This is a genomic window from Bacteroides sp. AF32-8BH (genome assembly GCF_003435205.1).
Lineage (GTDB): Bacteria > Bacteroidota > Bacteroidia > Bacteroidales > Bacteroidaceae > Bacteroides > Bacteroides ovatus.
Genome location: NZ_QVLZ01000001.1, coordinates 1 through 115343, shown reverse-complemented (window position 1 = coordinate 115343; position 115343 = coordinate 1). Strand labels below are relative to the sequence as shown.

Sequence of the window (115343 nt, the reverse complement as noted above, 5' to 3'; positions counted from 1 at the left end):
CCATACCTGGAATGTCTTCCGGAAATTGGGTAGGTTCGTTGATTAGCTCGACAAACAATATGTTCGGCTCATCCTTCAAGCAGCGACCAGTGTAAGGATTACGATGATTGAGCAGTTGCTTCATGTAATTTTCCTGTGCACGAATAGCTTCCTCGTCGTGTATAAGTGTATTTTTAGGATAACATTTGGCCAGACCGGTATTTGTTGTATCACTCATTTCCGGCCATTGTGAATTATAGGTCACGATAGGGCTAAGCAACATATAAATATCCCGTTTATCCGCTTCGGCAATCAGATAGTCCAACAGATGCAAATGTTCATTCTCCAGCAAATTTCCCTCACGATCCGTATTCTGATAGTCTCCCCAAAAGCAGAGACGTAATCCGTCCCAATTCATTCGCTTAAAATGTTCCAGGTCTTCCACAATCATTTGCTTTCGATCGCCGCCCACATAATCTGCTGCACGAAAATCGCAAGCAGAAGGCAGGCAATAATTGGCACCGAACAAAGCTACTTCCTTACGGTTTTCCGTCCAACGTATCACGCCTTGTTTGTCCATATAGACCTTCTCGGCACAATATCCCATTGTGCCGAGAAGAGTTATTAATAATGTAAATAAGCTTTTCCTCATGATATTTATGATTATGATACTAATTTCAGGGCTACAAACCCATTACAAATTGTTCTCCCCAATGCATTAACAGATTATGACCAGCGTTATTAAGATGAGCATTGTCATCTTTCCCTTGAAAATAGCGTGACCGGAAAACCAGGTCATTGGGATTGATACCACTAGTATATGCGGCATTTAAAACTTTGACGTCATTTTTACGGCACATTTCCTCTATGATGTTTATTGTCGCCGGAAATCCTTCATACGCTACATTCCAGGGAGTGACCCAACCAATTTTGGCACCGGAATACTTCCTTTTCAACCCTTTCAGCAGTTCATCCAAACGTTGGCGCAACACTTTTTGCCGGTCAATATCTCCGTTTACCAAATATGCATCATTATGACCGGCAATGATGAGTATATAGTCAGCGTTTTCCGGAATAATACTATATCGCTTATATAATGGTGCGCCATATATACTGTCACGCTCGAATGCGATACTGTTGCCGTTTTGTCCGAGATTCTGATACTTCATGCCATGCTTCGTTGCCAGTTTATAATGCCAAGTCTCTGAAACCGGACAACCATGGTTATACACATAACTATCTCCAATAACACACATCGTTTTTCCTTCAAGCGTTTTTTCCTTCATATAACTCACTGCAACCGGTGATCCATAAGGATTGATGTCAATAGTAAGATAATCCCCCCGATATGATACTTGAAGGTTTTTGCCGTCCTGAACAGCTTTCATGCATCGATTCTTTTCCATTCCGGCAATCTTCAAGGTAAGTGGCATACGGAATATTTTGCTGTCAAGACTCAAGGCGGGAGTAATTATAAGGGTATTATTACACCAACGGGTTGTCAGAGTGACGGCATTCCGTTCTTTCACATAAGCTTGTATGTTCGAGAAAGTATCAACCCATACCGAGTCTTTCTTGAAAGCAAGTTCACGGAAGAAATTCCATAGAACCCACGGTTCATCCCACTGGTCCCATGCTGTATAAATCCCGTGAGTCATGGTCACACCCCACCGCCTGTCATTAATAAGTTGACGTAACCAAGTATCTATTGATGCCGCAGTACAGCCTGAATTCCGTTGTCCGAGTCCGAACTGTTCAAGGCGTGCCCCTACTTTTCCTTCCTCGCATACAGCTCTCACCTGAGGTGTCGTTGCATTGAAAGGGTAAAGAATGCTTGTGGGTTTTACTCCCGTCTCGGCCTTAATAATGGAATCATTCTTTCTAATTTCCACTAAAAGAGTACGCCTGTCTATAGCTGTCAAGTTTGGATGACTCCAAGAATGGTTACATATCTCGTGACCGTCAGCCACCATGCGCCTACATTCTTCCCAAGTGAGTCGAGGGGCAAAATGGTCATCAATATCCCCCATAAATTTGCCATTTATCCCGAACGTGCCCCGAAGTGCATACCGATTCAAATGGGGAGCTACTAAAGTATAATGCTCTTGGATACCATCGTCAAAAGTAAGGCTCACTGCGGCTTGACGATCACCCAAAAAATCAGCAACACTTACTGTTTGTGATTTGACAGAAAGAGACAAAAAAAGAAAAAAGATTGTCATGCAGAAAAACTGCTTATTTCTTGTTACCAAGTACTCCGTTCTACAATCTGGCATATCGCTGCACATTTTTTTGATTTTCATGATTAGATACGAATCAGTAGTTGAAAGTTCGGTTTCGATTTACATTCAACTACTGATTCACGTGAACTATTTATTTATCTCCACTTGATATTGAGGAATAATCTCCACGTTCTTAATTTCAAGCACCTGGTTATTTCCCTTAAAATCAGGAATAGCAGACTGGGGCAAATCTTGCAGACAGGTAGCATCCGAACGTAAAGGACGGAAGTAGAACGACATAGCTTCTTTGTTCATCATCTCTTTATGGCGGTTAAGACCAATCATCCATGGTTGGGCATGCCAGAATTCATCCTGTACCATTTTTCCACCGAGGAAGGCCATTGCCACATCACCCGTGTAATCTATCTTCATGAAGTATTCATTCACTTGCGGGGTATGAACGGTATCACTGAAAGCTACGGTAATACGACGAGTGGTTATCTTCTCTACACGACATTCGTGGCTGACAGGCTGAACCTGCACTGTTTGTGATTGCCATCCTTTTGCCGAAGGGTACAAGATATAATCAAAGGCGTTATTTCCAAGTTGTTGCAGGGTGATACCTTCTGCCGTCGGTAATACGGTAGCTGTCGTTATCAATAGTTGCCCATCCACCTTGATGGCATTGAGTGCCTGTTCATGATTCAGTGTCGTAATTTTTATTTTCTTACCGTTGCGGGGTGTGACAGTAATAGTACTTTTCAGACCGCTTGTGACGGCGTATTTAGCCTTACCTTTGACGGTGCGGGCATCAAAACAATACTCCGGTTTCATACCTTCCGGGGCGAAGAAAATATAATGGTCGATACCGTTATCATTGATTTTCATCAGAGGTTGTGCTGTAGCATAACGGAGTCTGGCACTTCCGAGCATCAAGTTGAATGGCAGAATCATGCTTTCATCTTTCGGCAATGTAAAAGTTCCCTGTTCAGGTATGCACAGTGTTTCATTCCGAAGATTCAATTGCAGTTGCAGACCGTCCATATCATGCCGCAATGTATCATGGTCCTGAAAGTTTATCATGAAAATGAATCCGCTGTCATCTTTCATCCGGGCAGCATAACGCAGATCATCACGATTTTCGGGTGTCATCTTTTCCCAACCTTCCGGTAATACGGTTTCCATGGGAGCAAGATTACTGCCGAAATCGGCAAGAAACGAATGGATGGTGCGCAGGTAACGATAAGACGGATGTTCCAGTCCGAATTCGCCAAGAGGAGCCTGGAAATCATAGGAGATTTTGGGCATCCCCATCGGTTCGTCCTGATAACTTCCTATATTATCCTGACGTAGTGGAGTGCTTCCTCCGTGATACATATAATATCCGATGCCGTTGCTTCCGCTACCGAGCGTACGAATCATCAACGCCTGTGCTGCACGTGCCGTAACGATAGGTCTGCGTCGATAAATCATCTGTATTCCTGCACCCATTTCCGCACAGAACGAGGGGAATCGTTCCGCATCATAACGCACCGGAGCATAATCAGGCACACGGTGTATATCTTTGAACATACAGAAAGGCGACATTCTCGGTTCTTCCCAAAAAGGATAGGTGTAGGCGGATGTCACAGGAATTGCTTCATTGTCAATAACAGCTGCGTTTCCCCAGCCGGTGGCTGTATAGAACGGAGTGATAATACCTTCTTCCTGTGCCATTCTTTTAAGGGTACGCATGTGTTCCTCCCCAAGTTCGGCCGTAGTGACTTTCTTATCCATTACACTTACGCCAATCATAGCATAGTCAATGTCATAACTTGCCACAGTAAAATCCAACGGTTCACCGGGATAATTCACTCCCCAAGGAGATGCAGAATGCTGCATCTCATTTTCCAACTGGCAACCGATGATCGGACCGCCATCCTTATAATACAATCCTTGCAGTTGCCGGCCTATCTCTCCATAAAGTCTTTTTACATAAGAGAGGTATAGAGGCTGATTGCTGCGTACATCCACCGGACGGGCGAAAAGCCAGTCGGGTATGGAGCCGTTACGTATTTCACCGTGACAGAAAGGGCCGATACGTACGATGACCGGCATGTCATGTTTCTTGCAAAGTTCTATAAAATGGCGTAAGTCTTTATTGCCGCTCCAGCAGAACTTGCCTTCCTCTTCCTCATGTAATCCCCAGAAAATATAGGTTGGCAATACATTCACCCCACCGGCTTTCATCTTTACAATCTCCTGTTCCCACTGTGCACGGGGATAACGGGTAAAGTGGAACTCTCCCATAACAGGTATCACAGGCTTTCCGTCGATAGACATATAATAGCTGTTTACGGAAATATTTCCACCCGACGGGTTACTGCCCCCCATCTTGAGGTGTCCCGTATATATAGTCTTCTCTTTCGCCGGAGCGGAAAGCTCATAAATCTGCTGTGCATGAAAAGTGGTTGCATATAGAGCAAACGCTAAAGCTGCATAAATTTTCTTCTTCATAATATGTGTTTTTAATGATGTAACTCTTATTTAATCAGAGTCAATACTTGATTCGCAATTGTTTCCATTCCTTTTACAGTAGGATGCCCGCTTTCTTTCTCGATTCCTTGCAGTTGTACGTATTTTATTCCGTAATGTTCGCAAACAACCTTGGTCGATTCCACAATCTCCGTTTTCAAGTCATCACTGATGATAAAGTAAAGCGTCACATTGGGATAATGCTCTTGAGCCAACTCTATCAATTTAGCCAATGCAGGACGATAGGTATACAGATCGGCACGCTTGAAATCTCCATATTTGTACTCACCGATAGGAGTGTTTGCCCAATTGTCATTGATTCCACCGAAGATGAGGATGATATCAGGATTCCCCAAACGGGGAACCCTTGTAATAAATGAACGGTCGGCATAGTCCTCGTCATTATATCCCGAATAGGATACAGTAGCCCCGCTATAGGAGTCGTTTGCTCCCAACTTGAAACCGGCTTTCTTGATGACCTGCCACCACGTCTGTTTCACATTCACTACCCCTGTCTTAGACCAATCGGTAGTTGTGTAATATGTTTTATTGGTGTCCGGAATATACTTTTCAAAGGTAGAATATGAATCGCCCAAGACCGCAACAGTCGGTTTGATACTTTGCGCTACCGCATTTACCGTAAACAGGCAGGCAAGGATATATAAGAATATATATTTCATGGTTTATCTACTTACTACTATTTACTATCTATCATAATCATTTTGCTTGATAGCCCCTTTGGACTCATCAATGAAACTCTGCGGAATCCAGAAACGGTTGTGTCCTTCGTGTACATTGAAGTAGCCGCGTCCTTCGGATTTATTAATGGCATCAATGCGGTTATTGGCATATTCCACATACTTTCCAAAGCGAATCAAATCTTGACGGCGAAGCCCTTCGAGATAGAACTCATGACCGCGTTCCAGAAGGATGGTTTCATTGAAGGCTTCACCGGAAGCTGTTTGAGCGTCATCCAGTTCCGACAATCCGGCACGCTTGCGTACACGGTTTACCAAACCAATGGCTTCCGTTGTAGGACTGCCCTCATTACGGTTGATACACTCGGCAAGTGTCAACAGCACATCAGCGTAGCGATAGATAACCACGTCAATGCCGCTTTGCCCGTCTTTCATATCCGGATCCATACCGTATTTCAAGGGTAGCGCACCCTTTGCCAACTGACTGCTATTTGAGCGGTCTATCTTTTCTCCATTTTTATTCGTATAAGCAGTAACTACGTTCTTCAGACGCAAGTCTCCTTCTTCAAATGTGCCATAAAAATCCCAAGGCATTACATAGCCACCCCAACCGGTAGCCTTTTCAGCCCAAGGATAATCGGCGGGAAGCACTTCGGCAGTCATGTAGTTGGAGTACCAACTGGCAGTATTATTGCAAGCCAGTTGCAGAATCACCTCATTGTTGCCTATTCCCTCTTTGGAGAAGATATAGTTATAATCAGGTTGCAGGCTGTACACACGTCCTTCCATCTCCAACAATTCACGGGCTAAAATTTCCGCTTTATCGAAGTAGCCTTTTATCATGTAATATTTCAACAGAATCATACGTGCCGCCCCTTTCGTCATACGTCCGCGTGCCTCCGCCACTTCGGGTAAATCACGAATTGCATCCCGCAAGTCCGCTTCCATCATTGCGTCATATTCTTCTTCCGTCAGACGGGGAAGATAGACAAAAGTCTGCGGGTCGTCCAACACCTCATCCGAAGCCACCGGCACAGGACCGAACATATCATAAAGGTAAAGCCCCATCCATCCGCGCAAAGCCTTCGCTTCACCCGAATAAAGCGCTTTTGCGTCTTCACTCACCGGAGAGTTTTCAATACGACGAATGGTATTACGTGCTTTCGAAAGAAAATTATAACGCTCGAAATTTGAGTAAGCATGATTCTGAATACTGCCTCCCACAGTAGCATACCACTGTTGGAAATAAAGTTCATCTGACTCCCACGCCCAGCAACACCAAAGCACATCAGTCGTCATATCACCTATTACTTGATATCCCATATAATCCGCTGAATAAACAGCTTTGAAATCACCGGGGTTAAAATCATAGTAGAGCGAATTTACCGCCAGTTTCAAGTCAGTCTCCGTCTTAAAGAAGTTTTCCGGAGAGATTTCGGTATAGTCCAAACGTTCCAGTTCACAGGAAGTCATCGATAACAGCATCAAGGCTGTTGCTATATATTTCATTGTTTTCATACCCAGTATATATTAGAATTTCACATCCAGACCAATAGCAAATGAAGACTGATTCGGATAAGCTCCGATACCGTTTCCGGTTTCAGGATCCATTCCCTTATATGGAGTAAATACGGCCAGATTGCGCCCTGCGGCATACAGTCTGACTGAACGAATCTTATTCTTGAACCATTGGGCAGGGAAAGTATAACCGATTGACACATTATCCAAACGCAGATACCAAGCCTTTTCGAGGAAAAAGTCACTCTTCTTGGGGTCAACGCCCGAAGAAGCCTCCGCCACACCCGGTAATGTACCCATAGGATTGGCAGGCGACCAGCGGTTCTTTACCTCATCCAAGACATTGACGCCATACGTAATGTCTTCAATTCCATAAATGGACTGCAACTTGATGTCGTTCACCTTCCATCCGTTCAGAGAACCGTACAGGTAAATGTTGGCATCCCAGTTTTTCCAGCGGAAAGTATTGTTAATACTGAAAGGAATCGGAGTACTATTTGCCAATACCACCATGTCGGCTTCATCAAGCACGCCATCCCCTCCCGTTGTCCGGATATAACGTCCTTCACTATCCCGCATCTTTTCGCCCTTCTCATCCAGTTGGTAACCGTTCAAATCCTGATACAGAATAGCTCCGGCACCAGATTTCTGGAGATGGTTGTAAATCCGATCCATCTGAATCAGGCCATTCGTCCTGTATCCGTAGATGTTGTCCCATCTTTCCACATAGTCCTGATAGACAGCAGGAATGAAGTCCGGATCACGTTTCGTTGTGTGATTGCGGTAATAGGAGAAATTGATGTCAGTAGTCCAGCCAAAGTTCTTATTGTCGAAATTTACACTGTGGATACCGATATCTATACCACGGGCACGGTAAACTGTCGCCGAATTGTAATCTATCGTCTTCACTTCCTGATAGGACATCAAATTTTTCTCCAGAATGACATCCTTACGCAGACGTTGGTAGAGGTCGACAGACCCGGACAAACGGTTGTTGAAGAAACCGAAATCAATACCGAAGTTATAGTCGGTCAGTGTCTCCCATTTCAATTTATCATTGCCCAGTTTGGAGATAGCCATACCGTTTACCAAGCTTCCGTTAGGTGCAAATGCGCCTTGTGAAACTTTATAATAGGTATTGATACCGGTGAGGTTGCCCGCATTACCGGTTTGCCCCACACCTGCGCGGAGTTTCAGGTTGCTCAACCAACCGATATTCTTCAGCCAGTTTTCTTCATTCATACGCCAGGCTGCCGATACTCCCGGGAAAGCGCCCCATTGATGCTCCTTTGAGAAGTTGGACGAACCGTCTACGCGGAGATTCACAGTCAAGATATATTTGGATGCCAGCGAATAATTCAAACGTGCAAGGAATGAAGCCATTTCACTAGCTCCCTTATATGAGCTGATAGTCGGTTTTTCCTGCTCACTTGTCCCGATATTGTTCATCAAAGAGCCGTCGTATGGGAATTGTGAAGCGACGATACCCATCCCTTCCCAAGACGACTTCTTATATTCAAAACCAGCCATCAGGTTCACGTCATGTATTTCATTGAACACTTTCGTGTAATTGGCAATCACATTGAACAGGTTCATTTGCGATTTCGCATTTTGCTTGGAAGCCTGACCGTCCACACTATATCCCTTTTTGGTCGTGGTGGGAATGTATTGGTCGGCCTGCACATCTTTCATATCGAAACCGACAGTAGCTTTTATCAGCAAATCTTTGATTGGTCGGAATTCCAGATAACCACTGACAAAAAGGTCGCGGCTCACTGTCTGGTCGGTAATATCCAATAACGAAACCGGATTCGGGTAGACATCACGAATCGGATTTACGGAATATTTACCCTCTTCATCACGCACCGGTACGGTAGGAATAAATGTCATAGCCGAGTATATCAACGCTGAATTATCATTTCGGGCATCACCCAACGGTACATCGTGATACTTTATCTGTGAGAAAGTGGAATTAATACCGGCTTTCAACATACGGTTGATAGTCTGGTCAACATTCAAACGTCCGGTAATACGGTTCATCGAATTATTTTTGGCAATTCCCTGGTGGTCATAATAACTCAATGAGAACAAGTATTTAGTGGCGTCCGTACCGGCAGAAACCGAAAGATTATGTTCATTAACGACGCCTACACGGGTTACTTCATCCATCCAGTCTGTTCCGTCGCCTACGAAATTAGCAATCTGCCCATCAGTATATTTCTTTTCATCCCCACGTCCCAGTTCATCAAACACTTTATTCTGTTCAATCATAAAATCACGCGCATTCAGGAAATCCGGCGCATCCTTAATATACTGGAAAGCAACCGAACCGGAATAAGAGATGTCGGGCTTACCTGTTTTTCCTCGTTTGGTAGTAATCAGAATCACACCGCCCGAAGCATCCGAACCGTAAATAGCCGCCGCGGAAGCATCTTTCAGAATATCAATTGTCTCGATATCATTAGGATTGAGATTAATCAGAGCATTGTCTTTCTCGCCACCACTATATGCTGTTCCTGCTGTCACTGTTTTTGTTGACAACTGCGGCACACCGTCAATTACAATCAACGGACTTTGTCCCGAAAGCCCACCACGAATAGAGATATTCATCGAACCGCCCGGATTGGCACTGTTTTGTGTGATATTCATTCCTGACGAACGTCCACGCAACATGGAACCTACTGAAGCTGATGCAGCCGTTGGCAATTCATCGGCTTTTACGGAAGCCACCGCACCGGAGATACTGCTCTTTTTAGTCGTACCATAGCCGACTACTACAATCTCATCCAATGTTTTAGTGTCTTCTTTCAGTATAAACTCCATCGGTGTAGCGGACGCTTTCTTCTCTTGAGAAATGTAACCGATATACGAAACGGTAATCGTTGCTCCCGAGGGTACGTCAGACAGGCTGAACTTACCGTCCAAATCGGTAATGGAGCCATTGGTAGTACCTTTCACGACTACACTCGCACCAATAATAGCTTCACCAGCCGGGTCTTTCACCAGTCCCTTCACTTGGATATTTTGTGCCATCAGTGAAGTAGCCAACAACAGGAAGGTAAAAAAGAATCCTGTCCTCGCACATATTGAATATATTGTTTTCATAGTTGTTCTCTTTTTATTCTGTTACTTTCTTGATTGTAGCCCAAAGAATAGCTGTATCGAAGGTGATTTGCACTGCACCGTCATAGTCGCTTGCATAGCTTGCCACACTGCCACCTGCGCTTGTAGTATCTTCCCACCAGCCGCATCCGGTCGCATCGCCCCAATAGCGGAGAACATATCCCCAGTCGGACACACGGGCTGCATAGTATTGGCGCGTACTTGAATAACTGCCGATTTGGTGCAAGGTAGAGGTATAACGATATCCATTGCGCGCCATCTCTGTAGCAGGCGTACCCCAATCGGCAAAATCACTGAAGCCACAGCCGGACACGGTGAGCGATCCTGTATAGGTTGTCGCTGAAGGTTCCAGTTTCCACATGCTATAAGTATGTGCCTGCAAATCAATCCAAACACCATAATAGCCTGACTCAGCCACCGTAACAGGTACCACATAACCATTATTATTCATCAGTTTTGAATTAACGTAAGGACTTACACCGAAAAGGTCACCGTCCATCGTTTTCTCAGCCGTAAAATAGATTTGGAAGTTCGCCTTGTCAGCATAAATTTTTCCTTCATATTGGTATTCTCCCTTGCGGGTCATCGGTGCATAGTAGCCGTCAAGGTAGTCGTCAGCTTTCTCCGAAGCATTAACCACCCACATTACAGGGTAATCTTCAAATGGTTCTTCCTTCTCTGCCAACATAACAACAACCGTAGTAATGACAACAGTTTCATTGCCTCCGGCATCCGTTATAGTCAAAGTGACAGGAAATTCTCCCGTAGTAAAATCAATAGTACGTTTCAATTCTCCATTACGCCCGGTTACTTTTACCGTCTCATCTATTTGCATACTGGGGATTTGAAGACGAATATCTTTCAACTCGCGATCATCGGTGAACTTCACATTCAGACTCCAACTTCCTTTATTTGCGGCTGCATCGAAATCTACTGCTATCCGCGACGGAAGTTGGGTTTGCATAATCGGACTCTCCATATCAGCGACATAAGTCAGCAGCACATTTTTCTTGCTTTCCCGACCGTCTACGTCACGGATAGTAATCAATAAATATTCTTCAAAACTAGCGTCTTTCGGTACAATGAGTTGATAATCATAATTAAAGACTTTAGGCTTCTGCCCGCCCAGTTCATATACTTTATGAATCCCCCATTGTTCACAACTTAATGTGACGCTTTCCAATCCTACATAATTAGATGCGGTTCCTGATACCAAAACGGTGTCACCGGGAAACGTCTCTATCTCATCACTCATTACATAAAGACCGGGAGCCACATCTTCCTTATCATCATCGCAACCGACAACAAAATACATAAGTGCCAGCAACAAACTGATTTTTCCGAATCTACTTAAAATATTCTTCATGGTATCTTCCTTTTAGTTGTTATATTTGAATGCATCCAATACTTCCAATCTATTTCCTTCATAACCAAACAAGGTGGTATTGCTCACATAATTCTTGGCACCCAGTTCCCATCCCATGCCTTCCACTTCGATAAAGATAGGATCCCAATAAAGAAAACCAAGTATGCGACCGTCTTTCGCTTGTTTTATTTCTTTGATTTGCTCAAGTATGAAGTTTTTCTGTCCAAGCGGGGAAAAATCCAAATACGGCCCGTTGTCCGACAGTTGCCCCTGAGTTCCGTCAGGCAAAGTCTTGTCCCAACTATATCCAGTTTCCATAATTAAAATATCCTTATCAAATTTAGTTGTGATATAATCCGCCCATTCACGCATTTGTGCTGCCGTATTTTTCGTCCAGAAAGGATAATAAGAAGTACCGATTATATCATATTTCGTATTTCTTTTTTTCAGTTCACCATAATACCAGTTATACAAGTCTTTATCTCCGGCACCTGCCGAGTGAATAATGACCTTTGAATCCGGTGATACAGCTTTCACCGCATCATAACCTGTATTGAATAGTTCGGAAAGCTGCGCAAAATTGTCACAACTTCCATCCGGATATAACATGCCGGCTTGTACTTCATTACCCAACGAGACAAATTCAGGAGTCGTCCCCTGTGCTTTCATCTTATTCATGAAATCAAAGGTAAAATCGTAGAGTGCTTTTTTCAGTCCATCAAAGTCGAGCGCTTCCCATTCGTGCGGTTTGTTCTGCTCTTCTCCATTTGTCCAGTAATCACTATAATGGAAAGTCAACTGTATCTGCATACCGGCTTGTTTAGCTCTTTTTGCCAGCCGCAAAACATCTTCCGGTCCTGAAATACCTGCGGGCAAACGGTTGGAAGGAGAATAGTCCGGATTTCCCGGGTCATTGTACAGACGGAGACGGACAATGTTGAAACCATTATTCTTCAATATTTCGATGCAGTCTTTTTCTTCACCGTTTTCATAGAATTTGCCACCCATCTGCTCCACGTAAGTCAGTTGTGAGATATCACCGCCTTTCAACAGATTATACTCCTTCTCGGTTTTCTTCAAACGCAGCCCGTCAAAGCGGCTCCAGTTTGCTTCAGCCGATTCGCTATGGATTTCAATATCACATTTACCGCCTTCCACTTTTATCCCGCGCACATAGGAGCGAATCCAGGTAGAAGGAGATGCTTGTAATGAAGTCATTTTCTTAGTATCGGTGCCGGCTGCCACATAACAAGAGGCTTGTCCTCCGGTACTCTTATAATAAAATTCAAGGTCATAAATACCATCTTCCAAACCGTTGACAGTTTGACAGGTGGATACCGTATATGACGAAGTTGCTCCATAATGTAAAGCATAGTTGCCTTCACATCCCCCTTGCACCACTTTTGCGGCAGAATAGTCCCCGCTTACTGTCCAGCCTTTAGGAGAAGCTGTTTCGGCAGCGTCTTCTTCAAAACTTCCGTTAGGTACTTTCACCACTGTAACAGCAGGGTCGGGGTTAGCGACTGCTGCCGGATCATCCGAACATGCAGCCGTACTGCACATAACGGAAAAGCCAATTGCAATAAAGCCTGTAATTTTCATGATTAAACTGTTTTTAATATTTCTCATGTCATTGTTATTTAAGGTTTATGTAAAAAGGAGCTTGTGACGATGCTTAAAATTAAACATCGCCACTAAGTTGTCCTACCCTATCAGGCTTCTAAAAGCCTGAATCCCCTGATGATTAATATCCAATCTTTCTACCTCACTTAATAACCGGACGGATTTCTCCTTCTGGTTCAGTCCCCAATATCCTAATGCCATCATATATTTGCAGTGAATTACGTTCCTTATCGTCAAGTCATCCTCCCAAATCAACAAGTCGGGTAGCGACACTGCAAAATAATCCATTTTAATCTTGTCAAACAAGTGTTTTTCTCCATAAGAAGTCAATTTATGAAAGCGGCCGTTAGCCTCATCCATACGCCCGAGCTTCAATAATGCCAGACCTTGATAGAATATCTTATCGGGTTTCGCATCGTTGTAGTACATGGCGGCAGCCGGCTCGGTAGGTCCGATGATTGCCTGTTCCCAACATTCCGTAGCCTTGTCATGTTGTCCCAATCCTTCGTAAGCACAACCCAGGAAGTAATAAAAATCATTCTCCTGTGCACCATACAATTTGCCTTCACCAAGATGATGCGGATATTCCAGACATTCTTCCAATAATGATATTGCTTCTTTATTCTCACCGGCAGTTAATGCTTTCTTTGCCAATTCCACACGAGCCAGTTGATATTGGGCAGGCACTTTTCCTTCGCCACCCTCCCAGGGATGGAAGTTATGTGCATCCAATACCGTTTTCGCCTTTTCGTACTCTCCTGTCTGATTCAACAAGGTGATTTCTTCCAGTATCAGGTCATCACGCTGCTTAATAAGTTCAGGATATTGTTGCAGGAAAGCTAGGCGCTCTTTGTGCGAACGACGGACACGCTTGTAAAGTTGATCGAGTTCCATCAAGATACGTGCATCGGTTGTGTCAAGGCGGAAAGCACGTTCCATACATTCGATGGCTTTCGCTTCCTCATTTTTCTTGTTGAAGAATGCCAAAGCCAGGTTACGCCATACGGTCGGAAAGCTACCGTCCAGTCTTGCGGAAGTTTCCCATGCTTCCATAGCCAGGTCGTACTGGCGCTTGTCGTAATACAGATTACCCAAATAGTAAGGAGCTCTTGCATCGTCCGGATTCTGTACCATGGCACATTGCAAAGCAAGAATTGCTTCCAAACGGTTGGGAAAACAGTAATCGGGGCAAGCTTTGACTGCATCGGCAAATGCCTGTTTCACTCCGGAAAGTCCCCCCTGGTGCAGACACCAGCCCAGATAATAGTAAGTCATTGGTGTAACAATACCTTCGGCAATGGCTATATTCCATAAGGAAGCAGCTTCCTGCCAACAACCTGCGGCACAATAGTCAAGAGCTATTTCATCATAGTTGTGAGGTTCTCCACGCATCATCTCTTTCATGACAGACAATTCGTCGACTACGTTCGTTATCAGATACTTCTCATAACGACAGCCAAAGTTGAATTTATCAATAGCCAATGAGTCTTCAATCAGTTGCAGGGCTTCTTCGGTTCTGCCCATCCGGCGGAGAATAGCAGTTTTCAGAGCGCGGGCTTTATGATTATGCCAGTTGCGGATAAGCGAACGGTCTATTTCGTCTAAGGCATCTTCCAAACGACTTTGCATGGTAGAAATCTGCGCGCAGGCAAAGTATCCCGCATCCTGCCAGGCGGCATTCCAACAAGATTTATAGAAACGGTCGTAAGCCTCATTGTATCGTCTCTGGTATTTCAAGGCAAGACCGAGATTATAGATCGGTTCTCCGTCGTATGGATTCGGATTACGTTTCTGTAAGGTCTTTACGGCTGTAAGCAAGTATTGCTCCGCTTTATGGAAACGGCCTTTACGGATATACCATAGACCAAGCGCATTGTTATTACGCACATCAATCGGATCACGGCGCAATGCTTCTTCGTAGTATTCTACGGGATTGTATGTGGCGTGTCTGTACTGTTCCAAGTGTAAGCCGGTCAGATAAAGCTGTTCAGTAGTCTTTATTTCTTCCGGGAGCAGGGCTGCTTCAGCAGCGTCGGGAATAGGTTTCACTTCTTCCGGTTCTGCATGCCAATAAAGTAATTCCCTTCCGTTTGCCGTGATTTCAAGAATCAGTTTGTCGAGCTTCTCACCATTCACATTTACCGTTTCATCCAGCAATTCTTCCGGAGTGATAGTCACTTCCTTGCTATAATATATTTTCCCGTCTTCACCTTTCAAGACAACATTTACCGTTTGGCGCGAAGTAGCAAATATCTTGAAGCGAACGCTGTCCTCCCCTTCCGGTTCAATATTCATCAGCAAATCCCTGCTGGCATTCTTCACCACTCCCAATTCCCGGTAAGGCAGGAAATATTGAACGAAGCTCTTTTCTTCGTAAGGTTGGAGCCAGGTAAAGTCCGGTTGATTTTCGGTATAGACACCTGCCATCAGTTCAATGTACGGCCCGTCTTCGTCCGTCAGGTTGCGGTCCCATGCGCGGCCAAAGTCGCCGTTTCCCCACGTCCACTGTTTCTTGCCCGGAGAAATGTGGTGGTTCGCTACATGAAGCATGCCGGCACGAGTATCATTCTCATATCCACCCTCAAAGTTAAAGCGGGAGTTGACAGCCATATAGGAAGTAGGAACCTTGATATTCTTATAGTTCGAGATATCTACTCCGGCAGAATAATCCATCTTGTAGTAAGTACCCGTTGCGATGGGGAAACTGGATACGGCACGCTTTCCATGGTCGAAAACGGCATTGATATCGGGCGGGAATACGCTCTGATAGTAGTCGTTCACCGCTACGGCAGGGTTTGCCCACCACAGGAAGGTCTGCGGTACTTCAGTACGATTGTAAAGTACTCCCTTGATTTCAAGAAAAGCATGTCCCGAACGAAGCGTAAAACCTGCCATTCCTTTCTGATGAAACATACGTTCCATTTCATTCACCCATACCGTGACACTTCCGTCAGCATTTTCCTCAATAGTCGTATCTACAGGCATGTAGGTGCTGGGGCGGTGATGTTGAGGCCAGTTAAACTCAATGCCGCCTGAAATCCACGGTCCGGCAAGCCCTACCAAAGCAGGCTTTATCACATGATTATAATAAATGAAATGACGTTCTCTAATTTTATCGTATGCCATTTGTACACGTCCGCCCAGTTCGGGCAGAATCATGACCTTAATGTATTCGTTTTCGATAAAAATAGCATTGTATTCCTTATCCACTTTCTCATCGGACATCGATTCAATCACAGGATAAGGATAAACTACCCCGCTGCTGCCTTGATATACGCGTTTCTCCAAGAATATTGGATTCTTCTCCGGTTTGCCTACTTCATAAGTAGGTATAACCACCTTTTCTTTCCATGCTTTTACCATCGTATTATTGATTATAAATTTGTTTTTGTATTCGTTGACAAAGAGATCAAGAGACAAAGAGGGTCAGGGACAGGGAGATTTTACATTCTCCCTGCCTGATTGATGATGTTATCCAATACCTATTTACTTACTTGTTAATTTGCCAACCTGTTGTTTTTTTTATTTGATTAAATCCTTTTCCAATGCTTCCAGTGATTTGCCTTTCGTTTCGGGCAACGCACGGAAGAAGAACAAATAGCCGACAGCACAAATGACTGCATAAATCCAGAATGTACCACTGCTTCCCAAGAAATTATTCAGTAACGGGAAAGTGTATGTCAGCGTGAAACTACCTACCCACAAAGCAAATGTACAGGTTGCCATTGCAACGGCACGCACCCGGTTCGGGAAGATTTCGGCAAGCAGCACCCAAGTGATAGGCCCCAGGGACATTGCATAGCAAGCGATAGCCAGCACAACAAGTACCACCATAAAGAATCCGCTTACCTCGAAGAAATAGCAAGTGCCGAGAATGAGATAAATGCCAGCCAGCCCTCCGGCACCGAAAAGCATCAGAGCGCGACGTCCCAAGCGTTCGACTGTATAGATAGCCACAAAAGTAAAAACTACATTCGCCACACCTGTCACCACAATATTAAAGAGAACATCTCCCAACGAATACCCTGCAGACTGGAATATCTCCTGCGCATAATTGAAGATTACATTCGTACCGCACCATTGCTGGAATACAGCCACAATAATGCCTAAAACAAGTACCTTGCGGAACGGACGGCTAAACAATAACCGCAATCCTCCTTCCGACTTCGAAGAACCGGTTTCTTCCACCAAGCGAAGTTCCTGATCGGCATAATCATCACCACCTATTTTACTAAGCACATTCCATGCTTTCTCTTCTTTTCCTTTCATCGCCAGCCAGCGGGGACTTTCGGGGATGAAACATGCCAACAACAAGAATATCGCAGCAGGGAAGGCAGCCGCCCAAAACATCCATCGCCATCCCATCTGCCCGTTCCATGAAGCACAAATATCCACAGAAGAAAAGTCTGCAGGAATAGGTTCTGCAATCAGCCAGTTAGTGATTTGAGCGCCCAGGATACCGAGTACAATCGTCAATTGATTCAGCGAAACGAGTTTTCCCCTAATTGACGTAGGAGCTACTTCGGCAATATACATGGGAGAAAGTCCCGAAGCAATTCCGATTCCGATGCCACCTAAAAAACGGGCTGCCAAAAACCAACTAAATGCGGAAAACGCTCCGGTAGCATAAGCTGAAGACAAGAATATGAAAGCAGAAATTATCAGGAGAGGCTTACGTCCATAACGGTCTGCCATCATGCCTGCCACCATAGCGCCAATCAAACAACCGAGCAAAGCCACGCTCATGGCAAGTCCCTGCATGGCGGGTACATCGGCAATATCGAAATAGAGTTCATAGAAAGGCTTCGCTCCCCCTATCACCACCCAGTCGTAGCCAAAGAGAAGTCCGCCCATCGCAGAGACTAAACATATAAAATAGACAAACTTTTTATTATAACTTTTCATACCATTAGAAGATTGATTAATTGATACTGCAAAGATAGAGCATGTCAAGAGCATAAAAAATAGAATTTCATTCGATAAAGATGGACAATCTTATTTTTTGCAGTTTATTTGATAGATAAGATACATTGTTATATATTTGCGCAGAACAGTCGAATCATATACTATGAGATTATGGTAAAGTTGAAAGATGGATTTACCGGAGAAAGAGCTTTAGTGCTTCCCCGCATTATCGTTGACAAAATGGAAGAAGACCCTCTTACCTCCATGCTACACATTACTGACATCGGATATTATCCGAAAGCCAAGCATCACTTCCGGGAACGGAAAGAGCCTATCAACCAGTATGTATTCATCTATTGCATAGACGGGGCCGGATGGTATCGCATCGGCAATCAGGAATATACCGTATCCGCCAACCAGTATTTTATCCTCCCTGCGGGAGTTCCCCATGCCTATGCTTCCGACAAATCGTATCCATGGACTATTTACTGGATACACTTTAAAGGTATTCTCGCTCCCTTTTACGCTCAAGAGGCAAGCCGCCCAATGGATATCCAACCTGAATCGCATTCACGCATCAGTACACGAATCAATTTGTTTGAAGAGATATTCAATACTTTGAAGAATGGTTATAGTAATGAGAACCTGCGTTATGCATTCTCTATGTTTCATTTTTATTTGGGAACATTGCGATATATACAACAATTTCGCAATGCAACTGCAAATAATGATGCAGCAGAAGATGAAAATGTAAGCGAACTGGCTATTCATTATATGAAAGAGAATATGGAAAAGCATCTTAGCCTACAAGATATAGCCGATCAGATCGGATATTCTCCTTCCCACTTCTCCCTGTTGTTCAAAAAGAAAACAGGCCATAGTCCTTTGACCTATTTCAACTTATTAAAGATACAGCAATCCTGCCAGCTACTCGACACTACTGATATGAAAATTAATCAGATATGCTATAAAATAGGTATAGAAGATACCTATTATTTCTCCCGGTTATTCAGCAAAATCATGGGGATGTCTCCACGTGAGTATCGTAAATCGAAAAAAGGATAACAAAGATTGAAAAAATAGCACACAACTATATAAATAAAAAGAGACTATGTTTTCTACAACATTGTCTCTTTTATTATTTTTCTAAATTTTAAATTAACCTCCTTATCTTTGTTCCATAAAGAAATAGACAAAGCAAAATTCTTATTTCAAAACGCCATAAATCACCAATAATCAATTTATATGAAATCCCAGTTCCGGACGTTCCTTTAAATATGTTATTAAATCCCGCCCCACCGAAAGCTTAATCGGACGGGAAATCAAATCAATTGACATGTGGCTTACATCGGCATCATCCGTCACTTTAAAATACAATTCCGTATTTCCCGGATGTTCCTTAGTCAAAGTGGCAAGTTCAGTAACCAAAGCCGAGTTCAAGACTGACAGAGGAATGATAATCGTGATCTTCTGCACCAGTTCTTCTTTCACATCGGGAAGAAGCTCCATAGAGGTGATTTTCACTTCCAATTCATCCTGCCGCCATTGTTTGGCTTGACAGCGAGCCTTGATATACAAGAACGTTCCTTCATTGAGATATCCCTGATAAGTCACCCAGTCATTTCCCCAGAATGGGATTTCAGTAGAACCGGAATAATCTTCAATCTTAGCAATGCCATATGGATTTCCGTTCTTGCTGACTCCGCGACGAACACTAGTTACAATTCCTCCCATCGTTATTTCACGACCAACAAGTGCAGCTTTATCTTCCAAATCCGCCATCCGTGTATTGCAGACATGTTCCAATACGATAGAAAATTCATCCAACGGATGAGCAGAAAGATAGATACCGACCAAATCACGCTCACGATTCAGACGATCAAGATCACTCCAACGTTCTACACCTTGAGGAATTTCAGGAGTTGCAACATCAATAACGTTTTCACCACCGAACAAAGAATTGACAGCAGCTGCCTTATCTGCCTGATAGCGGTTACCATAACGCATCAATGTTTCCAGAAATACCTCACCTTTAGAATTTACAGCAAAATATTGTTCCCGTTTCAGTTCAGGAAAACTATCAAACCCTCCGGCTAATGCCAGACATTCCATATTCTTTTTGTTGCAGGCATTCAGGTTGACACGTTGCACAAAGTCGAATATACCGAGAAAAGGACCATTCTTACGCCGTTCCTCCATTATGCTTTGTACAGCAGCTTCACCTACACCTTTGACAGCACCAAGTCCGAAACGAATATCACCGTCATGGTTTACGGTAAACTTCAGGTTACTTTCATTCACATCCGGTCCCAGCGTCTGAATACCCATTGCTTTACATTCGTCCATCAGTTTCGTGATATCGGTAATGTTAGACAAACTTCGGCTCATGACAGCTGCCATATATTCAGGAGGGTAATTTGCTTTTAGATAGGCTGTTTGGTAAGCTACCCACGAATAACAAGTAGCATGTGATTTATTGAAAGCATAAGACGCGAATTTTTCCCAGTCGGTCCAAATCTTCTCAAGCACTTTCGGGTCGTGTCCGTTCTTACGCCCACCTTCAATAAATTTAGGTTTCATGTGATCCAACTTGTCACGCAACTTCTTACCCATCGCTTTACGGAGCGCATCAGACTCACCACGAGTAAAGTCTGCCAATAAACGTGACAGAAGCATCACCTGTTCCTGATAGACCGTAATTCCATACGTATCCTTCAAGTACTTTTCCATTACAGGAATATCATACTCAATCGGCTTGCGTCCATGTTTACGATCAATAAAATCAGGGATATAATCCATCGGTCCCGGACGATAAAGGGCATTCATGGCAATCAAATCTTCGAATGTAGAAGGCTGCAATTCACGCAGGTACTTCTGCATACCGGCAGATTCAAACTGGAATGTACCAATCGTACGTCCGTCACTATATAATTTATAAGTAGCCGGATCAGAAATATCTATCGCATCGACATCCACTTCAACATTACGACTTAAACGGATATTTTCAACAGCTTCTTTGATGATAGACAAAGTTTTCAGACCGAGGAAGTCCATCTTAATCAACCCAGTATCTTCAATCACCGAGCCTTCATACTGGGTAACAAGCATCTTTTCGCCCGTTTCCTTATCATCAGCAGTGCTGACAGGTACCCAGTCAGTAATATCATCACGGCAAATAATCGTACCGCAAGCATGTACACCTGTACCACGCACGTTGCCTTCAAGCATTTTGGCATACTTGATCGTATCCCGCAATAGAGGATCAGATGACGCTTCCGCTGCTTGCAATTCGGGAACATAAGCAATGGCATTCGGCAAATTAAGTTTCTTGTCAGGAATCTTGTCAGGAACCAGTTTACACAAACGATCGGATTCTGACAAAGGTAGCTTTTGTACACGCGCGACATCCTTGATAGCCATCTTTGTCGCCATAGTACCATACGTAATAATATGAGCAACTTTTTCCTGACCATATTTATTTGTCACCCAACGAAGTACCTCACCACGACCGTCATCATCAAAGTCCACATCAATATCGGGCAAGGAAATACGGTCCGGATTCAAGAAACGTTCAAACAGCAAATCATATTGGATAGGGTCTATCTTCGTAATACCCAAACAATAAGCCACTGCTGAACCTGCTGCCGAACCACGTCCCGGACCCACCGACACACCCAGTTCCTTACGTGCCGCATTGATAAAGTCCTGTACAATCAAGAAGTATCCGGGGAAACCCATCGTTTTCATGATGTACAATTCGAAGTTCATTCGTTCTTTGACTTCTTCCGTTAGAGGTTCACCATAAATTCTTTTAGCTCCGTCAAAAGCCAGTTTTGCCAAATAATCTCCTTCAAGTTTTATACGATAAAGTTTATCATAACCACCCAAGCGTTTAATTTTTGCTTTCGCATCCTCTTCACTTAATACCACATTACCATGTTCATCTTGAGTAAACTCGTCGAACAAGTCTTTTTCTGTAAACTTCTCCCGATACCCCTCCTCTGTTCCGAAATCTTCGGGAATGGCGAAAGTCGGCATGATAGGTGCATGGTCGATCGAGTAGTATTCTACCTTATCAAGAATCTCCAGTGTATTGCTCAATGCTTCGGGCACGTCGGCAAAGAGTTCGTTCATCTCTTCGCGTGTCTTCATCCATTCTTGTTTGGTGTAAAGCATACGGGTAGGATCATCCAAATCCTTACCGGTACTCAAACAGATCAAACGGTCGTGCGCTTCCGCATTCTCTTCATCTACAAAGTGAACATCATTCGTACAAATCAGTTTGACATTGAATTTCTTAGCATATTCTATCAAATGTTTGTTCACATTCACCTGCAACGGATAACACTCATGATTGGCACGGGGAACAGTCGCTTTATGGCGTTGTAACTCCAGATAGTAGTCATCGCCAAACAAATTCTTATACCATTGTATTGCTTCCTCCGCTTCGGCAAATTGCCCGGCAGTAATCCGCTTCGGCACCTCACCACCGAGACAGGCTGAACAAATAATAAGTCCTTCGTGATATTTTTCGAGTTCGCTACGGTCAGTACGCGGACGCATATAATAACCGCGCGTCCACGCGTGCGATACTAATTTAATAAGGTTGTGATAACCAGTTTCATTCTTAGCCAATACGATCAGGTGATAACCACTCTGGTCGGGCTTGCCTTCTTTCAGGTCCATGGTACGGCGTGCCACATACATTTCACAACCGATGATCGGTTTGAATAGTTTGTTTTCCGCTTCCACGATCTTAGTTTTGCAAGCAGCAATCTCCGCCTCTTTATCCTCGCACTCTATCGTGCCGGCCTCAATTCCTGCAATTCGCTTCTTCAGGTCCTTGACTTCACCTTTCGGACCGCTGTTCTTCTTATTGACGTAGTTCGTAAATTCCTTGATACCGAACATATTTCCATGATCGGTCACGGCTATACCCTTCATCCCATTCTTCATGGCTTTATCAACCAGACGAGCTACGCTAGCCTGACCATCCAACAAAGAATATTGAGTATGGACATGTAAATGAACGAAATCCTGCATAATGATAAGTAGTTAATTTGAAGGCATAAAATTACTACCTCCCGGGTTATAAACAAAAATAATCCTCAAAAAGTTATCAACATTCGCATTTCTATGCTCATTTACTTGCTGAATTTTTAAATTAAGTATATTTTTGCAGACAATATCATTAAACAGCATTCATGGGCCGACTAAAGAAATTGAAGAAAATACGTATTCACCGCGAAGGAACACATATATTATGGGCTAGCTTCTTGCTATTGCTATTGATTAATGCGGCTCTTTATTGGGGGATCGATTGCAAAATACCATTTTATGTGGTAGCAGTAGCGAGTATAGCAGTCTATCTGCTGATGGTGAATTTCTTTCGATGTCCGATCCGTCTCTTCGGACAGGACACTGAAAAGATTGTCGTAGCACCCGCCGATGGAAAAATCGTCGTTATCGAGGAAGTCGATGAAAACGAATATTTCCATGACCGCCGGTTAATGATATCCATCTTCATGAGCATTGTGAATGTACATGCCAACTGGTATCCGGTGGACGGTACCATTAAAAAGGTAGCACATCATAATGGAAACTTCATGAAAGCATGGCTGCCGAAAGCCAGCACAGAAAACGAACGTTCTACGGTAGTAATCGAAACTCCGGAAGGAGTGGAAGTACTCACCCGGCAAATTGCCGGAGCAGTGGCACGCCGTATTGTCACCTACGCTGAAGTAGGAGAAGAATGTTATATTGACGAACACATGGGATTTATCAAATTCGGTTCCCGTGTGGATGTGTATTTACCCATTGGCACAGAAGTATGTGTCAGCATGGGACAATTAACGACCGGTAACCAAACGGTTATCGCCAAACTTAAATAATTCTGTCACAATGACAAACGTTATTAAAAACAGTATTCCGAATACCGTAACCTGCCTGAACCTTTTCTCCGGTTGTATTGCCTGCGTCATGGCTTTTGAAGCCAAATATGAGCTGGCACTACTTTTCATTGCTTTAAGTTCCATTTTCGATTTCTTCGACGGATTGTTGGCTCGTATGCTCAACGCACATTCCATTATCGGAAAAGACTTGGACTCATTGGCAGATGATGTCAGTTTTGGAGTTGCTCCTTCACTGATCGTATTCTCTCTGTTCAAAGAAATGTATTATCCGGCAAGTATGGAGTTCATCGCTCCTTACCTACCTTATTTGGCATTCTTGATTTCTGTTTTTTCAGCATTGCGCCTGGCTAAATTCAATAATGACACGCGACAGACCAGTTCTTTTGTGGGACTTCCGGTTCCCGCCAACGCTCTGTTCTGGGGTTCTTTAGTGGCGGGTGCACATGACTTCCTGATATCAGACAACTGCCATCCTGTCTACCTTCTTATACTTGTCTGTCTGTTTTCCGGACTGCTGGTATCAGAAATACCGATGTTTTCGCTGAAATTTAAAAATCTGTCATGGAATGACAACAAAATCAGTTTTATATTCCTGATTATCTGCATTCCTCTTCTTATATTTCTTGGAATCAGTAGCTTTGCCGCCATCATTGTATGGTATATTTTACTTTCACTTTTTACAAGAAAAAGTAAATAAACAATCTCTTGGCACGTTTGTTGTACTATGAGTTTTATCGAAGTAACAACATAAAAATCATAGCCCGATGCATATACTTTTATTCATACTCATTTTTATTATTGCCATTTTCGTATTTGGCCTTTCTATTATCGGCTTCATACTAAGAACGATTTTCGGATTAGGACGTGGTTCTTCTTCATCACACCCGAAACAAACGGAATCGGGACGTACAAGCCAACAGGACTATGGCCAAAGAGATCGCCGTTCAAATGATGATGAAGAGGAAATATATTCCGAGAACGTCCCGGAAAAAAGACATAAAAAAATATTCACCCAGGACGATGGTGAATATGTAGATTTTGAGGAAATCAAATAAAACAGGATACTGCTTTTATTTTCGTTTCGCAGCAAAGAACTCTTTCATTAATGTAGCGCATTCGTCAGCCATTACCCCTTTTACAACCACCGTTTTAGGATGTAGAGCCGAACCGGCATATTTCTGATAGCCGCGTTTTTCATCTTCGGCGCCAAATACAAGCTTACCAGTCTGTGCCCAAGCAATAGCTCCGGCACACATTACGCAAGGTTCAACTGTGACATACAGGGTACATTCGTTCAAGTACTTGCCACCAAGCACATTGGCAGCAGCTGTAATAGCCTGCATCTCGGCATGAGCCGTTACATCATTCAATGTTTCTGTGAGATTATGGGCACGTGCGATAATCCGCTCCTTACAAACCACGACAGCTCCAACGGGAACTTCCCCCCGCTCGGCAGCCTTTCCTGCCTCTATCAAAGCTTGTTTCATGAAGTAAATATCGTCCAGCATTCCACCCTTTAATTTTGAATCTATTATTTTTATTATCCCCCTATCGTCTCATGTCGTGTTCACCAAAAAGGGTTGGATAATCTTCTTCCATATTCTTATGAATAAACATGAGAATCGTTTCACGAAGCCAACGTGACTTGTTCGTTATCTTATATTTCTCAAGATAACGATCTACAATCAGCTGTTCTTCGTCGCTCAATAAAATGCTCATCCGTCGTTCCCTTTTGGTACACTCGACATGCATTTTCAGGCACTTCTTACTCCTTTTTCTCATATCTTCTGCAAAATTACTTTTACTTCTGTAAATACAAAGAATAAAAGCAGTAAATTTGCAAAAAAAGATGGCTAAACATAATGATTTAGGAAAAGCCGGAGAAAATGCCGCCGTAGCTTATCTTGAACAGAAGGGGTATCTCATCCGTGACCGGAACTGGAGAAAAGGACATTTCGAACTGGACATTGTAGCAGCAAAGGATAATGAACTGATTGTAGTAGAAGTGAAAACTCGCAGTAATACCCTATTTGCAGAGCCGGAAGATGCTGTTGATTTACCTAAAATAAGACGTACGGTACGCGCAGCGGATACCTATATCAGATTGTTTCAGATTGACTCTCCTGTACGCTTTGATATCATTACTGTAGTAGGCAACGACGGGCATTTCAAGGTTGAACACATAGAGGAAGCGTTTTATCCTCCTTTATATTAAAGAATGCTTTGGCTTTACATATTCATCATTATAAGAGCCGTGAAATGCGTGCAATCTGCGCTTAAAATTATGATATAACCAATTATGAAAACATACTATAATTATTAATTCATTATGAATGTAGAAACTATCAGAGAATACTGCTTAAGCAAGAGAGGAGTCACCGAATCTTTCCCTTTCGATGATGTATCACTGGTTATAAAGGTAATGAACAAGATGTTTGCTCTCATTGACCTGGAAGAAGCTAATCACATCGCGCTAAAATGTGACCCGGAGAAAGCAATCGAACTGCGTGAACATTATTCGGGAATTGAAGGGGCTTATCATTTTAATAAAAAGTACTGGAATAGTGTCCGCTTTGATAGTGACATAGACGATAAATTGATGAAAGAGCTTATCGATCACTCTTATAATGAGGTAATCAAGAAATTTACTAAAAAGTTACGTGCAGAATATGATGCCCTTCCCTGATATATTCCCGGTTCCATTGATTCATATCAACGAGACTAATTCTACCAACAATTATCTGCAATCTCTCTGTTCTAAACAGAAAATGGAAGAACTAACTGTCGTTGTCGCCGATTTTCAAACTTCCGGTCGGGGACAACGTGGCAATTCTTGGGAATCAGATCCTGGCAAGAATCTTCTTTTCAGCACCGTTATCTTCCCTGAGTTTTTGGAAGCACGACGTCAGTTTCTCATTTCACAGGTCATCTCTTTAGCCATTAAAGAAGAATTAGATACTTATACCACCGATATCTCTATCAAATGGCCGAACGATATTTATTGGAAAGAAAAGAAAATATGCGGGATGTTGATAGAAAACGATCTGATGGGGCGGAACATCAGTCAAAGTATTGCAGGCATCGGAGTTAATATTAATCAGGAGATATTTCACAGTTCTGCTCCTAACCCCGTTTCACTAGTACAAATCACAGGAAAAGAGCATGATCTATTCGAAATACTGAAAAATATCATGCTACGTATCCAATCTTATTATAGCTTGCTCAAAAAAGGCGATACGACATCAATAGCCTGTCAATATGAAAAGTCTCTTTTCAGAAGGGAAGGAATTCATCGATATAAAGATGCCAATGGAGAATTTCTTGCACGAATCGTTTGTGTAGAACCTGAAGGAAGATTAATTTTAGAAGACGAGATGCTGATGAAAAGAGACTATATGTTTAAGGAAGTAGAATATTTACTGAAATAAGCTATCCTATTCCAGATCAAAACATTATCTTTGGAACGTGCGTTTTTATATAAAACTCTTTCATTTATGAAAACAAAACTAATTTTCCTCCTTTCATTATTATGGATATTAATAGGATGCGATGATTCAGATTCTGCAACATTGAATATATCAGAATCGAAGTTTGATAACATCAGCGCAAGCGGTGAATCATTAACGATAGATATTACATGCAGTTCTTCATGGACTGTAACAAGTAATAAACAATGGTGTATTCCTAATACACAAAAAGGAGAGAACGATGGAAAGTTAATCTTATCTATTAATGCAAATCTGGAATCCAATTCCAGAACAGCAACTGTCACTATTATAAGTCATAAGGTTAACAAAACTGTTCAAATCATCCAAAATGGCTCTATCAATACAGCTGAAGAATATCATTATAAAATCCCTGTAATCTTTCATGTATTGTATAAAGAAGATAGAAATTCTCTACAGAAAATAAATTCAAGCCGTTTATCCCATATACTAGACAAAGTGAACAGTCTGTATAAAAGCAAGAATAACAGTGTAGATATGAATCTCACTTTTACATTGGCAACAACAGATAAAAATGGAGAAACATTACCCAATCCTGGTGTAGAATATATCCAATGGCCAGAATCATACCCTATCGACTGTGAAGCTTTCATGGAGGATAATTCGGGAGAATATGTAAAATACTTATGGGATCCAAACTCATATATCAATATTATGGTTTATAATTTTGCAACCGAACCTAATTCAAATTCAGTAACATTAGGTATCTCCCATATTCCTTTTTCTACTAAAGGCAAGCATTATTTAGAAGGGCTTGGTGAAACAGACTACTCTCATCTAACATTAGCAAATTTACAATTCCCACTATGTGTCTCTATTAATAGCCTATATATTAATGAAGAATCTACTTCAACAAAATATAACACAGCAGACGTTACTGTCACGCTAGCTCATGAATTAGGACATTACCTGGGACTGCATCATGTCTTTGCCGAAACAAATAATGGTACGTGTGAAGATACAGATTATTGCAAAGATACTAAAAGCTATAATAAACAAGAGTATGATAGTAATTGTGATTACATATATGAAAATGAGAGAGCAAAATACACATTTGAAAATTTGGTAAAACGAACAGGATGTGATGGTATAGAGTTTATCTCTTATAATATCATGGATTATGCTATTAGCCACTCAAATCAATTCACTCAAAATCAACGTGAACGTATCAGACATGTCTTATCCTATAGTCCACTGATACCTGGACCGAAGAAAGGAGACATTGATACCCGAGCACTTAATGAAGGTCCCTTGGATTTACCAATACGAACTATAAAATAACAAATTGAATATAATAGAAAAAGAGGTGAACCACTTAGCGATTCACCTCTTTTTCTATTCTCAATATCTTATCCAATGTCTTTTGAGCTTCTGTCGATGGAAAACGTAGAACAACTTTCTGTAAAGAGTTACGCGCTTTCTCATACCGGGTAGTAAACAACTTCGATAATCCGTCCCGATAGCGAGCATACTGCATTTTAGTGGGAGAAGGAAGTTTCTTGTAATCCGTTTCTAACTTTTTCTTCTCCTGCTCTGCCATCAAATAATAATAGTTTCCTAAAAAGATATTAGCAGCCAGATTATCCGCATCCAGTTGCAATATTTTTTCGTACATACGCAAAGCATCTTTTTCTTGTCCACGGCACACTTGCATTTCTGCACATGTTTCCAAACAATCTACATTATTTGGGTCCTTTTGCAGCAACTCTTTGTAGAACAAATAAGCTTTGTCGTAATTCCGTTTCTTTTTATAGGCGAGAGCTAATTCAGTAGCCAGTTTGGAGCTAATTTCACTATTCTTGTCCACATTCGTCCAATAATACATTTCCGTACGGTCTATATTCAGAGGAATAGTCTGTCGGAAATAGCTCACAGCCTGTCCATTCTGCCCAGCCTCAATGGCGGCAGATACTTTCTGCAACATCTCATCAACCGACTGTGCATTCAGCGCCAGCGGCAGTGAGAATAAAGAGATAAGAAAAATAGTTAAGGTCCTCATAATCCATCTGATTGCTATTTAGTTCGTGATTCACAAAGATACAACAAAAAAAATAAAAAATGTACCTTTGTGGACGAAAAGAACAATCAATTTGATAAAAGTGTTTCTATAAAATGATAGATAAAAAACAATCCTCCGAAAACAGACGAATATTACGGATAGCCATACCATCGATTATATCAAATATTACCGTCCCGCTACTGGGACTTATCGATGTTACCATCGTAGGACACCTCGGTTCTCCGGCCTACATTGGAGCCATCGCTGTAGGGGGAATGTTGTTTAATATTATCTATTGGATTTTCGGATTCCTACGCATGGGGACGAGTGGCATGACCTCACAAGCGTATGGGCAGCATGATCTAAATGAAATCACCCGGTTACTGTTACGTTCCGTTGGCGTAGGATTGTTTATAGCTCTTTGCCTGTTGATACTCCAATACCCCATCCTGAAATTGGCATTCACTCTGATACAAACCACACCGGAAGTCGAGCAACTGGCAACTACTTATTTCTATATCTGTATCTGGGGAGCTCCCGCCACATTAGGACTTTATGGATTCGCCGGTTGGTTTATCGGAATGCAGAATTCACGCTTTCCCATGTATATCGCTATTACTCAAAATATTGTCAATATTGTAGCCAGCCTATCCTTTGTCTACTTGTTGGATATGAAAGTGGCAGGAGTGGCAACAGGAACTTTAATAGCCCAATATGCAGGTTTCTTCATGGCCATATTGCTATATATGCGCTATTATAGTGTACTAAGAAAGCGGATTGTATGGAAAGAAATTATACAGAAACAAGCCATGTACCGTTTCTTCCAAGTCAACCGGGACATCTTCTTCCGTACCCTTTGCCTGGTTGTGGTCACCATGTTTTTCACCTCTGCAGGAGCCGCCCAAGGAGAAATTGTATTAGCTGTAAACACCTTGCTCATGCAACTATTCACTTTGTTTTCTTACATCATGGACGGATTTGCTTATGCCGGTGAAGCACTGGCCGGCCGTTACATAGGTGCCAAGAATCAAACAGCCTTACGCAACACTGTACATCACCTTTTCTATTGGGGATTGGGTCTTTCATTGATATTCACCATCCTTTATGCAATCGGTGGAAAAGAATTTCTGGGTCTACTAACCAATGACACTTCAGTAATCAACGCTTCAGACACTTATTTTTACTGGGCACTTATCATTCCGCTAGCTGGCTTTTCTGCTTTCCTGTGGGATGGAGTATTTATTGGTGCCACCGCTACCCGTCAGATGCTTTACTCCATGTTAGTCGCTTCCGCCAGCTTCTTCGGAGTATATTACGCTTTCCATCCTCTCCTGGGAAATCACGCCCTGTGGCTGGCTTTTCTCATTTATCTTTCCCTGCGAGGGGTTGTACAAACCTTTTTGGGAAGGCAAATAATGAAAAAAGTAATCGCATCCCAGTGAGGCTATCCGATAAATTATCTCTATATTTGCGGCAAACAATAAAAAGCAAAAGGTATGGCAAAGTATAAAAGAATCTTACTAAAGCTCAGTGGAGAGAGCTTGATGGGCGAAAAGCAATACGGCATTGACGAAAAAAGACTGGCAGAATATGCTCAACAAATCAAAGAAATCCACGAACAAGGGGTACAGATTGGTATCGTCATCGGAGGAGGTAATATATTCCGCGGATTAAGCGGAGCCAATAAAGGTTTTGACCGTGTGAAAGGTGACCAAATGGGAATGTTGGCTACCGTTATCAATAGCCTCGCTCTAAGTTCTGCTCTTGTGGCTACCGGTGTAAAAGCACGTGTATTGACAGCAGTACGGATGGAACCTATCGGTGAATTCTACAGTAAATGGAAAGCCATCGAATGTATGGAAAACGGTGAAGTGGTCATCATGTCTGCAGGAACAGGAAATCCTTTCTTTACTACAGATACCGGTTCTTCACTTAGAGGAATAGAAATCGAAGCAGACGTTATGCTGAAAGGTACTCGCGTAGATGGCATTTACACAGCTGATCCTGAAAAAGATCCTACCGCAACCAAATTCGATGATATTACGTATGATGAAGTGTTGAAACGTGGTCTGAAAGTTATGGATTTAACTGCGACCTGTATGTGCAAAGAAAATAACCTGCCTATCGTCGTATTTGATATGGACACAGTAGGTAACTTAAAGAAAGTAATCAGCGGAGAAGAGATAGGTACGTTAGTACACAACTAATCAGAAAATAAAAAGTGCGAATTTTGCAATAGTAGTTTTTATCAAAGCTATACAGCGAGATTCGCACTTTGTCTTTCTTTTCAAATATTATATCGAAACGAATACCTATTTATCAAAATACTGGATCAAATCATACGTATTAAAATTCAATTCGCGGGCAAAGAAAGATAAATAAGGAAACAACTGATAAGAGTTATCATAAAGACCCTTATTGGCAGGTTTCGACGAATTATCCGTACCATCATCATCCTGATATTTAAACCAATGCCATCCGATACAATTCTTAGCCTCAAGCAATCCTAATGTAAAATGCTGATAAGCATAAGCCCTCTCATTTTGTGTAGGAACAGAATACCCGGCTCCCGACTGGTTATTCAGATCGGAATCCTCCACCCCTTTCGTATAAAACTCACTTACAAGAAACGGCTTATCCGCCCAACTTGCCCAGTCTGCAATCGCTGTTGTCAGTTCGGGACTCCAACGGCTATAATAGTTGATAGAAATGACATCACAATATTTTCCAGCAGCTCTCATCACTCCCTCCATATATTTAGGAGTTCCATGCAATCGAGTCCCCAGATAAAGCAGCTTATCATCTACTTTCATCACTGCCTCTTTCACTGCTTTATAATATTTCTCTGCTACGATACCTGCAAACTCATTATTCAAGGCATCCGTCACACTTTGCACGCCCTTGGAATCCATAAAGCCTTTTGCCGCAACATAAGCCGGATCATTCGAACTGTTGATAGCCAGGAAACGATCCAAAATCCGGGAACTGTTTGAAGAGAAGTTTATCTCATTATCCGAAAAGAACCCCAAGACATTAGGATCACGCAAATAATCTGCGAAAGCACTACCTGCCAAATATGAATCACACCATTCGGCCCATCCATTATAAAACACAAGACCTGCAGCATTATCATCGCTTCCTCCGGGATAATTATAAGACTTCGCACTCTTGAACTGGCTTAGAAAAGCAAATGAAGGTGCCAAAGTCAACGGACTGCTTGGATTGGAAGCATTATGAGTCTGAATCAACGAGTACGTTCCCGTACAGAATGCACCTGTACCATGAAAACCGATCTCACTCAATTCACGTTGAGTAGTGGACAGCCACTTCTCATCAGTTCCAAACCTATTATTCCAGGCTGTTTTATTACGACTGGAAGTTCCTTTGCGCAAAGAAGTTGCACTACGTTCAAGATGCAGGCAGCCTTCCGGATCAACCAACCACCAACGTCCATCTATCTTCTTCGTATAAAACCTGCCCGTAGCTGCTTGTTTCGGAAGCGTTGTCGAACTTCCATATTTATTCACCGACTCCTGATACGCTTTCAACGTTTTAATAGCCGGCTTATACCCGTCCATATACGCAATAATACGTGTATTCTCTGTTTTCCAACTAGATATAGGCGGATAAGCACTGGAATACTTAACACTGATAGGGCGATACATATTGGCATTTAATGACGGAGTATACATCACAGAAGCTCCGGGAGCAGGCAAATCTTCCGGATATTCCGACTCTACATCTCCCCCTCCCATCACTATGTCAGGAGGCATAAAATTAGGATCTTTATCATCATCATCCGTACAAGACACCATAGGAATAGAACTTATAAACAGAAAAGTTCCCAATATAAATAGTTTTTTCATGGTATGTATTTTATTTATTATTAGTTGATTGTTGGTCGAACCAGTCAGCCAAACGATAAGCGTTGATATTCAATTCTTTCATAGCATCAGCCAACGGTTTATAAAGATTGTATTCATTATCTACCAGCCCTTTGTTAGAGTCCAGATTCGAAGGATCTGCCCCTTTTGCTGTCGGATCATTATCCTGATAACGGAACCAATGCCATCCGACACAATTCCCACTTTCCAATAATCCCAAAACAAAATGCTGGTAGGCATATCCACGTTCCTGCTGGGTTTGAACGGTGAAACCTGCCCCTGTTGTGTTTGCCAGCCCTGAATCCATTCCTTTCGTATAAAATTCCGTGATGATGAAAGGTTTTTGAGCCCATTCGCCCCAATGCTTCATGGTCTTCTCACTCGGTGTCCATGCACCATAGTAATTAATAGCAACGACATCACAATACCTGCCTGCCGCTTCCACAATCTGGCGGATAAACTTAGGTTTTCCATGTAGACGACTACCTAAATAAAGGTGATTGGGATCATACTTCCGAATCGCTTCCGACACCACTTTGTAGTATCGTTCCGCTACTACCCCCGCAAACTCTTCCCGATGTTCGTCCGTAATTTGCTGCAAAGTAATACCCTGCTGTTTCAACCAGGATTCTGCATACAATCTTCCCGGATCATTGGGATTCTTCAAAGTCAGATACCCCTCCAGATTCTTCGGCCCGAACGGCAGTTCATTATCCGAAAAATAGCCGATGATATTTTTATCCGTTTTATTTGCGACCAGTTTTTGTGCCATCTCATCGCAATAGGTTTCGAACTCCGGGTCAAAAACGAAAATACACTGATTAGGATATCCCGTATTACCAGGTAACTGATAAGTTCCTCCTCGTTTCTTCCCATATCCACTCATCAGGTTCAGAATGATTGAGCGAGTCAGTACCTCCTTATGAGAGGCATTGTAAGAGGCAATAGCTTCTTCATTACTCCAGGAGCCGGTCCCGGAAAAGCCCAGCGAATGAATCATCCGTGCCGTTCCTTCGATCCATTTTTCCTCCGTACCGAATTTGTCCAGCATTGCTTGTTTATTGCGTTCGGAAGTACCTAAACGTACTCCTACCACCACTTTCTGCAAATGCCGATACCCATCGGAATCAATCATCCACCATCGATTTCCAATACGTTCTACCCTGAAAAATCCTGTAGCCCGATGCCTGGGAGCATCCAAATCACTTCCATACTTATTCACACGTACTTTACCAGTAGGTTTGAACCCATCCAATTGAGCAATAGTACGGGTATCATACTCTTTCCAAGGCAGATTTTTCTGTCCTTTCACCCACGGACGGGCAGTGACCTTAAATGTACATCCCTGGGCATAACCAAACTGGGATAACAGCAGTAAAAACAATATAACTATACTATTTTTCATCATCTAATATTCTTTTACGATTCGTATTGCATTTAAAATGGGCACAGACTCCACCGCTCCAAAACGAACGACAAGCCCCTTTCCTTGTGAAACCGGAACAATATATTTCTTAATAACCGCACGTTCGGAACCGTATTCTTCTGCAATATTCAGTTGTTTGGCAACAGATACTCCATTTATATCCACAGAAAATACCCGGTTAATATAGTCCTCCCTCACCACATCATTTCCTAAATTATACACCAAAGCCTCTCTTTTATTTTCAGAAGTAAGTTCTGTCCAATACAAATATACAGCATAAACACCATCCGGTACATCTGCCTTAAAAGCTTCAATGCCTACTCGCTGTGTCTGGAAGACAGGATCCTGATCCGTCCCCAGTATATCTGTATCGCTGGCCGGCAAAGAACCGTAACGAGTTTTGTTCGGAGCCACTTCCCCACCAATATATCCCCATGAACCTTCTGCATAAGCCTGTTCGGGTATCCAGCACATCTCTGCTATCCGGTCCTCAAAATAGCGTCGAGCACCCAGTAGTACATTGATTTCCGTAAAGCCATTCTTCACATTGACACATTTAAAATCACAAACATACTGGTCACGATATTCACGTCCCTCCTTTTCAATCACAGCATCCACCACATTCTTTCCGTTTACAAAAGGAATGTCCACGGAAACCACCTTATCTGCTACCGGATATACTCCCAAACTTTTTCCATTCAAAAAGACCTCCACCTTATCCGCGTTAGTATAAACTTTCAGCGGTTGCGTACAACTCTTTCCATCCCGACTGGCTCCTGCCCTATTCTTCCAAGATTTAGAAGCAATATGCAGAACAGGTGACTCTTTCAGATAAGCCTGATAAAGAAAATATCCGTCCTTACGTTCTCTATCCGTACTTACCAACCCTTTATTGTTCACATGAGGCATGGCATTTCTTCTGGCTTCGGAATAAAAATCATTCAAATTCCAGACCATAGCCCCCACGATATAATCCCTCTTTAGAATTTCAGGCAAATAATGTTCATGATAGACAGAGCCAAACTCACAACTAAAATCAAACCGCACAGGCGAAAAAGAATGAATACGAGTATCTACATCCGCCCCATATTCGGTAATAAGCAACGGTTTATGAGGAAACTCCTTGTGAAGTTCTTCCAGTTTCTCTTCAAATCCGTCCAAATTACCACCATACCATCCATTATAAAGATTAAATCCCAATAACATCGGCAATTCAGTAATCCCTGCTTCCTGATAGATTTGGGAAGCAGAATGACAAGGCAACATGGTATAGCGTTCCGAGTTCAGACTTCTGATCTGCGCCTCAACAGCCGAAGCTATTTGATGAAGAGACTTCATATATTCCGCCCGTTCTTTCTTGTTGTCAGGATTAAAGGGAGGACGCAAAAGCACTTCATTCATGTAAGCCCAAATGATGACAGACGGATAATTATAGTTCTGATAAACCATTTCCGTAGCCTGTTCCACACAGTTGTCCATAAACGCCCTACTTTGAGTAATGGCATTTACAATCGGAATTTCAACCGAAGTCAACAGCCCCAATTTATCACACATCTGCATCACAACCGGATCTTGCGGATAATGAGCCACTCGCAGGAAATTACTTCCCATATCCTTACTCAACTGTATATCCCGGATATGCATTTCATCCCGCAAGGCATTCCCCATTCCTTTGTAATCCTGATGCCGGCTGGTACCAATCAATTTCCGATATTTCCCGTTCAGGAAAAAACCTTTTTCCGCATCAAAATGATATTCACGGATTCCCAGCGGATTAACAACGCAATCGAGAACTTCTCCCTTTTTATTCTTCAAACGGCTATACACCTTATATAAATAAGGAGAATCAACATCCCACCGTTTGGGTTGCGCAATAGTCATCAACGCTTCAAAGGCTACATTCTTCTCCCCTGCCTTCACATTCACTTTCTTTGCGGAAAGTGCCACTCTATTGCCGTCTGTATCCAAAATCTCCGTTTCAAGAATCAATGCCTGATTACTTTTCAAAGCATTGGACAAGAATGTTTTTGCACACACTTCCGCTTGAGCGTCTGTTATTCCAACAGTTTTGAGATATACTCCACTGGAAGCATAATGGGTGGTAGACAGTTGCACGGGCGAAGTATACACCAGATAAACATCCCGATAAAGTCCGCCGAAGAAAGTAAAGTCTGCCGAAAGAGGAGCAATATCCGGATTATAAGAGTTGTCAACACTCACTGCTACCAGATTGCGTCCGGTATGAACATAGTCAGTCACATCAAACGTAAAAGCAGAATAACCACCTTTATGATTCCCTACCAACTTTCCATTCACAAATACATTTGTCTCCTGATTGGCTCCTTCAAAACAAAGATAAACTCTTTGACCGACAATCAGTTCCTCCACTGTCACGGCTTTCCTGTACCAGCCTTTTCCCCGGAAATAACCGGGGATTTCATCTTCTGCATCTTTTGCATTCCAAGTATGAGGAATGGAAACGTCAGTCCAACCGGACACATCAAAGTCAGCAGTGGACGCGTCTCCCTCAAAAAGGGAGAACTTCCAACCATCGTTGATCGTTTGCGTCACACGCTGACCGCAGACCGTGCCGGCAACAATCAATAACAAGCAGGCTAAGATTATTTTTTGATATACCTTATACATACCTAATACCATTATTTCGAGATTGAACGAACTGCACGAATATATCTTAAAGAACTCTTTTTAGAGGTTGCACTGCTCCAAGATATAGGCTTTCCAAAACGTACATAAAATCCATTCACACCATTCGAAGCCTCACGACAAGCCCAATATGTATCTCCTGTAGAAGATGACGCAGCCTCATTCATAATAGTTCCTCCCGCATTGCTGACAACCCGATCCCATGCTGCACGATTGGCTTTTTCAAAATCAGTAATCGCATTCGGATTATCATTTGTTGCATTTGCTACAGTGGTTCCATTATATGTTTCAAACATTTGTTCCAAGTCTTTTCTCCCCGACCAATACCAACCTGTCCCCTTGTCCATACAGAACTTAATGGCAGGCATTTCCGATGCATTTGGTAATGCAGCCAACGCCATAGTATTAGTATATCCATCATCTCCGGATAAATCCACTCCGGTAGAAGCCGGAGAGCCTGCTGTAGACCATGCCAAATTCTCTCTGTCCAACGACATGATTTTCGCTTTACCACGATTAGTTCCATCTACCCAGAACACAATGCCTCCTTTTAACGAACCATTATCCGCAATTACCTGTCCCACCGCAAACTCGGAACTTAAAAGTCCTCTCTGTGTAATCGTAACCTCTTGTTTAGGCGCATTCGCTCCGCTTCCGGCTGTTACCGTAGCAGTCGTTACCCGATTAGAACTATTCAGATTAGGAGATAATGTCCAAAAATAAAGAGTTTTATTTGTTACATCAACATACGCTTTCACCCAAGATTCATCAGTGATATTTATTGCAAATTCCGTCTCATCAGAAATCATTGTGATTACCTCTGATTTTGCTACCGCATCAGGCGTAATAGTCACCGTATTGATACTCAATTCGAGGGAAGCGTCTCCCTCGGCAGCTGCATTTTGATTCACTGTTACCTCCACTGCTTTTGCGGCTGCGCCAGTACCGGCTGTTATTGTAGCAATTGTCGTACGAATATTACCAGTGGTATTTTTTGATTTTGCCTTGAACGTAACTGTTGTGCCTGAAATAGTATATGAAAGCCAGGAATCATCTGCCAACACTACGCTGAATACACTCTTATTGGATGTCAACGTAACATTTGCTTCCGCTTCGTTAGCACCTTCCAATGTCACAGGATTGGGAGCAACCGTCAAAGTTGCCGGCTCTTCAGGATAAGTATAATCACCAATTGTGCGCATACATCTCACAAAACGGTTGGTAGCTGTTTTATTTCCTGCATCAGCACCAGACTTTCCGAAACGTACCCAATAAGCCTTATCCCCTGCTGCATTTTCCGTACTCGACCAATAGCTTTCCCCATTGCCCGAACCGGCAGCCTCGTTTATCACATCACCCTGTAAATCGGTCAACATCTTATCAAATGCCGCACGTGCCGCTTTCTCAACTTCCGTCAACTTATCAGGTACAACCGAAGCAAAATCCGGATCAGCATGTCCAATACCGTTGTAAACATCAAACAACTCCCATAACTCATCACGTGCAGGCAGATACCATCCATCACCCAACGACTGACAGTATGCCACTGCATCATTTGCAGCAGGAGCAGTAAACAAAGCCGTATTGGCATATCCATTCACTGTAGAAAGCGCATTATGAGACATCACAGAAGCCTCAAAAGGATTTCCTCCCTGACGTTTTACAGATACAGCTTTTCCTACCATCTTATCCGAAGGATCCACCCAGAAAATCATACCGATACCATCATCTACACTTTGTCCTACCTTCAAAGAAAGGTCAGGTTCTTTGGAATCCTGTGTAACCGTTACTTCCACTGTATATGAACCGCAAGTCAGTTTCACGACAGTACTTCTTGCATCCTCACCGTCATTCTGCGTCAAGGCAGTGTATATTACACTTTTAGCGTTTACATCTACAGAAAGCCACTCCGCTTGATATTGAGCAACAACCTGACCGACATTAGTATATAATAGCGATGTAACGGAAGAACCCGCCGCTTTTGCCAGGTTTACTTTTGTATCTTTACAATTAAATTCAGGCATCACACGTACCGACGCATCATCGACACAGGAAAGCAGCCCCAGATTTAAAATCAATAACAGATATATTATTCTTTTCATACTCATTCATGTTTTACAGATAATCAATCGCTTAATACCAATTCTCATTCTGCGGAAAATTCTCTTTCCCCATCAAGTCAATCTGCTCCTGTGGGATAGGCCAACATTCGTGCTTTCCAACTACAAAACTGGTACGACATTCCGCATAATCTTTATCTAAATAAGGATTTTCAGCTTTTGTCTCGCCATAATGCGCTTTCACCCTTTCACCCAAAAGCCCCAAACGTTTCAATAAAGGCCAGCGGACTCCCTCGAAGTTCAGTTCACGAGCATATTCATCCAAAAGAATATCTTGCGTCAGAGGTCCCGCAAATTTGTCATTCCCAGCACGTTCCCATGTTTTATTGTAACAGCGCAGAGCATCCGTGCTCATTCCTCCGTCACGGCGCATATACGCTTCTGCCGCCATTAAGTAAGTTTCAGCCAGTCGATAGACAATCAAATCCTTGAATCCCGTTGTCCGGTCCGGATTATCGGCCATAGTCCACTGGTCAAAGTATTTTTTCGACATGAAATGCAACGTCTCACAATAACTGGAACTTTTCGTAAGAGGAATCAATTCTCCATATTTAGGAGAAGTAGGATCATTGTATTTGAAACGGTGTACGAACAATTCATTGTATCGTGTATCTTTAACCTGATCATACAAACTCAATAAATAGGTATTCGGATAAATACGTCCCCAACCATATCCACCCTGATCGGCCGTATTGATACAACCTGCAATTTTATTGATTCGGGTAGTGGTCTGAATAGAGATACGATGTCCGGCAACCGGAGTTCCGGAACCTCCTCCACCCAAGTTTTGTGAATATTGGAAACTCCACAACACTTCCGGCGATTTCAAATCTGCGCTATTAAATACATTCTCGGCCTTCTTTTCCATCGAGTAGATACCCTCCTGCTTAAAGATGTCTTCACATTCCTCAATGGCTGTATTCCAATCCGATTCCCACATGGCAACCTGTGCACGGACATGTTTGGCAGTCGCTTTCGTTACCCGTCCATACAATACATTTCCGTTATTTTGAGGAAGCGACCAGTCCAGACCTTTCATCGCATCATCCAAGTCAGTCGTCATCAGTGTCATCAGTTCTTCATGAGAAGCCGGTTTATACTCCCGTTTCAGATTATCGACAGTGGTCGGAGTGACGTTCAGATAAAGGCGGTCAAAGCGTTTCCAAAGTTCAAAATAGCTCCGTCCTCTGAAAAATTTCGCTTCACTCCATGCGTGCAATACATCGCTGTCATCCAGCCCCAAGGCTTCTGCCGCTACAATAATTTCATTTGCTTTTCCGATAATCCCATAGTGATGTTTCCAAAACTTATTGACATCTCCAGTACTTGGAGTAAAACTTGTATTCAAACGTCCGATTGAGGTAGAAACACCTGCTCTAAGTATGGCAATATCCGTATTAAAGTCACACATGGTAACGATGTACAGATTAGATTCGTTATTATCCGCTCCACCCGGCAATTCACGTGCCAGGGAATACAATCCTGTAACGGCAGTATTCAACCCTTCGGGAGTAGTGAACAGATAATTATTCGTCACGTCTGTTTTTGATTCCAGATTTAATAAATCCGAGCAGGAAGCGGTCAACATTCCGCAAATGACAAAGGCTGTATATATTAACTTTTTCATAAGGATTCTTTATTTTAGAATGAAACATTGACACCAAACACATATTGTCTGGACTCCGGATAAGACCCTGGAGTCAGTTCGGGACTATAAGATTTAAACTCCGTAAATGTCAGCAAGTTAGTAGCAGTTGCATACAATCGTAATTTATGAATCGGAGTATTCTTCAATAGTCGGGTGGGGAAAGTATATCCCAGTTGTAAGGTGCGTAAACGGATATAAGAAGCATCCTGAATGGCAATGGCACTCAAATATGCAGGGTCCGCACTATAAGAAGGACGTGGGAATTTGTTCGAAGGATTGAACGGAGTCCAATAATCCACCTTCACCCCATTCAATTTTCCACGTAAAGAACCACCGGAATTATACTCGTACAAATAACCGTTCTTAATCTTTCTGCCGGAAACTCCATACCAGTCCATGAACAGGTCAAATCCTTTCCAGTTCCATGTAGAAGAAAGGGAGAGTGTAAACTTCGGATCTTTACGGATAGGTACCCTGTCATCAGCTGTAATCTTTCCATCCCCGTTGTTATCACTCACCTTGACCATTCCCGGTTCAATAGCGCCACCGTAATTAATCGGACTGTCGGCCACACCGTCATTATCACTGTCATAAGTATTTTTCGGTGTATAGACCAGATTTCCCGTACCATCACGAGTGATATCAAAATCATCATACTGAAAAATTCCATCTATCAGATAATCATAGTATACATTGATCGGTTCTCCGATAATCCATCCCTGGGCTACCTGACTTGCCGGTTTCCCGTTCTCATCGAGAGTATCGTCAATACGGACAATTTCATTCTTATACATGCTGAAATTAGTTCCGAGTGTCCAGGTAAATTCTTTCATACGTACCACATCACCATTTAAAGAAAGATCGATACCGCTGGATTTTGTCTTTCCCAGATTATCTAGCATGGTAGTATATCCGAGTGACGCATTCAGGGAACGTTTTACCAACAAATCCTTCGTATGAGTATTATAATACTCGACCGTACCATTCAGACGCCCATTGAAGAAACTAAAATCAAGACCAAAGTTAGCTGTTGCAGACTGTTCCCATTTCAAGTTTGGATTAGAAAGTTCCTTGCCCGGCAAATATCCCATTTGAAAAACATCTCCAAACTCATATCCTTTATTATCAGCCAGTCCCAAAGTAGTATAATTACCGATACCATTCTGATTACCTACAATACCATAACTCACACGCAGTTTCAGGTTATCAATCCACGACACATCTCTTAGGAAACTCTCCTGATTGACACGCCAGGCAAAAGCTGCCGACGGGAAAGTTCCCCATTTATTTTCTTTTCCGAAACGGCTGGAACCGTCACGGCGGACAGCCACGTTCAACAAATAACGATCTAAAAGTGAATATTGCGCCCGGGCCATGAACGACACCAGGTTATTTTCATTAAACTGACGACGGGGCTTGCCTGTAAACTCACCTTGAGAAATGAAGTTCCAGTCTTTATCCACCGGAAGATTCTCAACCGAGTACCCGATAGACTTCGAACCATTATGGTCGACAGACTGAACGCCGGTCAATGTCAACTGGTGTTTCTTGTTCCGGATAGGCACTTTATAGGTCACAATATTCTCAACCAGCCAGTTCTGTGTACGCGATTCGTCAAGAACGGCCGTTCCTCCGCCTCCCGGATATTGGGAATCTTTATAAGAACCGTCTTCAGACGTCTGATTATAAACAGAAGTATTCAGACGATAATTGAATCCCTTGAAAGGTTTCACATCCATAAAAAAGTTCAGGCGGTAATTATCACGAGTTACTTCACGTCCATAATGTTCGGCACGGTACAAAGGATTATAATTTCCTTCCGAGTTGATATATTTTGTATACTTGCCATCCGCATCATATATCTCCGCCAATGGAGAACTGGTAATAAAATCATTAAAGTTACCATCCTCACGGTCTTGTTTTGTCATCGCATAAGAAGAATTGATACCGAAACTAATCCATTTGGCTATTTCAAAGTCCAGATTCAGTCTTAAAGAAAACTTCTGATACCCCGATCCGGTAACCACCATTCCTTGTTGGTCAAAGTAGTTGGCACCTGCCGATACTTTGATTTTTTCTGTTCCTCCACGTACACTGACGTCGTGATTATGATAGATTGCATTTCTAAACATTTCTTTTTCCCAGTCGATAAACTTTCCGCTGGCCCATACCCGTTGCATCACCTCGTCTTCCAACGCTTCGGCTATAGAAATCTCACGCGCATCAATTATTCCTTTATCATGCGCCTTTGCTTCACGACGAAGCTGCATATATTCTTCGGGAGAGTAGAAATCAAAATTTCTCCAGAGAGATTGAATACCCAGATAGCCATTATAGTTGACTTCCACTTTTCCGGCTTTACCACGTTTGGTAGTCACCAGTACCACACCGTCACTGGCGCGTGCACCATAAATAGCCTGTGACGCAGCATCTTTCAGGATTTCAACCGATTCAATATCATCCGCACTCAACGTACTGAACTCTGTTGCACTGGAAGGAGAACCATCTATAATATATAAAGGTGCATTGTCCGCACTGATAGAACGGGAACCACGAATGGTAATCGAAGGAGTCGATCCCGGCCGTCCGGAACTACTCGTTACATTCACACCTGCGGCACGTCCACGTAACATATCAGCCACATTGCCGGCGGGAAATGTTTTCATTTCATCCGCTTTGACCGAAGCTACCGAAGTGGCTACATCACTCTTACGCTGAACTCCATAACCGACAACCACCAATTCATCGAGCATTTTCGACTCTTCCACCATATTCACATTCAGCACCGTTTTCGTACCGACACGTATTTTTTGTTCCTTATATCCTATACAAGAAAAAACAAGGGTAGATTTAGCCGATACACTGATTGAATATTTTCCATTTACATCCGTCACTGTACCGTTAGTAGTCCCCTCCTCCATGATATTAGCTCCGGGGATCGGTCCAAGTGCGTCTGTCACCACTCCAGAAACTCTGACGTTTTGAGCACTAACCTCTAAAGAGATAAGAAAGGCTGTCAGGAACACAGCCCATTTAATTACGATGTTTTTCATACTATGTAATAATTTGAATGATTACAGTGCAAAAATCCCAATTATTAATGATTTCGAATAATAGAATCGTCCGTATAAAAGTTCAAATAGTACAAATCTCGTCAGGCAGAAAGTATATAAAACACTATAAATTAAGAGTTTGTATATTTCCGTCTATAAGCAGCCGGAGTAATTTCATAAGCATTTTTAAAGCACCGGATAAAATAACTTGGATTAGAAAAACCGTAATCAAATGCTATATCAGCAATCAGGGCATTGGGGTCATTCCGCAATTTTTCTGTTGCTTTTTTCAGTCTCAAAGATAAAATAAAGTCATTCGGGGTCTGTCCGGTCAATGCTTTCAATTTAGTGAAAAGCAACGTTCTGCTCATACACATTTCTCGTGCAAAAGTAGCTACGTCAAAGTCTGGGTTATCAATATAAGATTCCACAATCGCCGTAGCATCCATCAACATCTTTTTATCGATCGGATTGAACGGAAGGTCTTCCACTTTAGGTTCGTCGTTTCGAACAAACCGCTGTTGAAGTAGTTTACGAGTCTGGATGATATTGTTACACCGGGCTACCAATATCTTGATATTAAAAGGTTTGGAGATATAATCATCCGCACCTGTCTGCAAGCCTTCCAAGGTATGTTCTTCCCGGTTACGGGCTGTCAGCAAGACAACAGGTATATGGCTGGTCTGCAAATTACTTTTCAACTTCTCGCACATTTCCAGTCCGGACATGACAGGCATCATGATGTCACTTACAATCATCTGCGGTTGGAGCGAAGAAGCCCGTTCCAATCCTTCCTGCCCGTCAGCAGCCGTATATACCTCATATATCTGTTCAAAAATCTGCGTCAATACCTTACGCATTTCCGGGTTATCTTCTACAATCAGTATTTTCACCGTTTTATCCGGCTTCACCATTTCCGAGATTTCTTGAGACTCTATTATATAATGTTCGGCAACGTGCTCGTCTGCGGAGGAAGAGACTTCCATATTCATATTCGCATCCCGGTGGAGAGTAACGGTAAAAGAGGTAACTCCATTCAGTTCGCTTTCCACTCCGATGGTTCCCTGATGCAACTCTACAATTCCTTTCGCCATCGCCAATCCGATGCCCGATCCTTTGACAGTTCGTGTGGTTGTTGCCGAATCATCCTGCCAAAACCGTTCAAATACATGTTTGATCTTGGATTTATCAATGCCTACCCCCAGGTTGTTGACTGAAATCACAATGTCATTATCTCCTTCTGCTGACAGCTCAACAGAAATCCAGTCACCAGGCTTCGTATACTTAAAAGCGTTGGACAATAAATTATAGAATACTTTCTCTATCTGTGTTTTGTCAATATACAAATCAGCTTCTTTCAGAGTGGAAGAAAAGCGGAGATCTATCTTATTCAGTTGGGCATAACTATAGAAAGAACCACAAATTTCCTCTATCGCCGCCACAATATTCTCTTTAGAAATCTTTAGTTTCAAGTATCCCTGATCCTGCTTGCGTATATCAATGACTTCATCCACGAGGTTATTCATCCGGCGGGAATTTTTATAAATATCCAGAATCTTATTATATACTTCAGGAATAATGTCCTTATGCATCAGGAGCATTTCGAGCTGGCTGGATATAAGCGTTAACGGAGTACGGAATTCATGCGATACATTGGTAAAGAAACGCAGTTTGGACTGGTTCACACTTTCGATATACTCTTTTTCCCGTTTCTCGGCCAATAAAGAGTGCCGCAAGGTTTTTCGTATCCAGAACATACGGATAATATAGCCGGCAATGAGGATAACTGCCAGCACCATCAGCAAAATAAACCATGCCCGCTGATAAACCGGAGCCTCCACTATCAGCTCAAAACTAACGGAAGGTGCTTCCCGACCGTGAACGCCCACCTGGTCGCCACGGACATGGAAAGTATAATGCCCCGGATGAAGATTGGTATAGGTAATCATCGTATTATCGCCCGCCTTCATATATTCGTTGTCAAAGCCTTCAAGTTTATATTCCAGGCCGATATTAGAAATATTATTCAGGGTGTTACTTGCTATCTCAAAAGTGACGGAAGAATATCTGGGCGGCAATACTAACCGATGTTCATACAGTACGGTTTCTTTGATAAGCCCCAACGAATCAAGTGGTTGTATTTCCGTATTATCCACAAGCACCCGTTTTACAAACACATCATAGTCAACAGACTGTTTGTTCAACTTTTCCTGGGCGATAGAGACAATACCCGCCAGACCACACACGTAAATATCGTGGTCGGACGCAATATAAAGCCCTCCATCATTTACATTATTCAAGGGAAAATCACTCTGTCTGTTATAGTTCTCGAATGTAGTCGTTGCCAGGTTGAATTTAGAGAAACCACCATTGGTTGCCACATAGATAGAACCATCCAAAGGGCTCTCCACCAATCCGGTTATAAATCCATTTTCTAATCCCTGTTTCGCTCCGTATCCCACAAAAGAATCTGTCTTCTTATCAAATAGATAAATTCCCGAGCCTGTCGATCCCAGCCATATACGTCCTTTCTTATCACATAAAATGTGGTTGATGTGATGCTGCGCTGTGCTCTGCGCTATTTGGGAGAAAGGATAACTATGGGCAGTGCCCGCTTTGAGGTTGACTCGTATCAGATCAAAAGAGGTAGTCAGCCATAAATCCCCGTCTTTGTCAAACGTCATATCCCAAACCTGCGACAGATGTTTGGCAGCCAACGAAGGGTGTTCGAAATGATGAAGTCGAAGGTGTTTCTTATCCAACACAAGCAATCCTCCCTTGGCAGCTATCAATAAAGAATCGTGGCCGGCAAACTCTATCATTTTCACCAGATTATAGGCTCTGTCAACAACTGTTTTTCCTTCCGGAGTATAGATGTTTTCCGAGATAGATTCTATATGCCCGGTCGACAGATTAATCCGGTTGATTCCCTGATAAAGAGAAGCTACCCAAAGATAATCCGGCTCTTTCTCATAATAAAGAGACTTCACTATCTTAAAAGAAAGCTCTTGAGAATAGACCTTTTTTAAAGGGAAAAAGCGTTTGGTATGTTTATCATAATAGTTCAACCCGCTTCCTTCACTTGCAAACCAGATCCGTCCGGAACGGTCTTCGGCAATGGAACTGATAATATAAGAATTCAAATGACCGCCAACAGCCGTAGACGAGCGGTAAAAATGGAAAGCATCATTCGCTACATTATAATATTGGATTCCCTGATAAAAAGTCCCCAACCATAAAGTCCCCGAAGTGTCGTAATGCATCGAAATAATAGAACGTATATCGGCCGCCTCCACATTCAAGTCATATTCATAATCTGTAAACTCTCCGGTAAACAGGTTTAAAGTCTGCAAACCGGCATAGGTTCCGATATACAGGAGACTATCATTAGCTTGCGTCACATGACGCACATTATTATGGTTAATCGTATTTTCAGCTACCTTATTATGTTTGAAATGAGTAAGTGTTCCATCTTCATCCAACCGTATGAGCCCTCTGTTTCTGGTAGCTATCCAGATACTTCCGTTTCTATCTTCCGTTATTGAATTGACAGCTCCCACATCCATACGTCGGGTGATGTGTGCAGACTGGTCCATACAATATATCCCTTTGGAGGAAGTCCCCACCACCACTGTCTGATTCTGACGAACCATGAGACTGTTCATCAATACATCCCCCTCATCCGAAGGAAATGAAAAGAATAACTCGGGCGCCTGGTCGAGGTTGCGGTAACGGTAGATTTCCTTTCCGGTAGCTATCCATAATGCATCGTGCGCATAACAGATTCCCGCAACTTCTCCTTCACGCAACACCCTAAAACGATTCAAACGCATATCATAAAGAGTCACGCTCTGCAAACTGCGGATAAAGAGCAATCCGGCTTTATTTCCGCAAACCTGCCTGATATTATTGATATTGATGGAATAAGGATTAGCGTTATCCGGCTTGAATACTTCAAACTTACGTCCGTCAAATCGGTTCAGCCCGTCTTGAGTGCCGATCCACAAAAATCCGAATTCATCCTGATAGAAACAATTGACCGTTTGATGAGAAAGCCCCTGCCTTACGTCCTTAAAGCGCATATTGATATCCTTCGTCACATTTGCCATGCAACAAAGTCCCGATATGAACAGGCAATAAACAACAAGAAATTTAGCTTTGGCCATCTGTGTTTTTCGATAATTCAGATGCAATATTCGGGAAAATCCAAGATATATGCAAGCGTTTATTCAAAAACCTGATTGCCTATTGCCTACAGACTATTACTCGGAAGGCGTATAACTAATCTCCCTATCGAATAAAATTAATCGTCTGACAGTTGATTCTTTTTCGTCTGACAGTAGTCAGACGAAAGTTCAACAGTAGTCAGACGCAAGTTTGACTATAGTCAGACGATTAATTTTATGCATAAACAAGATTAGTTATCTCTTTACCAAGAAATAGTTTTTAGCATACGAAAGATTAAATTATACTATCAACCGCCTAAACACTTGTTTATCATTGGTGAACTGCGTACTTTTGCACGCCATTAAAAAAAGCAAAACAATGACTAACAAAACCAAAGGTTTTATCTATGGAGCGATTGCCGCTGCGAGCTACGGTATGAATCCTCTTTTTGCACTTCCGCTCTATGCAGCCGGAATGAGTGTCGATACCGTTTTATTCTACCGGTACTTCTTTGCGACAATCGTATTGGGTATTCTGATGAAAATGCAGCATCAGTCTTTTGCACTTCATAAGGCAGACGTTTTGCCCTTAGTCATTATGGGATTGTTATTCTCTTTTTCATCACTGCTTTTGTTTATGAGCTATAATTATATGGATGCCGGAATTGCTTCAACGATTCTGTTTGTTTATCCGGTGATGGTAGCTGTCATCATGGGAATATTCTTCAAGGAAAAGATTTCCGCCATTACCGTTTTCTCCATCCTGCTGGCACTTTCAGGCATTGCCTTGCTTTATCAGGGAGACGGCAACAAACCACTATCGACTTTGGGAATTATCTTTGTTCTGTTGTCTTCACTCTCTTATGCTATATATATAGTAGGTGTAAACCGTTCGACATTGAAAAACCTGCCGACCACGAAACTTACCTTCTATGCCATTTTGTTCGGACTATCGGTTTATATCGTCCGTTTAAATTTCTGTACGGAACTGCAAGTAATACCGTCTGCCTGGCTCTGGGCCGATGTATTATCACTCGCCATCCTGCCAACTGCCGTATCACTGGTCTGTACCGCACTGGCCATCCATTATATAGGCTCTACACCAACGGCAATATTGGGTGCTTTGGAACCGGTGACAGCTTTATTCTTCGGTGTTCTCCTGTTTCACGAAAAACTGACTCCCCGCTTAATGATGGGTATTTTAATGATTATCACCGCCGTTACCCTGATTATCATTGGCAAGTCACTCATAAAAAAGATGGGTATGCTGTTGCAGATGAACAAAAAATAATATACTTTTGCTACTTAATCAATCAAAATGCAATTTTAAATCTCAAAAAATATGGTAGACGTAAAGACTTGCCTTGACAATGCACAAGAAAAGATGGATATGGCCATCATGTATCTGGAAGAAGCACTGGCACATATCCGCGCCGGAAAAGCGAGTGCACGCTTATTAGATGGTATCCGCGTAGATTCTTACGGAAGTATGGTACCTATCAGCAATGTAGCAGCAATTACTACTCCGGACGCCCGCAGTATCGTGATCAAGCCTTGGGATAAAAGCATGTTCCGTGTCATCGAAAAAGCAATCATCGACTCTGACCTCGGTATCATGCCCGAAAACAATGGAGAAATGATCCGTATCGGCATCCCTCCCCTGACGGAAGAACGCCGTAAACAACTGGCAAAACAGTGTAAAGGAGAAGGCGAAACGGCTAAAGTAAGCGTACGCAACGCGCGTCGTGACGGCATCGACGCACTGAAAAAGGCCGTAAAAGACGGATTGGCAGAAGACGAGCAGAAGAATGCGGAAGCCAAACTGCAAAAAATCCATGATAAGTATATCAAACAAATCGATGATATGCTGGCTGAAAAGGATAAAGAAATTATGACCGTCTAAAAAATAATGAAGAATTAAGAATGAAGAATGAGGAATTATAATGCTGTATTATTCAGTTGAAACACAGCCTGAATTCTTCATTCTTCATTTTTAATTTATAATTTATATGAAAGGATTAGTAATCAAAAACACGGGTAGTTGGTATCAGGTGAAAACCGATGACGGACAATCTATTGAATGTAAAATCAAAGGGAATTTCCGGTTGAAGGGGATTCGCAGTACTAATCCTGTTGCAGTGGGTGATCGTGTCCGGATTATACTTAATCAGGAAGGCACTGCTTTTATCAGTGAAATAGAAGATAGAAAGAACTACATCATCCGCCGCTCGTCCAATCTTTCCAAACAATCTCATATCCTTGCTGCCAATCTCGACCAGTGTATGCTGGTGGTAACCATCAATTATCCGGAAACTTCCACTATTTTTATTGATCGCTTTCTTGCATCCGCAGAGGCCTATCGCGTCCCTGTAAAACTGGTATTTAATAAGGTAGATGCTTACGACGAAGATGAACTCCGCTATCTGGACGCACTTATCAACTTATACACACAAATCGGCTACCCTTGCTTCAAAGTTTCCGCAAAGAACGGCACTGGAGTGGCTGAAATCAAAAAAGCACTGGAAGGCAAGATTACTTTATTTTCCGGACATTCGGGAGTCGGCAAATCGACTCTTATCAATTCCATACTGCCGGGCATAGCAGCCAAGACCGGCGAAATTTCTTCTTACCACAACAAAGGAATGCATACTACTACTTTCTCCGAAATGTTCCCTGTGGAAGGAGATGGCTATATCATCGATACTCCGGGTATCAAGGGCTTCGGCACATTCGATATGGAAGAAGAAGAGATCGGACATTATTTTCCCGAAATATTCAAAACCTCCGCCGACTGCAAATATGGCAACTGTACACATCGTCATGAACCGGGATGTGCCGTACGCAAAGCAGTGGAAGAGCACCTCATCAGCGAATCCCGTTATACCTCTTATCTCAATATGTTGGAAGATAAAGAGGAAGGAAAATATCGGGCTGCTTATTAGAAAAAATGCGAGCAGCGTGCTTATAAAACCAATGCTGTTCACACTTATAGTTATAATAGTACACACAAAAAAACAATATGAAAAAAATCTTAGTTTTATTATGTTTCATTTTATACATAATTTCCGCACATGCACAATATTGCAGTATTAAAAAAGGAAGAACTGCTTACTATGTAACAACCGAAGTAAAGGAAGGAAAAACACTGAAAGATACTATGTGCATCGCAGACGTGGTTGATAAAGGTGATCGCTTAATCATAAGAGAAGATGCTTTCGGAGAGCACTATGATTCTCTAAGTATAAAAAGTGGTATCAACAGGTTATTCTATATTTATCATAAGAGTCAAGATATGACCGAAGTTATCCTTTTGGATGGTAAATCAGAATATGAATATCAGAAATATTCTAAGAACATATATGCAGAAGGACGAATTAGCATACCTTTAAAGGATCATGTTCAGAATGGAGATGATATACCACAGTGTAATTTCTTGCAAAAATCAGGACCAATGACTATGAAAGCTTCTCTAAAAGGAAAATATAAAGGACGTGAAACCATACATACTCCTGCGGGAGATTTTGATTGCATTAAAATCTACACGGAACAAAAAGGAAAAGTCATGTTCATTTCAGAAACCGAATATTCAATAGACTGGTATGCCAAAAATATTGGGCTGGTAAAATCAGAAACTATCACTAAAAAAGGGAAAGTCTTGTCAACCACCCTTCTATATGCCATAAAAGAATAGTTCCCTTAAGTGTATGAGCTTATTAAACTGAAAAAGATGCATTAACTTTTTTTCTATCATTTACAGATTAAACCTTTCCAGTCAGGGAAAGTCTAATCTTCAAAGATTATATTATAATTGCCATATACAATACTAAACCATGAATAAGAAGACTAAATGGGGCATCATTATTCTTGTTGGTGCCGGGATTATCGGTGGAGGAATCTACTCACAATTACCGAAAAAAAACGACGAACTAGCAGCCGCCGACAAAGTGATGGGCGGTAATAAAAAAAGAGGGAAACAAGTTTTAAATGTAAATGCCAAGGTCATAAAACCGCAATCTCTGACAGATGAATTCACCACTACCGGTGTACTTCTGCCCGATGAAGAAGTGGATTTGTCTTTCGAAACGTCGGGAAAGATTGTAGAAATCAACTTTGAAGAAGGAACAGCCGTAAAGAAAGGCCAATTACTAGCCAAAGTGAATGACAGACAGTTGCAGGCACAATTGCAAAGGTTGATTTCGCAATTGAAACTGGCAGAAGACCGTGTATTCCGCCAGGATGCTTTATTGAAACGGGATGCTGTCAGTAAAGAAGCCTACGAACAGGTGAAAACGGATTTAGCAACTCTGAATGCCGATATAGAAATTATCAAAGCTAATATTGAACTGACAGAGCTACGTGCTCCGTTTGACGGAGTGATCGGACTTCGCCAAGTCAGTATCGGTACGTATGCGTCTCCGACCACAGTCGTTGCCAAGCTGACAAAAATCGCTCCACTGAAGGTTGAATTTTCCGTTCCGGAACGTTATGCCAAGCAAATCAAAAAGGGTACCAATCTCAATTTCAGCGTTGAAGGAACATTGGATGCTTTTGGCGCACAGGTATACGCTGTAGAATCTGCCATCGATCCGAATCTGCATCAATTTACCGCCCGTGCATTATACCCGAATGTCAATCGCACCCTACTTCCCGGCCGTTATGCCAGTGTACTGTTGAAAAAGGATGAAATACCTAATGCAATAGCCATCCCAACGGAAGCAATTGTGCCGGAAATGGGTAAAGATAAAGTCTATCTGTATAAATCAGGAAAGGCCGAACCGGTGGATATCATTACTGGTATCCGCACCGCATCTGAAGTGCAAGTGATTAGAGGATTGCACGTAGGAGACACAATCATCACTTCAGGAACATTGCAACTCCGTACCGGACTCGCCGTAACACTTGACAATATTGAAGAATGAGAATTTATGATTTATGAATTCTGATTTATGATTTATAAGCCAAATAATTTATGATTTATAAGTCAGCAAAATACAGCAAACATTCAGAAATCAGAAATCATAATTCAAAAATCAGAAATCTTCAATCCATAACTCAGAAATCATAATTCAGAAATCAGAAATCATAAATCAGAAATCATAAATCAATGAACATCTCCGAATTAAGTATACGTCGCCCGGTATTAGCCACAGTATTAACGATTATTATCCTCCTTTTCGGATTCATCGGATACAACTATTTGGGTGTCCGCGAATATCCGTCGGTAGATAATCCGATTATTTCTGTCAGCTGCTCTTATCCGGGAGCTAATGCCGACGTTATCGAAAACCAGATAACTGAACCGTTGGAACAGAATATCAACGGTATTCCCGGTATCCGTTCTTTGTCCAGTGTGAGCCAGCAGGGACAAAGCCGTATTACAGTAGAATTTGAATTGTCCGTCGATCTGGAAACAGCGGCCAACGACGTACGTGACAAGGTTTCACGTGCCCAACGTTATCTGCCTCGCGACTGTGACCCACCGACAGTTTCAAAAGCGGATGCCGATGCCATGCCTATCTTGATGGTTGCCCTTCAAAGTGACAAACGTTCTCTGTTGGAATTAAGTGAAATAGCGGACCTGACTGTGAAAGAACAATTACAGACTATTTCCGATGTAAGTAGTGTATCTATCTGGGGAGAGAAACGTTACTCCATGCGCCTTTGGCTTGACCCGGTAAAGATGGCAGGCTATGGTATCACTCCCGTCGATGTTAAAAACGCTGTAGATAACGAAAATGTGGAACTTCCTTCAGGTAGTATCGAAGGAAATACCACCGAGTTGACGATCCGTACGCTAGGATTGATGCATACCGCAGATGAATTCAATGACTTGATTGTCAAAGAAGAGAATAACCGTATTGTACGATTCAGTGATATCGGACGTGCTGAACTGGGGCCGGCTGATATTAAGAGTTATATGAAAATGAACGGCGTTCCTATGGTGGGTGTCGTAGTCATTCCACAGCCGGGAGCCAACCACATTGAGATTGCGGATGCTGTATACCAACGTATGGAGCAAATGAAAAAAGACTTGCCGGAAGATGTACACTATAATTATGGTTTTGATAATACCAAGTTTATCCGTGCGTCTATCAATGAGGTTAAGTCCACTGTATATGAGGCTTTCGTACTTGTAATCATCATTATCTTCCTCTTCCTGCGTGACTGGCGCGTCACGTTGGTACCTTGTATCGTAATCCCTGTTTCGCTTATCGGTGCTTTCTTCGTTATGTATCTGGCAGGATTCTCCATCAATGTGCTTTCCATGCTCGCCATCGTACTATCGGTGGGACTGGTGGTAGATGACGCCATCGTTATGACAGAGAATATCTACATCCGTATAGAGAAAGGAATGGCCCCGAAAGAAGCAGGAATAGAAGGAGCCAAAGAAATTTTCTTTGCCGTTATTTCCACCACTATTACGCTGGTAGCGGTATTCTTCCCTATCGTCTTTATGGATGGAATGACGGGACGATTATTCCGTGAGTTCAGTATCGTAATTTCGGGTTCGGTGATTATATCCTCATTTGCCGCATTGACTTTCACTCCGATGTTGGCAACGAAGTTACTCATTAAACGAGAAAAACAAAGTTGGTTCTATGCAAAAACAGAACCGTTCTTTGAAGGAATGAACCGGCTATACAGCCGTTCGCTTGCCGCTTTTCTTAGTAAACGCTGGATCGCTCTTCCATTTACTTTCATCACCATTTGCCTGATTGGTATTCTGTGGAATGCAGTTCCTGCGGAAATGGCCCCACTTGAAGACCGTTCGCAAATCAGTATCAATACACGAGGAGCGGAAGGCGTCACCTATGAATATATCAGGGATTACACAGAAGACATCAATCAACTGGTAGACTCCATTCTGCCTGATGCAGAGGCTGTAACTGCCCGTGTATCCAGCGGTAGCGGAAACGTGCGCATCACGCTGAAGGATATGAATGAACGTAATTATACCCAGATGGATGTGGCAGAGAAAATATCAAAAGCGGTACAGAAGAAAACAATGGCGCGTTCATTCGTACAGCAGCAGTCTTCTTTCGGCGGACGTCGTGGAAGCATGCCTGTACAATATGTACTTCAGGCTACCAATTTGGAAAAGCTGGAAGAAGTGTTGCCCAAGTTTATGGCTAAAGTATATGAGAATCCTGTTTTCCAGATGGCAGACGTTGATTTGAAGTTCAGTAAACCGGAAGCTCGTATTCAGATCAACCGCGACAAGGCCAGTATTATGGGAGTAAGTACCAAAAACATTGCTCAAACGCTGCAATATGGATTAAGTGGACAGCGTATGGGATATTTCTATATGAATGGTAAACAATACGAGATTCTTGGTGAAATCAACCGCCAGCAACGAAACAAACCGGCCGACCTGAAAGCTATTTACGTCCGTAGCAGTAACGGGGATATGATTCAGCTGGACAACTTGATTGAATTGGAAAGCGGTATTGCACCTCCAAAGTTGTATCGTTATAATCGTTTTGTGTCAGCTACCATCTCTGCGGGATTGGCAGACGGCAAAACAATCGGACAAGGTTTGGATGAAATGGATAAGATTGCCAAAGAAACATTGGATGACACTTTCCGCACTGCCCTGTCGGGAGACTCGAAAGAATATCGTGAAAGTTCATCCAGTCTGATGTTCGCCTTTATCCTGGCTATCCTTTTGATTTACCTGATTCTGGCAGCCCAGTTTGAAAGTTTCAAAGATCCGTTGATTATCATGTTGACAGTGCCGCTGGCTATTGCCGGAGCTTTGGTCTTCATGTATTTCGGAGATATTACGATGAATATTTTCAGCCAGATCGGTATTATCATGCTGATCGGTCTGGTGGCGAAGAACGGTATTCTTATTGTAGAATTTGCCAATCAGAAACAGGAAGCCGGAGAGGATAAAATGAGCGCCATCAAAGATGCTGCCCTTCAACGCCTCCGTCCGATTCTGATGACAAGTGCCTCTACGGTTTTGGGACTTATCCCGCTGGCATTTGCCACCGGAGAAGGTTGTAACCAGCGTATTGCCATGGGTACGGCGGTAGTAGGTGGTATGGTCGTATCCACTCTGCTTACGATGTACATTGTACCGGCTATTTACAGTTACATTTCGACTAACCGAATCAAAAAACTACAAGAATGAAACAGAAAGGAATTTGCATGAAACGCATCATTTATATCACCATTGCATGTGCCTTCTTATCAGTCTCTTTTGCAAAGGCACAAGTTCTCACTCTCAAGGAGTGTCTGGAAGAAGGATTGCAAAACAATTACTCTTTACGTATCATCCATAACGAAGAGCAGATCAGCAAAAACAACGCAACGTTGGGAAATGCAGGTTACCTGCCTACACTGGACTTCTCTGCCGGATATACCGGAAACCTGGACAATATTGAGACCAAGGCGCGTGCTACCGGAGAAATAACAAAGAACAACGGAGTCTACGATCAGACGGTTAATGTCGGTCTTAACCTCAACTGGACTATTTTCGACGGATTCAATATCAGTACCACCTATAAACAGTTGAAAGAGCTGGAACGTCAGGGGGAAACCAACACGCGTATTGCCATTGAAGATTTTATTGCTGCCCTGACTTCCGAGTACTATAATTTTATCCAGCAGAAGATCCGTCTGAAAAACTTTCATTATGCAATGTCACTTTCCAAAGAGCGTTTGCGCATAGCCGAGGCTAGTCACCTGGTCGGTAAGTTTTCAGGGCTGGATTATCAGCAGGCAAAGGTGGATTTCAATGCAGACAGTGCCCAATACATCAAACAACAGGAATTGCTACATTCTTCACGCATCCAGTTGAATGAACTGATGGCTAACAACAATGTCAATCAAAACATTATTATCAAAGATTCCACCATCGACGTACACAGCGACTTGCAATTTGATGATTTGTGGAATTCTACGTTAGCAACCAATGCTTCTTTGCTCAAGGCCGATCAAAACACAGTACTTGCCCAATTGGACTACAAGAAAATAAACTCACGCAACTATCCATATCTCAAATTAAATACCGGATATGGATATACGTTCAACAAGTATGACATCAATGCAAACAGCAGAAGAGGTGAACTGGGCTTCAATGCCGGAATAACTGTCGGTTTTAATATATTCGACGGTAATCGCCGCCGCGAAAAGAGAAATGCAAGTCTGGCTTTCAAGAATCGTCGTCTGGAACGACAGGACTTGGAATTAGCACTTCGCTCTGATCTCAGTAACTTATGGCAAGCCTATCGCAACAATCTTCAATTGTTGAATCTGGAACGTCAAAACCTGATAACCGCCAAAGATAATCACGATATTGCCATGGACCGTTATATACAAGGGGACCTCTCCGGTTTTGAAGTGCGTGAAGCACAAAAGAGTTTGTTAGATGCAGAGGAACGCATCCTTTCTGCTGAATATAATACGAAACTTTGCGAAATATCCCTGTTGCAAATCAGCGGAAAGATTACGAAATATCTGGAATAAGGAAGTAGTTTCCATTTATTTTTTGATTGGGTTAATCTTCTTATCGGGAGGGTTAACCCAATTTTTACTGTATAAAAAACAGTTATTACATATCGATGTTTTTCTTTCTTCCTACATTTGCATACTATAAAAACATTAAATAATACAAGCCATGAGAAAACTAAGTCTTTTCTTACTGCTACTTTTTATCCTGACAAACGCCTCAGCCCAAAAAGCAACAGATTACAGAAAACAACAGAACTACAAAGAATGGGTACACATCGCCCCTAAATTTGACGATGATTTCTTCAAGACGGAAGAAGCCCAACGCATCGGTGACAACGTGTTACTCTATCAACAAACGACTGGAGGCTGGCCCAAGAATATCTATATGCCGGCAGAACTGACGGAACAAGAATATAATGCGGCACTAAAAGCTAAAGAAGATACCAACCAAAGTACCATTGACAACAATGCCACCACGACAGAAATAGAATATTTGTCACGGCTTTATCTGGCTACGCAAAAGGAGAAATATAAAGAAGGAGTGCTGAACGGTATTCAATATCTGCTCAAATCGCAGTATGAAAACGGTGGATGGCCTCAATTTTATCCGCGTCCCAAAGGTTATTATGTACAAATCACCTACAATGACAATGCAATGGTGAGAGTCATGAATCAACTTCGGAGCATATACGAAAAGAAAGCTCCGTACACTTTCCTCCCTGACAAGATCTGTGAACAAGCACGTAATGCATTTAATAAAGGGATAGAGTGTATACTCAAAACGCAGGTGCGCCAAAATGGAGAGTTAACAGTGTGGTGCGCCCAACATGACCGTGTCACTTTGGAACCCTGCAAAGCACGTGCCTATGAACTCCCGTCACTAAGCGGACAAGAGTCTGACAACATTGTATTACTGTTAATGTCACTTCCCCATCCATCTGCAGACGTTGTAAAATCCATAGAAGGTGCTATCAAATGGTTCCAAAAGTCTGAAATAAAAGGAATACAGAAGGAATATTTCACTAACAGTGATGGCAAAAAAGACTATCGCATGGTTCCCTGTGAAGACTGTCCTACTCTTTGGGCACGTTTTTATGATCTGGAAACAAACCGGCCTTTTTTCTGCGACCGTGATGGCATTAAAAAATATGATATATCGGAAATCGGACACGAACGCCGGAATGGTTATAGTTGGTACAACAAAGACGGAAGCAAGGTGTTGAAGAGATATGAAAAATGGAAAAAAGAACAGAATAAGTAATCATAACTGATGAAAGTTTGATGTTTACATTGCAAAAGTAAATATCCGAAAAATCTTTAAGTCCTTAAAATAAGAAGAGGGGCTGTCTAACAATAAAATAGTCAGACAGCCCCTTTATTAATTCAAGGCATTTACAGCCTCTTCTTACAGTTTTATCCCAACAGGTATCAACCGGTTATTTTTTGCAATTCCACGGTTTCAACTGTTTGAAGAAGTCGTTACCCTTATCATCTACCAAGATAAATGCAGGGAAGTTTTCTACTTCAATCTTCCAGATAGCTTCCATACCCAATTCCGGATATTCCACACATTCGATGCTCTTGATGTTGTTCTGTGCAAGGATAGCTGCCGGACCTCCGATAGAACCAAGATAGAAACCACCATATTTCTGACAAGCATCTGTCACCTGCTGGCTACGGTTACCTTTTGCCAACATCACCATGCTACCGCCATGACTTTGGAACAGTTCTACATAAGAGTCCATACGTCCTGCCGTAGTAGGGCCCATAGAGCCACAAGCCATGCCTTCCGGAGTTTTTGCCGGACCTGCATAATAAATAGGATGATCCTTAATATATTGTGGCAAGTCTTCACCGCGGTCCAAACGTTCTTTTAGTTTAGCATGAGCGATGTCACGACCTACGATAATCGTTCCGTTCAATGACAGACGGGTAGCAACCGGATATTTAGTCAGTTCTTTCAGGATTTCAGGCATCGGACGGTTCAGGTCGATCTTCACAACATCACCTTCACCTGCCTGACGCAGTTCAGCCGGAATCAGTTCACCCGGATTTGAATCCAGTTTCTCAATCCAGATACCTTCCTTATTGATTTTACATTTGATGTTACGGTCGGCAGAGCAAGATACGCCCAAACCTACCGGACAAGATGCACCATGACGAGGCAGACGGATGATGCGTACATCATGAGCAAGATATTTACCTCCGAATTGTGCCCCCAACCCAATCTTGTGAGCTTCTGCCAATACTTCTTTTTCCAGTTCGACATCGCGGAATGCACGACCATATTCGTTTCCGGTAGTCGGCAAGTTATCATAGAAATGAGTAGAAGCCAATTTCACTGTCAACAGGTTCTTTTCAGCAGAAGTACCACCGATTACGAAAGCGATATGATAAGGAGGACAAGCGGCTGTTCCCAATGTTTTCATCTTTTCAACCAGGAACGGAACCAATGTACCGGGATTCAGGATCGCTTTTGTTTCCTGATACAAATATGTCTTGTTGGCAGAACCACCACCTTTTGTTACGCAAAGGAATTCGTATTCCATACCTTCGGTAGCTTCGATGTCAATCTGTGCAGGGAGGTTACATTTTGTATTTACCTCATCATACATATTCAAAGGCGCATTCTGTGAATAACGCAGGTTCTCTTCAGTGTATGTTTTATATACGCCCAGTGAAAGCGCTTCTTCATCAGAATATCCAGTCCATACCTGCTGTCCTTTTTCACCATGGATAATAGCAGTACCAGTGTCCTGACAGAAAGGAAGTACACCTTTTGAAGCAACTTCCGCGTTACGCAGGAAAGTCAATGCTACATACTTATCGTTTTCACTTGCTTCCGGATCACTCAGAATCTTAGCAACTTGTTCGTTGTGCGAACGACGAAGCATGAATGATACATCACGAAAAGCTGCATTAGCCATCGCAGTCAAACCTTCTTTCTCAATTTTCAGGATAGGATTTCCTTCAAACTCGCTTACTGATACATAGTCTTTTGTAAGCAGATAATACTCAGTTGTATCTTTTCCCTTTTCAAACATAGGCTGATACTTAAACGGAGGTGTTGCCATAAGTTTCTTATTTTATTACGTAATGTTAGTTAGTGTGGCAAAGGTAGTAATTAAGAATGAAGAATGGCGAATGATGAATGAAGAATTAAGAATGAATAACGGAGAAAAGCAGGAACAGCAAAAGACAATCATAAACTATAAACAACGAGCGGTAAACAAGCTATGCCATTCGTTGACATCTGCCGTTCACCGCTCACTATTTTATTTACAGTTTGCTATTTATCATATCCTGTTTATCATCCACAGTTCGCCATCTGCCACTCTATTATAATTCGATTGCTTCAATCCGTTTGATTAACTCGTTTCCAAGAGCTGTTTTATCTTCAATATGTTTCAATACTGCTGTCACAAAGGTATTGCTTTCGAAATCACCGCGTACCTGCTCAAAATCCAGCTTCATTTCATCGTGAGAACCATCAGCACCGAATCCAGTCATGGAAGACAATGAGAATTCTTTCTTAGCGTCCTCATACACCATCCTATCCAATCCGACAACAGCTTGCTGCCATGCTTTCACAATACCGATGATATCTTTTGCCGTAATCGTTTCCGGATCTAAGCCATAGAATTCCTGAATCTTATGATAAGCCCATGTCCATTCATAGGTATAATAATTCTCGTGCATTTCCGCGAAACTTGCATTGATGGATTTCAAACGATTGACTGTTCCATTCTCAATACCATCCAACAATCGGTCGATTTCACTCTTGGGAGCAATCAGTCCGGAAACATCCACCCATTCGCCAAGTCCGATTTCCGTGTCAGGTTTCAGTCGCTGACGGATTTCTTCATTGGTCTGGAAATTAATACCCTCCAATCGTTTTATGATGGAGTTTCCCAAGAACTTGTGAATGGCGATTTCATAAAAACGAATTCCGTTATTCAGAGAAGAGTTCTTGATTTTAGCACTCTGGTAGGAGTAGATCTCTGAAGTTTCACCGGATACACGTTTCAATTCTTTCAAAATGGAACGTCCTTTAAACATCTTCTGAATGGTATAAGGACTCAGCAGGTTATAATTGATATAATCCAGCCGGTTCGGATCTTTTCGCTTATCACGCTTTGGCCATTTCTGTGCGTCACGGATAGTACCTACACTTCTCAAATTAACTCCCGGAACAAGATAAGTGGTATTCCGCTGCTCTATCAGGTAAGAGAAAGGAAGATTGGAAGTATCGGCATGATTAACATGACGTCCCATTACCAAAGAGAAAGCCCCGACACGTGCCGGCCACAGGATATATGAATCGGAAGTGGTCTTCGCTCCTCTCTCCATCGTTCCCTGATGGATAGGACCTAACTTATACATGTGATTACTCTGATTGGACCCCGAACCCGCATTCATAAACGAGAACATACCGGCAATCAATAAAGTAGATTTATGGTGTGTCACAGTGAAAGGACCTGCAAAAATAGCACATGCCTCACCGTTCTCTCCCTGACAATTACTGAAGAATAAAGAATCGGAAGCGGAATAATTGTGTCCCAGTTTACAGGATTGTCCGACGAAACAACGAGTCAACATCGTGCCGTCATCCACTTTAGAGCCGGAAGAGATGATAAAGTCATCACAGATTACACCATGTCCGATATGTACAGGTGCCGTCACATTACTATTGACGCTGCCATTGGATAAGCGGCAGGTCCCACAGATATGGCAGTAATCACCAATCCGGACATTCTTGATCGAGCCCGTATTGAGAATCATCACATGATTGCCAATACTGCCGACAGCAGAAGCATGTTTATTGGAATAATAATCCGCAATAGATTTCATACGGTTTATCAGCTCGGGACGATGGCGGTACAGTGCAAGAATATATGCCTGGTGCGCAGACAATTTATCGTTCATCAACACCTCACGGCCTCCTGTTTCATTCAAGACAGCCACTTCTACCCCATTACCAAAAGTGCTTAACCTATCCACTAAAATAATATCTACATTCTCAATGAAGGTGTCACTGCCAATCTCATAATTAGCAATATAGTTCTGTATATTCTCAATACAGCAGTTATCGCCCACCGACACATTGTGCAACGTCACATGACGTAATCCCGAATGTTTCTTGATTCCCCCCGGCAATGTAAATTCAGCTTCGAATACCCCCAGTTTTACTTCACCCGAGAAACGGGTATGATGGACGTACTCACAATTAAAACCCTCTGCCACTGATACATTTCCCCAATCATCGGCCAGACATGACTGGCTCTTCAACTGAAGTATCTCATCTTCAGTCAATCTACGATAGTCTTTCATCTTAATAATGTGTTAATGTGCCCATATGCCAATGTGCCAATTCTGATACAGTACGCGCAACCAATTGGCACATCAGCATATTAGCATATTGATTATTCTTCCTCTTCTTCTTCGTAGGTCTGATAAAGAAAATCGTTATAGGGATATTTCTGAACGTGTAATTCTTTCACTCGCTGATAAACTACATTTTTCAGTTCGTCTATATTGATTCGTTCGCGGGCGGAAATAAAGAGGCAGTTATCCTCCATTTTTGCCATCCACGTCTTCATCAGTTCTTCGAGTGTTAAGTTTTCCTTTGTTCGGGGGGTAAGGTCGTCCGGCGCTTTCTCCACGTAGGTGTAAGCGTCTATTTTATTAAATACAAGTATCATAGGTTTGCCACTGCCTCCAATCTCTGCCAGGGTCTTGTTCACCACCTCAATCTGTTCCTCAAATCCGGGGTGGGAAATATCGACTACGTGCACAAGCAAATCTGCTTCACGTACCTCATCCAGGGTAGATTTAAAAGATTCTACCAAGTCGGTAGGTAACTTGCGAATAAACCCTACTGTATCTGACAACAGGAACGGTAGATTATCGATAATCACTTTGCGCACAGTAGTGTCTAAAGTAGCGAACAGTTTGTTTTCCGCAAACACTTCACTCTTGGAGAGAAGATTCATCATGGTTGATTTTCCCACATTGGTATAACCAACCAGTGCAACACGTATCATGCGTCCGCGATTCTTGCGTTGGGTAGCTTTCTGCTTGTCAATCTCCGCTAGACGTTCTTTCAGCAATGACATACGGTTCAGGATGATACGGCGGTCCATCTCAAGCTGTGTTTCACCCGGACCACGAAGTCCCACGGAACCTTTGCCACCACCGGCACCGGAACCACCTCCCTGGCGTTCCAAGTGAGTCCAAAGCCGCTGCAAACGCGGCAACATATATTTATACTGTGCCAGTTCTACCTGTGTCTTCGCATTGGCTGTCTGCGCACGCATGGCAAATATATCAAGAATCAGTGAAGTACGGTCCAGTATCTTCACTTTCAGTTCAGCTTCAATATTACGAATCTGTTTCGCAGAAAGCTCATCATCAAAGATGACCATTCCTACTTCACGTTCTGCTTCCTCTTCGTCATGGATATATTGTCTGATTTCTTCCAACTTTCCTTTTCCAACATAAGTTACAGAGTTAGCCGTCGGCAACTTCTGTGTAAATCGTTTCACAACTTCCGCCCCAGCCGTCTCGGCAAGGAAAGCCAGTTCATCCAGATACTCGTTTGTTTTACGCTCATCCTGCGTCTGTGTGATGAGTCCTACAAGCACTGCTGTTTCTACTTTGGCTTCGGATATTACAAATTCTTTCATTCTTTACTTCTATTATATATAATAATGTGGGCGCAAATATAACAAAAAAAAAGAGGACAATGTTTTATTGTCCTCTTTTTCGTATCATTTATGGTAATTCAATTATAAATCAAACCATAGTTTTTCCCAGATTTTCGGAGATTCTTTCGGTGCATTAATATTAGCTGTCATTTCTTCAGGACTATATTCCCATCTTCTGATCAATTCTTTTGAAGTTGCATCTTCCGGGACTTGCAATGTCGGAACCTCGTTTCCGGCAGTACCAGATCGCCTCCATTGTACAAACTCCTCAAACGGACGATCCATCAAATCAATCCATTGCTGCATATGAATCTCATACAGAGCTTTTTCCTGGGTCATCGTTGTCAATTCCGGTAAACCTGTAACATATGTATCAATATCGGATTCCGCAACTCCATAAAAAGCACATGCTTCACGAATTCCTTTCAGGTACAGTTCATTAGCTTTCGACAGATTTTGAGCAACTCCTAATCCGCGCGCATAAGCTTCTGCTTCCAAAAGTAGCTGTTCTTGACAAGAATAAATCAATTCCGGAGCGTCTCTTCTGAAAAGGTAGTTGCTTACAACAGATGACAGTAGATTTTCTTCATCATCTGTCTTTGCAGCCTCTCTATTACCCAACCCCCGGTATACACCATCCGCACCCAGTTCAAAATAACAGGGAATACGGGGATCATCACGTTCTTGCATCGGTTTCAACATATAATTGCTAGCAAAGAACAATATTTGTGTCCCCCCAACCAATTCTATAAGTTCATATTTAGGGTTCTGGTTACCCGGATCTGTAGAGTAAGGAAATACCAAATTGTCCGCTGCTGATGCAACCATTCCTCCAGCCTGCAGCAACGTACCAATAGCAGCAGCCTTAGAAGGGTCTTTATCTACCATAACCATCAATGTTCTAAACTTTAAAGACTTTGCCAAAGTCATCCATTTGTTCATATCACCTTTGTAATAGATATCGTACTCATCAATTGCATTAGCATCATTCAGATCTATAAGCTGTAATGCCTCATCAAGTAATGACAAAACACCATTCAATACACTTTCCTGAGAATCAAATTTCGGATATTTAATTGTTCCGTTCCAGGATTCTGTGAAAGGAATATCTCCCCACAACATCGTTGCCTCATACATATGCTCAGCCAAAAGAATCTTACACTGCGCAATAGCATTGTGATTCACCGGTTCTGACTCTTCTGCATTTTTAATAGCTAACATCAAATTATTGCCACCTACAGAATAATAATGTTTCCAGACATTCCCTGTACTATAAGGAGAAATAGTATATACAGATTCATCCCAGCCACCGTAATCAAGTCCACCATCAACTTGACACTGCGAACTCATAGATAAAGGAATATAAAAGTCACCACCAGTGCGTGTTCCAGCCCAGTTTACAGCTACATAGTTAAACAAATACCCGGGATCAACTTTCTCGGCAGTATTGGGATCATGGTTAATATCGAGCCAATCGCTACATGAAGTTAAACATGCCAAAGCGCTCAATGCGTATGTTAATATTTTCTTTTTCATTATCATATTCGTTTAAATCTTACAATGTTAATCTGACATTAAATCCAAAACTTCTGGTAGAAGGTATGCTGTTAAACTCTACACCACCCCCAATCTGAGAAGGACCGAAGAAGTTAGCTTCCGGATCAATATGTGGCACATGATCTTTAATAATCCATAAGTTACGTGCCTCAAAACCTAAATCCAATGATTTAACAAAAAAGCTCTTGAACCATTTGCGCGGGAAGCTATAAGACAACTGTACCTCTCTGAGTTTTACAAATGATGCATTATAGATATTCCCTTCATTATTACTAGAATTGGATATATGCTGCCAATAATCCTGCATACTTTTCACAGGAACATCATTAGGTCTATATGTTCCATCATCCTGAAGGATTACACCCGGCTCAATAAAGGAAGCATCTTCACGGTGAGCTATTGTTTCAGCAGCCAAACCGCTACTTCTTAAATTAGCTACAGTCTCTGAATACAAAGAACCTCCATGACGGATATCAATCAAGAAACTCAAGGTAACTCCCTTATAAGTAAATGTATTGTTGATTCCCATCGTAAAATCAGGATATACATCTCCTAAACGCACGTTATTAACAGTTTCTCTCAAACCTGTTTTAGAATTAATCACATAATTTCCTTGGTCATCACGTTTCCAACCCGTGCCATACAAGCCAAACGAATCTCCTTTAGCAGCCTTAATTTGTAAACCGCTCAGTCCACTCGTTAACGTATATTCATCAAGTCCTTCAGCTAACTCCTCCACTGTCTGCTTATTTGAAGCAAATGTTGCATCCAAGTCCCATTTAAAATCACGTGTTTCCACAGGAGTCAACCCCAAAGTTACTTCAACACCTTTATTGGCAATCTTCCCGGCATTAATATTATTGGCAAAGTAGCCTGTTGACAATGGGACATCAATACTTACAATCTGATTCTTTGTAATATTGCTATAATAAGTCATATCTAACCTAATTTTTCCACCGAAGAAACGCAAATCAGCTCCAACTTCAAAAGAACTTTGATTTTGCGGCTTCAAATTCTCATTTGGTAAGACACGAGGTCCCGTAAAGCCAACTAATCCCATATGGGGGAAAGTGTTAACATCACCCAGATATTGCAAAAAGTAAGTACTAGCGGGAGTATATTTAAATGCCAAATTGTACGGATCTTCATCACTACCCACATTAGCATAACTCAAACGAACCTTACCAAAATTCAGAATATCTTTGTTTTCCATCAACTCCGTAAAAATAAAACTACCACTTATGGAAGGATAGAAATAGGAACGATTATTGATCGGTAGAGTAGACGACCAGTCATTACGTCCTGTTACATTTACGAAAAGCATATCTTTGTATCCCAAACTAATATCTCCATATAAACCAACAAGACGTTTCTTTTCATAATAATTTACCGGAGTAGTAGACTTCGCATTAGTATATGTGTATAGCCCATCAACAACCAGATTCTGCGCCTGCACATTTTCATTTTTCCATTCCTCCTGATAGAGATTATGCCCCATCATTACCTTAAAATGATAGTCATTTGCAAAAGTCTTCTCGTAAGAAACCATTAAGTCATTATTTATAATTCTTTTATACAAATTCCAAGTCTGGAACTTTCCGTTCAAGGCTCCTACAGTCCCCTTTGCATACACCTTACGCCTTCCTTCTGTGTAAAAATCTGTTCCGGCATTATTGGTGATAGTCAATCCTTCAATCGGTTTATAAGTCAATGTAATATTACCAATCATACGATCTAAATTATTGGTAAACTTATTCTTATTAATAATCCAATATGGATTATTACTTTTACCTTCCGGATCTAATGTTATCTGCTTTCCATTCTCATCAATCCAATTCTTTTGAATATCATGTATATCAATAGTTCTAGGCAATCCGTTGATCAATGGAATCAGTAGGTTGCTATCATTTGCACCTTGTGCCGGACGACCTTCAGAATCGGAACGTATATATTGAGCAGAAATACGACCAGTGAAGTTCTTAGTAAAATTCATACCCGCATTGACAGAAAAAGCGTATTTATTGTAGTCAGACCCAGGTACAACACCAGTCTGATTAGTAGAAGTAAAGCTCAAGCGGAAGTCGGCCTTTTCACCACCACCCGCAACTGATACATTATTAATATAACTCATTCCAGTTTCATAGAAATCCTTTACATTATCAGGATTTGCTTTCAAAGTCACTTTGTCACCTTTGTAATCTGTAAACTGTTGATCTTGTACCGATGAAATCTTCGGTCCCCAACCATTCAACATTTTCACATTATATACGCCATAACTACCTTGTGCATATTCATTTTGAAAATCAGGTAACTTCAGTACATTTTCAAATCGTGTAGAAGAGTTTACTGTTACAAATACCGGAGAGTTCTTTTTTCCCTTCTTTGTAGTAATAACAATAGCACCATCCTTTGCACGCGCTCCATACAATGCAGTTGCAGCTGCTCCTTTCAATACATTGATAGATTCAATATCGTCTGAATTGATATCCCCTGCACGGTTACCAACATCGACTATACCATTAGTTCTGTCAGGATTATAAGAACCATTGTCAATTGGAAGCCCGTCAATAATAAATAAAGGAGAAGAAACGGAACCAATAGAAGAGGCACCACGAATCTGTATACTTGAACTACCACCTACCGTACCAGATGATTGGGCTATTTGCAGTCCCGCAATCTTACCAGACAATGAGTTAAGTACATTACTTTCACGTGCTTTAGTTATTTCATCTCCCTTCACACTAGATACGGCATAACCTAGGGATTTTTCCGATCGCTTAATCCCCATAGCTGTCACTACAACCTCATCTAGATTTTGGGAATCAGACTTTAGCACAACTTTTAAAGTTGGTTTGATCACCACTTCTTGTGTCTGCATACCAATATACGAAATCTGCAAAGTCTTTGCAGAACTAAATATTTTGTATATTGTTGATTATCAATGATGTAATATCAAATGTTTAGGCGTGGAGAGCTTTTTCTTTTCTTAATTAATGATACATATATGCTTAATTATTAGATAATTAAATAAATTCGTTATTATTGTCAGTCTATATATGTAATACTTAATCTCTACCCAAAATGGACGTAATTATCTGATAATAAACGTGATATTTATTTAGTAAGGGAATACTATATGAAGAAAATTGCAACAAACTAATTCTGACTAATATTCAAATGTTGATTATTAGTCAAGGTAAATATGACATTCATTGAAATTTTGCAAGCGAATTATTGTTTCTTACGTAAAACTACTTATGTATATATTTATAAATAATAAGACCTGCAATTTTAGAATTAATCGAAATTGCAGGTCTCATCTATTTATTTAAAACTTATCCTTATATGGAGGCAATATTAAAAAATGTTTTATCGAGGTAAATTATTACTCCATCCCTCTGTTTGTATAACTCCAAAACCTGAATTGACTTCAAAAGAAGGTATTGGGTACACAAATTTTGCGATGTTGAAATTAGTGTACGATCCATCTGCTACACTAATAATTTTACCTAATCTTCTTGCATCAAAGAAGCGATGTCCTTCTTGAACCAGTTCTAATTTTCTTTCTTTATCAATGGCATCAATAACCGTTTGATCCTCTGCTATTTCATTGTCATCCAAATCCGGATTTCTTTTGGAAGCTACTTCCAATAGCTTTTCTTTAGCTTTTCCATAATTAGGAGTTGACTGTTTTGCATATGCTTCTGCCTGTATTAAATACATTTCAGGCAGTCTGAAAACTGGTAAATTAGAAATCTGATTATTGGTTGTGATACCACGCATTTTTCCACCAGTCCACGTACCGCCAAGAAGCGCCAGCCGAATATCATTAGGTGAATATTCTGCTACTGTTGCGCTGTTAATAGACAAACCGTATTTATTCCATAAAGTATTCAGAGCATTAGCGGACAAATAATCATCTTCGGCTTTTGCTATAAAGAAAATGTCTTCTGTCGAAACAGCCAATGTCGTATACATATTCTTATAGTCTTCTTTGGTTGATACAACTGTACCACCACTTAGGGTTATTGCCTCTTGAGCCGCTGTAATAGCCCCTTCGTAATTTTTCATATAGAGTTTTACGCGAGCTTCAAGTGCAGCAACTGCAGCCGTATTCATATACTGTTTACCTACATTTTCAACACCTTCTTTAGCATAATATTCTTTAGCTTTCGTTATATCATCAAGAATCAGGCTATAATTTTGTTCTACACTGACTCTTGACACCTGTGAATAGGCAGGGACGGGTTCAGTAACGTTTACGATACCTAATGTCGTTTTGTTGGCTTCCGAATATGGCAAACCAAACATGTTAGTCAAATAGAAAGAGCAGAGGGCTTTAATTGCATAGGCTTGAGCGATGCATCCTTCCACTTCTGCCAGATCCCCCTTTGTTACTTCTTTAAATGAAGCACCTTCTTTAATGATACGTGCACAACGGTCGATAGCCCAATATCCGTATGCCCATATTTCTTCTATGTATGAATTAGTATCCAGTATCTGATAGCGGAAGATGTCATAGAAATGAGACGTTGCAACGGAATGTGAAGTGATATCCGTTGGCGCATCTCCAATTGCTAATACATCACGTCCCAGAAAACGATATGAACCTAATGTGTAATATACACCATTTAGAGCGTTCTGAAAATCTTGGGTAGTAACCAAGGCTTCTTCTGTCGGAACAGAAGTTGATGGCGTTTCTGTCAAGAAGTCATCGCATGCGGTGAATGAAATTGCCATCCAACCGGTTAATAAAGCAAATAATATTTTCTTCATTGTCATAAATTTCTAAAGTTATTTTTTTAGAAGCTAAGATTAAGACCGAACATGATATTTCTAGGTACAGGATATGCCCAAGACTGCATACCGGTAGATCTGGTTTGTGGATCAAATCCTATAAAATCTTTAGCAGTGATAGTGAACAAATTGTCAGCAGAGATATAAACTCTTAAATTGTCAATAGCCACCTTATTCATAAGGTTCTTCGGAAGAGTATATCCTAAAACCATGGATTTCATTCTTAAATAAGAACCATTCATTAAGAAACGGCTGGAATTAGTTTCTGCTCCCGAGTTGTCTCCAGCTACAAATTTGGGTACGTCGGTTATATCTCCCGGCTTTTGCCAGCGGTTGTCATAAACGTAGTTAGATACCGGGCCTAAGAAATAATGTCCAACCTGCATATCAAATGCAAATCCGGAGTTATATACTTTATTTCCCAAGGTGAAACTGGTATCAAAAGAGAAGTCAAAGCCTTTGTATTTGAAATTCATTCCAAAGCCACCATAAAATTTAGGATCGGCAGAACCTACAATTCGCTGACCGGCCTCATTTACATTTTTTGTTTTCTCATCCCCTTCTTGTCCTTTATACCACATTGCTTCTCCTGTTTCAGGATCCACTCCTGCATATTCCGGCATATAGAACGTATTATACGCTTCACCAACTTTTCTGATAGTTAGAGTATTCTCAATTGGTTTTTCTGTAGCAAGTTTTATGATTTTATTTTTATTTGCCGTACCAGTGAAACGAACATCCCAACTGAAATCTTTATTTCTAAGTACGTTAGCGTTAATTAAGAATTCTATACCTTTGTTTTCCATCTCACCTACATTTTTCAGGATAGATCCGAATCCAGTTGTGTAAGAAAGTGGTACATCAAATATCATATCTTTTGTCCGTTGGTTATAATAGTCTACTTCGAGTGTCAGTCTTTCGAAGAAAACAGCATGGATACCGATATCGGCTTTCGCAACAGTCTCCCATTTAAGATCCGGATTGGCTATTTGGTAAGGAATAGCTCCAGGTTTGCCATTATAAGAATATCCATAATTATACAATCCCATTGCTGCATAATAACCAATATCCTGATTACCTACAGTTCCATAACTACCTCTGATAGTCAAATCTGTCAACCAATTTTTGGTATTTTCCATAAAGCTTTCGTTAGAAATTCGGTATTTTGCTCCTATAGACCAAAAAGGAGCCCATTTGTTGTTTACACCAAATCTTGACGAGCCGTCATAACGGAAACTGCCTGACAGATAATATTTATCATTCAAGTTATATTCTGCATTCATAAAGAATGAAGAAAGAGTGCTTGCTTTGGTTGAAGATCCCGCCCCTGTTGGCTTGGAAGCATTGTCCAATTCAAAAACAGCATCACTAGGATATCCACTGGCAGCTGCATAAATTGTTCTATAAGATATTTTCTGTGCTTCTTGTCCCAACAACACATTCAAATGATGCATGTCTTTGAAAGTGCGGTTGAAGTTTACGGTATTGGTAATGGTCAAGGTTGTTGCTCTTTCTTGGTTTCTTTGACCAAGCATACCACTACCGGAATATTGAGGATTATAAATTGAACTGTAAAAGAACTCGTCCAAGTCAATCAAGCTCAATCCTGCATTTGTCTTCCATGTTAAGCCATCAATAATATTATAAGTAAAATATGGATTCACAACCAATGTAATCTGCTTTTGATTGCGTTTATCACCTTTTTCTTTATCGTTAATAGCTACAGGATTATAATTAACATTTGTATTATATGTTCCGTCTTCATTGCGCACCTGTTCAAACGGACGAATGTCATATACTGCTACAATAGGATTAGTATATTGGCTTTCAGTCATAGTGTTGTTTATATCAGAGAGTGCTCCATTCACAGAAAGTCCATATCCTATCCGTCCGCTTTTTCCATCTAAACTAATACGTCCGCTATAGCGTTTCATTCCAGTTCCGATGACGATACCTGTATTCTGAAAATATCCTCCACTAATATAATAGCGCAAATTTTCATTCCCACCTTGAGCACTGATATCATATTCTTGTGAAAAACCATTTTGCAGAATCTCCTTCAGCCAATCCACACTCTTGATATTTTGCGTCAAGTCCACATTATACCAATCCATAACATAGGCATTCAGCCATTCAGCAGAAGTCATGCCATCCTCACCGTCATATCCTGCATTTGTTAGTCCTTCGGTCCAGATCTCTTTGTATTTATCCAGATTTGTCGTACGATAATTATGATCTATCTTACCTACAAAACTAGTTCCGACTTTTGCATTCACATTAAAACGCGCTTTTCCCAGACTACCTTTTTTAGTAGTAACTACAATTACTCCATTCGCTGCACGAGCTCCATAAATAGCTGTAGCTGTAGCATCTTTCAAAACTGTGATGGACTCAATGTCGTTAGGATTGATATTAGCCATCGGACTTGCCGCCATATCCCCTGTTCCGGCTTTGTTATAAGCCCCCATTTTGTCTGTGTAAATGGCAATACCATCAATTACGTATAAAGGTTCAGTTCCAGAGTTCATTGAACCAACCCCACGAATAGTAGTAGAAGCATATGCACCAGGTTGTCCAGTCAAGCTATTTACTTGTAAACCAGCTACTGATCCTTCCAAAGACTTCATAAAGTTTGCATCTGTTTTTTTCATCAAATCCTTGTTATCCACCGTTTGGGCAGATCCCGTAAATGCCGCTTTTTTAGTTACCCCATATCCGGTTACCACAACCTCATCTATTAGCTGTGCATCAGATTTGAGAACCACTCGCAAATTGAGCTTTATCGCCACTTCCTGCGTCTGCATACCGATGTACGAAATCTGCAAAGTCTTTGCAGAACTTGGTACATTCGACAAATTAAAATTACCATCTACATCTGTGATTGTACCCAGAGTGGTACCTTTTACCAACACAGAAGCGCCAACAACTGGCTGCCCGTCTTCTTCAGAAATCACAACGCCTGTGACCTTTTGAGTCTGGGCAGTTACTAGGCCTATGCCCACAAAAAGGCATGCCAATAACAGCATTAATTTTCTTTTCATAAATTCTCTCTTAAAGTTTAACTTTACATTATTTGTATCTTTACTCTAACAATTTGCAAATATATTAATAAAACTGAAACTAGCAATTATATTAATAAAAAAAGGTTGCAAATATAACATTTTGTTATTTTACAAGCTGTATTTATGCCGATAAGCATATTTTTTTCAACCAAAAGCTTTGATTGCTAAAACAGCAATTGACACTTTGCATAAACAAAATGCCTCTTTTAATATTTCTTTTACTCGTTTTTAGTCATAAAACACCTTTAAAAGCCATTCTTTTTGCTTTTTTCGTGAAAAAGCGAATAAAAAAGTGGCATTTAATTTAAAGTTTTGTGAATACCAAGTGATTTGAAGATTTATTTTTTAGAGATATTAATGCTTATTCGCCTCTGATATAGCACAGAATTACGTCTAATTTGTTCTATTATTAATTAAAAAATGAAAGTATGGAAAAGATCAGTTACAACCTTGTGTTTAACAGAAAGAAGAGATTGAATAAAAGAGGAATGGCATTAGTTCAGGTAGAAGCCTATCTGAACAGGAAAAAGATGTATTTCTCCACCAAAATATATCTCAAACCGGAACAGTGGGATGCCAAACGAAAAATGGTGAAGAATCATCCTAATGCGAATGTTTTGAATCGTATGTTATATGAAAATATAGCAGCTATTGAGCAAACAGAACTTGGACTATGGCAACAGGGAAAGTCCATATCGTTAGATTTATTAAAAAATTCTATTGATAAACCTCTAAGCAATGGAAGGTCGTTTTTGACTTTTTTTAAAGAGGAGATAGCCAATTCTTCTTTGAAAGAAAGTACCCGTCAAAATCACCTTTCCACGCTTGAATTACTTCAGGAGTTCAAGAAAGAGGTATTATTTACCGATTTGACATTTGAGTTTGTGTCTTCATTTGATAATTACCTGCAATCTAAAGGTTATCACCTTAATACTATTGCCAAGCACATGAAGCATCTGAAACGATATATTAATGTTGCAATAAATAAGGAGTATATGGATATACAGAAGTATGCCTTTAGAAAATATAAAATTAAAAGTATAGAAGGAAGCCATACACACTTAGCTCCGGAAGAGTTACACAAATTTGAGAATTTGCAGCTGACTGGAAGATATACGAGACTGCAAAAAACAAAAGATGCTTTTTTATTTTGCTGTTATGCTGGATTACGATATTCTGATTTCACTAATCTGACCTCTGCAAATATTGTTGAGTTCCATCAGGAGACTTGGATAATATACAAATCTGTCAAAACAGGTATGGAGGTACGCCTTCCTTTATATTTATTATTTGAGGGTAAAGGAATCCAGATATTGCAACGCTATAAAGATGACCTCAATAGTTTTTTCAAGTTGAAAGACAATTCTAATATTAATAAGGAATTAAACATATTGGCAGGCTTGGCTAAAATTGATAAACGTGTATCGTTTCACACCGCCCGTCATACAAATGCTACCTTATTATTATATAATGGTGCCAATATAACTACTGTACAAAAACTGTTAGGACATAAAAGTGTAAAGACCACGCAGGTATATGCGAATATAATGGATATTACAGTGGTGCGTGATCTTGAGAAAACTGCCTCATCAAAAAAATAATAATAAGCACAAAAACTAAACGAAAGTGTTCTGTTTTTAAGATTTGGTTATAGATATGGAAGGTATAATTTTCTCTAATAGAAGAAAGTGTGTATAATTAAATGAAAGAATATGCAATATAAGTTCCGAAAACGCATATATATAATCTAAAGATACATCATAATTACGAATATTATCACTCGTCCCATTTAAAGGAATAAAGCGTTCCTTTAAAAGGAACGAGTCATTGGTCGTAGAGAAGCCCTTGCTTTCTTTAAAAGGAAAGGATTAAAAGCTAATTTATAAACTTGACAGCCTCTAATAGCTATTAAAATCCGGCATTCGGGGTTCTTTCATTTTAGCATCAGATAAATGATAAATACCTCTTTTTGCATAATTAGATGTAATTACACAATCTCTTTGATACAGAAAAAGCATATAACCATCCAATATAAATATTCATCAATCATATTCTCTGCGATTTTGGAGGATATTTGAATCCACCCCTGCATATTTTAAAATATACAGTAATAAAATATGCATTTTTTCATCTGGAGTTTTTCTTTTTCTTAGATTACCATTTGCTAATGAATATATTATTATAGTCAATAATTATTGGATATAATTTAGAACAAGAAAACCATCTTCAACAGTTAAGATGGAAATAAGTTTTAGCTTATATCATATAAGATAAGAACTTAAATAATTAATTAATAGATGGTTATGCCCTATTTTTGATAGAAATCTGGTATCATAAATCAGTAAATTAATATGTTTGGTAGGTGCTTAATATATTGATAATCTGCATAATAACTACAACAAAAATTTATTTCCGAAGGAAAGCAAACATCATATATATTGTTAGTAATCAACATATTATAGTTGTATTTAGTTCTGCAAAGACTTTGCAGATTTCGTATATCGGAATGCAAACACAAGAAGTCGTTATTAAGCCAAATTTGAGAGTTGTATTAAAGGCTGACGCCCAAAAGCTAGACGAAGTAGTAGTTACCGCTATGGGTATTTCACGTGAGAAGAAAGCATTGGGATATGCCGTACAAGACGTCAAATCGGATGCGTTGACACGTGCTGCTAATACAGATTTAGCGGGAGCCTTACAAGGAAAAGTATCAGGTATTGACATCACCCCATCATCAGGTATGCCGGGTGCTTCTTCAAAGATTACGATTCGCGGTTCTCGTTCTTTCACTGGAGACAATACTCCGTTGTATGTAATTGATGGCATGCCTATCGCTTCTACCGCAGATGTGAGCACTTCTCTTACCGATGGAGCGTATGGAACGGACTATGCTAACCGTGCTGTCGACATTGACCCTAATGATATAGAAAGTATCAATATATTAAAGGGACAAGCCGCTTCTGCTTTGTATGGTATGAGAGCTTCCAATGGTGTTATCGTTATCACTACCAAAAGTGGTAAAGGAGCAGATAAAGGGAAACCTACTATAACTTTCAGTACCAACCTTTCCTTTGATAAGATTTCAACTCTTCCGGAATTGCAACAAGAATATGCACAAGGTTCAGGCGGTACTTTCGATCCGTCATCTCCTTTCGCATGGGGTCCTAAGATTTCCGAATTAGCTAACGACCCTACCTACGGAGGAAATACAGACAACAGTTACACCAGCCAATATGGTAAACAGTCCGGAAAATACTATGTTCCTCAACTTGCAGCTGCCGGCATGAATCCGTGGGCTACTCCACAAGCATATAACAACATGAAGGACTTTTTTGAAACAGGTGTATCTTGGAGCAATAACGTCAATGTAGCCCAGAGATTCGACAAAGGTAACTACTCCTTTTCTTTGGGTAACACCACCAGTAATGGTATCGTTCCATCAACCGGTATGGATAGATATAACGTGAAAATGTCTGCCGAAGCACAACTCCATCCTAACTGGACTACCGGATTTAATGGAAACTTTGTGACTTCAAAAATCTCCAAACAGTCTACAGCCAACACCAGTGTGGTTGCTACAATCTATAATGCACCCGTCAGCTATAATATGGCCGGTATTCCTTCTCACATAGAAGGCGACCCTTACACACAAAATACATATCGCGACAGCTGGATCGACGATGCATATTGGGCAGTTGACAATAACCAGTTCTCCGAACGTTCACAACGTTTCTTCGGAAATGCTTTCGTGAAATACACCACTAAATTTGGAACAGACAACCACAAACTGGATATTAAATACCAGATCGGTGATGACGCTTACACTACCAATTATTCAGAAATCTACGGATATGGAAGTACTTGGGCGCCTACAGGTGAAGATTCAGAATACCATTACACCGTTAATGAGCTAAATTCACTGTTAACTGCTGCCTATACATGGAACATTAACGAAGAATGGACGTTGGACGCTTTGATTGGTAATGAGTTTGTTGATAAAAAGACAAAATATGAATATGCATATAGCATGAACTTCAATTTCCCGGGCTGGAATCATCTGAATAATGCTTCTGTATTCTCCAATGAGAGCCTATACAACAAGAAACGAACTGTTGGTAATTTCGCAAACTTGTCAGTAGCATGGAAAAACATGCTTTATCTAAGCGGAAGTATACGTAATGATATCGTTTCAAGTATGCCACGTGACAATCGTTCTTTCACTTATCCTTCGGTGTCATTGGGATTCATTTTCACAGAACTGGCTCCCCTGAAGAATAACATATTAACCTTCGGTAAGATACGTGCTTCTTATGCGGAAGTTGGTATGGCTGGTGATTACACTCAAAGCTATTACTATACTCCATCTTATGGTGGTGGTTTTTATATGGGAAATCCGATTGTTTATCCAATTAATGGAGCAATGGCTTATATTCCATATTATAAGGTGTATGACCCTAACTTAAAACCACAAAATACAAAATCTTACGAGTTGGGAGCTGATCTTACTTTCTTAAACGGACTGGTTACTTTGAATTACACCTATTCACGTCAGAATGTAAAAGATCAGATATTCGAAGTTCCTTTGGCAGGTTCGACTGGTGCCTCAAGTATGATTATGAACGGAGGTAAGATTCATACAAACACTCATGAATTGACATTGGGCATATCTCCGGTAGATACCAAAAACTTCAAGCTTGACTTTGCTTTCAACTTCTCCAAAATCGACAATTACGTAGACGAATTGGCTCCAGGAGTAGAAAGTATTATGCTAGGAGGATTTGTAACTCCACAGGTACGTGCCGGGATTGGTGACAAATTCCCTGTAATTTATGGAAAAAGCTACATGCGTAATGACGAAGGAAAGATTGTAGTAGACCAGAACGGACTTCCTATGCAGGGAGAAGATGCGGTGATTGGAACTGTATCTCCTGATTTCCGTTTAGGTTTCAATACAAACATTGAATTATACAAGTTCCGCATTTCCGCAGTATTCGACTGGAAACAAGGTGGACAAATGTATAGTGGTACCGCAGGTGAAATGAACTATTACGGTGTAAGCAAGCTATCAGGTGATATGCGTAAAAACGAATTCATTGTAGAAAACGCTGTTAAAGAAACAGGAAAAGATGCGGATGGTAATTCAATCTATGCCCCCAATGATATAAAAGTAACAGATGCTCAAGCATATTTCACCAGAAGAAGATCAATTGACGAATCTTACATTTATGATAATTCTTATATCAAATTGCGTGAATTATCTGTAAGTTATCCGGTTTTCTCAAAGAAATGGCTGAATGTGAACGTTAATGTTTTTGCCCGCAACATTTTGGTTTGGTCTGAAATGAAAGGTTTCGATCCGGAAGCTTCACAAGGTAATGACAACATGGGAGGTGCATTCGAACGTTTCTCTCTTCCGGGAACAGCCAGCTATGGTTTTGGATTTAATGTAAAATTCTAATTAGCTAAAAAGAAAGATGAAAACATATAATATAATTAAAGGTATTTTTGCCGCTACTGTTTTATCAGTTGTTTTTTCCGGATGCTCGGAAGATGCAATGGATAGAATCAACAAGGACCACGGCCATACGCAAAGCGTAGCCGCAAGATTCATTCTGACAGATGTGATAACCTCTACTGCATTTTCCAATGCAGGAGGTGATTTCAATACTTATCTATCTGCTTACATTGAATATGAAGTAGGTGTTGACAACCAATTGTATTATGCAGAAACCAGAGAGAGCGAACCGACCTCATCTTCCACTTTCAACAATACATGGAATGGTCTGTATTCAACATTGAAATCCGCCCGTATCATTATCAATCAATGCAGCGAGGGAGGCATAGACCATGGGAATTATGTAACCAAGGGTATGGCTGAAGTGTTGGCTGCTTATAATTGCGCATTGATAGCCGATATGTTTGGAGATGCTCCATGTAGTCAGGCTGCATTAATTGACGAAAACGGTTCTCCTGTTTACCTAACTCCTAAAATGGATAAGCAAGAAGAAATCTATACCCAAGCAATGCAATATCTGGATGATGCCATTGCAGACTTACAGAAAGAAGATCTGATAGACCCGGAAGCTCAAGATTTGCTGTACCAGGGTGATGCTGAAAAATGGCTTAAGTTAGCATATGGTCTGAAAGCACGCTACACGATGCATCTTCTTAAAAGATCTGCCAACAAAGACGCGGATATGGAGAAGGTGTTGGAATATGTAAATAACTCTTTCGAAAGCGCAGAAGAACAAGCAGCATTCGACGTATATGACGCTAATAACATAAATCCGCTTTATGGTTTCTTTGTGGCACGTGCCGGATTAGGTGCAAGCGAAAGCATGAGAAGCAAACTGGCAGAATACAATGACCCACGTCTGTCCAGAGCTTTCATCACTAAACAGGGTACCTCCGGAAAAGAACAAGCTCCGGGAACCGCAGACAACGCCGTATATGCGCCTAACGGTACACCAGAACAAGGCACTTCCAAATATGGAACTTCTTTATTTATGTATTCTATATCAGCACCAACACTGTTGTTGAGTTATCATGAATTAAAATTCCTGGAAGCAGAAGCTCTGTGCAGATTGGAACGTGATGCTAAAAGTGCATTAAAAGATGCAGTAGTGGCTGGACTGTTAAATGCGGAAAACAGCTTTACTATTTCAAGAAAAGAGTTGGGCAAAACACTCATCAATGCAGCAAGCAATATTACGGAAGCTGAAGCCGAAAGTTACTTTGACAATACGATAGAGGCCAAATATACAGCTGAACCTTTGAAAACAACAATGACTCAAAAATACTTCGCATTATGGGGAGCTTCAGGTGAAGCGACAGAATCTTACAATGATGTTCGCAGAATGAAAGGACTAGGCGAAAACTTTATTGAGCTAAAAAATCCAAACTCTTTCCCATTACGTTGTCCTTATGGCAATAGCGACACAACAACGAATGCCGAAGTGAAAGCAGCATACGGAAACGGACAATATGTGTATAGTGAAAATGTTTGGTGGGCAGGCGGAAGCAGATAATCCATTGACTTGAATCATATAAATGAGACTGAATTCTCCAGGGGAAAGGTGGGAATTCAGTCTCATTTCTTTATATTATAATAATAAAAGCCTTTATTATTTATACAAAAATCCCACTCTCCCCCTTTCTTATTTCATGTAATTTCATAGAGCATACTCTTTTCATTCATCCTGCCGACCAACACATTTTCTCTATAAAAGTAATTCAAAATAAAAAATGTTCCTTATATTTGCCAATGGTTTACGGGTTTATTTACATATACTTTTTAAATATAAAGAGTATTTATTTTCGTCTATAAACAAAGTAGCTTTTGAATGATAACTCTTTAAACTTCCTCTGAAAAGGATTGAAGACACTAAATATATGGATCATTTTTTAGAGAAAATAGACACACACACTTTATCACTCCTACAACAAGGTGACGAAAAGGCTTTCGACACTATTTTCTGGAAATATAATCCCCGTGTATTTCATTTTATTCATTCCCTTCTATATGATAAAATACTAGCAGAGGACCTCACTCAAAATGTATTTCTGAAGATCTGGGAAAGACATCAGGATATCAAACCGGAAGAAGGCTTTGAAGCGTATCTTTTCACAATAGCACGCAACATGGTATATAAGGAAACAGAAAAACGGCTACTTTCGGAACGTTTTCTGGATTCAATCAAACAAACTGATGCCGACAAGCACTTTGAAATAGATGTTGACACCGACTCCCTACAAGAATATATAGACGAGCTGGTAGAACAGCTACCCTCTTCCCGGAAGAAAATCTACCTCATGAGCAAGAAACAACATCTGACAAATAAAGAAATAGCCGCCCAACTATCTTTGTCAGAAAAAACAGTTGAAACGCAATTATATCGTGCCCTTCATTTCTTACGTTCTAAATTAGCCAATGAAATTGTAGCTTTGGCTCTATTTTTTCTTTCTTCTAATTTTAAATAGTGTTAAATACAGAGTAAAATCTTTGCACCCTGTAAGGATTCTTGGCTCCATGGAGATATACATAATAAAAGCCCATGGAGAAGAATACGAATATATTATTATTAGAATGTTTTATGCGGGGAGAAACCTCTCCGGATGAAGAACAAATACTATCTGACTGGCTCCACAGTCAGGAAGCAAAAGAGCAGTTATCCAACTATTATCAGGAAACCTGGAAAGGCTCTAATAACAAGCTCATTGCCGAAGTACAAGGACGTATGTTTGAACGGGTCAAAAGTCAAATGCATAATGCCGTACAAGAGTTGAATAGACGAAAGCAGAAACGGACAATGCGAATCAGGCGTTTATTTCAGTATGCAGCAGTCATTCTTTTAATCATAACAGCAGGAATAGGAGGTCATTTATATACAGTTTCTCAAACAGAACCCACAGTAACGGATAAGAGCTATCTTGTCCAAACAGGAAAAGGACAACGGGCAAATATTACCTTACCGGACGGTACAGTCGTTTGGCTAAATTCATATACTCAACTGCATTACAATGCGAATTACGGAGCCACTCAACGAGTGGTGTCATTGATAGGCGAAGCATATTTCGAAGTAGCTAAGGATAAGGAGAAACCATTTATTGTAGAAACGGCAGGAATGAATGTAGAAGCTTTGGGAACTACTTTTAATGTAAAAGCCTACCGGGAAGATTCTCAAATCATCGCAACACTTTTCTCCGGTTCGGTCCGTGTTTCTTCCGATAGAGATAATGTTATTCTTTCTCCTGACGAAAATGCCACATTCGAACGAAGATCGGGCAAACTGGCAATACATAAACCGGACAATTCATCGTATGCCAAAATGTGGCGAAATAACGATCTTGTATTTAATGGAGAAACACTGGAAGAAATTGCCGTACTGCTTAACAGAATGTATAATGTGCAAATAGCATTTAAATCCGAACGTATCAAGCAATATTGCTTCTCGGGAGTGATCTGCAACAATAGCCTTGATAATGTAATCGAACTGATTAGCCTAACCTCTCCCATCACTTATGAAACTCGTGGAGATACCATAATACTAGGCAATAGGTAACCCAATATATTCCTAATTATTAACCTTTAAAATTCAATGCGTATGAAATAGTTCCAGTAGAACATAAAAAAGATAGCCTGACAAGGTCAGGACTATCTCCTTTAAGCTTAAATCGGACCTTGGAAACTCACTCTGATACTGACAACTGGCGGAAGGCAGTGTCAGAGGGTATATACACCCGATTTTCAGCTTGTAAAGTTACATCTTTTTTATTGTTTAATGATTAATTTCCTATAAAATGAGTAACATCAAGCATCTCTTTTCTCGAATATTATATATTATTATATTTTTATCAAGTAGTCTAAGTGTCATGGGGCAGATCACTCTCACCATGAAAGACAAACCTCTGAAGAAGGTGATAAAACAGATAGAAAAAGTAAGTGAATATCGTTTCTTCTATAATGAAGAGTTGGCTAATCTCAATAAGCCAGTCTCTCTCGAAGCACAGAATAGCAGTATAGAAAAGGTTTTAAAGGACCTTTCTTCGCAGGCTCCATTCAGTTATCTGATTAAGCCTAATTTCCAGATTGTATTATCTGACGACCTGCCTTCACAACAGACAAAATTACAGAGCATAACAGGGCGTGTAGTAGACACTGCGGACAATCCTATAATTGGTGCAAACGTGTTAGTGAAAGGAACTACCAATGGGGTCATCACTGATATTGACGGTAACTTCTCCTTAGAAAAAGTTCCGGTACAATCACAACTGCAAGTATCTTATATCGGATATGAGACTAAGGAACTGGCCGTAGTTTCCGGAAAGACAAATGTCAAAATCATAATGGCAGAAAACACTAAATTATTAAATGAAGTCGTAGTGACTGGCTTTGGCCTTGCTCAAAAGAAGGCTACCCTGACAGGAGCTATTGCCTCCGTAGGAGCTGATGATATAAGCAGATCTTCAGCGGTAAACACTTCCGGAGCACTGGTCGGAAAGGTAGCCGGATTGAACTACAGATCTGCAGACAGTCGCCCGGGAAATGCCACTACCCTGCAAATCCGTAATATGGGAACACCTTTATTTGTGATTGACGGCGTGCAGTCCGATGAAGGTCAGTTCAACAACATTGATTTTAATGACATCGAATCCATTTCTATTTTGAAAGATGCCTCTGCTTCCATTTATGGTGTACGGGCTGCAAACGGAGTCATTGTTGTAACAACCAAGAAAGGAAAGAAAAACACCAAGAGCACTGTGACGTTAAATACTTATTATGGCTGGCAACATGTATCACGCTTACCGGAACCGGCAGACGCCGTAACGTATGTAGAGAATTACATACAGTCTGAAACAATTCAGGGAAAAACGTCCCGTTTATATAGTAAAGAAGATCTGGAGAAATGGCGTCAAGGTACAGAAAAAGGCTATGTGCCATTTAACTGGTATGATTACATCTGGGTGACTTCTCCGCAATATTATGTCAATGCCAATGTTTCCGGAGGTTCGGACAAGATCAATTATTATTTCAGTGTCGGACACATGAATCAGGAATCTGCCATTCGCAATTATGGCGGTATGAAACGATACAACGTACAAATGAATGTCGAAGCACAGGTCACTGATAAATTCAAAATCGGCATGAACATGAACGGACGTATCAAACAGCTGAAAAATCCGGGTGTACCGGGAACTGACGACTATTCAAACCCGACAGCAGCTACCTACCGCAATCTACCGACTGTCCGTCCGTTTGCCAATGACAATCCTAACTATCCGGCATCAGTAGGCTCTGACAATGGCTTAAACTTCGGATTATTGAATTTTGAGAAAAGCGGAACCTTTGAAGACACTTGGCGAATGGCCCAATTAAACCTGAACGCAGAGTATGAAATTATCAAAGGACTTAAAGCCAAAGCTTTGTTCGGATATTATTTTGCAAGCGAATTACTTAACAATCAAGAATATACCTATCGTGTCTATAGATATGACGAAGCAACGGACGAATATGTAGATGTAGGTGGGCGTGCCAGTGCCTGGAGGGAAAGGACGAATGCTTATGTGGAAGAGTTGACTTCAAACATTCAACTGGCTTATGAAAAAGCATTCGGAGCACATTCCATCAATGCGGTAATTGGTTTCGAAGCAATAAAAAGAGACACTCCAAAGTCTTGGCTCCATGCCATCCCGGCTTCCAACTCATTGCATCTGATCTATTATGATACGATTGACAAATACGAAGATACTGGCAACAATACGGAAGCACGTTTAGGCTGGCTGGGACGTTTCAACTACAACTACGCCAACAAATATCTGATAGACTTCTCTGCACGCTATGACGGTTCATGGAAATTCCCGCCCAATCATCGCTGGGGGTTCTTCCCTTCCGCCTCATTAGGCTGGAGAATATCAGAAGAAAACTTCTGGAAGGAATCAAAAATAGCTTCTATTTTCAGCGATTTAAAGATACGGGGATCTTATGGATTGGTAGGAGATGACAACGTTGACGGCTACAGTGCTTTCGACTACATGACAGGTTACGATTACAAACAGGGAGGAGGAGTAATCGACGGTTCCTATATCATTGGTACTACCCCGCGAAACCTGCCTGTTACCACGCTCTCATGGGCAAAGGCTAAAATTCTGGACATTGGTCTCGACGTTGCTTTCCTGAATAACCGTTTATCAGGAAGCGTAGATTTCTTCAGACGTATCAAAACCGGTATTCCGGCTTCCCGTGACGACGTATTACTTCCGGAAGAAGTGGGCTTTGAGCGTCCCAAGGAAAATCTCAATTCCAATGTTCATACCGGATATGATTTGCTTGCACGTTGGAGTGATAAGGTCAATGACTTTCACTATTCTATCAGTGCCAATTTCACCTATTCCCGTTTCTACAACTGGGAGCAGTATAATCCTAAGTTCAGTAATTCATGGGATGAATATCGTAATTCTACATGGCACCGTTTCGGGAATGTCAACTGGGCATACGAGGCAGACGGCCAGTTCCAAAGTTGGGAAGAGATTGCATCGTGGCCGATTGACAATGACCAGAAAGGAAATACGACATTACGCCCGGGTGATATCAAGTACGTCGATCAAAATGGGGATGGCATAATCAACGATATGGACAAACGCCCCATCGGATACAAAGAAGACTCCACACCCGTTCTGAACTTCGGCTTTAACCTTGCATTCGCATGGAAAGGCTTCGATTTAGCATTGGATTTCTCCGGTGCGGGAATGTCTACCTGGAATCCGTCATTAATCCAAAAGATTCCATTTAACAATAATGGAAACAACCCGGCTTACTACATGGAAGATACATGGAGACTATCTGATATCTTTGATGCAAACAGTGAAATGATTCCTGGCAAATACCCGACATTATTAATCGGAAACAATGCCAATAACCATAGTAATTATTGGGATAGCTCTTTCTGGAAGTACAATGTCCGTTATTTAAAACTGCGTAATCTGGAATTTGGTTACACCTTCCCCAAAGAGTGGCTGCAAAAATGCAGAATTAACAGTCTAAGGTTATATCTTGCCGGACAGAACCTGTTTACACTCACCAATGTACCTATCGATCCGGAAGTTTCAGCCGGTAACGGAACAGCTTACCCGAGTATGCGAATTATCAATCTGGGTTTAACACTTAAATTCTAAAAGCAATGAAATATATAAAAGGATACCTGTTATTGGGTTTAACTTTGATATTAGGATCTTGTTCTGATTTTTTAGATCGTGATCCCGATCAGATATTGACAAATGACCAGATCTTCAGCGATGCTAAAATGATAAACTCCGTATTGGCCGGTTTTTATGGAGATACAGAGAATTGGGGACAAAGTTTTGCCACTCCCGCCAGCTTTACTAAAGTGGACGACGGTTGCGTGACTGATGGTGGCCGTGATAACATGCAGGAATACAGTGACAATCAATGGCGAGTTTATCCATATAAATATATTCGTAATTTAAATCAGTTCCTGGCGGGATTAAGAGCTACAACCGTACTTGAATCTACAGAGAAATTGCGATATGAAGGCGAAATTCGCTTCTTACGCGCCTGGGCATATTTTAGTATGTGCAGAGGTTTAGGCGGTGTACCTATTGTGAATGATAACGTATACGAATATGAGGCAGGGATGGATGTTTCAGGTTTGGCTGTCCCCCGTTCCAAAGAATCAGAAGTCTATGATTATATCATCAATGAATGTGCCACTATCGCAGATTACCTGCCTACAAAGCCCACCACCAATGCCGCCCGTGCCACACGTTGGGCTGCCCTGATGTTGAAGGCACGTGCTGCCGTTTATGCAGGATCATTGGCCAACTACAATAATAAGATGGTTGCTCCTATACGCACAGAAGGAAATGAAGTCGGTATTCCGGCGGAAATGGCTACCCCATATTACGAAACAGCATTGGAAGCAGCCAAAGAAGTGATAACTCAAGCTTCTGCCTATTATAACCTGGACATAACGGTTCGTAATGATCTGGGACAGAATTTTTATAATGCAGTCTGTGTCAAAGAGAATAATCATGAAGTGATCTGGGCCAAAGATTATGCATATCCAGGAGCCACCCATGGATTCACACAAAAGAATATTCCCGCTTCTCTAGCAGAAGATCAGGAACGTTGTTATTCCGGCGCAGTATTAAATCTGGTAGAAGCATTTGAATACAAAGACAACCGCGACGGCACAATCAAAGTTAAGGATGAATCCGGAAATTACATCATGTACAGTCGGCCGGAAGATGCCTTTGCCAATAAAGATGCCCGGTTGTGGGGAACCGTACTTTATCCGGGAGCCAAATTCAGAGGTAGTGAAGTAGTGTTGCAAGCCGGTCAGAAAGTGCCCGACGGAAACGGAAATTGGAAAGAAATCATAGGTAAAGCCGATTCTTACGATGACAATAACCGCCTGATAACTTCTATCAACGGACCAATGGAATCAAATGAAATCCGTATAAACAAAACAGGTTTCTTCTTCCGCAAATTCCTGGACGAAACCATCGGTGCTTCTACCAATTCGAAGATGAGTACCATGTGGTATCCTCGTTTCCGTATTTCAGAAGCATATATGATAGCTTGTGAGGCTGCTTATGAGCTCAATAAAACCGGAGAAGATGATCCGCTGAACTACATCAATCCTGTTCGTACACGCGCCGGCATCAGCGAACTGGAATCAATCACATTTGAAGATATTGTCCGCGAATATCGGGTGGAATTTGCATTGGAAGATCATCGTTACTGGGATCTGAAACGCTGGCGCCTGGCTCACGAAATCTGGGATGGTAATTCGGAAAATCCGGATGCACAGCTCTACGAACTATTCCCTTATCAGGTTAATGATCCGGGTAGCGCCAATGACAAGATGTGGGTATTCGACAAAAAGAAAGCCTACATGGTTCCTTACCCCCGCTATTTCCAGATGAAGAACTATTATAACTTCTTCGATAACAGCTGGCTCAACAAGAACCCGTTATTAGTGAAAAATCCCTATCAGTAAAACATAAAACTGTAAAACAATGAAAAAAATAAGAACTATATTTTCTTTGCTTTCACTTTCCCTGCTTGCCATAAGTTGCGGTTTAGACAATTACGACGAACCAGAATCATTTCTGGAAGGGAAAATCACGTATAAGGGAAAACAACTCGGTTTGAAAGGTACAAACGGAGGTATTCAACTACAATTGTATCAGGATGGTTATGCCAACCATGATCCTATCACCGTGTATGCCACACAGGACGGAACTTTCTCTGCAGTACTTTTCGATGGTCCGTACAAACTGGTAACTAAAGACAAAAACGGTCCCTGGGTGAATAACCGCGATACCATATATGTGGAAGTAAAAGGAAAAACACAATGTGAAGTAAAAGTCACCCCTTATTTTACAATATCAGACGAAAATATCACATTAGATAACAACATCGTATCCGGCACGTGCAATATACAGCAAATAGTACAGGATGCCAAGATAAGCCAGGCAATGCTACTCGTCAGCAAAACAACTTTTGTTGACGAGAACACGAATATAGCCCGGCAAAATTTATCCAATATAAATCCCGGAGTAACAAATATTTCGCTGGATATTACGAGTAACCAGAATGTACAGTCAGCCAAAGCCCTATTCGCCCGCATCGGTGTAAAAGCGAACGGAGCGGACCAAGCTGTCTATTCAGAAATTTTCAGACTGAAATAATTCATCTAAGAAATAATTTGTCAGTATATTTATTTAATAAATATACTGACAAAAAAAATAAAACAAAATTATATGACAAACAAAAACATGTTATTAATGGGAACTGCATCCTTACTGTCCCTACATGCAGCAGCCCAGAATGACCCAAAGCCCAACATTGTTTTAATCATGGTGGACGATATGGGATATTCCGATCTAGGGTGCTACGGAGGAGAAATTCCTACGCCCAATCTAGATAATCTGGCAAAAAAAGGAGTACGCTTTACCCATTTCTGCAACACAGGACGCTCCTGCCCTTCCCGTGCCAGTCTACTGACCGGACTTTATCCCCAACAGGCAGGTATCGGAATGATGTCCGAAGATCCTCATTCTGCCGAAGATCATGGAGTGCACGGATACATGGGATACTTGAACCGTAATTCGGTCACCATAGCAGAAGTGCTGAAAGAAGCCGGTTATCACACCTATATGTCGGGGAAATGGCATGTAGGCATGCACGGACAGGAAAAATGGCCGTTGCAACGTGGCTTTGATCATTTTTATGGTATCTTGTCAGGAGCTTGCAGTTATCTGCAACCTCATGGAGATCGCAATCTGACTTTAGACAATCAACAGTTGCCTCCACCGGAACAACCTTATTACACTACTGACGCATTTACTGATTATGCGATTAAATTTGTCGACGAACGCCCCAAAGATGACAATCCGTTCTTCCTTTACCTGGCATACAACGCTCCCCATTGGCCGTTACATGCTAAACAGGAGGATATAGACAAATTTGTAGGCAAGTACCGGAAAGGTTGGCAGAAAGTACGTGAAGCCCGTTTGAAACGTATGATTAAAATGGGATTGGTAGACAAAAATTGGGATCTTGCTCAATGGGAGGGTCGCCAATGGTCCGAACTGACCGAAGATGAACAAATAGAACTGGATAGAAGAATGTCAGTATATGCGGCACAAGTTCATTGCATGGATTATAATGTGGGACGGTTAATAAAGTACCTGGAAGAAAAAGGGGAGCTGAATAACACCTTACTTATTTTCTTGTCGGATAATGGTGCATGTGCCGAGCCTCATCGTGAGAAAGGTTTCGGAACCATCGATATGATTAACAATCCGGATGAATGGGTAAATCCATCCTATGGCCTGCCATGGGCACAGGTTAGCAATACTCCATACCGTAAGTATAAAGTAAGAGCGTATGAAGGCGGGACCTCCACTCCATTGATTATTTCCTGGCCTGACAAGTATGCAAAATACAATGGCGAGATAAGACACAACAGAGCTTTCTTGCCCGACATCATGGCAACCTTCATCGATGCAGCAGAAACGACCTATCCGAAGACTTATCACGGAGGAAATGAGATCATTCCTTTGGAAGGCGCAAGCATGCTACCGATACTAACCAATACAGACACCGAATTGCACGAATATATTTTTGGTGAACACTTTGACAACTGTGTAGTATGGTGGAAAAACTGGAAAGCCGTTAAGGACCAGAACTCTAAAGTATGGGAACTTTTTAACTTGGAGAAAGACCGTACAGAACGTGTTGATTTATCCAGAGAAAATCCCAAGATTCTAAAACAACTGGTAGACGAATGGAACAAATGGGCAAATACACATTATGTATATCCCAAAGGAAAATAGCCACAGAAAGGTCACATAAAGACATGCTAAATGTTTAAAAACCGTATCTTAAAGCACTTGCCCCTGCTACAAATCTTTTTGTAACAGGGGCAAGTTTCATTATAGGGACTCTCCGTCCCTCATATCCTTATTCATCAAGGAATCATTCCTTCTCTCACAATATCTACCAGAATCGGCTTCAATCCGCTAACGAAACATTCCACTGCAATCACCATCAGAATCAGTCCCATAAGACGCATCATCACATTATTACCCGTTTCACCCAAGACTTTTACCAATTTCGTGGAAGCACGAAGAATAAAAAAAGTCAACAGATAAATCAGGGCGATAGTACCGATCAATATCCCCTTCATTTCATAAGAATGCGCATCCTGCATCAAAACGATTGCATTGGCAATCGCTCCGGGACCGCATAACATAGGAATACCGAGAGGAGTAATAGAGATATCATCCGCATACGTTTTGATTTCTTCGTCCTTCAACTTCATCGGTGTATAGCGGGCTTGAAGCATATCAAAGCCTATCTTGAAGATAATCACCCCACCGGCAATACGGAAACCATTGGTAGAGATACCGAAGAACTTGAAAAGAAACTGCCCGGCAAAGACAAATACCATCAATGTAATAAACGACACAATAGTAGCACGACGTACGATAGACTGACGTTCTTTATCCGTCATACCATGAGTCATGGTAAGAAAGACAGGCATCGTTCCCAACGGGTTGGTCAACGTGAAGAATGAAGTGAAACAAAGTAAGGCGAAAGGCAGAAGCGTACTATCCATGATTATATCGTATTTTATGCAAAACTAAAACGCAACAAAAATACGACTTAATCCAGAAAACCTATAATAAATCCATTAATTCTTTCAAGGAATGGATGTGATAAGTAGGGAGGAAAGGGAAAGCTGTCCGTTCTGTCACATTGTAGAAAACCTGATGCATCCCTACTCCGTGCGCTCCGGTTATATCCGCTTCCCAACTATCACCAATCATTAAGGATTCGCGCAACTCGGATTGAGTAGCAGACAAAGCAAAATTGAATATCTCCGGCCAAGGCTTCAGCACTCCGAGATCTTCCGAGAGAATCACCTTTCTGAAATACCCGTCCACTCCTGCCGAACGCATCTTACGTGATTGCAATTCACGAAACCCATTGGAAAGGATATAGAGGTTATATTTGGGAGCAAGATACTCCAATACCTCCTTTGCATGAGGCATTAAAACACTTTTAGTAGGGATAATAGCGAAAAAATCTCTCGAAAACCGTTCAGCGAGCGCTTCATCTTTCACTCCCACGGCCTGTAAAGGATAAAAGAAACGTTGGCTGTTCAATTCATCCTTCGTTATCTTTCCTTCACCGTACTCAACCCAGAGTTCGGTATTTCTTTGTTGATAAAGAGTATAATAATGATTGAATGAATCAAAATAGCGGTCGAACGAATATTTCTGATATACTTCCTCAAAGGTGTTACGAGCATTTTGAGAAAAAGCCCAGATGGTATCATCAAGATCAAAAAAAAGATTTTTATATTTCATCAGTAGTTATGCGTATAATAAGAAACAAAAAAGCCAATGTGCTAATTTCTTGAATCCAGGAATCAGCACATTGGCAATTCAAAAGGGATATCTACCTTATTTTACCTGGATAACCAAGTATCTGGATACACTCCAGAATTCAGTAGGATTAGTAATCTTCAATGTCAACTGGCCTTTATCATCTTTTACCAATTCATAAGAACCGGTCGGATGAGTAGTCAGTAATTCAGCACGTTTAGAGTACAACTTGATTTCTTTGGTTGTACGGATATCGATCTGCGTGAAATAATCCTTATTGAAATCAACGCTCTTCAACACGTCTCCGCTCTGAAGAATCTTTTGAGCTTTCAATTCAGATTTAGTACCAAATACGAACCAGGCAGCATTCAGGCTCTTTTCCTGTTCTGCAACGGTTTTAGCTTTCGCTTCGTTTTCTGCGGCCAGAGTTTCTTTTGCTACAGACAGATCGCTGACAGCAGCATCCAATTCCTGAATACGGATATTCTTGGAAGCCAGTTCTGTTTGAAGCTCTTCGATACGCTGTTGTTTAGCGTTCAATTCAGCAGTCAAAGCGGCAACAGCTTTTTTCATCTGTGCAGAATTGTAATTGCTATTCTTCAGCTGTGCCTGCAATTTTGCAATCTGCGCTTTGTTTTCTTCCATTTGTTTAGAGATGAATTCGATGTCAGAAGCAATCTGTTGCTTAGCACTGGCAGAGTTTTCAGTGATGGTTCCACGTTGCAAGTCAACACGGCTTTCAGCAGCATTGATCTTACGGAAACCTTCCTGAACTTCATTGAAAGTCCCCATCATATCATCCAGTTCAGCATTGCGCTGGTTCAGTTCCATCAAAAGAGAATCATTTTCAGCTTTCAGGTCTTTACTTCCACCTTTAAAGCCATCACACGAAGCCAACAAGGCTACGCATACAAATAAAACAGCTAACTTTTTCATACGTTTACGTTTTACGTTTTTTAATGAAGTTATTTAATCATCTATTCCTGCTAATACTATCACAATCTCGCCCCGGGGTTCGGTAGCGGTAAAGTGTTCTATCAATTCAGCCAAACTGCCCCGAACTGTTTCTTCGTGGAGTTTGGATATTTCACGCGACACGGTTGCCTGACGTTCAGCACCGAAATATTCGGCAAACTGTGTTAACGTCTTCAACAGACGGTGGGGTGATTCATAAAACACCATCGTGCGGTGTTCTTCCGCCAATGTCTTCAGTCGTGTCTGCCGTCCTTTCTTCTGGGGGAGAAATCCCTCGAAGCAGAACTTCTCGTTCGGCAATCCCGATGCTACGAGTGCCGGAACAAAAGCGGTTGCTCCCGGCAAGCACTGCACTTCAATACCGTTGCGCACACATTCACGAACAACCAGAAATCCGGGATCGGAAATTCCAGGTGTTCCGGCATCCGAAATTAGTGCCACCGTTTCACCTGCCTTTATTCTATTAACAACACTTTCCACCGTTTTATGTTCATTAAATTTGTGGTGGGATTGCATTGCATTCTTTATTTCAAAGTGTTTCAGCAAGATACCGGAAGTACGTGTATCCTCCGCCAAAATCAGATCGACCTCTTTCAGGACTTTGATAGCCCGAAAAGTCATGTCCTCCAGATTCCCTACCGGCGTAGGCACCACATATAGCTTTCCCATCTTGTTTTTGTTTTATACTGATTGATTAAAATATTTCTTTAGTAGCTCCAGAAAGTCGTTCACCGCCTCCTTTTCTTCATTCAATTCGACTTTCGAGGACAGAAATGCGACTGCAGTCTTGTAGGAACTCATTACTGATATCTGTTCGATAACCCGATTCATCAAATCAGTGTTGCCTCCGAACAGTTCACGAGAAAAACGGAAAGAATCATTCAAGCTGATAGCATGTCGCAAGCCGGCAGACAGTTTGAGACTTTCTCCCAACACAGCCGATTTAGGTTCTTCCTCTTTCACAACAGTTTCAACGACAGGTTCCTCAACAATTGCCGGTTCCTCTTTTTTCCCTTCTTCTTCTTCTTCTTCTTCTTCTTCTTCTTCTTCTTCTTCTTCTTCTTCTGCTGCTGCTTCTTCTGCTGCTGTCTCTGCAGCTGCCGCTATTACGACAGGTTTCTCTTCCGCAACAATGGCTTCTCCTTCCTCATCTTCTTTCACAACAACCGATTCGAGAGATTGTATAATCACGGGGGAATCCTCTTCAGACCCGGCAACTTCATCCTCCTCTTCCGCTGTCTCTTCCACAGCTGACGGAGAAATTACCTGAACAGCATCCACCTCCTGCTGCAGTTCGTCCAAACGCCCCTGCATCCGTGTAATGCTCCGCTTCAACAGTTCAGACAAAGTCGGAGTCGGCTCCTTGGTAAATGAATCCATGAGATACTTCAACTCATGAACATCCAACTCAATATCTGTTAATAGCTTCTGTTTCATGTCAGTCCATTGTTTATACGGTGCGAATGTAGGAATAATTTATGCAATAACTTAAAATAATGGATAATTTAACAGTTCTTGCACATTGAATTGCTTACCTTTGTCCACATATTTATTTAATCAAGAAAACACAAAATCTCATGGTATTATTTTCAGAAGACCACATACAGGAGACTAGAAGAAGAGGCCGGATCGAAGTAATCTGCGGTTCTATGTTCTCCGGAAAGACAGAGGAATTGATTCGCAGAATGAAGAGAGCGAAATTCGCGAAACAACGTGTCGAGATATTCAAACCTGCTATCGACACCCGTTATTCAGAAGAAGACGTAGTCTCTCACGACAGCCATTCTATCGCCTCCACTCCCATCGATTCGTCAGCCAGCATTTTACTGTTTACTTCTGAGATAGATGTAGTAGGTATTGATGAAGCACAGTTCTTCGACAGTGGTTTGATTGATGTATGCAACCAGCTTGCCAACAATGGAATCCGTGTTATCATTGCAGGATTGGATATGGACTTCAAAGGAAATCCATTTGGACCTATGCCACAATTGTGCGCCATTGCCGATGAAGTCTCCAAAGTTCATGCGATCTGTGTGAAATGTGGTCAGCTGGCCTCTTTCTCACATCGTACAGTCAAGAATGAGAAACAGGTTCTTTTAGGCGAAACAGCCGAATATGAGCCTCTGTGCAGGGAATGTTATCTCCGTGCACGAGGGGAAGATGAGCAGAAAGTATAAACTCTATAAAAGAAACAGATTATGGAAAGGAAAAAGATAACATTCGACAGTTTTATACGCGGTTCCATCGGATGTGTGTTAGTTGTAGGAATATTAATGCTCGTGGAACGTCTTAGCGGAGTGTTATTACCTTTCTTTATTGCGTGGCTGATAGCTTATATGGTCTATCCGTTAGTCAAATTCTTCCAGTATAAGCTACGATTAAAAAGCCGCATTATTTCCATCTTCTGTTCCTTATTCCTCATTACGGTTATCGGAGTCACTTTATTCTACCTATTAGTGCCGCCGATGATTTCGGAAATAGGCAGAATGAACGACTTGCTAGTGACTTACCTCACCAATGGAGCCGGTAACAATGTGCCTAAGAATCTTTCTGAATTTATCCACGAGAACATTGATCTTCAGGCGTTGAACCGTGTATTAAGTGAAGAGAATATCCTGGCGGCAATCAAGGATACCGTCCCCAGAGTGTGGACTTTGCTTGCAGAATCTCTCAACATTCTATTCAGCATCCTTGCCTCTTTCATTATATTATTATATGTAATCTTTATATTATTGGATTACGAAGCGATAGCTGAAGGATGGTTGCATCTGCTACCCAATAAATACCGTACGTTTGCCTCCAACCTGGTTCACGACGTACAGGATGGTATGAACAGATATTTCCGTGGACAGGCTTTGGTTGCTTTCTGCGTAGGTATTCTTTTCAGCATCGGTTTCCTGATTATCGATTTCCCCATGGCTATCGCTCTGGGACTTTTCATCGGAGCATTGAATATGGTTCCCTACTTGCAAATCATTGGTTTCCTTCCCACCATTTTATTGGCAATCCTCAAAGCTGCCGACACCGGACAGAACTTCTGGATTATCATTGCATGTGCATTAGCCGTCTTTGCAATCGTACAAATCATACAGGATACCTTCCTTGTCCCCAAAATCATGGGAAAGATTACCGGACTGAATCCTGCCATCATCCTTTTATCTCTTTCTATCTGGGGTTCATTAATGGGAATGCTCGGCATGATTATCGCCTTGCCACTAACAACTTTGATGCTCTCCTACTACCAACGCTTTATTATCAACAAAGAAAAAATAAAATATGATGAAGTAGAAACTACTGATAATCAAGAAACAAGCCACAACGAGAAAAAATAATTGAAACTTTTTTCTACGTAATGCTTGCAAATTAAATAAAAGTAACTACCTTTGCACCCGCAATCAGGAAATAACTGATTCGCAAATAAGAATTGATTCGCTAGCTCAGCAGGTAGAGCACAACACTTTTAATGTTGGGGTCCTGGGTTCGAGCCCCAGGCGGATCACCAAAAACAAGATTAAGCCTCTGATTTTCAGGGGCTTTTCTTCTTATCCAAAGGCCTTATTTCCATTCTACTCCCCATTAAATATGAACAACAGAAAAAATTATATAGTCTACCTACAACAATCAGCCATGAAGCAGGAGGAATGTCAAGACCCGAAGTAGAGGTACAAAAAAATTATACAGACTTACTCGACAGACAGAAACAGATTACTAAAGATAACCATTCCTCAGCCAATAAAAAGAAAAGCAATACACGCCACAACTTATTTTGCACAACTTGTTTGGAAAATAAAATATTTTTTCCTTACCTTTGTATTAGGATTTATTTCAAATCTTAATAAAAATAGAGCGTTAAGGCATTATCCAAGTTCAGGAAATCCCCAATTTCAAGACAACAACTGGATAATACATTGGACGCTCCACGTACTATTTATATATTAAAGTGTTATATATATAGGCGTGGGGCTTTGTGTATTATATGTTGTTGAGTATGGGGATACTTCTGAACGGTAATACCAAAGTTCCCACGCTTAACTTTATATATAAACACAGCTCCAGGGAACAGAGTTGACTAGAAGATAAACATTATGAAAGCAACTTGTTCTAAAAGTAAGACGACTGTCTCGACCGGTTTCTGTTCTTCGTTTGTTACTGTCTTTAGTGAAATTCTTATTCTGTTTATTTCCATTCCTGTTTTTTTCAAGACACACAATCACTATCTTACAAATTACATGCCAACATATTTTTCTGAGACCTTCCTCCATGATAGCCAATAATAGCGGTTCCTCTCACCATACAGAAAAAGACCTTTGGTTACAAGTTCTCGCTTTGGCAAAGGAAATACAGGACTGTAAGTCTTATCTGTATCCTAAGACCTTGGAATCTATATATGATAATATTGTAAGAATAGAAAAATTGTTGAATATTTTATTGATTATCACTCGTGAAAGTGACAAATAGACATTATTATTCCGCCTTATGCGACAATTTGTCCAATGCAGTAAAAATGTCGCATCATTAAACTATCGTTAAAAGTTTCATTTTTATAGATTACCTCTATGAAATGGAATTTTTATATACCAAGAAACGTACGCAATCAGTTATGTAACCTTAATGTTCAGAATAATGATAGATAAACGAATAGAAAGTACCATGAATGAATTGATCAACGCAGAAATATGGTCAACCAACTTATACCTGTCTTTACAGGTTTATTTTGAAAGTGAACAACTCCCGATACTGAGCTCCTGGCTAAATACCCAGGCTCAGGATAATATGAACAAAGTCTATCAAATGATGAGCTGGATATATCATAATGGAGGATGCGTTGCAATTAATGAGATAAAACGGGATGTGCAAAAATGGCAAGCTCCAGTAAGTGCCTTAAACGAATTGATTGAACATGAACGATATATGTCCCGCCTAGTCTCCATACTCCTCATACTATGCCGAAACGTGGATGCGTCCTCTAATTCTTTCATCAACAGGCTGTATTCAGACCGAATATATCTAAGTACGGCCCTTTTGGAATTATTACGTATTCTTGCCCAAGAAAATGTGCGGAGACTACCTTATTTCTAACAGTATGTCCCTCCATTTAACATCTCATAATATTAAAGATTATATAACCTTGTATGGTCTACTTTTTGCAACATAATAAACAATAATAAAATAGATCATGAATATTTTATTAATAGGATAACCCGGTTTTATCGACATTTTGGGACAAGTTTATGCTTGTTTCAAGATAAGAGAGAATATTAAATTATTATTAACTCTAAAAATTTAAATCATTATGAGTGAGAAATTACAAAATGCTTTGAATGAACAAATCACAGCAGAATTATGGTCTGCCAACTTGTATCTGTCTATGTCTTTCTATCTAAAAAAAGAAGGTTTTTCAGGTATGGCCAACTGGATGCGGAAACAATCTGCAAAAGAAGTGGGACATGCGTGCACCATTGCCGAGTATATGGTTAAACGTGAGGCGACACCGAAAGTAGACAAAGTGGATGTAGTTCCACAAGGATGGGGAAATTCTTTGGAAGTTTTTGAACATGCCTTGGAACATGAAAAGCATATCTCCAAGTTGATTGACGAATTGGTATACTTAGCTTCAGAAGAAAAGGATAATGCCACACAGGATTTTCTGTGGAAATTTGTCCGGGAACAAGTAGAGGAAGAAGCCGGTGTACAGAATATTGTAAACCTGTTAAAGAAAGCCGGAGATAGTGGTATCCTTTTCATAGATGCTAAATTGGATGGATGCAAATAATAAACCTGAATAGTTAAAAGATAAATGATATGAGCAAAACAGTAGATATATTAGGTGGGCAGGCTGAATACTACCTAAACCATACATGCAAGACAATAGATAAACAACTGATTCATATTCCGGGTCCGGATATAGTAGATAAGGTATGGATAAATTCGGACAGAAACATTCGGACATTGGAGAGTTTGCAAACTTTATATGGACATGGACGTTTAGCGAATACCGGCTATGTATCCATCCTACCTGTAGACCAGGGTATAGAGCATTCTGCTGGGGCATCTTTCGCTCCCAATCCACTTTATTTTGATCCGGAGAACATCGTAAAATTGGCTATTGAAGGAGGATGTAATGCCGTAGCATCTACATTCGGCGTATTAGGCGCCGTAGCACGGAAATACGCCCATAAAATTCCATTCATCGTCAAATTGAATCATAACGAACTGCTTACTTATCCGAATAGCTATGACCAAGTAATGTTCGGTACAATAAAAGAAGCATGGAATATGGGCGCCATAGCAGTTGGAGCCACTATTTATTTCGGTTCGGAGCAAAGTCGCCGCCAAATAGTGGAAGTATCGCAAGCTTTTGAATATGCTCATGAACTGGGAATGGCTACCATTTTATGGTGTTATTTGAGAAACAGCGGTTTTAAGAAAGACGGAACCGACTATCACGCTGCAGCCGACCTGACAGGCCAAGCCAACCATATCGGAGTAACGATCAAGGCTGACATCGTAAAACAAAAACTTCCGTCCAATAATGGTGGCTTCAAAGCCATCGGCTTCGGAAAAACAAATGAGCGCATGTATACAGAGCTGACAACTGACCACCCGATAGACCTTTGCCGTTATCAGGTAGCTAACGGCTATATGGGACGCGTCGGACTAATCAACTCGGGTGGTGAATCTCATGGAGAATCCGACCTGCATGATGCTGTTGTTACAGCAGTAGTGAACAAACGTGCTGGCGGTATGGGGTTGATTAGTGGTCGGAAAGCCTTCCAAAAACCAATGAAAGATGGGGTCCAGCTATTGAGCACCATACAGGATGTATATTTGGATTCTTCAATAACCATTGCATAAAGACAGGTCGTCCATGAAAAGAATAGTATTATTACGTCATGGTGAGAGCCTATGGAACCAAGAAAACCGCTTCACCGGGTGGACAGATGTTGATTTAAGTGAAAAAGGCGTTGTAGAAGCCCGCAAAGCAGGCGATACATTACGAGAAGCCGGATTTTCTTTTGAGATTGCCTACACTTCTTACTTAAAACGTGCTATAAAAACGCTGGACTACGTTCTGGACCGCCTGAATGAGAGCTGGATTCCCGTCGAAAAGACATGGAGGTTGAATGAGAAACATTACGGCATACTTCAGGGACTTAACAAAAGTGAGACGGCTGCCCAATATGGTGAAGAACAAGTACACACCTGGCGGAGAAGTTATGATATAGCTCCTGCAGCATTGGGAGAGGACGATTCGCGCAATCCGAGTAAAGACATACGTTATGCAGATGTCCCGGATATGGAACTTCCACGTACGGAATCCTTGAAAGATGCCATTGAGCGTGTAATGCCTTATTGGAAATGCATCATCTTTCCCACATTGACATGTAAGGATAACCTGCTGGTAGTTGCCCATGGCAACAGCCTGCGTGGAATCATCAAGCATCTCAAGGAAATATCCGATACAGACATTTCCAACCTGAACCTGCCTACAGCAGTTCCTTACGTTTTTGAATTCGACAACCGGCTGGCTCTTGTCAAAGACTATTTTCTCGGTGATCCGGAAGAGATACGTAAACGGACGGAAGCTGTAGCAAAACAAGGAATGACTAAACAATAAAAGTTCTGTCAAGCAGCCAGACATATTTTCTAAACTTTAATTATTAACTAAAAAAGGAGGTAAAAATGGTACCTACAAAAATGAACCAGAATTGGTTACCAAGTATTTTTAATGATTTCTTTAACAATGAGTGGATGATGAAGGCAAATGCAACAGCCCCCGCTATTAATGTAATTGAAAATGAAAAGGACTATAAAATCCAATTGGCAGCTCCGGGAATGACAAAAAATGACTTCACCGTTAATGTGGATGAAAACAACAATCTAGTAATCTGCATGGAAAAGAAGGAAGAGAAGAATGAGGAGAAAAAAGACAAAAAATACCTACGCCGTGAATTCTCTTATTCCAAATTCCAACAAAGTATCATACTGCCGGACAATGTTGAAAAAGATAAGATTACAGCCAAGGTAGAACATGGGATTCTGTCTATAGATATTCCCAAAACAGTGGACAAAGAAGTTCAGAAGATAACCAGAACTATTGATATCAAATAAGATATCTTAGCTAAACTTTACCCAAGGCGTTCCTTATATTTAGGGGGATGCCTTGATATAAACCTTTGAACCTCAAATCACTATAATGAAAACATTCAATTTTGATGAAGCATTAATAGCTCTGCAAAGTGATCTGCTAGGTTTTGCATATAAATTGACAGCTGACAAACACGATGCTGAGGATTTATTGCAGGAAACAATGTTGAAAGCTCTGGATAATAAGGATAAATTTGATCCTGGAACAAATTTTAAAGGCTGGATGTATATCATTATGCGTAACGCTTTTATAAATAACTACCGGATAAAAAAAGCCAGGGAGACTTATATATATTATCCGAACCCGACTATCATTTCCTGCTAAGAGATGACTCTTTTGCTTTCATAGACAATAGTCAAGATGCCAAGGAGATAAGGGCAGCCCTTAAAACACTACCTAAAGAACATTACAACGCTTTTATGTTGTATATATCCGGATTCAAATATCGGGAAATAGCTCAAGAAACAGGAGTGTCGCTAGGTACAATAAAAAGCCGTATCTTTCATAGTAGGAAAAAATTAAAGCAGTTACTTTCTGATTTTGTCTAATAATTGTATAAAAATGAATTATGAATAACAAGTATATTGGAATCCTGACTTCCGGAGGGGATGCGTCAGGAATGAATGCAGCGATCCGCGCCGTAACCCGTACCGCCATCTTCAACGGCTTTAAAATAAAGGGAATTTATAGGGGATACGAAGGACTGATTGCCGGTGAAGTAAAGGAACTCACAACAGAAGACGTGAGCAGTATTATTCAAAGGGGAGGTACTATACTGAAAACAGCGCGTTCCGAAGCTTTTACCACTCCGGAAGGACGTAAGAAAGCCTATGAAGTTATACAAAAAGAAAATATCAGTGCACTGATTATTATCGGTGGAGACGGTTCTCTGACGGGAGCCCGTATCTTTGCCGAAGAGTATAACGTGACATGTATAGGACTACCCGGTACGATTGACAATGATTTATATGGTACTGATTTCACCATAGGATACGACACGGCATTAAATACAATTGTTGAATGTGTAGATAAAATAAGAGACACCGCAACCTCACACGACCGCATTTTCTTTGTCGAGGTGATGGGACGTGATGCGGGCTTCCTGGCCCAGAACAGTGCGATTGCTTCAGGGGCTGAAGCTGCCATTATTCCGGAGGACAAAACGGATGTGGACCAGCTGGAGACATTTATCGGACGTGGATTCAGAAAAACAAAAAACAGCAGTATCGTCATTGTGACCGAAAGTCCCCAAAATAAAAATGGAGGTGCCATGTACTATGCCGACCGGGTAAAAAAGGAATATCCTGAATATGATGTAAGAGTTTCCATTCTGGGACATCTGCAACGCGGTGGGGCTCCAAGTGCCAACGACCGTATACTGGCAAGCCGATTAGGAGAAGCAGCCATCCAGGCTCTGATGGAAGACCAACAGAATGTGATGATAGGCATACGGAACAATGAAATTGTCTATGTTCCTTTTGCACAAGCAATCAAAAATGACAAGCCTATTGACAAAAGCCTGATTCGGGTACTTAACGAGCTGTCCATATAAAGTTATTAATTCACCACTGCTTGGAAAGACACTCCGGGAGGCAGACATACCGGACTGTATCATCATCGGGAAACTACAAAGTTTTATCCGGTATGGATAATGCCCTATTATAAAATAAACAAGGAAATATAAACTATTTAATGTACAATGTTATGGAATATCCAAGTTATAATGTAAACACTCCTCAATGGAGGGAAATTACAGTCGGTTCACATCTTCCCATGGAATTGGGAAAACTTGCGGAAATAGCACGTAATCTATGGTGGACATGGAATGATGACGCCAAAAGTATGTATTGCGACCTAGATCCGGAGCTTTGGGAAGAAACGGAGCAAAATCCGATATTGTTCCTGGAGCGGATGAATTATGAGAAGCTGGTAACACTGGCACATGATGAGTTTTTTATCCGCAAGATGAATACCGTCTATACTGCTTTCAAGGAATACATTAATGTAGTTCCAGATCATAAACGTCCGTCAGTAGCCTATTTCAGTATGGAATACGGCTTAGACAAGGTCCTCAAAATATATTCCGGTGGTCTTGGAATACTTGCGGGCGATTACCTGAAAGAGGCATCAGACAGCAACGTTGACCTTTGTGCCGTAGGACTGTTGTACCGTTATGGCTACTTTGACCAGTCTCTTTCCATGGACGGGCAGCAGATTGCCAATTATGAAGCACAGAATTTCGGACAGCTCCCAATCGAAAAAGTGATGCAACCAGATGGAAAACAGCTGGTAATCCACATTCCCTACGCCGACAGCTTTATTGTACATGCCAATGTCTGGAGAGTCAATGTAGGAAGAATCCCCCTTTATCTACTGGACACGGACAATGAACTCAATAGCGAGTTTGACCGTCCAATTACCCACCATCTGTATGGCGGTGACTGGGAGAACCGGCTGAAACAGGAGATTTTACTCGGTATAGGCGGCATGATGACACTGAAAGCTTTGGGTATAGAAAAAGACGTATATCACTGCAATGAAGGCCATGCCGCATTAATCAACATTCAGCGGTTATGTGATTATATAGCCGGTGGTCTGGATTTCGGCCAAGCGATGGAATTAGTACGCGCTTCTTCTCTTTATACCGTACATACACCTGTACCCGCCGGCCATGATTATTTTGACGAGGGACTTTTCAACAAATACATGAAAGGGTATCCCGACAAACTGGGCATAACCTGGAATAACCTGATGGATCTCGGACGCCATAATCCGGGAGACAAAGGAGAACGTTTCTGTATGTCTGTATTCGCCTGTAAAACCAGCCAGGAAGTAAACGGAGTCAGCCTGTTGCATAAAACTGTGTCACAGGAAATGTTCGCTCCTATCTGGAAAGGCTACTTCCCGGAAGAGAATCATGTGGGCTATGTGACTAATGGCGTACATTTCCCTACTTGGTGCGCCACCGAATGGGAAAAGCTTTTCAAAGACAATTTTGATGAGAGCTTTATTCATGACCAGTCCAATCAAAAAATCTGGGAAGCTGTCTACGACATTCCGGACGAAGAAATATGGAATACCCGCCTGAAACTAAAAACCAAACTGATAGATTATATCAAAAGAAAATGCAGCAAAGACTGGCTTAGAAGCCAGATCGATCCGTCATTAACCATTTCCATTTTTGAGAAGTTTAACCCGAATGCCCTTCTGATTGGTTTCGGACGACGTTTTGCTACATATAAAAGGGCGCATCTTTTGTTTACCGATATCGACCGCCTGGCTAAAATAGTGAACAATCCGAAATATCCGGTACAATTCATCTTTACAGGGAAGGCTCATCCCAGTGACGGTGCCGGCCAGGGACTAATCAGGCAGATTGTGGAAATATCCCGGCGTCCTGAATTCCTAGGTAAAATCATATTTCTTGAAAACTATGATATGGATCTGGCAAGACATCTTATCGCAGGGGTGGATATCTGGCTGAACACTCCCACACGTCTGGCCGAAGCCTCAGGCACATCAGGGGAAAAGGCACTGATGAACGGTGTACTTAATTTCTCAGTGTTGGATGGTTGGTGGTATGAAGGCTATTGTAAGGATGCAGGATGGGCGCTGACCGACAAAAGTATCTACCAGAATGAACAATATCAGAACCAGCTGGACGCCGAAGCAATTTACTATCTATTGGAGCATGACATTCTTCCTGCATATTATGAACATGGAGATAAGGAGTATTCGGAAAACTGGATTAAGTACATCAAGAATTCAATCGCACAAATAGCTCCCCGTTTTACCATGAAAAGGCAACTGGACGATTACTATGAGAAATTCTATATCAAACTGTCGGAGCATTTCCACATTCTCTCTGCTGACAATAATGCAAAAGCCAAAATGATATCTGACTGGAAAACCGCTGTCCGAAACAGGTGGGATTCCATTGAAATCAAATCCATAAAAGCCGGAAACGGGTTGGATGCGACAATCGAAGCCGGAAAGGAATATGAAGTAACAGTTGTTGTCGATGAGAAAGGTCTGGATGATGCAATTGGAATTGAATTGGTCATTATTCAGCATGAAAGTGGTCAAGATCATATCTATGAAGTCATACCTCTTCCACTAGTTTCCAAAGACGGGAATCTATATACCTTCAAGGGGACATCTCAAATTTTTAATGCCGGAAGTTTCAAACAGGCTTTCCGCATGTATCCCAAAAATAATCTATTACCACATAGACAAGATTTTTGTTACGTCCGATGGTTTTAAAAAAAAGGGAGGTGTGTCATAATGAATAATAAAACGCAAATTATCGCAGAAATAATTTCATAAATCGTTGATTAATATATAAATATAATTGAAATAATCTGCGATAATTTGCGTTAATCTGCGTTTTGACACACTCCGCTTTTATACATGACAAGTTTCAAAGGTTATTCAATAAAAGATAAAGAACAATGAAACCGAACATTATTCTTATGAATTTCACTCATGTCTATGAGCAGGAAAGATTTATAAACGACATCCATTTCCAGTGGATAGATTGTACCGACCTAAACGGAACCAACTGCTACTGTGATGCAGAAGCAGCCAAAGTCATTAGACAAAGAATGGCCCCCTACTTACCTGAAGGAATACATTTCATTGATTCCGGTAACTATCATTATATCAGTAAATTTTGGACGGATAAAATAAAGACCCCATTCTCACTAGTTGTCTTTGATCATCATCCAGATATGCAACCTTCCTTATTTGACAATCTAATGTCATGCGGATGTTGGGTGAAAAAAGTATTGGATACAAATCCTTATCTTCAAAAAGTATGTATCGTCGGTGCTGCTGAAAAGTTGATCAAAGCACTGCATCCCAATTATGGAGAAAAATTAAAGTTTTATAGCGAAACAGAACTTTCTCACGAAGAAGGATGGAACAGATTCTCTCATGAACATCTGAATGAGCCTGTCTATATATCAGTGGACAAAGATGTATTGGACATAAAATCAGCAGTAACCAATTGGGATCAGGGTTCCCTATCACTGACCGAATTGGAGAAACTCCTCTCCATCATTCTAAAAAAAGAAGAAATTATCGGAGTAGATATCTGCGGTGAATGTTCCAGTTCTTTGGATGTTTTCCAAAAAAACAGAGAACTTTCAATTAACAGTAAGGCCAATAAGGAACTATTAAATCTATTCCTGTCCAATCAAAACGAGATTCATCCCCTATAAGTAAATCATTAACATAGTCATGAATATTATGCTTAGCACAATAATTAGTGAATTGACCGTACATGATAATTCCACATCTCTTTACACTTTTCTAATTCTCCATCTCTTAATATTGCTATTTTCAATAGAAGGTTGTACTTTTGTCATCATTTTATCAGTCAATCTTTTATACAAATGGTCTTTATACACAATTTATTACTTATTCTGGGACGTGGAATAGGACAAGTGATGTTTCAGAATAATGCGTTATCCGGATTATTCATGCTAATTGGAATATTTCTAAACTCATGGCAAATGGGAATACTAGCAGTCTGCGGTAATATAATAAGTACACTGACAGCCCATTTTTCGGGATATAAGTATGATGATATTAAAAATGGATTATACGGATTTAATGGAACTTTAGTAGGTATAGCAGTTGGCGTATTTCTACAATTATCGGTAGGAAGTTTAATCATGTTGATTATCGCTTCGGCCCTTTCCACATGGATTGCCTATTTTTTTAATCAGCAACGTTTAATTCCTGGCTTTACTGCTCCTTTCATTCTTGCTGTATGGGGAATGTTGGGAGTTTGCAGCTGGCTTATACCAGATTTACTATCAGTTTCCTATACGGTTATTGATACCACACAGAATATTAATTATTTCCAAGCCTTCTGCTTAGGTATAGGGCAAGTCATGTTTCAGGGAAATACAATTCTATCCGGATTATGTTTCCTTATAGGCATTTTGATTAATTCTCGAAAGGCAAGTCTCTATACTATCTTGGGAGCACTTCTTCCTATTCCCCTAGCCATTTTACTTGAAGTGGATGCTACAGACTTAAATGCCGGATTAATGGGCTATAATGGGGTATTATGTGCAATAGCTTTAGGAGGAACGGGCTGGAAAAGTGGCGTATGGGCAGGATGCTCTGTCTTACTGTCCACCGTATTACAGATTCTAGGAATGAGTTTGGGTATCACTACCTTAACCGCTCCCTTTGTTATATCTGTATGGATCATACTAATGATACAAAAAGTAATAAGAACGCAGAATAACTAAATTAGTCTTCAAATAAAAGTTTGTGATATTTTTTTTCAAAGAAAAAGATAAAAGATATCATCTTGTCACCCGAAATATTTGCTTTTGTATTATGAATACTACACCATAATGCAGTAAACTTAAAAATAGCATCCAAACTCCTTGAATTAAAAAGAGTTTGGATACCTCAACATTTACAGTAAAAAATATTATTTATAAAGTCTCAATCAGATCTTAGTTATGCTTACAACATAAAGGTGATAACTACCCATATAAACAACAGACAGAAGTGTATCACATAATTATGATAACATCATCTCATATCTTTTCACCCACAATCAGCAGCAATTTTTCATTTTCCCCTCTTAAAAACTTAATTTCTTCTTTCAACCAATCTATTTCCTTATTTTTTGAAGAAATCAATTCAGCTATCATTGCATCAGGAGTATAATTACGACTGATAAAATTCAATATCTTGGAGATATTTATTTCTTCTCTTTTTTTAAAGTTTCAAATTGCTCCTTTTGTTTATCCAACAGCTTTTCGAAAATCTCAATTACCTGTTCAACAGGAAAACTATTAAAGGTCTGATTATTACCTGTATTACTGACAGCACTTTTAACACCGCAATTCTCGTAGAAGTTATTCGTATTATACAAGATTGTCTCTTCATTAAAATTCTTCAGGCCATCTACAGTAACGCCTAATGCTGAAGCAATCTCGCCTAATCGTTCATCGTCAAACTTCTCTGTTTGTTCTATTTTTGAAACAGCCTGTTTCGTTATACCTAACAGATCACCGAGTTCCGCTTGAGTCATTCCCCGAAGCCGACGCACCCGTTCAATTTTTCTTCCCAGATGAATCGTATTTGTGTACTTTTCCGTTTCCATATTCCAGTCTGTTGATTATTTGCCCTGCTTTATGCACTCTCTTAGAATCTCTATTTTCTCCTGTTCACTTTTCAACAAGCGCTCATACAGTTCAACCACCTTTTCAAGAGGATTAATCTGTTGCGTATGAGCTGCATAAACAGTTGCTGTTGCTCCCGGAGAAATCGTGGCATCTTTATAGTTATTAATATTACAAATGGCTTTTTCAACATCAAAATCCTTGATGACATCAGTAGATATTCCCAAGACTTCAGCTATTTTTGTCAACAGTCCGTCTTCTATCTCATCTTGTTTCTCTATTTTCGAAATCTCCTGTTGACTAACACCCAGATCAGAAGCCAACGCTTCCTGTTTCATACCCAGATACACACGGATTCTTTGCAGATTGCGACCGACATGCCTTTGATTCACCTTGTCTTTTACTTTAATATCCATATCATTGTTGCTTTAGTAAATACATTGAGACAAAGATAATGAAAATAAAATTCGCAACTACATATCACCCTTTGAAAAAGACAGCTTTCTATCTGTTTCTCTTTTGAATATAACCTAATTAGATCTATTTTATCCCGGTCTTTATCATTTTTATCTACTTCTAAAACTTTACTACTGTAAAGTTTTAGACGGGTAAAGATTTAATCAACAACAATATTACCTTATAAAATCAAATATACAACAGGTAGTAAGAAACAACTCTGTCCTGATAAAAGTCAACTTTATTTTTTTCAATCCCCAGTTCTATATGCATAATTTTGCCCTGTCAGTTTTTTTACTGACATGAATCGTGGCGCCACATTCAAAACAGTAACAGAATAATGTTCAATTGGCATTGACATTCTGAACAATCATCATTTAACCAATAAAATCTAATAGCCTATGGGGTAAGTAAAGTCATTACAGTCGAAACATAGCTTTAAATCATCCTGAAATTTAGCTATCCAAAAACAAATTAGTAAACATACAATTAAACAAAAAGCATGAAATCATTTTCTGATAAAACAAACATAGGGGAGAATAATCCCCTAAAGACTGCTTATAGAATGAATTTTTACCTATTATTCCTATTAATAGGTTCATTATCGATACTTGGATCAACACGAGCTTATTGCCAACAGAGCAGAACGATCTCGGGTATAGTGAAAAACTCTCAAGGAGAGACGATTATCGGAGCGAATATCGTTGAAAAAGGTACCAGCAACGGGACGATTACGAATGTAGACGGACTGTTCACACTGCGCGTAGCGCCCAATGCAGTATTAAAGGTATCTTATATGGGATACACGGAGCAGGAAGTCAATACACGCAACAAGAACAAGCTGGAAATCATACTGACGGAAAATGCCAGACTGATTGATGAAGTAGTGGTGGTAGGATACGGATCGGTCAAAAAACGGGATTTGACGGGGGCGGTAACCTCCGTCAAAAGTGCAGAAGTACTGGCCGCTCCTACCAATAATGTGATGGAAGCCCTTCAAGGCAAGATACCCGGAATGGATATCACCAAAACTTCGGGACAGGTAGGAGGTGATGTCACTATCCTGTTACGTGGTTCACGATCTATTTATGGTAGCAATGAACCATTGTTTATTATCGATGGAATCCCCGGCAGTTATAGCCAAGTCAGCCCGTCGGACATCGAGAGTGTAGATGTGTTGAAAGATGCTTCTTCCACCGCCATTTATGGTTCCGCAGGAGCAAACGGCGTTGTCATCATCACCACCAAAAGAGGAAAAGAGGGAAAAGCGACCGTAAACTTCGATGCTTATTACGGATTCAGCGGTTCACCCAACTACAGACATGGGATGACGCGGGATGAATGGGTCACCTACCAGCAAGAAGCCTATAAATATAAAAACGGTGACTATCCTACCGATATGTCCGCTCTACTGGGGAAACAGGATTTTATAGATGCATACAACGACGGCAAATGGATAGACTGGATAGATGAAGTGTCGGGCAACACGGCTACCACACAGAAATACAGTCTTTCGGTCAGCAGTGGCACTGAAAAGACAAAATTATTTGCTTCGACTTCCTACAACCGGGAGGAAGGTTTACTTAATAACGAGAATCTGAACAGATATTCGTTACGCCTCAATCTGGATCAGCAGATATTTTCATGGGCAAAGGTGGGCTTTACCTCCAATTTAGTCTACCGGGACTTGAACTCCGGCGTGAAAAACACATTCACCAAATCTCTCTCCGCCATCCCGCTGGGTGATGCTTATACCGAAAAAGGGGAGATCAATCACGAATACATCACAGGACAATATTCCCCGATGAGTGATTTTATAGAGAACCAGTATGTAGACAACACACGTTCTACCTACCTGAATATGAGCGGCTATGTCGAACTAACTCCCGTCAAAGACCTGACTTTTACCAGTCGTGTCAATGGTACGTTGAACCACTCACGCCGCGGGCAATACTGGGGAGAGAAGTGCAATGCCAACCGTCCGTCTTATGCAGGTTCACCGCATGCTTCCATCACCAACAACAATGCCTGGAATTACACTTGGGAAAATATTCTCGCATACAACACAACCATCGCCAAAGACCATAATCTGGGAGGTTCACTGATTACTTCCTGGAATAAGAACCAGTCGGAAAGTAGCATGGCTGCCGCCAGCGGTCAGATGGTAGATCAATGGTCTTTCTGGCGACTGACATCGGGCACTTCCCAACATGTAGAATCCGACTTCGCACAGACGCAGAAAATGTCTTTTGCCTTCCGTCTGAACTATTCATACAAAGGCAAATACCTATTTAATTTCTCTACGCGGTGGGACGGTGTTTCACAATTCTCCACCGGACATAAATGGGATGCTTTCCCCGCAGGCGCACTGGCGTGGAGAATATCAGACGAGGCATTTATGGAAAAGACACGTAGTTGGCTAGACAACCTGAAGTTGAGAGTGAGCTACGGCATCACGGGTAACTCGGGAGGAACCACCGCATACAGCACCACAACACAAGCATACGTATATACCGCTTCGGGAATTTCCATTAATGGGAAGATTGTTCCTTTCACGCAATACTCCGGTACTTACGGTAGTTCCGATCTCGGCTGGGAGAAGTCATACAACTGGAATGTGGGGTTGGATTTCGGCATCCTGAACGGTCGCATTGACGGATCAGTAGAATGGTTCAAGACAACCACCAAAGGATTATTATTCAAACGTACATTGCCCATCACCAGCGGTCTGACCGGATGGGGATCGCCTCTGGCCATCTGGCAGAACATCGCCCAGACCAGTAACCAAGGTGTGGAAGCAACGATCACTTCGCACAACATACGGCATAAAGATTTCACCTGGAACACCACTTTATCCGTCACCTGGAACAAGGAACAAATAGACGATCTGCCTGACGGTGATCTGATCGCCGAAAACCTGTTTGTCGGTGAACCGATTAAAGCTATTTACGGATATAAATATACCGGAATCTGGGGAACCGATACTCCACAGGAAACATTGGATGCCTACGGCGTAAAACCCGGCTTCATCAAGATAGAAACCTTAGACCAGAAAGGTGATGGAGGTATGCATAAATACAGTACGGAAGACCGGCAAATTCTAGGACATTCCAATCCGGACTGGATCATCGGATTCAGCAATTCCTTCACCTACAAGAATTTTGATTTATCCGTCTTTGCCATGGCGCGTTACGGACAGACAATCAACAGTGACCTGCTCGGTTATTATACCGCCGAACAGAGCGTAACCAAGAATCAACTGGCAGGCGTAGACTACTGGACAGAGGATAATCAAGGAGCCTATTTCCCCCGTCCCGGAACGGGAGACGAACAAAAAACCGTATATCCTTCATTAAGAGTGCGCGACGGCTCCTTCATTAAGATTAAAAATATCACGCTGGGATATACACTACCCGTCAATATTTCCCGCAAAGTTTTAATGGAGAAATGCCGTATTTATGCCACAGCCTACAATCCGTTCATCTTTGTAAAAGATAAGCAGTTGAAAGATACTGATCCCGAAACCAACGGTTCGGATGCATTTCCTACCTACCGGCAATTTGTTTTTGGCGTTAATTTGACATTCTAACAAAAGATTATAATCATGAAAAGGATATATATAAAATTCATATTTTGCAGTGTGCTGTTCTCGGCCTTATCTCTACATTCCTGCACCTTGGAGGAATACAACCCGGGCGCATTTACCAAAGAGGCTTTGGCTACTTCCATCGATGGATATGAAACCCTGATTAACCAGTGTTATTTTGCTATGGAAAGGTTTTACTACGGTTCTGCGGACTGGATGTCACTGACTGAAGGCGACACCGATCTTTGGACGTATAAAGCCAACGAATCAACAAGTTACACACAGTGGTTCTGGTTTTTCGCAGGAACATCACCCAATACGACTTACACCAATAATTGGTGGAACGGGACATACGACGGTGTGGGAGCCTGTAACGAAGCTATCGCATTAGGAGACAAACCTCCTTACACCACGGAAGAGGAGCGGAATGCCAAGATTGCGGAAGCCCGTTTTCTTAGAGCTGTCTATTATTTCAATGCTGTGGAACAATTCGGAGCAGTGACGATGCTCACAGAACCGATAACAGCGGAAACACTGACTTACTCACCCACCCGTACCGATCCGATGACTATCTACCAGGAAGTAATCCTGCCCGATTTAAGATTCGCATCCGAATGGTTGCCAACAGGTACGCATGCAACTACTACCACCCCGACGAAGAAAGCCGCTCTCGGTTTTCTGGCTAAAGCCTGCTTGCAGACGTACGAATATGGAAGCACCGAATATTTGCAGGAAGCTCTGGATACAGCCAAGAAATTGATTACCGATTGCGAAACTGGCGGTGGAAAATACAATACGTATATGTATCCATCGTATAGCGAAGTGTTTAAAGAGAGCAATAACTGGGAAAACAAGGAAGCTCTCTGGAAACATCGCTGGTATGCAGGAGCAGACGGTCACGGATCAAGCAACGGAAACTACAAGTTGAACCGCAACGACGAATACTTCTTATGCAATATCAATAAATTCGGTGCACGTGAAGACAATCAGGAAACACGCCTTACTTGGGAAGGCTCAATTACCGGTATCTTTATGCCCACACAGCATTTATTGAGTTTATATGTACAGAAAGACGGAACATTGGACCCCAGATTTCATGAATCGTTCACTACAGAGTGGAACGCGAACAAGAATTACACGTGGGATGAAAGTGCCGTCCACATGTATGACAAGGAAGAAACCGTCATTGGCAAAGCTCTGAATAAAGGTGATTTAGCCATTAAATTCATCATGCCGCAGGACATCGATTATGCGACAGAGAAACAAAAAGAACACATTTCTGATTATTTGCTAATTGATTATCATCATGTATATAGTGATGACAATAATAATGTGAACATGAATTATGCTTATACAAACGTCACTGGCAATTACAAAAATGACGGCACAAATGAGAACCAATTCCGCTACTATTATCCATCACTGAATAAGCATAACAGCAGCAATTATTATGTAGCCAATGCTTCCAAACAGAGAAACGGTAATCTGAATGCAACGTTTATCATGCGCATGGCAGAAGTTTATTTGATTGCGGCAGAAGCTGATATTTACCTGAATGGTGGTGCGAATGCAGCCGGTTATATCAACAAGGTTCGTGAACGTGCCGGAGCAAATCCGCTTACAGGGAGTATTACGGTGCGTGATATCTTAGATGAAAGAGGCCGTGAACTTTGCGGAGAATATTGCCGCTTCTACGACTTGAAACGGACAGGAATGTTTAAGAACTCGGAGTATCTGGAGAATACTCATCCGGACTTAGCACAATTCTTTCACCCGAATTATGCATTACGTCCCATTTCAACTACATTTACTGCAACAATCACCAATGGCAGCGAGTATCAAAATCCGGGATATTAAGTAGGAATTTCAATATGTACAGGTATTATGGAATCAATCTTGGCACCTGTACATTAATTATATATTAAGAAATGCTCCCTATCTCGTTTTGAGATGGGGAACATACTTTTCAAATATGAGAAAAACAAGATATAGATTAATTATATCGAAAACTGTTTGCTAGTCAGAATAAAGTCTCTACCTTTACAAAGGATAACCATGTCACTTATTAGTGGCTATTTAAAACCGCTTATGCCTGTTGAAAATGAAAACAGCTATCATATATTATTCAAAACATGGAACTACCGAGCGAGTAACACACCTTATCGGAGAAAAGTTGACTAATAAAGTTGACTACATCTCATTAAAAGAGTGTCCGAGACCTGATATTCGAACTTACGATCGAATAATTCTCGGAACAGCCATTTATGCGGGCTCTCCAAACCGAAAAATTACTCAATTCTGTCACAATAATCAACTGTTATTAGAGCAAAAAGTAATAGGGTTATTCATCTGTTGTATGAACGAAGAGCAAGAAGCGGAAGAAATGAATAAGGCTTTCCCGGAGTTCTTGCAGAGATTATCGATTCCCAAAGCCATTTTAGGTGGCGAGTTTCAGTTTGACAAAATGAATTTCATCGAAAGATTTTTGACGAAGAAAATAGCGAAAGTAAATTCTTCCGTTTCGAAGCTGAGATATGATGCTATAAATGAGTTTACAAGTCAGATAAAAGATAATCATTTATGGTAACTTCTTGAGTTATCTATTGAGCAACTTTGTATTCAAATAATAAATAGAATGGCCGTATGAGGTTGTGTCAAAACGTTGGCACAACCTCTTTTATATTTTACAGTTCTG

General features: G+C 41.2%; 77 protein-coding genes, 1 tRNA gene and 1 pseudogene (1 of these 79 running past the window's edge). 44 read left to right on the top strand and 35 right to left on the bottom strand.

Annotated elements, in window-relative coordinates; all coding sequences use genetic code 11:
* The 10 genes from DWZ47_RS00405 to DWZ47_RS00360 form a co-directional block, all read right to left on the bottom strand.
* Nucleotides 1-631, bottom strand: partial view of a hypothetical protein gene (locus DWZ47_RS00405; RefSeq protein ID WP_117512091.1) — the 5' portion only. It extends 1871 nt beyond the left edge of the window; only the first 631 of its 2502 coding nucleotides appear in the window; it begins with the start codon at nt 629-631; its stop codon lies off the left edge, out of view.
* Nucleotides 632-662: 31 nt separating this feature from the next.
* Nucleotides 663-2201, bottom strand: coding sequence for a polysaccharide deacetylase family protein (locus tag DWZ47_RS00400; protein WP_158570377.1), 1539 nt, complete (start codon nt 2199-2201; stop codon nt 663-665).
* Between the two features lie 147 nt (nt 2202-2348).
* Nucleotides 2349-4697 carry a beta-galactosidase gene (locus DWZ47_RS00395; RefSeq protein WP_117512089.1) on the bottom strand — a complete coding sequence of 783 codons (2349 nt, stop codon included), beginning with the start codon at nt 4695-4697 and terminating at the stop codon, nt 2349-2351.
* 26 nt (nt 4698-4723) lie between these two features.
* The gene (locus DWZ47_RS00390; protein WP_117512088.1) at nt 4724-5395 is read right to left on the bottom strand and encodes an SGNH/GDSL hydrolase family protein; all 672 of its coding nucleotides are present in this window, start codon (nt 5393-5395) and stop codon (nt 4724-4726) included.
* A gap of 24 nt (nt 5396-5419) precedes the next feature.
* Nucleotides 5420-6931 carry a RagB/SusD family nutrient uptake outer membrane protein gene (locus tag DWZ47_RS00385; RefSeq protein WP_032845802.1) on the bottom strand — a complete coding sequence of 504 codons (1512 nt, stop codon included), beginning with the start codon at nt 6929-6931 and terminating at the stop codon, nt 5420-5422.
* A 12-nt stretch (nt 6932-6943) separates the two neighbouring features.
* Entirely contained in the window at nt 6944-10036 is a 3093-nt protein-coding gene (locus DWZ47_RS00380; RefSeq protein ID WP_032845800.1) for a SusC/RagA family TonB-linked outer membrane protein, read from the bottom strand.
* A gap of 13 nt (nt 10037-10049) precedes the next feature.
* On the bottom strand, nt 10050-11420 hold the full coding sequence (locus DWZ47_RS00375; protein ID WP_117512087.1) for a hypothetical protein: 1371 nt from the start codon (nt 11418-11420) through the stop codon (nt 10050-10052).
* Between the two features lie 12 nt (nt 11421-11432).
* The gene (locus DWZ47_RS00370) at nt 11433-13049 is read right to left on the bottom strand and encodes an arabinogalactan endo-beta-1,4-galactanase (RefSeq protein ID WP_117512086.1); all 1617 of its coding nucleotides are present in this window, start codon (nt 13047-13049) and stop codon (nt 11433-11435) included.
* Between the two features lie 75 nt (nt 13050-13124).
* On the bottom strand, nt 13125-16406 hold the full coding sequence (locus DWZ47_RS00365) for a DUF5107 domain-containing protein (protein WP_117512085.1): 3282 nt from the start codon (nt 16404-16406) through the stop codon (nt 13125-13127).
* A 159-nt stretch (nt 16407-16565) separates the two neighbouring features.
* Entirely contained in the window at nt 16566-17948 is a 1383-nt protein-coding gene (locus DWZ47_RS00360) for a sugar porter family MFS transporter (RefSeq protein ID WP_117512084.1), read from the bottom strand.
* A gap of 171 nt (nt 17949-18119) precedes the next feature.
* Here DWZ47_RS00360 and DWZ47_RS00355 point away from each other — a divergent pair, with 171 nt between their 5' ends.
* On the top strand, nt 18120-19013 hold the full coding sequence (locus DWZ47_RS00355; protein ID WP_004306566.1) for an AraC family transcriptional regulator: 894 nt from the start codon (nt 18120-18122) through the stop codon (nt 19011-19013).
* 171 nt (nt 19014-19184) lie between these two features.
* Here the strand turns inward: DWZ47_RS00355 and dnaE are convergent, their stop codons facing one another.
* Complete coding sequence (dnaE, locus tag DWZ47_RS00350; RefSeq protein ID WP_117512083.1) at nt 19185-22991, bottom strand: DNA polymerase III subunit alpha; 3807 nt, start codon at nt 22989-22991, stop codon at nt 19185-19187.
* A gap of 161 nt (nt 22992-23152) precedes the next feature.
* Between dnaE and DWZ47_RS00345 the strand changes: the two genes are divergently transcribed.
* The 3 genes from DWZ47_RS00345 to DWZ47_RS00335 all read left to right on the top strand — a co-directional run bounded on the left by DWZ47_RS00345 (nt 23153) and on the right by DWZ47_RS00335 (nt 24915).
* Nucleotides 23153-23839 carry a phosphatidylserine decarboxylase family protein gene (locus DWZ47_RS00345; protein WP_004299219.1) on the top strand — a complete coding sequence of 229 codons (687 nt, stop codon included), beginning with the start codon at nt 23153-23155 and terminating at the stop codon, nt 23837-23839.
* Between the two features lie 10 nt (nt 23840-23849).
* Nucleotides 23850-24557 carry a CDP-diacylglycerol--serine O-phosphatidyltransferase gene (gene pssA, locus DWZ47_RS00340; protein ID WP_004306563.1) on the top strand — a complete coding sequence of 236 codons (708 nt, stop codon included), beginning with the start codon at nt 23850-23852 and terminating at the stop codon, nt 24555-24557.
* 67 nt (nt 24558-24624) lie between these two features.
* Entirely contained in the window at nt 24625-24915 is a 291-nt protein-coding gene (locus DWZ47_RS00335) for a DUF4834 family protein (protein ID WP_117512082.1), read from the top strand.
* Between the two features lie 15 nt (nt 24916-24930).
* On the opposite strand, the gene DWZ47_RS00330 is transcribed toward DWZ47_RS00335, so the two are convergent.
* Both DWZ47_RS00330 and DWZ47_RS00325 read right to left on the bottom strand, forming a co-directional pair.
* Entirely contained in the window at nt 24931-25368 is a 438-nt protein-coding gene (locus DWZ47_RS00330) for a nucleoside deaminase (RefSeq protein WP_004299216.1), read from the bottom strand.
* Between the two features lie 40 nt (nt 25369-25408).
* Entirely contained in the window at nt 25409-25642 is a 234-nt protein-coding gene (locus tag DWZ47_RS00325) for a hypothetical protein (RefSeq protein ID WP_004299215.1), read from the bottom strand.
* A 67-nt stretch (nt 25643-25709) separates the two neighbouring features.
* On the opposite strand from DWZ47_RS00325, the gene DWZ47_RS00320 reads away from it, so the two are divergent.
* The 4 genes from DWZ47_RS00320 (at nt 25710) to DWZ47_RS00305 (ending at nt 28647) form a co-directional block, all read left to right on the top strand.
* Nucleotides 25710-26075: a YraN family protein gene (locus DWZ47_RS00320; RefSeq protein WP_004299213.1), complete on the top strand. Its 366-nt coding sequence runs from the start codon at nt 25710-25712 to the stop codon at nt 26073-26075.
* A 114-nt stretch (nt 26076-26189) separates the two neighbouring features.
* Nucleotides 26190-26546 carry an MmcQ/YjbR family DNA-binding protein gene (locus DWZ47_RS00315; RefSeq protein ID WP_004306560.1) on the top strand — a complete coding sequence of 119 codons (357 nt, stop codon included), beginning with the start codon at nt 26190-26192 and terminating at the stop codon, nt 26544-26546.
* Nucleotides 26530-27288, top strand: coding sequence for a biotin--[acetyl-CoA-carboxylase] ligase (locus DWZ47_RS00310; RefSeq protein ID WP_008998945.1), 759 nt, complete (start codon nt 26530-26532; stop codon nt 27286-27288). Before DWZ47_RS00315 ends, DWZ47_RS00310 begins: the two co-directional genes overlap by 17 nt.
* Nucleotides 27289-27354: 66 nt before the next feature.
* On the top strand, nt 27355-28647 hold the full coding sequence (locus DWZ47_RS00305) for a zinc-dependent metalloproteinase lipoprotein (RefSeq protein ID WP_117512081.1): 1293 nt from the start codon (nt 27355-27357) through the stop codon (nt 28645-28647).
* 34 nt (nt 28648-28681) lie between these two features.
* Here DWZ47_RS00305 and DWZ47_RS00300 read toward each other — a convergent pair whose 3' ends face one another.
* Nucleotides 28682-29365: a tetratricopeptide repeat protein gene (locus tag DWZ47_RS00300; protein ID WP_004306554.1), complete on the bottom strand. Its 684-nt coding sequence runs from the start codon at nt 29363-29365 to the stop codon at nt 28682-28684.
* A 113-nt stretch (nt 29366-29478) separates the two neighbouring features.
* Between DWZ47_RS00300 and DWZ47_RS00295 the strand changes: the two genes are divergently transcribed.
* Both DWZ47_RS00295 and pyrH read left to right on the top strand, forming a co-directional pair.
* Nucleotides 29479-30807 (top strand): MATE family efflux transporter, encoded by a 1329-nt coding sequence (locus DWZ47_RS00295; protein ID WP_117512080.1) that lies wholly within the window; start codon nt 29479-29481, stop codon nt 30805-30807.
* Between the two features lie 54 nt (nt 30808-30861).
* A complete protein-coding gene (gene pyrH, locus DWZ47_RS00290) occupies nt 30862-31572 on the top strand; it encodes a UMP kinase (protein WP_004306551.1) in 711 nt (236 codons plus the stop codon).
* 105 nt (nt 31573-31677) lie between these two features.
* Here pyrH and DWZ47_RS00285 read toward each other — a convergent pair whose 3' ends face one another.
* From DWZ47_RS00285 to DWZ47_RS00255, 7 genes are all read right to left on the bottom strand, one after another.
* Nucleotides 31678-33231, bottom strand: coding sequence for a hypothetical protein (locus DWZ47_RS00285; protein ID WP_117512079.1), 1554 nt, complete (start codon nt 33229-33231; stop codon nt 31678-31680).
* Nucleotides 33232-33241: 10 nt separating this feature from the next.
* On the bottom strand, nt 33242-34654 hold the full coding sequence (locus DWZ47_RS00280; protein WP_117512138.1) for an agarase: 1413 nt from the start codon (nt 34652-34654) through the stop codon (nt 33242-33244).
* A 3-nt stretch (nt 34655-34657) separates the two neighbouring features.
* Entirely contained in the window at nt 34658-37321 is a 2664-nt protein-coding gene (locus DWZ47_RS00275) for a glycoside hydrolase family 2 TIM barrel-domain containing protein (protein ID WP_117512137.1), read from the bottom strand.
* Nucleotides 37322-37332: 11 nt separating this feature from the next.
* Nucleotides 37333-39447: a BACON domain-containing protein gene (locus tag DWZ47_RS00270; RefSeq protein ID WP_117512078.1), complete on the bottom strand. Its 2115-nt coding sequence runs from the start codon at nt 39445-39447 to the stop codon at nt 37333-37335.
* A 25-nt stretch (nt 39448-39472) separates the two neighbouring features.
* Nucleotides 39473-41086: a RagB/SusD family nutrient uptake outer membrane protein gene (locus tag DWZ47_RS00265; protein WP_117512077.1), complete on the bottom strand. Its 1614-nt coding sequence runs from the start codon at nt 41084-41086 to the stop codon at nt 39473-39475.
* 14 nt (nt 41087-41100) lie between these two features.
* On the bottom strand, nt 41101-44160 hold the full coding sequence (locus tag DWZ47_RS00260; protein ID WP_042994444.1) for a SusC/RagA family TonB-linked outer membrane protein: 3060 nt from the start codon (nt 44158-44160) through the stop codon (nt 41101-41103).
* A gap of 131 nt (nt 44161-44291) precedes the next feature.
* A complete protein-coding gene (locus DWZ47_RS00255) occupies nt 44292-48326 on the bottom strand; it encodes a response regulator (RefSeq protein ID WP_117512076.1) in 4035 nt (1344 codons plus the stop codon).
* A 379-nt stretch (nt 48327-48705) separates the two neighbouring features.
* Between DWZ47_RS00255 and DWZ47_RS00250 the strand changes: the two genes are divergently transcribed.
* The 8 genes from DWZ47_RS00250 to pelA all read left to right on the top strand — a co-directional run bounded on the left by DWZ47_RS00250 (nt 48706) and on the right by pelA (nt 59046).
* On the top strand, nt 48706-49617 hold the full coding sequence (locus DWZ47_RS00250; RefSeq protein WP_004299199.1) for an EamA family transporter: 912 nt from the start codon (nt 48706-48708) through the stop codon (nt 49615-49617).
* Between the two features lie 51 nt (nt 49618-49668).
* A complete protein-coding gene (gene frr, locus DWZ47_RS00245; protein WP_004299198.1) occupies nt 49669-50229 on the top strand; it encodes a ribosome recycling factor in 561 nt (186 codons plus the stop codon).
* A gap of 106 nt (nt 50230-50335) precedes the next feature.
* The gene (gene rsgA / locus DWZ47_RS00240) at nt 50336-51268 is read left to right on the top strand and encodes a ribosome small subunit-dependent GTPase A (RefSeq protein WP_008650069.1); all 933 of its coding nucleotides are present in this window, start codon (nt 50336-50338) and stop codon (nt 51266-51268) included.
* Nucleotides 51269-51345: 77 nt separating this feature from the next.
* Nucleotides 51346-52017: a hypothetical protein gene (locus tag DWZ47_RS00235; protein WP_032854609.1), complete on the top strand. Its 672-nt coding sequence runs from the start codon at nt 51346-51348 to the stop codon at nt 52015-52017.
* Between the two features lie 139 nt (nt 52018-52156).
* On the top strand, nt 52157-53245 hold the full coding sequence (locus DWZ47_RS00230; RefSeq protein ID WP_004299195.1) for an efflux RND transporter periplasmic adaptor subunit: 1089 nt from the start codon (nt 52157-52159) through the stop codon (nt 53243-53245).
* Nucleotides 53246-53430: 185 nt separating this feature from the next.
* Entirely contained in the window at nt 53431-56463 is a 3033-nt protein-coding gene (locus DWZ47_RS00225; RefSeq protein WP_117512075.1) for an efflux RND transporter permease subunit, read from the top strand.
* A complete protein-coding gene (locus tag DWZ47_RS00220) occupies nt 56460-57800 on the top strand; it encodes a TolC family protein (RefSeq protein WP_004306530.1) in 1341 nt (446 codons plus the stop codon). Before DWZ47_RS00225 ends, DWZ47_RS00220 begins: the two co-directional genes overlap by 4 nt.
* Before the next feature lie 151 nt (nt 57801-57951).
* On the top strand, nt 57952-59046 hold the full coding sequence (gene pelA, locus DWZ47_RS00215; protein ID WP_032843034.1) for a pectate lyase: 1095 nt from the start codon (nt 57952-57954) through the stop codon (nt 59044-59046).
* A gap of 175 nt (nt 59047-59221) precedes the next feature.
* Here the strand turns inward: pelA and DWZ47_RS00210 are convergent, their stop codons facing one another.
* On the bottom strand, nt 59222-60859 hold the full coding sequence (locus DWZ47_RS00210; RefSeq protein WP_004306525.1) for a fumarate hydratase: 1638 nt from the start codon (nt 60857-60859) through the stop codon (nt 59222-59224).
* A 34-nt stretch (nt 60860-60893) separates the two neighbouring features.
* Between DWZ47_RS00210 and DWZ47_RS00205 the strand changes: the two genes are divergently transcribed.
* A complete protein-coding gene (locus tag DWZ47_RS00205) occupies nt 60894-61130 on the top strand; it encodes a hypothetical protein (protein ID WP_229036722.1) in 237 nt (78 codons plus the stop codon).
* Here DWZ47_RS00205 and DWZ47_RS00200 read toward each other — a convergent pair.
* The 6 genes from DWZ47_RS00200 to DWZ47_RS00175 all read right to left on the bottom strand — a co-directional run bounded on the left by DWZ47_RS00200 (nt 61125) and on the right by DWZ47_RS00175 (nt 73887).
* The gene (locus tag DWZ47_RS00200; protein WP_117512074.1) at nt 61125-63116 is read right to left on the bottom strand and encodes a DUF4954 family protein; all 1992 of its coding nucleotides are present in this window, start codon (nt 63114-63116) and stop codon (nt 61125-61127) included. The two genes, DWZ47_RS00205 and DWZ47_RS00200, sit on opposite strands and share 6 nt — an antisense overlap.
* A gap of 92 nt (nt 63117-63208) precedes the next feature.
* Nucleotides 63209-64471 carry a GTPase HflX gene (hflX, locus tag DWZ47_RS00195; RefSeq protein ID WP_004326261.1) on the bottom strand — a complete coding sequence of 421 codons (1263 nt, stop codon included), beginning with the start codon at nt 64469-64471 and terminating at the stop codon, nt 63209-63211.
* 102 nt (nt 64472-64573) lie between these two features.
* On the bottom strand, nt 64574-66034 hold the full coding sequence (locus DWZ47_RS00190) for a SusD/RagB family nutrient-binding outer membrane lipoprotein (protein ID WP_117512073.1): 1461 nt from the start codon (nt 66032-66034) through the stop codon (nt 64574-64576).
* A gap of 13 nt (nt 66035-66047) precedes the next feature.
* Complete coding sequence (locus DWZ47_RS00185) at nt 66048-68927, bottom strand: SusC/RagA family TonB-linked outer membrane protein (RefSeq protein WP_032848934.1); 2880 nt, start codon at nt 68925-68927, stop codon at nt 66048-66050.
* A gap of 491 nt (nt 68928-69418) precedes the next feature.
* Nucleotides 69419-70831, bottom strand: coding sequence for a RagB/SusD family nutrient uptake outer membrane protein (locus DWZ47_RS00180; RefSeq protein WP_032846421.1), 1413 nt, complete (start codon nt 70829-70831; stop codon nt 69419-69421).
* Nucleotides 70832-70851: 20 nt separating this feature from the next.
* The gene (locus DWZ47_RS00175; protein ID WP_004326265.1) at nt 70852-73887 is read right to left on the bottom strand and encodes a SusC/RagA family TonB-linked outer membrane protein; all 3036 of its coding nucleotides are present in this window, start codon (nt 73885-73887) and stop codon (nt 70852-70854) included.
* A 449-nt stretch (nt 73888-74336) separates the two neighbouring features.
* On the opposite strand from DWZ47_RS00175, the gene DWZ47_RS00170 reads away from it, so the two are divergent.
* The 9 genes from DWZ47_RS00170 to DWZ47_RS00130 all read left to right on the top strand — a co-directional run bounded on the left by DWZ47_RS00170 (nt 74337) and on the right by DWZ47_RS00130 (nt 90771).
* Nucleotides 74337-75509 (top strand): site-specific integrase, encoded by a 1173-nt coding sequence (locus tag DWZ47_RS00170; protein WP_004326266.1) that lies wholly within the window; start codon nt 74337-74339, stop codon nt 75507-75509.
* 857 nt (nt 75510-76366) lie between these two features.
* Nucleotides 76367-79366, top strand: a complete 3000-nt coding sequence (locus DWZ47_RS00165; RefSeq protein ID WP_255421390.1) for a SusC/RagA family TonB-linked outer membrane protein — start codon at nt 76367-76369, stop codon at nt 79364-79366.
* Nucleotides 79367-79382: 16 nt separating this feature from the next.
* Nucleotides 79383-80936: a SusD/RagB family nutrient-binding outer membrane lipoprotein gene (locus DWZ47_RS00160; protein ID WP_117512072.1), complete on the top strand. Its 1554-nt coding sequence runs from the start codon at nt 79383-79385 to the stop codon at nt 80934-80936.
* Between the two features lie 364 nt (nt 80937-81300).
* Nucleotides 81301-81888 carry an RNA polymerase sigma-70 factor gene (locus DWZ47_RS00155; RefSeq protein WP_004326269.1) on the top strand — a complete coding sequence of 196 codons (588 nt, stop codon included), beginning with the start codon at nt 81301-81303 and terminating at the stop codon, nt 81886-81888.
* A gap of 74 nt (nt 81889-81962) precedes the next feature.
* Nucleotides 81963-82970 (top strand): FecR family protein, encoded by a 1008-nt coding sequence (locus tag DWZ47_RS00150; RefSeq protein WP_004326270.1) that lies wholly within the window; start codon nt 81963-81965, stop codon nt 82968-82970.
* Between the two features lie 238 nt (nt 82971-83208).
* Nucleotides 83209-86580: a TonB-dependent receptor gene (locus tag DWZ47_RS00145; protein ID WP_117512071.1), complete on the top strand. Its 3372-nt coding sequence runs from the start codon at nt 83209-83211 to the stop codon at nt 86578-86580.
* A gap of 5 nt (nt 86581-86585) precedes the next feature.
* Nucleotides 86586-88427, top strand: coding sequence for a RagB/SusD family nutrient uptake outer membrane protein (locus DWZ47_RS00140; RefSeq protein ID WP_117512070.1), 1842 nt, complete (start codon nt 86586-86588; stop codon nt 88425-88427).
* A 19-nt stretch (nt 88428-88446) separates the two neighbouring features.
* Nucleotides 88447-89121 (top strand): DUF3823 domain-containing protein, encoded by a 675-nt coding sequence (locus DWZ47_RS00135; RefSeq protein WP_061448223.1) that lies wholly within the window; start codon nt 88447-88449, stop codon nt 89119-89121.
* A 72-nt stretch (nt 89122-89193) separates the two neighbouring features.
* Nucleotides 89194-90771, top strand: coding sequence for an arylsulfatase (locus DWZ47_RS00130; RefSeq protein WP_004326279.1), 1578 nt, complete (start codon nt 89194-89196; stop codon nt 90769-90771).
* Between the two features lie 134 nt (nt 90772-90905).
* On the opposite strand, the gene DWZ47_RS00125 is transcribed toward DWZ47_RS00130, so the two are convergent.
* The 5 genes from DWZ47_RS00125 to DWZ47_RS00105 form a co-directional block, all read right to left on the bottom strand.
* Nucleotides 90906-91556, bottom strand: a complete 651-nt coding sequence (locus DWZ47_RS00125; RefSeq protein ID WP_004306500.1) for a MarC family protein — start codon at nt 91554-91556, stop codon at nt 90906-90908.
* 61 nt (nt 91557-91617) lie between these two features.
* Nucleotides 91618-92310, bottom strand: a complete 693-nt coding sequence (locus tag DWZ47_RS00120; protein ID WP_008777220.1) for a YjjG family noncanonical pyrimidine nucleotidase — start codon at nt 92308-92310, stop codon at nt 91618-91620.
* A 96-nt stretch (nt 92311-92406) separates the two neighbouring features.
* Entirely contained in the window at nt 92407-93264 is an 858-nt protein-coding gene (locus tag DWZ47_RS00115) for a hypothetical protein (RefSeq protein ID WP_117512069.1), read from the bottom strand.
* A 33-nt stretch (nt 93265-93297) separates the two neighbouring features.
* On the bottom strand, nt 93298-93972 hold the full coding sequence (gene rsmI / locus DWZ47_RS00110; RefSeq protein ID WP_004299177.1) for a 16S rRNA (cytidine(1402)-2'-O)-methyltransferase: 675 nt from the start codon (nt 93970-93972) through the stop codon (nt 93298-93300).
* A 12-nt stretch (nt 93973-93984) separates the two neighbouring features.
* Complete coding sequence (locus DWZ47_RS00105) at nt 93985-94740, bottom strand: hypothetical protein (RefSeq protein WP_117512068.1); 756 nt, start codon at nt 94738-94740, stop codon at nt 93985-93987.
* Between the two features lie 140 nt (nt 94741-94880).
* Here DWZ47_RS00105 and DWZ47_RS00100 point away from each other — a divergent pair, with 140 nt between their 5' ends.
* The 13 genes and pseudogenes from DWZ47_RS00100 (at nt 94881) to DWZ47_RS00030 (ending at nt 107718) form a co-directional block, all read left to right on the top strand.
* Entirely contained in the window at nt 94881-95480 is a 600-nt protein-coding gene (locus DWZ47_RS00100) for a thymidine kinase (RefSeq protein WP_004299175.1), read from the top strand.
* A gap of 21 nt (nt 95481-95501) precedes the next feature.
* Entirely contained in the window at nt 95502-96635 is a 1134-nt protein-coding gene (locus DWZ47_RS00095) for an AI-2E family transporter (protein ID WP_117512067.1), read from the top strand.
* Between the two features lie 94 nt (nt 96636-96729).
* Nucleotides 96730-96805: transfer RNA gene (locus tag DWZ47_RS00090), tRNA-Lys, on the top strand.
* A gap of 1148 nt (nt 96806-97953) precedes the next feature.
* Nucleotides 97954-98382 carry a ferritin-like domain-containing protein gene (locus tag DWZ47_RS00075; protein ID WP_032851559.1) on the top strand — a complete coding sequence of 143 codons (429 nt, stop codon included), beginning with the start codon at nt 97954-97956 and terminating at the stop codon, nt 98380-98382.
* 214 nt (nt 98383-98596) lie between these two features.
* Nucleotides 98597-99076, top strand: coding sequence for a ferritin (locus DWZ47_RS00070; RefSeq protein ID WP_004309108.1), 480 nt, complete (start codon nt 98597-98599; stop codon nt 99074-99076).
* A 29-nt stretch (nt 99077-99105) separates the two neighbouring features.
* Complete coding sequence (locus tag DWZ47_RS00065) at nt 99106-100158, top strand: class I fructose-bisphosphate aldolase (protein ID WP_004309107.1); 1053 nt, start codon at nt 99106-99108, stop codon at nt 100156-100158.
* A gap of 13 nt (nt 100159-100171) precedes the next feature.
* A complete protein-coding gene (gene gpmA / locus DWZ47_RS00060) occupies nt 100172-100921 on the top strand; it encodes a 2,3-diphosphoglycerate-dependent phosphoglycerate mutase (protein WP_009040662.1) in 750 nt (249 codons plus the stop codon).
* Nucleotides 100922-100986: 65 nt separating this feature from the next.
* Nucleotides 100987-101415 (top strand): Hsp20/alpha crystallin family protein, encoded by a 429-nt coding sequence (locus DWZ47_RS00055; protein WP_004309103.1) that lies wholly within the window; start codon nt 100987-100989, stop codon nt 101413-101415.
* 85 nt (nt 101416-101500) lie between these two features.
* A pseudogene (locus DWZ47_RS00050) lies at nt 101501-102000 on the top strand (RNA polymerase sigma factor).
* 20 nt (nt 102001-102020) lie between these two features.
* Nucleotides 102021-103004: a 6-phosphofructokinase gene (gene pfkA, locus DWZ47_RS00045; protein WP_008777393.1), complete on the top strand. Its 984-nt coding sequence runs from the start codon at nt 102021-102023 to the stop codon at nt 103002-103004.
* 152 nt (nt 103005-103156) lie between these two features.
* Nucleotides 103157-105715 carry an alpha-glucan family phosphorylase gene (glgP, locus tag DWZ47_RS00040; protein WP_004326384.1) on the top strand — a complete coding sequence of 853 codons (2559 nt, stop codon included), beginning with the start codon at nt 103157-103159 and terminating at the stop codon, nt 105713-105715.
* A gap of 188 nt (nt 105716-105903) precedes the next feature.
* Nucleotides 105904-106674 carry an arginase family protein gene (locus DWZ47_RS00035; protein WP_004306464.1) on the top strand — a complete coding sequence of 257 codons (771 nt, stop codon included), beginning with the start codon at nt 105904-105906 and terminating at the stop codon, nt 106672-106674.
* 174 nt (nt 106675-106848) lie between these two features.
* A complete protein-coding gene (locus DWZ47_RS00030) occupies nt 106849-107718 on the top strand; it encodes an urea transporter (RefSeq protein ID WP_008650018.1) in 870 nt (289 codons plus the stop codon).
* A 464-nt stretch (nt 107719-108182) separates the two neighbouring features.
* On the opposite strand, the gene DWZ47_RS00025 is transcribed toward DWZ47_RS00030, so the two are convergent.
* Nucleotides 108183-108587: a helix-turn-helix domain-containing protein gene (locus DWZ47_RS00025; protein WP_004299170.1), complete on the bottom strand. Its 405-nt coding sequence runs from the start codon at nt 108585-108587 to the stop codon at nt 108183-108185.
* A gap of 15 nt (nt 108588-108602) precedes the next feature.
* Complete coding sequence (locus tag DWZ47_RS00020) at nt 108603-109022, bottom strand: helix-turn-helix domain-containing protein (RefSeq protein WP_004299169.1); 420 nt, start codon at nt 109020-109022, stop codon at nt 108603-108605.
* A 542-nt stretch (nt 109023-109564) separates the two neighbouring features.
* On the opposite strand from DWZ47_RS00020, the gene DWZ47_RS00015 reads away from it, so the two are divergent.
* The 3 genes from DWZ47_RS00015 to DWZ47_RS00005 all read left to right on the top strand — a co-directional run bounded on the left by DWZ47_RS00015 (nt 109565) and on the right by DWZ47_RS00005 (nt 115235).
* The gene (locus tag DWZ47_RS00015) at nt 109565-112651 is read left to right on the top strand and encodes a SusC/RagA family TonB-linked outer membrane protein (protein WP_009040658.1); all 3087 of its coding nucleotides are present in this window, start codon (nt 109565-109567) and stop codon (nt 112649-112651) included.
* Nucleotides 112652-112666: 15 nt separating this feature from the next.
* The gene (locus DWZ47_RS00010) at nt 112667-114505 is read left to right on the top strand and encodes a RagB/SusD family nutrient uptake outer membrane protein (protein ID WP_004315230.1); all 1839 of its coding nucleotides are present in this window, start codon (nt 112667-112669) and stop codon (nt 114503-114505) included.
* 244 nt (nt 114506-114749) lie between these two features.
* On the top strand, nt 114750-115235 hold the full coding sequence (locus DWZ47_RS00005; protein WP_004306452.1) for a flavodoxin domain-containing protein: 486 nt from the start codon (nt 114750-114752) through the stop codon (nt 115233-115235).
* Nucleotides 115236-115343: the final 108 nt, after the last annotated feature.

What these genes read in the sequence shown, in the direction of transcription:
- DWZ47_RS00400 (WP_158570377.1), bottom strand. Translation starts at nt 2,201, where the DNA reads ATGACAATCTTTTTTCTTTTTTTGTCTCTTTCTGTCAAATCACAAACA.
- DWZ47_RS00395 (WP_117512089.1), bottom strand. Translation starts at nt 4,697, where the DNA reads ATGAAGAAGAAAATTTATGCAGCTTTAGCGTTTGCTCTATATGCAACC.
- DWZ47_RS00390 (WP_117512088.1), bottom strand. Translation starts at nt 5,395, where the DNA reads ATGAAATATATATTCTTATATATCCTTGCCTGCCTGTTTACGGTAAAT.
- DWZ47_RS00385 (WP_032845802.1), bottom strand. Translation starts at nt 6,931, where the DNA reads ATGAAAACAATGAAATATATAGCAACAGCCTTGATGCTGTTATCGATG.
- DWZ47_RS00380 (WP_032845800.1), bottom strand. Translation starts at nt 10,036, where the DNA reads ATGAAAACAATATATTCAATATGTGCGAGGACAGGATTCTTTTTTACC.
- DWZ47_RS00375 (WP_117512087.1), bottom strand. Translation starts at nt 11,420, where the DNA reads ATGAAGAATATTTTAAGTAGATTCGGAAAAATCAGTTTGTTGCTGGCA.
- DWZ47_RS00370 (WP_117512086.1), bottom strand. Translation starts at nt 13,049, where the DNA reads ATGAGAAATATTAAAAACAGTTTAATCATGAAAATTACAGGCTTTATT.
- DWZ47_RS00365 (WP_117512085.1), bottom strand. Translation starts at nt 16,406, where the DNA reads ATGGTAAAAGCATGGAAAGAAAAGGTGGTTATACCTACTTATGAAGTA.
- DWZ47_RS00360 (WP_117512084.1), bottom strand. Translation starts at nt 17,948, where the DNA reads ATGAAAAGTTATAATAAAAAGTTTGTCTATTTTATATGTTTAGTCTCT.
- DWZ47_RS00355 (WP_004306566.1), top strand. Translation starts at nt 18,120, where the DNA reads ATGGTAAAGTTGAAAGATGGATTTACCGGAGAAAGAGCTTTAGTGCTT.
- dnaE (WP_117512083.1), bottom strand. Translation starts at nt 22,991, where the DNA reads ATGCAGGATTTCGTTCATTTACATGTCCATACTCAATATTCTTTGTTG.
- DWZ47_RS00345 (WP_004299219.1), top strand. Translation starts at nt 23,153, where the DNA reads ATGGGCCGACTAAAGAAATTGAAGAAAATACGTATTCACCGCGAAGGA.
- pssA (WP_004306563.1), top strand. Translation starts at nt 23,850, where the DNA reads ATGACAAACGTTATTAAAAACAGTATTCCGAATACCGTAACCTGCCTG.
- DWZ47_RS00335 (WP_117512082.1), top strand. Translation starts at nt 24,625, where the DNA reads ATGCATATACTTTTATTCATACTCATTTTTATTATTGCCATTTTCGTA.
- DWZ47_RS00330 (WP_004299216.1), bottom strand. Translation starts at nt 25,368, where the DNA reads ATGCTGGACGATATTTACTTCATGAAACAAGCTTTGATAGAGGCAGGA.
- DWZ47_RS00325 (WP_004299215.1), bottom strand. Translation starts at nt 25,642, where the DNA reads ATGAGAAAAAGGAGTAAGAAGTGCCTGAAAATGCATGTCGAGTGTACC.
- DWZ47_RS00320 (WP_004299213.1), top strand. Translation starts at nt 25,710, where the DNA reads ATGGCTAAACATAATGATTTAGGAAAAGCCGGAGAAAATGCCGCCGTA.
- DWZ47_RS00315 (WP_004306560.1), top strand. Translation starts at nt 26,190, where the DNA reads ATGAATGTAGAAACTATCAGAGAATACTGCTTAAGCAAGAGAGGAGTC.
- DWZ47_RS00310 (WP_008998945.1), top strand. Translation starts at nt 26,530, where the DNA reads ATGATGCCCTTCCCTGATATATTCCCGGTTCCATTGATTCATATCAAC.
- DWZ47_RS00305 (WP_117512081.1), top strand. Translation starts at nt 27,355, where the DNA reads ATGAAAACAAAACTAATTTTCCTCCTTTCATTATTATGGATATTAATA.
- DWZ47_RS00300 (WP_004306554.1), bottom strand. Translation starts at nt 29,365, where the DNA reads ATGAGGACCTTAACTATTTTTCTTATCTCTTTATTCTCACTGCCGCTG.
- DWZ47_RS00295 (WP_117512080.1), top strand. Translation starts at nt 29,479, where the DNA reads ATGATAGATAAAAAACAATCCTCCGAAAACAGACGAATATTACGGATA.
- pyrH (WP_004306551.1), top strand. Translation starts at nt 30,862, where the DNA reads ATGGCAAAGTATAAAAGAATCTTACTAAAGCTCAGTGGAGAGAGCTTG.
- DWZ47_RS00285 (WP_117512079.1), bottom strand. Translation starts at nt 33,231, where the DNA reads ATGAAAAAACTATTTATATTGGGAACTTTTCTGTTTATAAGTTCTATT.
- DWZ47_RS00280 (WP_117512138.1), bottom strand. Translation starts at nt 34,654, where the DNA reads ATGAAAAATAGTATAGTTATATTGTTTTTACTGCTGTTATCCCAGTTT.
- DWZ47_RS00275 (WP_117512137.1), bottom strand. Translation starts at nt 37,321, where the DNA reads ATGTATAAGGTATATCAAAAAATAATCTTAGCCTGCTTGTTATTGATT.
- DWZ47_RS00270 (WP_117512078.1), bottom strand. Translation starts at nt 39,447, where the DNA reads ATGAGTATGAAAAGAATAATATATCTGTTATTGATTTTAAATCTGGGG.
- DWZ47_RS00265 (WP_117512077.1), bottom strand. Translation starts at nt 41,086, where the DNA reads ATGAAAAAGTTAATATATACAGCCTTTGTCATTTGCGGAATGTTGACC.
- DWZ47_RS00260 (WP_042994444.1), bottom strand. Translation starts at nt 44,160, where the DNA reads ATGAAAAACATCGTAATTAAATGGGCTGTGTTCCTGACAGCCTTTCTT.
- DWZ47_RS00255 (WP_117512076.1), bottom strand. Translation starts at nt 48,326, where the DNA reads ATGGCCAAAGCTAAATTTCTTGTTGTTTATTGCCTGTTCATATCGGGA.
- DWZ47_RS00250 (WP_004299199.1), top strand. Translation starts at nt 48,706, where the DNA reads ATGACTAACAAAACCAAAGGTTTTATCTATGGAGCGATTGCCGCTGCG.
- frr (WP_004299198.1), top strand. Translation starts at nt 49,669, where the DNA reads ATGGTAGACGTAAAGACTTGCCTTGACAATGCACAAGAAAAGATGGAT.
- rsgA (WP_008650069.1), top strand. Translation starts at nt 50,336, where the DNA reads ATGAAAGGATTAGTAATCAAAAACACGGGTAGTTGGTATCAGGTGAAA.
- DWZ47_RS00235 (WP_032854609.1), top strand. Translation starts at nt 51,346, where the DNA reads ATGAAAAAAATCTTAGTTTTATTATGTTTCATTTTATACATAATTTCC.
- DWZ47_RS00230 (WP_004299195.1), top strand. Translation starts at nt 52,157, where the DNA reads ATGAATAAGAAGACTAAATGGGGCATCATTATTCTTGTTGGTGCCGGG.
- DWZ47_RS00225 (WP_117512075.1), top strand. Translation starts at nt 53,431, where the DNA reads ATGAACATCTCCGAATTAAGTATACGTCGCCCGGTATTAGCCACAGTA.
- DWZ47_RS00220 (WP_004306530.1), top strand. Translation starts at nt 56,460, where the DNA reads ATGAAACAGAAAGGAATTTGCATGAAACGCATCATTTATATCACCATT.
- pelA (WP_032843034.1), top strand. Translation starts at nt 57,952, where the DNA reads ATGAGAAAACTAAGTCTTTTCTTACTGCTACTTTTTATCCTGACAAAC.
- DWZ47_RS00210 (WP_004306525.1), bottom strand. Translation starts at nt 60,859, where the DNA reads ATGGCAACACCTCCGTTTAAGTATCAGCCTATGTTTGAAAAGGGAAAA.
- DWZ47_RS00200 (WP_117512074.1), bottom strand. Translation starts at nt 63,116, where the DNA reads ATGAAAGACTATCGTAGATTGACTGAAGATGAGATACTTCAGTTGAAG.
- hflX (WP_004326261.1), bottom strand. Translation starts at nt 64,471, where the DNA reads ATGAAAGAATTTGTAATATCCGAAGCCAAAGTAGAAACAGCAGTGCTT.
- DWZ47_RS00190 (WP_117512073.1), bottom strand. Translation starts at nt 66,034, where the DNA reads ATGATAATGAAAAAGAAAATATTAACATACGCATTGAGCGCTTTGGCA.
- DWZ47_RS00185 (WP_032848934.1), bottom strand. Translation starts at nt 68,927, where the DNA reads ATGCAGACACAAGAAGTGGTGATCAAACCAACTTTAAAAGTTGTGCTA.
- DWZ47_RS00180 (WP_032846421.1), bottom strand. Translation starts at nt 70,831, where the DNA reads ATGACAATGAAGAAAATATTATTTGCTTTATTAACCGGTTGGATGGCA.
- DWZ47_RS00175 (WP_004326265.1), bottom strand. Translation starts at nt 73,887, where the DNA reads ATGAAAAGAAAATTAATGCTGTTATTGGCATGCCTTTTTGTGGGCATA.
- DWZ47_RS00170 (WP_004326266.1), top strand. Translation starts at nt 74,337, where the DNA reads ATGGAAAAGATCAGTTACAACCTTGTGTTTAACAGAAAGAAGAGATTG.
- DWZ47_RS00160 (WP_117512072.1), top strand. Translation starts at nt 79,383, where the DNA reads ATGAAAACATATAATATAATTAAAGGTATTTTTGCCGCTACTGTTTTA.
- DWZ47_RS00155 (WP_004326269.1), top strand. Translation starts at nt 81,301, where the DNA reads ATGGATCATTTTTTAGAGAAAATAGACACACACACTTTATCACTCCTA.
- DWZ47_RS00150 (WP_004326270.1), top strand. Translation starts at nt 81,963, where the DNA reads ATGGAGAAGAATACGAATATATTATTATTAGAATGTTTTATGCGGGGA.
- DWZ47_RS00145 (WP_117512071.1), top strand. Translation starts at nt 83,209, where the DNA reads ATGAGTAACATCAAGCATCTCTTTTCTCGAATATTATATATTATTATA.
- DWZ47_RS00140 (WP_117512070.1), top strand. Translation starts at nt 86,586, where the DNA reads ATGAAATATATAAAAGGATACCTGTTATTGGGTTTAACTTTGATATTA.
- DWZ47_RS00135 (WP_061448223.1), top strand. Translation starts at nt 88,447, where the DNA reads ATGAAAAAAATAAGAACTATATTTTCTTTGCTTTCACTTTCCCTGCTT.
- DWZ47_RS00130 (WP_004326279.1), top strand. Translation starts at nt 89,194, where the DNA reads ATGACAAACAAAAACATGTTATTAATGGGAACTGCATCCTTACTGTCC.
- DWZ47_RS00125 (WP_004306500.1), bottom strand. Translation starts at nt 91,556, where the DNA reads ATGGATAGTACGCTTCTGCCTTTCGCCTTACTTTGTTTCACTTCATTC.
- DWZ47_RS00120 (WP_008777220.1), bottom strand. Translation starts at nt 92,310, where the DNA reads ATGAAATATAAAAATCTTTTTTTTGATCTTGATGATACCATCTGGGCT.
- DWZ47_RS00115 (WP_117512069.1), bottom strand. Translation starts at nt 93,264, where the DNA reads ATGAAAAAGTTAGCTGTTTTATTTGTATGCGTAGCCTTGTTGGCTTCG.
- rsmI (WP_004299177.1), bottom strand. Translation starts at nt 93,972, where the DNA reads ATGGGAAAGCTATATGTGGTGCCTACGCCGGTAGGGAATCTGGAGGAC.
- DWZ47_RS00105 (WP_117512068.1), bottom strand. Translation starts at nt 94,740, where the DNA reads ATGAAACAGAAGCTATTAACAGATATTGAGTTGGATGTTCATGAGTTG.
- DWZ47_RS00100 (WP_004299175.1), top strand. Translation starts at nt 94,881, where the DNA reads ATGGTATTATTTTCAGAAGACCACATACAGGAGACTAGAAGAAGAGGC.
- DWZ47_RS00095 (WP_117512067.1), top strand. Translation starts at nt 95,502, where the DNA reads ATGGAAAGGAAAAAGATAACATTCGACAGTTTTATACGCGGTTCCATC.
- DWZ47_RS00075 (WP_032851559.1), top strand. Translation starts at nt 97,954, where the DNA reads ATGAATGAATTGATCAACGCAGAAATATGGTCAACCAACTTATACCTG.
- DWZ47_RS00070 (WP_004309108.1), top strand. Translation starts at nt 98,597, where the DNA reads ATGAGTGAGAAATTACAAAATGCTTTGAATGAACAAATCACAGCAGAA.
- DWZ47_RS00065 (WP_004309107.1), top strand. Translation starts at nt 99,106, where the DNA reads ATGAGCAAAACAGTAGATATATTAGGTGGGCAGGCTGAATACTACCTA.
- gpmA (WP_009040662.1), top strand. Translation starts at nt 100,172, where the DNA reads ATGAAAAGAATAGTATTATTACGTCATGGTGAGAGCCTATGGAACCAA.
- DWZ47_RS00055 (WP_004309103.1), top strand. Translation starts at nt 100,987, where the DNA reads ATGGTACCTACAAAAATGAACCAGAATTGGTTACCAAGTATTTTTAAT.
- pfkA (WP_008777393.1), top strand. Translation starts at nt 102,021, where the DNA reads ATGAATAACAAGTATATTGGAATCCTGACTTCCGGAGGGGATGCGTCA.
- glgP (WP_004326384.1), top strand. Translation starts at nt 103,157, where the DNA reads ATGGAATATCCAAGTTATAATGTAAACACTCCTCAATGGAGGGAAATT.
- DWZ47_RS00035 (WP_004306464.1), top strand. Translation starts at nt 105,904, where the DNA reads ATGAAACCGAACATTATTCTTATGAATTTCACTCATGTCTATGAGCAG.
- DWZ47_RS00030 (WP_008650018.1), top strand. Translation starts at nt 106,849, where the DNA reads ATGGTCTTTATACACAATTTATTACTTATTCTGGGACGTGGAATAGGA.
- DWZ47_RS00025 (WP_004299170.1), bottom strand. Translation starts at nt 108,587, where the DNA reads ATGGAAACGGAAAAGTACACAAATACGATTCATCTGGGAAGAAAAATT.
- DWZ47_RS00020 (WP_004299169.1), bottom strand. Translation starts at nt 109,022, where the DNA reads ATGGATATTAAAGTAAAAGACAAGGTGAATCAAAGGCATGTCGGTCGC.
- DWZ47_RS00015 (WP_009040658.1), top strand. Translation starts at nt 109,565, where the DNA reads ATGAAATCATTTTCTGATAAAACAAACATAGGGGAGAATAATCCCCTA.
- DWZ47_RS00010 (WP_004315230.1), top strand. Translation starts at nt 112,667, where the DNA reads ATGAAAAGGATATATATAAAATTCATATTTTGCAGTGTGCTGTTCTCG.
- DWZ47_RS00005 (WP_004306452.1), top strand. Translation starts at nt 114,750, where the DNA reads ATGAAAACAGCTATCATATATTATTCAAAACATGGAACTACCGAGCGA.